Source organism: Paenibacillus sp. VCA1 (genome assembly GCF_031583795.1).
Lineage (GTDB): Bacteria > Bacillota > Bacilli > Paenibacillales > Paenibacillaceae > Paenibacillus_AQ > Paenibacillus_AQ albilobatus.
In genome coordinates, this window is sequence record NZ_JAVLSX010000004.1 from 230687 (window position 1) to 345456 (window position 114770).

The 114770-nt window shown below is 52.0% G+C and carries 114 protein-coding genes, 1 tRNA gene and 4 pseudogenes (2 of these 119 running past the window's edge); 95 read left to right on the top strand and 24 right to left on the bottom strand.

Features of this window, described 5'->3' with window-relative positions; genetic code table 11:
* The 13 genes and pseudogenes from RJP21_RS10280 to RJP21_RS10340 form a co-directional block, all read left to right on the top strand.
* Positions 1 to 387 carry the 3' portion of a class I adenylate-forming enzyme family protein gene (locus tag RJP21_RS10280; RefSeq protein ID WP_310859178.1) on the top strand. Its footprint begins 1092 nt before the window's first position, so the window shows 387 of its 1479 coding nt (coding positions 1093-1479); its start codon lies off the left edge, out of view; it ends in the stop codon at positions 385 to 387.
* Positions 384 to 1534, top strand: a pseudogene (locus RJP21_RS10285) (thiolase family protein). The gene RJP21_RS10280 and the pseudogene RJP21_RS10285 overlap by 4 nt, the downstream one beginning before the upstream one ends.
* Positions 1531 to 1929, top strand: coding sequence for an FAS1-like dehydratase domain-containing protein (locus RJP21_RS10290; RefSeq protein WP_310859179.1), 399 nt, complete (start codon positions 1531 to 1533; stop codon positions 1927 to 1929). The pseudogene RJP21_RS10285 and the gene RJP21_RS10290 overlap by 4 nt, the downstream one beginning before the upstream one ends.
* Positions 1907 to 2251 carry a MaoC family dehydratase gene (locus RJP21_RS10295; protein ID WP_310859180.1) on the top strand — a complete coding sequence of 115 codons (345 nt, stop codon included), beginning with the start codon at positions 1907 to 1909 and terminating at the stop codon, positions 2249 to 2251. The genes RJP21_RS10290 and RJP21_RS10295 overlap by 23 nt, the downstream gene beginning before the upstream one ends.
* Positions 2252 to 2253: 2 nt before the next feature.
* Positions 2254 to 3075: an SDR family NAD(P)-dependent oxidoreductase gene (locus RJP21_RS10300; RefSeq protein ID WP_310859181.1), complete on the top strand. Its 822-nt coding sequence runs from the start codon at positions 2254 to 2256 to the stop codon at positions 3073 to 3075.
* On the top strand, positions 3076 to 3876 hold the full coding sequence (locus RJP21_RS10305) for an ATP-binding cassette domain-containing protein (RefSeq protein ID WP_310859182.1): 801 nt from the start codon (positions 3076 to 3078) through the stop codon (positions 3874 to 3876).
* A complete protein-coding gene (locus tag RJP21_RS10310) occupies positions 3861 to 4709 on the top strand; it encodes an ATP-binding cassette domain-containing protein (RefSeq protein ID WP_310859183.1) in 849 nt (282 codons plus the stop codon). Before RJP21_RS10305 ends, RJP21_RS10310 begins: the two co-directional genes overlap by 16 nt.
* Positions 4710 to 5519 carry an energy-coupling factor transporter transmembrane component T family protein gene (locus RJP21_RS10315; protein WP_310859184.1) on the top strand — a complete coding sequence of 270 codons (810 nt, stop codon included), beginning with the start codon at positions 4710 to 4712 and terminating at the stop codon, positions 5517 to 5519.
* A 69-nt stretch (positions 5520 to 5588) separates the two neighbouring features.
* Positions 5589 to 6548 carry an NAD(P)H-dependent flavin oxidoreductase gene (locus tag RJP21_RS10320; RefSeq protein ID WP_310859185.1) on the top strand — a complete coding sequence of 320 codons (960 nt, stop codon included), beginning with the start codon at positions 5589 to 5591 and terminating at the stop codon, positions 6546 to 6548.
* 109 nt (positions 6549 to 6657) lie between these two features.
* Complete coding sequence (locus tag RJP21_RS10325) at positions 6658 to 7698, top strand: hypothetical protein (protein WP_310859461.1); 1041 nt, start codon at positions 6658 to 6660, stop codon at positions 7696 to 7698.
* Positions 7699 to 7765: 67 nt separating this feature from the next.
* Complete coding sequence (locus tag RJP21_RS10330; RefSeq protein WP_310859186.1) at positions 7766 to 8152, top strand: hypothetical protein; 387 nt, start codon at positions 7766 to 7768, stop codon at positions 8150 to 8152.
* 435 nt (positions 8153 to 8587) lie between these two features.
* Positions 8588 to 9247 (top strand): spermine/spermidine synthase domain-containing protein, encoded by a 660-nt coding sequence (locus tag RJP21_RS10335; protein ID WP_310859187.1) that lies wholly within the window; start codon positions 8588 to 8590, stop codon positions 9245 to 9247.
* Positions 9248 to 9539: 292 nt separating this feature from the next.
* Positions 9540 to 11798 (top strand): hypothetical protein, encoded by a 2259-nt coding sequence (locus RJP21_RS10340; protein WP_310859188.1) that lies wholly within the window; start codon positions 9540 to 9542, stop codon positions 11796 to 11798.
* A gap of 185 nt (positions 11799 to 11983) precedes the next feature.
* On the opposite strand, the gene RJP21_RS10345 is transcribed toward RJP21_RS10340, so the two are convergent.
* Positions 11984 to 12769, bottom strand: coding sequence for a hypothetical protein (locus RJP21_RS10345; RefSeq protein WP_310859189.1), 786 nt, complete (start codon positions 12767 to 12769; stop codon positions 11984 to 11986).
* Between the two features lie 241 nt (positions 12770 to 13010).
* On the opposite strand from RJP21_RS10345, the gene RJP21_RS10350 reads away from it, so the two are divergent.
* The 3 genes from RJP21_RS10350 to RJP21_RS10360 all read left to right on the top strand — a co-directional run bounded on the left by RJP21_RS10350 (position 13011) and on the right by RJP21_RS10360 (position 15596).
* Positions 13011 to 14198 (top strand): GIY-YIG nuclease family protein, encoded by a 1188-nt coding sequence (locus RJP21_RS10350; protein WP_310859190.1) that lies wholly within the window; start codon positions 13011 to 13013, stop codon positions 14196 to 14198.
* 167 nt (positions 14199 to 14365) lie between these two features.
* Positions 14366 to 14797 carry a helix-turn-helix domain-containing protein gene (locus tag RJP21_RS10355; RefSeq protein WP_310859191.1) on the top strand — a complete coding sequence of 144 codons (432 nt, stop codon included), beginning with the start codon at positions 14366 to 14368 and terminating at the stop codon, positions 14795 to 14797.
* Positions 14798 to 14819: 22 nt separating this feature from the next.
* Positions 14820 to 15596 (top strand): nucleotidyltransferase domain-containing protein, encoded by a 777-nt coding sequence (locus RJP21_RS10360; RefSeq protein WP_310859192.1) that lies wholly within the window; start codon positions 14820 to 14822, stop codon positions 15594 to 15596.
* 94 nt (positions 15597 to 15690) lie between these two features.
* On the opposite strand, the gene RJP21_RS10365 is transcribed toward RJP21_RS10360, so the two are convergent.
* Positions 15691 to 15888 carry a hypothetical protein gene (locus RJP21_RS10365; RefSeq protein WP_310859193.1) on the bottom strand — a complete coding sequence of 66 codons (198 nt, stop codon included), beginning with the start codon at positions 15886 to 15888 and terminating at the stop codon, positions 15691 to 15693.
* Between the two features lie 953 nt (positions 15889 to 16841).
* Positions 16842 to 17783, bottom strand: a complete 942-nt coding sequence (locus RJP21_RS10370; protein ID WP_310859194.1) for a helix-turn-helix transcriptional regulator — start codon at positions 17781 to 17783, stop codon at positions 16842 to 16844.
* Positions 17784 to 17887: 104 nt separating this feature from the next.
* Here RJP21_RS10370 and RJP21_RS10375 point away from each other — a divergent pair, with 104 nt between their 5' ends.
* Positions 17888 to 20164 (top strand): ATP-binding cassette domain-containing protein, encoded by a 2277-nt coding sequence (locus RJP21_RS10375; RefSeq protein ID WP_310859195.1) that lies wholly within the window; start codon positions 17888 to 17890, stop codon positions 20162 to 20164.
* Positions 20165 to 20315: 151 nt separating this feature from the next.
* Here the strand turns inward: RJP21_RS10375 and RJP21_RS10380 are convergent, their stop codons facing one another.
* The gene (locus tag RJP21_RS10380) at positions 20316 to 21164 is read right to left on the bottom strand and encodes a hypothetical protein (protein WP_310859196.1); all 849 of its coding nucleotides are present in this window, start codon (positions 21162 to 21164) and stop codon (positions 20316 to 20318) included.
* A gap of 299 nt (positions 21165 to 21463) precedes the next feature.
* On the opposite strand from RJP21_RS10380, the gene RJP21_RS10385 reads away from it, so the two are divergent.
* On the top strand, positions 21464 to 21868 hold the full coding sequence (locus RJP21_RS10385) for a PH domain-containing protein (RefSeq protein WP_160044356.1): 405 nt from the start codon (positions 21464 to 21466) through the stop codon (positions 21866 to 21868).
* A gap of 26 nt (positions 21869 to 21894) precedes the next feature.
* On the opposite strand, the gene RJP21_RS10390 is transcribed toward RJP21_RS10385, so the two are convergent.
* A complete protein-coding gene (locus RJP21_RS10390; RefSeq protein WP_310859197.1) occupies positions 21895 to 22698 on the bottom strand; it encodes an AraC family transcriptional regulator in 804 nt (267 codons plus the stop codon).
* 300 nt (positions 22699 to 22998) lie between these two features.
* On the opposite strand from RJP21_RS10390, the gene RJP21_RS10395 reads away from it, so the two are divergent.
* The 3 genes from RJP21_RS10395 (at position 22999) to RJP21_RS10405 (ending at position 25393) form a co-directional block, all read left to right on the top strand.
* Positions 22999 to 24462, top strand: coding sequence for a sulfatase family protein (locus tag RJP21_RS10395; protein WP_310859198.1), 1464 nt, complete (start codon positions 22999 to 23001; stop codon positions 24460 to 24462).
* 154 nt (positions 24463 to 24616) lie between these two features.
* Positions 24617 to 24690, top strand: a tRNA-Pro gene (locus RJP21_RS10400).
* A 166-nt stretch (positions 24691 to 24856) separates the two neighbouring features.
* Positions 24857 to 25393, top strand: coding sequence for a hypothetical protein (locus tag RJP21_RS10405; protein WP_310859199.1), 537 nt, complete (start codon positions 24857 to 24859; stop codon positions 25391 to 25393).
* A 67-nt stretch (positions 25394 to 25460) separates the two neighbouring features.
* Here the strand turns inward: RJP21_RS10405 and RJP21_RS10410 are convergent, their stop codons facing one another.
* On the bottom strand, positions 25461 to 26069 hold the full coding sequence (locus RJP21_RS10410) for a YjgB family protein (protein ID WP_310859200.1): 609 nt from the start codon (positions 26067 to 26069) through the stop codon (positions 25461 to 25463).
* A gap of 387 nt (positions 26070 to 26456) precedes the next feature.
* Here RJP21_RS10410 and RJP21_RS10415 point away from each other — a divergent pair, with 387 nt between their 5' ends.
* Positions 26457 to 27053: an ankyrin repeat domain-containing protein gene (locus RJP21_RS10415; RefSeq protein ID WP_310859462.1), complete on the top strand. Its 597-nt coding sequence runs from the start codon at positions 26457 to 26459 to the stop codon at positions 27051 to 27053.
* A gap of 136 nt (positions 27054 to 27189) precedes the next feature.
* On the opposite strand, the gene RJP21_RS10420 is transcribed toward RJP21_RS10415, so the two are convergent.
* Positions 27190 to 28401, bottom strand: coding sequence for an MFS transporter (locus RJP21_RS10420; RefSeq protein ID WP_310859201.1), 1212 nt, complete (start codon positions 28399 to 28401; stop codon positions 27190 to 27192).
* A gap of 219 nt (positions 28402 to 28620) precedes the next feature.
* Here RJP21_RS10420 and RJP21_RS10425 point away from each other — a divergent pair, with 219 nt between their 5' ends.
* The 5 genes and pseudogenes from RJP21_RS10425 (at position 28621) to RJP21_RS31260 (ending at position 33312) form a co-directional block, all read left to right on the top strand.
* Positions 28621 to 29505, top strand: coding sequence for a LysR family transcriptional regulator (locus RJP21_RS10425; protein WP_310859202.1), 885 nt, complete (start codon positions 28621 to 28623; stop codon positions 29503 to 29505).
* 4 nt (positions 29506 to 29509) lie between these two features.
* Positions 29510 to 31012, top strand: a complete 1503-nt coding sequence (locus tag RJP21_RS10430) for a sensor histidine kinase (protein ID WP_310859203.1) — start codon at positions 29510 to 29512, stop codon at positions 31010 to 31012.
* Positions 30987 to 31682: a response regulator transcription factor gene (locus tag RJP21_RS10435; RefSeq protein ID WP_310859204.1), complete on the top strand. Its 696-nt coding sequence runs from the start codon at positions 30987 to 30989 to the stop codon at positions 31680 to 31682. The genes RJP21_RS10430 and RJP21_RS10435 overlap by 26 nt, the downstream gene beginning before the upstream one ends.
* A gap of 289 nt (positions 31683 to 31971) precedes the next feature.
* Positions 31972 to 32322, top strand: a pseudogene (locus RJP21_RS31445) (S-layer homology domain-containing protein); the annotation flags it as partial.
* A gap of 36 nt (positions 32323 to 32358) precedes the next feature.
* Positions 32359 to 33312: a DUF4822 domain-containing protein gene (locus RJP21_RS31260; RefSeq protein WP_483874786.1), complete on the top strand. Its 954-nt coding sequence runs from the start codon at positions 32359 to 32361 to the stop codon at positions 33310 to 33312.
* Positions 33313 to 33542: 230 nt separating this feature from the next.
* Here RJP21_RS31260 and RJP21_RS10450 read toward each other — a convergent pair whose 3' ends face one another.
* Complete coding sequence (locus RJP21_RS10450; protein WP_310859205.1) at positions 33543 to 34349, bottom strand: lipase family protein; 807 nt, start codon at positions 34347 to 34349, stop codon at positions 33543 to 33545.
* A 339-nt stretch (positions 34350 to 34688) separates the two neighbouring features.
* Between RJP21_RS10450 and RJP21_RS10455 the strand changes: the two genes are divergently transcribed.
* The 3 genes from RJP21_RS10455 to trxA are packed head-to-tail and all read left to right on the top strand — an operon-like array spanning position 34689 to position 36381.
* Positions 34689 to 35594 carry an NAD(P)/FAD-dependent oxidoreductase gene (locus tag RJP21_RS10455; protein ID WP_310859206.1) on the top strand — a complete coding sequence of 302 codons (906 nt, stop codon included), beginning with the start codon at positions 34689 to 34691 and terminating at the stop codon, positions 35592 to 35594.
* Positions 35591 to 36031, top strand: a complete 441-nt coding sequence (locus RJP21_RS10460) for an RrF2 family transcriptional regulator (protein WP_310859207.1) — start codon at positions 35591 to 35593, stop codon at positions 36029 to 36031. Before RJP21_RS10455 ends, RJP21_RS10460 begins: the two co-directional genes overlap by 4 nt.
* Before the next feature lie 32 nt (positions 36032 to 36063).
* Positions 36064 to 36381 carry a thioredoxin gene (gene trxA, locus RJP21_RS10465; protein ID WP_310859208.1) on the top strand — a complete coding sequence of 106 codons (318 nt, stop codon included), beginning with the start codon at positions 36064 to 36066 and terminating at the stop codon, positions 36379 to 36381.
* A 178-nt stretch (positions 36382 to 36559) separates the two neighbouring features.
* Here trxA and RJP21_RS10470 read toward each other — a convergent pair whose 3' ends face one another.
* On the bottom strand, positions 36560 to 38302 hold the full coding sequence (locus tag RJP21_RS10470) for a sigma-54 interaction domain-containing protein (protein ID WP_310859209.1): 1743 nt from the start codon (positions 38300 to 38302) through the stop codon (positions 36560 to 36562).
* A gap of 232 nt (positions 38303 to 38534) precedes the next feature.
* Positions 38535 to 39455 carry a proline dehydrogenase family protein gene (locus RJP21_RS10475; protein ID WP_160044367.1) on the bottom strand — a complete coding sequence of 307 codons (921 nt, stop codon included), beginning with the start codon at positions 39453 to 39455 and terminating at the stop codon, positions 38535 to 38537.
* Positions 39456 to 39620: 165 nt separating this feature from the next.
* Between RJP21_RS10475 and pruA the strand changes: the two genes are divergently transcribed.
* The 3 genes and pseudogenes from pruA to RJP21_RS31450 form a co-directional block, all read left to right on the top strand.
* Positions 39621 to 41168: an L-glutamate gamma-semialdehyde dehydrogenase gene (pruA, locus tag RJP21_RS10480; RefSeq protein ID WP_310859210.1), complete on the top strand. Its 1548-nt coding sequence runs from the start codon at positions 39621 to 39623 to the stop codon at positions 41166 to 41168.
* 102 nt (positions 41169 to 41270) lie between these two features.
* The gene (gene rpoN / locus RJP21_RS10485; protein WP_310859211.1) at positions 41271 to 42581 is read left to right on the top strand and encodes an RNA polymerase factor sigma-54; all 1311 of its coding nucleotides are present in this window, start codon (positions 41271 to 41273) and stop codon (positions 42579 to 42581) included.
* Between the two features lie 101 nt (positions 42582 to 42682).
* Positions 42683 to 42832, top strand: a pseudogene (locus RJP21_RS31450) (transposase); the annotation flags it as partial.
* Between the two features lie 169 nt (positions 42833 to 43001).
* Here RJP21_RS31450 and RJP21_RS10490 read toward each other — a convergent pair.
* Entirely contained in the window at positions 43002 to 44147 is a 1146-nt protein-coding gene (locus RJP21_RS10490) for a lyase family protein (RefSeq protein ID WP_310859212.1), read from the bottom strand.
* 244 nt (positions 44148 to 44391) lie between these two features.
* On the opposite strand from RJP21_RS10490, the gene RJP21_RS10495 reads away from it, so the two are divergent.
* Complete coding sequence (locus RJP21_RS10495) at positions 44392 to 44889, top strand: hypothetical protein (RefSeq protein ID WP_310859213.1); 498 nt, start codon at positions 44392 to 44394, stop codon at positions 44887 to 44889.
* A 66-nt stretch (positions 44890 to 44955) separates the two neighbouring features.
* Positions 44956 to 45084, top strand: a complete 129-nt coding sequence (locus RJP21_RS10500; RefSeq protein WP_310859214.1) for a hypothetical protein — start codon at positions 44956 to 44958, stop codon at positions 45082 to 45084.
* Positions 45085 to 45182: 98 nt separating this feature from the next.
* Here RJP21_RS10500 and RJP21_RS10505 read toward each other — a convergent pair whose 3' ends face one another.
* Entirely contained in the window at positions 45183 to 45812 is a 630-nt protein-coding gene (locus RJP21_RS10505) for a copper amine oxidase N-terminal domain-containing protein (RefSeq protein ID WP_310859215.1), read from the bottom strand.
* A 298-nt stretch (positions 45813 to 46110) separates the two neighbouring features.
* On the opposite strand from RJP21_RS10505, the gene RJP21_RS10510 reads away from it, so the two are divergent.
* Both RJP21_RS10510 and RJP21_RS10515 read left to right on the top strand, forming a co-directional pair.
* Entirely contained in the window at positions 46111 to 46665 is a 555-nt protein-coding gene (locus tag RJP21_RS10510; RefSeq protein WP_310859216.1) for a GNAT family N-acetyltransferase, read from the top strand.
* 278 nt (positions 46666 to 46943) lie between these two features.
* Positions 46944 to 47381, top strand: coding sequence for an SRPBCC family protein (locus RJP21_RS10515; protein WP_310859217.1), 438 nt, complete (start codon positions 46944 to 46946; stop codon positions 47379 to 47381).
* A gap of 110 nt (positions 47382 to 47491) precedes the next feature.
* Here the strand turns inward: RJP21_RS10515 and RJP21_RS10520 are convergent, their stop codons facing one another.
* On the bottom strand, positions 47492 to 47695 hold the full coding sequence (locus tag RJP21_RS10520) for a DUF6199 family natural product biosynthesis protein (protein ID WP_310859218.1): 204 nt from the start codon (positions 47693 to 47695) through the stop codon (positions 47492 to 47494).
* Positions 47696 to 48222: 527 nt separating this feature from the next.
* On the opposite strand from RJP21_RS10520, the gene RJP21_RS10525 reads away from it, so the two are divergent.
* The 6 genes from RJP21_RS10525 (at position 48223) to RJP21_RS10550 (ending at position 55103) form a co-directional block, all read left to right on the top strand.
* Positions 48223 to 49332 carry a GntR family transcriptional regulator gene (locus tag RJP21_RS10525; protein ID WP_310859219.1) on the top strand — a complete coding sequence of 370 codons (1110 nt, stop codon included), beginning with the start codon at positions 48223 to 48225 and terminating at the stop codon, positions 49330 to 49332.
* 322 nt (positions 49333 to 49654) lie between these two features.
* On the top strand, positions 49655 to 50947 hold the full coding sequence (locus RJP21_RS10530) for an ABC transporter substrate-binding protein (protein WP_310859220.1): 1293 nt from the start codon (positions 49655 to 49657) through the stop codon (positions 50945 to 50947).
* A 69-nt stretch (positions 50948 to 51016) separates the two neighbouring features.
* A complete protein-coding gene (locus tag RJP21_RS10535; RefSeq protein WP_310859221.1) occupies positions 51017 to 51952 on the top strand; it encodes a carbohydrate ABC transporter permease in 936 nt (311 codons plus the stop codon).
* 12 nt (positions 51953 to 51964) lie between these two features.
* A complete protein-coding gene (locus RJP21_RS10540; RefSeq protein WP_160044379.1) occupies positions 51965 to 52801 on the top strand; it encodes a carbohydrate ABC transporter permease in 837 nt (278 codons plus the stop codon).
* Positions 52802 to 52970: 169 nt separating this feature from the next.
* Positions 52971 to 53813, top strand: coding sequence for a D-alanyl-D-alanine carboxypeptidase family protein (locus RJP21_RS10545; protein WP_310859222.1), 843 nt, complete (start codon positions 52971 to 52973; stop codon positions 53811 to 53813).
* 336 nt (positions 53814 to 54149) lie between these two features.
* Positions 54150 to 55103, top strand: a complete 954-nt coding sequence (locus RJP21_RS10550; protein WP_310859223.1) for an aminoglycoside phosphotransferase family protein — start codon at positions 54150 to 54152, stop codon at positions 55101 to 55103.
* A 164-nt stretch (positions 55104 to 55267) separates the two neighbouring features.
* Here RJP21_RS10550 and RJP21_RS10555 read toward each other — a convergent pair whose 3' ends face one another.
* The 5 genes from RJP21_RS10555 to RJP21_RS10575 all read right to left on the bottom strand — a co-directional run bounded on the left by RJP21_RS10555 (position 55268) and on the right by RJP21_RS10575 (position 57772).
* Complete coding sequence (locus RJP21_RS10555; protein ID WP_310859463.1) at positions 55268 to 55564, bottom strand: YxcD family protein; 297 nt, start codon at positions 55562 to 55564, stop codon at positions 55268 to 55270.
* Between the two features lie 6 nt (positions 55565 to 55570).
* Positions 55571 to 56017, bottom strand: coding sequence for a hypothetical protein (locus tag RJP21_RS10560; RefSeq protein ID WP_310859224.1), 447 nt, complete (start codon positions 56015 to 56017; stop codon positions 55571 to 55573).
* 121 nt (positions 56018 to 56138) lie between these two features.
* Entirely contained in the window at positions 56139 to 56699 is a 561-nt protein-coding gene (locus tag RJP21_RS10565; RefSeq protein ID WP_310859225.1) for a PadR family transcriptional regulator, read from the bottom strand.
* 136 nt (positions 56700 to 56835) lie between these two features.
* Positions 56836 to 57411 carry a beta-class carbonic anhydrase gene (locus RJP21_RS10570; protein ID WP_310859226.1) on the bottom strand — a complete coding sequence of 192 codons (576 nt, stop codon included), beginning with the start codon at positions 57409 to 57411 and terminating at the stop codon, positions 56836 to 56838.
* 25 nt (positions 57412 to 57436) lie between these two features.
* Entirely contained in the window at positions 57437 to 57772 is a 336-nt protein-coding gene (locus RJP21_RS10575) for an iron-sulfur cluster biosynthesis family protein (RefSeq protein WP_310859227.1), read from the bottom strand.
* A gap of 133 nt (positions 57773 to 57905) precedes the next feature.
* Between RJP21_RS10575 and RJP21_RS10580 the strand changes: the two genes are divergently transcribed.
* From RJP21_RS10580 to RJP21_RS10600, 5 genes are all read left to right on the top strand, one after another.
* Entirely contained in the window at positions 57906 to 59423 is a 1518-nt protein-coding gene (locus tag RJP21_RS10580) for a carboxypeptidase M32 (protein ID WP_310859228.1), read from the top strand.
* Between the two features lie 232 nt (positions 59424 to 59655).
* On the top strand, positions 59656 to 60663 hold the full coding sequence (locus RJP21_RS10585; protein WP_310859464.1) for an ABC transporter substrate-binding protein: 1008 nt from the start codon (positions 59656 to 59658) through the stop codon (positions 60661 to 60663).
* 29 nt (positions 60664 to 60692) lie between these two features.
* The gene (locus RJP21_RS10590) at positions 60693 to 61469 is read left to right on the top strand and encodes an ABC transporter ATP-binding protein (protein WP_310859229.1); all 777 of its coding nucleotides are present in this window, start codon (positions 60693 to 60695) and stop codon (positions 61467 to 61469) included.
* A gap of 6 nt (positions 61470 to 61475) precedes the next feature.
* Positions 61476 to 62324 carry an ABC transporter permease gene (locus RJP21_RS10595; protein ID WP_310859230.1) on the top strand — a complete coding sequence of 283 codons (849 nt, stop codon included), beginning with the start codon at positions 61476 to 61478 and terminating at the stop codon, positions 62322 to 62324.
* A gap of 148 nt (positions 62325 to 62472) precedes the next feature.
* A complete protein-coding gene (locus RJP21_RS10600) occupies positions 62473 to 63453 on the top strand; it encodes an aromatic acid exporter family protein (RefSeq protein ID WP_310859231.1) in 981 nt (326 codons plus the stop codon).
* An 89-nt stretch (positions 63454 to 63542) separates the two neighbouring features.
* On the opposite strand, the gene RJP21_RS10605 is transcribed toward RJP21_RS10600, so the two are convergent.
* Positions 63543 to 63965 carry a hypothetical protein gene (locus RJP21_RS10605; RefSeq protein ID WP_310859232.1) on the bottom strand — a complete coding sequence of 141 codons (423 nt, stop codon included), beginning with the start codon at positions 63963 to 63965 and terminating at the stop codon, positions 63543 to 63545.
* Between the two features lie 208 nt (positions 63966 to 64173).
* On the opposite strand from RJP21_RS10605, the gene RJP21_RS10610 reads away from it, so the two are divergent.
* The 16 genes from RJP21_RS10610 to RJP21_RS10685 all read left to right on the top strand — a co-directional run bounded on the left by RJP21_RS10610 (position 64174) and on the right by RJP21_RS10685 (position 83303).
* Positions 64174 to 64734, top strand: coding sequence for an outer spore coat protein CotE (locus RJP21_RS10610; protein ID WP_160044391.1), 561 nt, complete (start codon positions 64174 to 64176; stop codon positions 64732 to 64734).
* Positions 64735 to 64858: 124 nt separating this feature from the next.
* Positions 64859 to 66109 (top strand): putative amidoligase domain-containing protein, encoded by a 1251-nt coding sequence (locus RJP21_RS10615; RefSeq protein ID WP_310859233.1) that lies wholly within the window; start codon positions 64859 to 64861, stop codon positions 66107 to 66109.
* Positions 66110 to 66174: 65 nt separating this feature from the next.
* Positions 66175 to 68862 carry a DNA mismatch repair protein MutS gene (gene mutS / locus RJP21_RS10620; RefSeq protein WP_310859234.1) on the top strand — a complete coding sequence of 896 codons (2688 nt, stop codon included), beginning with the start codon at positions 66175 to 66177 and terminating at the stop codon, positions 68860 to 68862.
* Positions 68863 to 68906: 44 nt separating this feature from the next.
* On the top strand, positions 68907 to 70922 hold the full coding sequence (mutL, locus tag RJP21_RS10625) for a DNA mismatch repair endonuclease MutL (protein ID WP_310859235.1): 2016 nt from the start codon (positions 68907 to 68909) through the stop codon (positions 70920 to 70922).
* 54 nt (positions 70923 to 70976) lie between these two features.
* Positions 70977 to 71762: a class I SAM-dependent methyltransferase gene (locus RJP21_RS10630; RefSeq protein ID WP_310859236.1), complete on the top strand. Its 786-nt coding sequence runs from the start codon at positions 70977 to 70979 to the stop codon at positions 71760 to 71762.
* Complete coding sequence (gene miaA / locus RJP21_RS10635; protein WP_310859237.1) at positions 71746 to 72738, top strand: tRNA (adenosine(37)-N6)-dimethylallyltransferase MiaA; 993 nt, start codon at positions 71746 to 71748, stop codon at positions 72736 to 72738. Before RJP21_RS10630 ends, miaA begins: the two co-directional genes overlap by 17 nt.
* Positions 72739 to 72758: 20 nt before the next feature.
* Positions 72759 to 72998, top strand: a complete 240-nt coding sequence (gene hfq / locus RJP21_RS10640; protein WP_160044396.1) for an RNA chaperone Hfq — start codon at positions 72759 to 72761, stop codon at positions 72996 to 72998.
* 186 nt (positions 72999 to 73184) lie between these two features.
* A complete protein-coding gene (locus RJP21_RS10645) occupies positions 73185 to 75836 on the top strand; it encodes a PBP1A family penicillin-binding protein (RefSeq protein ID WP_310859238.1) in 2652 nt (883 codons plus the stop codon).
* Positions 75837 to 76069: 233 nt separating this feature from the next.
* Complete coding sequence (locus tag RJP21_RS10650; RefSeq protein WP_036708258.1) at positions 76070 to 76627, top strand: ribonuclease FAU-1 family protein; 558 nt, start codon at positions 76070 to 76072, stop codon at positions 76625 to 76627.
* Positions 76624 to 77283, top strand: coding sequence for a YdcF family protein (locus RJP21_RS10655; RefSeq protein ID WP_310859239.1), 660 nt, complete (start codon positions 76624 to 76626; stop codon positions 77281 to 77283). The genes RJP21_RS10650 and RJP21_RS10655 overlap by 4 nt, the downstream gene beginning before the upstream one ends.
* Before the next feature lie 79 nt (positions 77284 to 77362).
* Positions 77363 to 78349 (top strand): AAA family ATPase, encoded by a 987-nt coding sequence (locus tag RJP21_RS10660; RefSeq protein WP_310859240.1) that lies wholly within the window; start codon positions 77363 to 77365, stop codon positions 78347 to 78349.
* A 43-nt stretch (positions 78350 to 78392) separates the two neighbouring features.
* Entirely contained in the window at positions 78393 to 79682 is a 1290-nt protein-coding gene (gene hflX, locus RJP21_RS10665; RefSeq protein WP_310859241.1) for a GTPase HflX, read from the top strand.
* A 31-nt stretch (positions 79683 to 79713) separates the two neighbouring features.
* Entirely contained in the window at positions 79714 to 80967 is a 1254-nt protein-coding gene (locus tag RJP21_RS10670; protein WP_310859242.1) for a methionine gamma-lyase family protein, read from the top strand.
* Positions 80968 to 81051: 84 nt separating this feature from the next.
* Entirely contained in the window at positions 81052 to 81465 is a 414-nt protein-coding gene (locus tag RJP21_RS10675; RefSeq protein WP_160044403.1) for a MerR family transcriptional regulator, read from the top strand.
* Positions 81466 to 81498: 33 nt separating this feature from the next.
* Positions 81499 to 82827 (top strand): type I glutamate--ammonia ligase, encoded by a 1329-nt coding sequence (gene glnA / locus RJP21_RS10680; RefSeq protein WP_160044404.1) that lies wholly within the window; start codon positions 81499 to 81501, stop codon positions 82825 to 82827.
* A 290-nt stretch (positions 82828 to 83117) separates the two neighbouring features.
* Positions 83118 to 83303, top strand: a complete 186-nt coding sequence (locus RJP21_RS10685; protein WP_310859243.1) for a hypothetical protein — start codon at positions 83118 to 83120, stop codon at positions 83301 to 83303.
* On the opposite strand, the gene RJP21_RS10690 is transcribed toward RJP21_RS10685, so the two are convergent.
* Entirely contained in the window at positions 83304 to 83822 is a 519-nt protein-coding gene (locus tag RJP21_RS10690; protein ID WP_310859244.1) for a hypothetical protein, read from the bottom strand.
* A gap of 472 nt (positions 83823 to 84294) precedes the next feature.
* Positions 84295 to 84703: pseudogene (locus RJP21_RS10695) on the bottom strand (BBE domain-containing protein); the annotation flags it as partial.
* A 203-nt stretch (positions 84704 to 84906) separates the two neighbouring features.
* Between RJP21_RS10695 and RJP21_RS10700 the strand changes: the two are divergent.
* The 3 genes from RJP21_RS10700 to RJP21_RS10710 all read left to right on the top strand — a co-directional run bounded on the left by RJP21_RS10700 (position 84907) and on the right by RJP21_RS10710 (position 86057).
* Positions 84907 to 85119: a hypothetical protein gene (locus tag RJP21_RS10700; protein WP_310859246.1), complete on the top strand. Its 213-nt coding sequence runs from the start codon at positions 84907 to 84909 to the stop codon at positions 85117 to 85119.
* Positions 85109 to 85333 carry a LexA family transcriptional regulator gene (locus tag RJP21_RS10705; protein ID WP_310859247.1) on the top strand — a complete coding sequence of 75 codons (225 nt, stop codon included), beginning with the start codon at positions 85109 to 85111 and terminating at the stop codon, positions 85331 to 85333. The genes RJP21_RS10700 and RJP21_RS10705 overlap by 11 nt, the downstream gene beginning before the upstream one ends.
* 112 nt (positions 85334 to 85445) lie before the next feature.
* Positions 85446 to 86057: a DL-endopeptidase inhibitor IseA family protein gene (locus tag RJP21_RS10710; RefSeq protein ID WP_310859248.1), complete on the top strand. Its 612-nt coding sequence runs from the start codon at positions 85446 to 85448 to the stop codon at positions 86055 to 86057.
* Positions 86058 to 86115: 58 nt separating this feature from the next.
* Here the strand turns inward: RJP21_RS10710 and RJP21_RS10715 are convergent, their stop codons facing one another.
* Entirely contained in the window at positions 86116 to 86427 is a 312-nt protein-coding gene (locus tag RJP21_RS10715) for a hypothetical protein (RefSeq protein WP_310859249.1), read from the bottom strand.
* Between the two features lie 149 nt (positions 86428 to 86576).
* Between RJP21_RS10715 and RJP21_RS10720 the strand changes: the two genes are divergently transcribed.
* From RJP21_RS10720 to RJP21_RS10770, 11 genes are all read left to right on the top strand, one after another.
* Complete coding sequence (locus RJP21_RS10720; RefSeq protein WP_160044411.1) at positions 86577 to 86696, top strand: dihydroorotate dehydrogenase; 120 nt, start codon at positions 86577 to 86579, stop codon at positions 86694 to 86696.
* Between the two features lie 443 nt (positions 86697 to 87139).
* Positions 87140 to 88513, top strand: coding sequence for a Na+/H+ antiporter NhaC (gene nhaC / locus RJP21_RS10725; protein WP_310859250.1), 1374 nt, complete (start codon positions 87140 to 87142; stop codon positions 88511 to 88513).
* Positions 88514 to 88641: 128 nt separating this feature from the next.
* Positions 88642 to 88812 (top strand): hypothetical protein, encoded by a 171-nt coding sequence (locus RJP21_RS10730; protein ID WP_201452218.1) that lies wholly within the window; start codon positions 88642 to 88644, stop codon positions 88810 to 88812.
* Between the two features lie 209 nt (positions 88813 to 89021).
* Complete coding sequence (locus RJP21_RS10735) at positions 89022 to 89195, top strand: hypothetical protein (RefSeq protein ID WP_310859251.1); 174 nt, start codon at positions 89022 to 89024, stop codon at positions 89193 to 89195.
* Between the two features lie 179 nt (positions 89196 to 89374).
* Positions 89375 to 90721 carry an extracellular solute-binding protein gene (locus RJP21_RS10740; RefSeq protein ID WP_310859252.1) on the top strand — a complete coding sequence of 449 codons (1347 nt, stop codon included), beginning with the start codon at positions 89375 to 89377 and terminating at the stop codon, positions 90719 to 90721.
* A 94-nt stretch (positions 90722 to 90815) separates the two neighbouring features.
* Positions 90816 to 91706, top strand: a complete 891-nt coding sequence (locus tag RJP21_RS10745; protein ID WP_160044416.1) for a carbohydrate ABC transporter permease — start codon at positions 90816 to 90818, stop codon at positions 91704 to 91706.
* Between the two features lie 15 nt (positions 91707 to 91721).
* The gene (locus RJP21_RS10750) at positions 91722 to 92600 is read left to right on the top strand and encodes a carbohydrate ABC transporter permease (RefSeq protein ID WP_310859253.1); all 879 of its coding nucleotides are present in this window, start codon (positions 91722 to 91724) and stop codon (positions 92598 to 92600) included.
* A gap of 85 nt (positions 92601 to 92685) precedes the next feature.
* Positions 92686 to 94482, top strand: coding sequence for a sensor histidine kinase (locus RJP21_RS10755; protein ID WP_310859254.1), 1797 nt, complete (start codon positions 92686 to 92688; stop codon positions 94480 to 94482).
* Positions 94479 to 95672, top strand: a complete 1194-nt coding sequence (locus tag RJP21_RS10760) for a response regulator (RefSeq protein ID WP_310859255.1) — start codon at positions 94479 to 94481, stop codon at positions 95670 to 95672. Before RJP21_RS10755 ends, RJP21_RS10760 begins: the two co-directional genes overlap by 4 nt.
* Positions 95672 to 95797: a hypothetical protein gene (locus RJP21_RS10765; protein WP_310859256.1), complete on the top strand. Its 126-nt coding sequence runs from the start codon at positions 95672 to 95674 to the stop codon at positions 95795 to 95797. The genes RJP21_RS10760 and RJP21_RS10765 overlap by 1 nt, the downstream gene beginning before the upstream one ends.
* Positions 95798 to 95889: 92 nt before the next feature.
* Positions 95890 to 96930 carry a serine hydrolase domain-containing protein gene (locus RJP21_RS10770; RefSeq protein ID WP_310859257.1) on the top strand — a complete coding sequence of 347 codons (1041 nt, stop codon included), beginning with the start codon at positions 95890 to 95892 and terminating at the stop codon, positions 96928 to 96930.
* Between the two features lie 65 nt (positions 96931 to 96995).
* Here the strand turns inward: RJP21_RS10770 and lexA are convergent, their stop codons facing one another.
* Positions 96996 to 97622 carry a transcriptional repressor LexA gene (gene lexA / locus RJP21_RS10775; protein ID WP_160044420.1) on the bottom strand — a complete coding sequence of 209 codons (627 nt, stop codon included), beginning with the start codon at positions 97620 to 97622 and terminating at the stop codon, positions 96996 to 96998.
* A 194-nt stretch (positions 97623 to 97816) separates the two neighbouring features.
* Here lexA and yneA point away from each other — a divergent pair, with 194 nt between their 5' ends.
* The 5 genes from yneA (at position 97817) to RJP21_RS10800 (ending at position 100547) form a co-directional block, all read left to right on the top strand.
* Positions 97817 to 98191, top strand: coding sequence for a cell division suppressor protein YneA (gene yneA / locus RJP21_RS10780; protein WP_310859258.1), 375 nt, complete (start codon positions 97817 to 97819; stop codon positions 98189 to 98191).
* 100 nt (positions 98192 to 98291) lie between these two features.
* Entirely contained in the window at positions 98292 to 98486 is a 195-nt protein-coding gene (locus RJP21_RS10785; RefSeq protein WP_160044422.1) for a DUF896 domain-containing protein, read from the top strand.
* 33 nt (positions 98487 to 98519) lie between these two features.
* Complete coding sequence (locus RJP21_RS10790) at positions 98520 to 99062, top strand: hypothetical protein (RefSeq protein ID WP_160044423.1); 543 nt, start codon at positions 98520 to 98522, stop codon at positions 99060 to 99062.
* A 36-nt stretch (positions 99063 to 99098) separates the two neighbouring features.
* Positions 99099 to 99902 carry an HAD family hydrolase gene (locus RJP21_RS10795; RefSeq protein WP_310859259.1) on the top strand — a complete coding sequence of 268 codons (804 nt, stop codon included), beginning with the start codon at positions 99099 to 99101 and terminating at the stop codon, positions 99900 to 99902.
* Between the two features lie 231 nt (positions 99903 to 100133).
* Complete coding sequence (locus RJP21_RS10800; protein ID WP_160044425.1) at positions 100134 to 100547, top strand: FixH family protein; 414 nt, start codon at positions 100134 to 100136, stop codon at positions 100545 to 100547.
* Positions 100548 to 100645: 98 nt separating this feature from the next.
* On the opposite strand, the gene RJP21_RS10805 is transcribed toward RJP21_RS10800, so the two are convergent.
* Entirely contained in the window at positions 100646 to 101188 is a 543-nt protein-coding gene (locus RJP21_RS10805; protein ID WP_310859260.1) for a 1,2-dihydroxy-3-keto-5-methylthiopentene dioxygenase, read from the bottom strand.
* Positions 101189 to 101358: 170 nt separating this feature from the next.
* Between RJP21_RS10805 and metH the strand changes: the two genes are divergently transcribed.
* The 12 genes from metH to RJP21_RS10865 all read left to right on the top strand — a co-directional run.
* The gene (gene metH / locus RJP21_RS10810) at positions 101359 to 104802 is read left to right on the top strand and encodes a methionine synthase (protein WP_310859261.1); all 3444 of its coding nucleotides are present in this window, start codon (positions 101359 to 101361) and stop codon (positions 104800 to 104802) included.
* Between the two features lie 163 nt (positions 104803 to 104965).
* Complete coding sequence (gene rnz / locus RJP21_RS10815; RefSeq protein ID WP_310859262.1) at positions 104966 to 105901, top strand: ribonuclease Z; 936 nt, start codon at positions 104966 to 104968, stop codon at positions 105899 to 105901.
* Between the two features lie 310 nt (positions 105902 to 106211).
* A complete protein-coding gene (locus RJP21_RS10820; RefSeq protein WP_310859263.1) occupies positions 106212 to 107015 on the top strand; it encodes a TIGR01457 family HAD-type hydrolase in 804 nt (267 codons plus the stop codon).
* Positions 107016 to 107078: 63 nt separating this feature from the next.
* Positions 107079 to 107894, top strand: coding sequence for a DNA-formamidopyrimidine glycosylase (gene mutM, locus RJP21_RS10825; protein WP_310859264.1), 816 nt, complete (start codon positions 107079 to 107081; stop codon positions 107892 to 107894).
* Positions 107884 to 108744 carry a deoxyribonuclease IV gene (locus tag RJP21_RS10830; protein ID WP_310859265.1) on the top strand — a complete coding sequence of 287 codons (861 nt, stop codon included), beginning with the start codon at positions 107884 to 107886 and terminating at the stop codon, positions 108742 to 108744. The genes mutM and RJP21_RS10830 overlap by 11 nt, the downstream gene beginning before the upstream one ends.
* Before the next feature lie 33 nt (positions 108745 to 108777).
* Positions 108778 to 109119, top strand: coding sequence for a cyclic-phosphate processing receiver domain-containing protein (locus RJP21_RS10835; RefSeq protein WP_310859266.1), 342 nt, complete (start codon positions 108778 to 108780; stop codon positions 109117 to 109119).
* Complete coding sequence (locus tag RJP21_RS10840; protein WP_310859267.1) at positions 109116 to 109436, top strand: thioredoxin family protein; 321 nt, start codon at positions 109116 to 109118, stop codon at positions 109434 to 109436. The genes RJP21_RS10835 and RJP21_RS10840 overlap by 4 nt, the downstream gene beginning before the upstream one ends.
* Positions 109433 to 110206, top strand: coding sequence for an ABC transporter ATP-binding protein (locus tag RJP21_RS10845; protein ID WP_310859268.1), 774 nt, complete (start codon positions 109433 to 109435; stop codon positions 110204 to 110206). The genes RJP21_RS10840 and RJP21_RS10845 overlap by 4 nt, the downstream gene beginning before the upstream one ends.
* Positions 110207 to 110213: 7 nt before the next feature.
* Positions 110214 to 111269: an SAM-dependent methyltransferase gene (locus tag RJP21_RS10850; RefSeq protein ID WP_310859269.1), complete on the top strand. Its 1056-nt coding sequence runs from the start codon at positions 110214 to 110216 to the stop codon at positions 111267 to 111269.
* A gap of 206 nt (positions 111270 to 111475) precedes the next feature.
* Entirely contained in the window at positions 111476 to 112954 is a 1479-nt protein-coding gene (locus tag RJP21_RS10855; protein WP_310859465.1) for a protein kinase domain-containing protein, read from the top strand.
* Positions 112955 to 112987: 33 nt separating this feature from the next.
* Positions 112988 to 114118: an SAF domain-containing protein gene (locus tag RJP21_RS10860; protein ID WP_310859270.1), complete on the top strand. Its 1131-nt coding sequence runs from the start codon at positions 112988 to 112990 to the stop codon at positions 114116 to 114118.
* Positions 114119 to 114155: 37 nt separating this feature from the next.
* A protein-coding gene (locus tag RJP21_RS10865) for a hypothetical protein (protein WP_310859271.1) crosses the window boundary here: on the top strand, positions 114156 to 114770 show its 5' portion. The gene runs 102 nt beyond the window's last position; the window shows 615 of its 717 coding nt (coding positions 1-615); it begins with the start codon at positions 114156 to 114158; the stop codon falls past the right edge of the window.

The following is a 114770-nucleotide window of genomic DNA, read 5'->3' on the forward strand; positions in this document are numbered from 1 at the left end:
GGGTGGCTCAAGCTTGGAGATTACGCTTATATGGATCAAGAGGGATATCTTTATTTGGCGGGCCGTGCCAAAAACATGATCGTATCCGGCGGACTCAACATTTTTCCGGAGGAGATCGAGTCCGTGCTGCTGCAGTTGCCGGCGGTCGAGGAAGCGATGGTGCTCGGCCTTCCGGATGAATATTGGGGAGAGCGGGTGACGGTGCTCGTGAAATGGAGCGGGCGGCAGCGGATGTCGATCGACGAGATCAAAAGCTTTTGCCGGCGGCATTTGGCCGCTTACAAAGCGCCGAAGCAGCTCATCACGGTGGAGCGATTCATGTATACCGGCAGCGGGAAAATAGCCCGTCAAGCGATGAAAGATTACGCGAAAAGGGTGATGTCATGAAGGAAGGCGTCATTGTCATGGCGAAACGAACGCCAATAGGCAAAACGGGCGGAGCCTTGAGCACGCTTGAACCGGAAAAACTGTTAGCGCCGCTGATCCGGCATATCGTATCGGAAACGGGTTTGCCCGTAGAGCGGATCGATGACGTGATCATCGGCAACGTCGTCGGGCCGGGAGGCAATATAGCGCGGGTATCCGCGCTTGAAGCGGGGCTTCCGGTCACGGTTCCCGGCGTTACCGTAGACCGGCAATGCGGCTCCGGATTGGAGGCCGTCAACCTGGCAGCCAGGCTGGTCCAAAGCGGCGCCGGCGAAATTTACTTGGCGGGAGGCGTCGAAAGCGCAAGCCGGGCGCCTTGGAAAATGGCCAAGCCTCAAACCTTGACGGGACTTCCGCGCCTTTATTCCCGCGCCCGTTTTACTCCCGATGTTTACGGCGATCCGGATATGGGGATCGCAGCGGAGAACGTTGCCAGAATGTACGGAATTTCCAGGGAAGAGCAGGACCTTTACGCATTGAAAAGCCACCAAAAAGCCGTGCATGCGCAGCGGACGGGCCGGTTTCAGCAAGAGATCGTGCCGGTTCAGGTTCAAGGGCAATGGATTGCTGACGACGAATGTCCTAGAGCCGACACCAGTTTCGAAAAGCTGCAGAAACTTTCGCCGGTTTTTCTGGAGAACGGGACCGTTACGGCGGGCAACGCTTGTCCGATCAACGACGGGGCGGCTTTGGTCCTCGTCATGTCGCGCGAAACAAGCAGGGAGCTCGGATTAAAACCGGTTTTACGCATAGCGGATGCACAGGCCGTGGGCGTGGATCCGAATTATTTAGGGATCGGCCCCGTGCCTGCCGTTAAAAGCTGCTGTACCGCCGCCGCTTGACGGTCGGCGATGCAGACGTCGTGGAGTTTAACGAAGCATTTGCTTCGCAAGTGCTGGCTTCGCTTCAGCAGCTCGGGATTCCGCACGAAAAGGTGAACCTCGGCGGCGGCGCGCTGGCGCTTGGCCATCCTTACGGCGCGTCGGGAGCCGTCTTGATCACGCGCTTATGCGCCGAAATGCGGCATCAACCCTATAAAAGAGGGATTGCCGCGCTTGGAATCGGCGGAGGCATGGGCTTGGCCACCCTCGTGGAGGCAGCCGAATGAACAAGGTTCGACGGCGGATCGCCGTCACGGAAGAGTGGATTTTCCGTTATGCCCGCAGCATTTCAGCACCTTTGCAGACATTGGACGGCAAATGGATGGCTCCTGCGACCATGCCGGTCATTTTCTGGCAGGAGTTCGATATTCCGTGGCTGAACGCGGGCGGTCCCTGGATTCACGGCTTCCAGCGGTTTGCGTATTCGGCTCCGATAACCGCCGGCATGGTTTTGGACTGCGAGTTATCCTTAACCAAAGTGGAAACCAAGGAAGGAAGGCAAGGCATGCTTACGTTATACACGCATACGCTGGCATGCTGCAGCGGAGACGATCTCATCGTCACCGCAGAGACTGTATTGATCAGGGCAGGTGAGAGGCATGAACATCCGGATCACGGCTGAAGCAGTCCGGCAATACGCGCTTGCCTCCAAAGACGTGGCCGACATTCATCTCAGCCGCGAGGCTGCGGCAAAAGCCGGGTATGAGCGGCCCGTCGTTCATGGCATGTACCTTATGGGACTTGCGCAGTCTTTGTATCTCGCCGATCATCGCGAGATGTGGATTACGTCTTGCGCGATGAAATTTATTAAACCGCTTTTCGTCGACTCCGTTGCAGCCTTCGATTATAAGGCTTATGATGGAGGCGAAGTTCGGGTGACCGTTACGGCGGAAAGCGGCGAAACCGTAGCCATGGGCCATTTTTCGGTAAAAGGGAGGCCATGACGATGAAGAAAGTCGCCTTCATTACCGGAGCGACAAGAGGCATTGGGCGGAGCATAGCCATCCGGCTCGGCCGATCCGGTTACCGGGTTGCCGTCAACGGAACGAAGCTGATGCTAATCGACGAAGTCGTAAAGGAAATCCGGGAAGCAGGCGGAGAGGCCATCGGATGCCCTGCGGATGTAGCCGATCCGGATGCCGTCACCGGGATGGTGGACGCGGTCGCTGCCGCATACGGGCGCATCGATGTGCTGATCCATAACGCCGGCAATTTGCATGATCAGAGATGCGCGCGCATGACCGACGAACAATGGCATGCCGTGCTGAACGTGCATTTGAACGGCGCTTTTTACGTGATCCGGCGGGCGCTGCCGCATCTGCAAAAAAACGGCGGCGACATTTTATTGATGACGTCGACCGCCGGATTGACGGGTTCGGTCGGCCAGCTGAATTACAGCGCGGCCAAAGCCGGGATGCTCGGTATGGTATGGACGCTCGCGGAAGAGCTTCGGCGGGACCGAATCCGCGTGAATGCCTTGTCGCCGGCCGCCTTGACGGACATGACCAGGCCCGTCATCGAGCGCATCAAGGAAAAGTGCGCCAGCCGCAAGGAGCCATTTCCGGCGTTCTGGAACGTGGGTGAGCCCGACGATATCGCCCGTTTTGCGGCCGAGCTGCTGGCGCAGCAGGACGACGATTTAACGGGGGAAATATTCGGGGTTAACGGTTCCCGGATCACGAGCTGGCAAAAACCTGCGCCCGCTTTTTCCGAAAGCGGCCCGGAGTCGTTTTTTGCGGCATGGCACGAACGGAAGGGGAAGTCATGAATGCTTACATTGGAACGGGTTTGTTTTTATTATAAAAAAGGGGAGCCTGTCCTCGAGAATTTGAGCTTTACCGTTCAGGCCGGTGAATATATGGCGATCGTCGGCCCGAACGGCTGCGGAAAGTCGACGCTTGCGAAGCTTATGGACGGCCTGCTATTGCCCAAGGAAGGGCATGTGCGCCTGGAACATTTGGACACGTCCCGTCCTGCCGAACTGGCGCAGATTCGCGGGCGCATCGGATTTGTGTTTCAAAATCCGGAGGACCAGTTCATCACGACGACGGTCATGGACGAGGTCCTTTTCGGATTGGAGAATATTCGGGTTCCAAGGGAGGAAATGGCAGGCCGTGCGCTGGAGGCTTTGCGCGCCGTTCAAATGGGGGAACATGCGGAGGCGATGCCGCATCAACTGTCCGGCGGCCAGAAACAGCGCGTTGCGATTGCGGCGATCCTCGCGATGCGTCCGGAAATCATCATTTTCGACGAGGCGACTTCGATGCTTGATCCGCTAGGGAGAAAGCAGGTGCTTGACATCATGCGCAGCCTGCATCGAGCAGGCATGACCATCATCCACATCACCCATCATATGGAGGAAGCGCTGGAAGCGAAGCGGATTTTGCTTTTGCATGAAGGCCGGCTTGTTTATGACGGCGATCCGTTTCGATTTTTTGATGAGCTGCCTGTTGCCGACTATCATTTGGAGCTGCCGTTTTCGGTGCGGGTGCATCAAAAACTCCGGCTTGAAGCGCCGTTCCATGCGGATTGGAAGGAGGCGGTCCGCACGCAATGGCCTATCGGTTAAACGACGTCAGCGTGCATTACGCGGGGAAAACGGCATTGCGATCGGTTAGCTGCACGATGGAAGAGGGGAAATGGATTTCCGTCATCGGCCATACGGGCGCGGGAAAATCCACGTTTGCAAAAGTGCTGAAAGGACTGATCCCTTCCATCGACGGGGAATATTTCATTCGTCGACAGCCGGTGCAGCGGGATGCGAAAGGCAGGCTCAAAGCGATCCCCGAAATCGGCTTCGTTTTTCAATATCCCGAACATCAGCTGTTCGAGACGAGCGTATATAAGGAGCTTTCCTTTTCGCTGAAACATCAGGGAGCTTCTGTCCGGGAGATCCGGGAAGCCATTGACGGGATTTTGCCTGAGGTCGGTCTGGATCCGGACATCCTTCCGCTCGTCCCGCTTCAGTTAAGCGGCGGGTATAAGCGCCGGGTGGCGATCGCATCGGCGTTGATATCGGACCCGAAGCTCCTGATCGTGGACGAACCTACGGCAGGCCTTGACCCGCTCGGCAGCCGAGCCGTTTTAACAATGCTGAAGCGGTGGCAGCGGCAAAATGACCGTACGGTGATCTTCATTTCCCATCAAATGGAGGACGTTGCCGAATATTCGGACGAGGTGATGGTTTTCCATGCCGGGAGGCTGATGGGGCATTTTGACGCGAACGTTTTATTTCTGGAACATTCGCAATGGCTCGAGGAGCTTGGATTGCCTTTGCCGGAGCCCGTACAGCTATTAAAACTGCTGAAGGACATGTCCGGTCGCAAGATTGAAACCGACGGCTGCAGGGAAGAGGAGATTTTCGAAAAAATAATGCCGATCTGGGACAAAAGGGGGTTCTGAATGAGGGATAACGTAATCATCGGTCAATATATGGAGACGGATTCCGTCCTTCACCGGCTGGACCCGCGGACGAAGCTTTTAAGCCTTGTCGTTGTCATGATCGGCCTGCTGATGCTGAAGCCGGGCATCGGCTACGCGGTTGCAGCCGTTTTCGCTTTAGGGGTGCTGACGTTGTCCAAAGTCTCTTTTCGCGCGTATTGGAAAGGCTTGAAGCCGGTGTTGTTCGTGTTGATGTTCACCTTCTTGTACCATGCCTTGTTTACCAAAGGGACGACCGTGATTTGGACATGGTCCTATATCGGGTTGACGGCTGAAGGGCTGGCAAAAGGGGCGGCGTTCGTCGGGAGGATCGTGCTGCTGATCTTGATGGCGTCGGTTTTGACATTCACGACGAAGCCGCTGGAATTGGCTTTGGGATTTCAAAAGCTGCTCGCGCCGCTGTCCAGGCTGCATGTCCCGGTAGAACAAATATCGTTAATGATCGTCATCGCGATCCGGTTTATTCCGACGATTTTGCAGGAGCTTGACCGTATTTTGCTGGCGCAGAAAGCCCGGGGGGTCGATATGGCCGCCTTAAAGCTTCCGCAACGGATTTTTGCCTATGTTCCGATCCTCGTTCCGCTGCTTTTTACGACGATTGGACGAGCCGAACAGCTCGCCTATGCGATTGAAGCGCGGGCTTACGGGAACGGCAAAGGGAGAACTTCGTACCGGCAGCTGAAATTCGGGCCATTGGATGCCTGGACGGGAGGAACGGCCGTTTTGTTTGCGGTCGCCATCCTTGCCATCAACATGGGCGGCATATCATGAATGCGACGCAACAGCGCATACAGTTTGTTATGAACATGAGATCGTTCATATGAAGGGGGATAGACGATCATGCAATGGGATACGCGATTGACCGAATTGCTGCGCATCAAATACCCGATCATTCAAGGAGGGTTGGCGTATTTGGCTTATGCGGACCTGGCCGCCGCGGTTTCGAATGCCGGCGGGCTGGGCCAGATTACGGCCATGAGCCTACCGGACGCGGATGCCTTGCGCCGGGAGATCCGCCGGTTTCGGGCGTTGTCGGACAAACCGTTTGGCGTCAATTTCGCCATCGGCATGCACGGAGCGCGATACGAGGAGCGGGTGCAAGCCGCCATCGAAGAGCAGGTGCCCGTGGTCACCGTAACGGGCGGAAATCCCGCTCCGATCATGAAAATGCTGCAGCAGGCGGACATGAAAATACTGGTGCTTGTCGCTTCGCGCAGGCAGGCCCAAAAAGCCGAGCAGCTCGGCGCTTCCGCCGTGATCGTCGTCGGGCAGGAAGGAGGCGGCCACATCGGGCGCGAAGACGTCGGAACGATGGTGCTTGTCCCCCAGGTCGCGGACGCGGTCGGCATTCCCGTCGTCGCTTCGGGCGGGATCGGCGACGGCCGCGGCTGGATGGCCGCCCACGCGCTTGGCGCGGAGGGGATCGAAATGGGAACGCGTTTTATCGCCACCCGCGAATGCGTTGACGCTTCGGTTTCCTACAAACAAGCGCTGCTCGACAGCACCGAGTCCGATACCGCCGTCATCAAACGTTCCATCGGGGCCCCGGCCAGAGTATTAAGAAGCAAATACGTCGACAAACTTCTTGAAATCGAGCGGGCATCTCCGAGCTTCGAAGCTTTAAAAGAATATATCAGCGGCGACGCCAATAGGCGGTGGATCCATGACGGAAACGCGGAAGAAGGGTTCGGCTTTGCGGGTCAAGTGGCGGGGATGATCCGCGATATTCCGACGGTGGCCGAGCTCATTTCCGGCATGGTTGCAGAGGCGGAACGCATCCGCATCGCATGGGGACGTTGAAGGGATGAATGCGCGACCGGCAGGACGATGCCGTATTATTTTGAAACAAAATCCGGCGTTTTGCGTCATAAAATAAATTAATGAATTAAAGAGGAGGTGGCTTCCGTTGGTGACGATCGCAACGGCGCGAAAACATGCTGCGGAATGGGTACGGGAACAAGCCCGCGGCCTTGCGGGATATTCGGGAGCTTATTTTAGCGGTTCCACCGTCGGGCGGCCGGGGGAGGAAACGCTGCCGATCGGGTCGGATATCGACGTCGTCGTGGTGCTTGAAGGCGGGGAAGTTCCGCCGAAGCCGGGAAAAATGCGGTATCGCGACACGCTGATGGAAATGACGTATATGCCTTCGAACCAGCTTGCTTCCGCCGAACAAGTGCTGGGCTCCTATCATCTGGCGGGCAGCTTTCGCACCGATACGATAATCGACGATCCGAACGGCAGCCTGCATTCGCTGCAGCGGCAGGTATCCGCCCATTTTGCTGAGCAAAAATGGGTGAAGCTCCGCGCGGAGGAAGCCTGGAACAAGGTGGACCGGGGACTGCGGTCCGTGAACAAGGACGCCCCCTTCTTCGAACAGGTCATCCCTTGGCTGTTTCCGACGGGCGTGATGACGCACGTCATTCTCGTTGCGGCGCTCCGCAATCCGACCGTAAGGCTGAGATATTTGGCGGCCCGCGAAGTTCTCGGGCAATACGGGCACCAAGCGTTATACCCGGAGATGCTCGAACTGCTGGGTTGCGCCGACTGGACATCCTCCCAAGCGGAACATCATTTGAACACGCTCGAAGGAACCTTCGACGCGGCGGCCGCCGTCGCAAAGACGCAGTTTTCTTTCCGTTCCGACATTACGCCTGAAGCGAAAACGATCGCCATTGACGGAAGCCGGGAACTGATTCGCCGAGGGGATCACCGCGAAGCGGTGTTTTGGATCGCGGCAACGTTTGCCCGGTGCCATCTTGTGATGGCAGCCGATGCGGACGAGGCTGTGCGCCGGTCGTTTGAACCCGGTTTCGCCGGTTTTTTGGCCGACTTGGGCATTCGCTCAAGCGGAGATTTATTCCGCCGCGCCGAAGCCGGTTTGCGTTTTTTGCCGAAGCTGCGGGAAACGGCCGAACGGATTATGCTTGCCAACCCGGATATTGTAAAATAAAGGATGACCGTGGTTGCTAAATTTTGGCAAAACGCGTTTTCGAAAGTAAAGGGGTTGATCATGCGGCATGTCCAAAAGGCTGGGTGTCTGTATCGCGCTGGTGTTGTTTGTGCTTTTGTTACCGGCCTGCTCTGCAAAAGGCGGAACGGAAACTCCGGTTGCAATGACGGGGGCGTCGAATTCATGGGCATTCGATTTTGTGCGTTGGAATGATAAACTTTACAGGCTGACGGACGAGGACATCACGCCGATCGACCGGGAAATCGGAGCCGTGGAATCTTTCATCGACGATGAAAACATCGTGGGTCACGGCGTCTATTCCAACACATTTGCGGAAGGCACGAAACTGTATTCGATTCCAAACGTCCGCACCGAGGATGCCATCGCGGTCGAAGCAAACGGCGGTTACTTGAAGATGATCAATACTGCTAAGGATCGTACGGAGCAACGGTAACTCCGCTAAAAAGATCCGGGCAATCCCCGGTTTTAACTGCAGAAACGCGAGGTCATGCAGGAAAAACATCAAGGTCGAAAGGAGAAGGCGGCATGGCCTCAAGTTGGCATCATCCTGCCGCAACTATTTTCAAAGTTGTGCATATTTTATCGATAAATTGACGAAAACAGGCTGAATTCGGCTGCTGCCGGGATTTCGCCTGTTTTTTTGCTCAAGAAATAGGAGTCTTCATTGGGTCTTTGGAGCGTAGGGATGACCGTAACGATGAGGTATGATTTATTTTGCAGGGTGAATAACTGCCGGTCCGGCATCATATTTTGGCCGCAAGGGCATGGCGGACGCTTTTTGCCAAGATTGGACTTCCTGCGCTCTCTTAGGGATATAATGGAGATTGGTAGAATTTAAGATCATTTTCTAGGGCAGGAGGTAGATACCATGAATCAAGCACCTGAAATCATAGAACGCAGTCGCACGGATCGGGGGGATATTCAGCTTCAAAAGAGGGAAGATCACTTTGAGATCATTTATAACGGCACGTTTCTGATGGCAACGTATAACGGGGAATCGGAACGGCTGTTGGTCAGAAGCGCGCTGAAAAAATGCAAACATCCGCAGCGCGTGCTGATCGGCGGCCTGGGCGTCGGTTTTTCGTTGGAAGAAGCATTATCGGATCCCGAAGTCGGGCGCGTGGACGTCGTCGAGATCGAGGAAGCGATCATTCGTTGGAACCGGAAGCAGCTTGCGCCCTATTCCGGATATGCGCTGGATAACCCGCGCACGAATGTGATTCATGCCGACCTGGTCCCATGGATGAGCGAAACGGATGCTTCCTATGACGCCATTTGCCTCGATATCGATAACGGACCGGATTGGACCGTGTCGGATTCGAATACAGGCCTGTATTCGGATCAAGGCATTAATGCGGTCATCAGGCTGCTGCGCCCGCGCGGAGTGGTTTCCTATTGGAGCGCTACCGCCTCGCCCGCTTTTGTTGATTATTTGAAGCTTTTTTTCGATGAAGTTGAGGTTTTGTCCATTCCCCAGCTGCGGGGAGAACCCGATTACGTTTATTTGGCGGCATCGCCAAAACGCTAACAGGACTCCTTTTCGTTGTAAACGTCAGCGGAAAGCACAGCGGCATCGCCCGCCGGGCCTGTGATTTCAAGATGATTCGCCATTTCATATCAATATCGATAGAAAAAGAATGCCCAGAGAGAGGAGAAAGTGTATGCTGGGGACCGTTTTATGCAGTTCTTATACCTTGCCCAATACGGGTTTGTTACGGGGACAGTGCATCATGTCGAAGAAGGCCACGTGTTAGTTTAACTAGAATGGAGGGGGTTCATCATTTTGCGTACTTCATGGGAGAAATAAAGGAGAGGATTGAGTGAAGAGAGCTATAGCTCTGTTTAATTCGGTGTTTTTTATTCCGGCGATCGTGTTGAGCTTTATGGTATGGAACGATTATTCCAGCAGGATGGAGGCGGGCGCGACAAACGCGGCGTCGTCCGACCGTAGCCTGTTTTTTCTGGACCGCGGCAGCAGGGTAATGTCCATTGAAGAAGACGACGATACAGGATTAAAAGGGGAATTGTATGACGTCAAAACCAAGAAACTGCTGAAGGAAGTACCGCTCCAGTCCAACATACATAAACAGTTCTCCTCCTTTTACCAGGACGGGCGTTTGATTTTTATTACTTTAGATGATGGCAGCCGGGTAAACGTCAACGTGGTCGATGCCGAGGGTGGCGTGAAGGAGCTGGCGCAAGGAACGATTGAAATGTCGGGATTTCTGGACAGCAGCGTGCATTTATGGAAGGGGAAAGTCATCATTTCCGGCCAAACCCCCGGCAACGTCCCGTTTATTGCCCGGATGGATCGAGGGAAGCTGCAAAAGGCCGATCTGAACCAAAAAAATCTGCTGCCATCCAGAGCGACTTACATCCGGGATGTGACGGGGAGCTTCAAAAGCGATGCGGCCGTGCCCATGTTCGAGGTGGATCTGCATGACGGCCGGACGGCATACGTCAGCGGAATATTCAACCCGCAGCAGCTCCCCCTTGCGTATATCCAAAAAGAAAACGAAACCTCCTTCGAAGCGGAAGAACATGCCGCCCGCCAATTCGCCGCCCGGTTCGGCCTAAACGACACCAACCTGCTCCAAGTGGACTCCGATTATCCCAAGCAGGTTCGAACCTATGACACGGCGGCAAAAAAGCAGGGAAATGTGCTTCCGACGCCCATGCCGGTATACCAGGCGCATCTGTTTTCTCTGAACGACGATGAGACGCTGATTGCCGGTTCCACAACCAAAGATGAAGCTGAAGGCCATGTTCTGGGATATGTGTACGATGAAAAAAAGAAGAGCTTTACGGACGTTTCGGCGCTCGTTTCTTTGATTCCATACGATGAGCTGAACAGCGACGAAATTTATTTCTACAAGGAAGCGGGAGACGAGCAATTATTTTATTCAAATTCGCGAGACTCCGCTGGATGGATGAACATCCGTGAGGGGGCTTTTAACGTACTAAACGGCGAGACGTTTCGATCTTGGGTGCTTGGCAAGGAAGAATACCGCAAATCCTTTCACAGCTTTGTCGATTACCTCAAACAGGGAGATGCGCTCGTTGTCAATTGGGCGATCTGGGTTATCATTCCGGTGTTTATGTTCGGTTCATTGGCTGTCCTGCCGCCGCTGCTGAACGCGTCCCGCAAACGAAAGCTGGAGCAAGGCATCGCCATTTCAGGGACCATTGCGTCCATGACCGAAACGGGCACGTTTGTCAATAACCAGCCTTTGGTCCGATTTACGGTTCGTTTTCAAGATGAAGGCCGGATGAAGGAAGCCACGATCAAAAAAGTCGTCTCTTATTTGCATCCCGTCGGCGTGGGAGATCCGGTCATGATTAGCTACAACCGCAGCAAAAACAAAGCGATGTTTCTGACCTCCGCCGATGTTCCGGAAAATGCGGAGCCCGAGATCATCGAAGACGCCGTTTTGAAACGGATCGACGTTTACGGAAATGCGCTGCGGGGAAACGCGCTGCTGCTTCATTTTGAAGCCGGAGCTAACATCTATACGATTCCCGTCGTGCAGGCGCCGGGTTTTGAATATCAAACAGGGGAAACGGCGTCGCTTATTCATATCGGGGGGATGATCCGTTTGTACGGTTATGGAAGCGGGCTCCGTCCGAACGATTCGGAGAGGCTTTCCGTGCAAGGGGAGATTACCCGGATCAGGCCTTGCGACGTGACGATCGGCGACCGGCGGCTGATGGTGTTCGAGACGCTGATAAGTTACGGCGAGGAGCGGCTGCGCAAAATGAACAGCCAATTCGTTCCCCTGGGGATTGATGTTCATGTGGGAGCGATCCTGCCGGCATCCGTCAAAAAGGATGAGTTTGAAAAAGAAATCCGGCTGCTGCAGGGCAAACAGGGAAGCGCCAAAGTAACGGCCGTTTCGTTTGCGGGAACGACCGGCGATCGGCCGTACGCCCGCATAACCGCATTGCGAAACGGAGAGGAGTATGCGATCGAGCAGTCGATCGAGCCGTCGTATGGGGTAGTCGTCGGGGACGAACTATGGATCGCTTATGACGAACGGTCTCATGAAGCTGTCATCGTTCAGTATGCGGTGAATGAGTAACAAAAAATCATCTGCAGAAATCCGCTCTGCAGATGATTTTTCTTGTCTTAACGTGATCTTATGACAGATTAATGTTCTGCGCCGTGATCCAGCGGAGCGATGGTGCCTGTGCCGGGAGCGGCGGAGACTGGAATGGCGATAGCGACAGACAATACGAGAACTGCGGACAGAATGAATTTTTTCATTTAAATCACAACCCTTTCCATAATATTGGTAATATGCAAATGAAAATGGTCAACTTGTTCCGCGCTAGCAAATTGTCGAAGGGATTCAAAATACACAACAGCCTGCTTGTAGAATTTGTCGTTTTCAAGCTTGTCGGTAGAGGTGAGCAGCCTTAACGTGTAATCGATGGCAGCCTTGTAATCGGAGTGGGCGATTTTGTACTTGATGATGCCTAGCAGGAAATTATGAAGATACGATGTATCGATCACGCCTTGCGAACTGTTGTTCAACAGGTCGGAAATATGCTGGGAGAACAGCGTGAGCTCGTGATCGATGTTGAGGTTGAACTTGTTGGCCGTTTTAATGATCGACATTAAGCCTGGCAATACTTCTTTGGGATTATTGCGCAAAAATTCTACGTAGTGGCGGAGGATGTCGGTTTCGCCCGAAAGCAGCAGCACTTCCAGCCGATTAGGTTCCGAGATGTACTTGTAATAGCGAACCTCCCGCAATGCTTCCTCGTCCAGCGGCTTAAACCAGCTTAGATCGGAATATTGATCGATACATCTCAAAGCTTCCCCGTAATGTTCAAGCTCCTTGTAAGCAAGGCCTTTCATCAGTAAACTATATCCATAATAGTAAACCAGATGCCGGGAGGGCTTTGTGTATTGATCGGAGATGTCGCGGCGGTATTCATAGATGTCTTGAACCCGCTTGTAGAGCGAATCCGATAATTCCAACAGCTTGTCCCATAATTCGAAGGAATAAGTCATTTTCAGCATTTTCGTGACTACGTCCAGGTCCATCTTATCGATTTCGATAACTTCGTCTATTTTGACTTCACCTCCTATTACTTACAGGAATTGTATATATCATACTAGATGTTTGATGATGGGTCAATAAATATATGGAAAAAAAGGAAGAAAAATGATGACGAAAAAGAAAGATTAGGAAGGAATGAAACTTGGAAACGTCAAATGCCGTCCAACTCTAGCAATGTTCGTAGAAATCAAATATTAAGGATTACGTTACGAAGGGGGGATGAGTATGAATGAACACTACACAAACGCTTCAGTCGGCCGCCGGACGTACGGAAATCTTCAGCCTGGACACGCCCTTAGCGCGGAGATGAAAGACAAGCTTCGGAGCCTTCCCGGCGCTCCCGGCGTGTACATCATGAAAGACGCCGGGGGCGGAATTCTGTACGTCGGAAAGTCCAAACATCTAAAAAACCGGGTAAATTCGTATTTCCACCAATCCAAGTCCCACGCGCCGAAAATCCAAAAGCTCGTCCGGCATGTCAAGGAATTGGAAATCATCCGCACGGATACCGAATTCGAAGCCTTTTTGCTGGAATGCAGCCTCATTCACAAGTTTAAACCTATGTATAACCGCAAAATGAAAAATCCCGCCTCGTATTCGTACATCATCATCCCGGCGTCTGCGGGGCTGCGCCATTTCGAAACGTCCCCCCATCTGCAGCCAGCCCCGGGAGACGACGTTTTCGGGCCTTATCCCGCAAGTCAAACGGCGGTTGAAAAAGCGGTGCAAACCATTCTCGAATGCTTGAAAATCGGCTGCAGTCCCGCGGCCGCGGCAAACGCTCCCTGTTTGAACCATTCGATCGGCTTATGCTTGGGGATGTGCATGGGAGGGGATCAACTGAAGAAATACCACTGGCAGATGAACCGTTTGATCGGACTGCTGAAAGGGACCGACCGAAGCTTGTGCGAAGAACTGGAAGGGAACATGGCGGAAGCGGCGGAACGGTTTGATTTTGAATCGGCCGCCAAGTACAGGGATGTGCTGCAATCCATCCGCTTCCTGGAACAAAAAGAGAAAGTCATCGGATTTGCCGGAAACAACCCCAATGTGGTCTTATACGAACAGTTAGACATGAATACGATCAAGCTGTTTTTCGTCAAAAGGCATACCGTCCTCTTCAGCCGCGTCTATCCGATTGGAAGCGATCGGGAGAAGGAGCAATTAATAATGGAGGCGGAGGTGCTCGCTCGGGCCTGTTTTAAGCAGGATACAAGCGCGTACGCTTCCGAAATAAGCAGGGATGAAATCGATGAAGCCCAGATTATTTACAGCTATGTGCAAAGCCATCCCGGCCAAACGGCGCTCATTCCGGATGCCTGGCTTGATTCGGAATCGTCCGCAGAACTAAGCGATGCGATGCGTGCATTATTTTCGGACAACCTGACAGAAGATGAAAAGCATAAGTTATAAGTGAATTTACTCAAACATCATAACCTCGGCCCTGTTTCCGGAGTTATATATTATGAAGCCGGCAACCGGAAAAACATGCCTTAAAAAGCAAGAGGACAGGAAAAGACTCGTGGCGCGTGTCGGCGAAGAAGTCTACCATCTCATAAAGAAATGTGGGGTTTGGCTTTATGGCAAAAACGCAGCTCGAAGATATGGGAGAACGATTAAAAACGGCCAGAATCAACCGCAAATTGACGAAAAATGAAGTGTATTGGCGAACGCAAATCCAGCCGGATACCCTCGGCTTATACGAGACGGCTCAGTCGGAGCCGGACCTGCTGTCACTTGCCAAGCTTTCCGATACATACCGGGTTTCGCTGGATTGGCTTATTACGGGATTCGAGTTCCATTCGAAAAGCAGGTTGATGCAGGCCGAGCGGGAGATGAAGCGGCTGCAGCGCATCGTGCGGGAGCAGTCGCGCATCATCGAAACAATCCGGGAAACGGTAAATGGAGGGATCCCCGGAAACGAATCGACTATAAGAAAACGGGAACCTGGCCCAGGCGCAAAAAAGGCGTTTGCCGCTAAAAAGGCGTTTGCGGGCGATCAAAGGGTTTAACACGGATAGGAGAGTACATCGCTTGAAACAAATAATTGCAGAAAAAATCCATGACATCGAACGGGAACATGGGGTAAAAATATTGTTCGCCGTCGAATCCGGCAGCCGGGCCTGGGGGTTTCCGTCCCAGGACAGCGATTACGATGTGCGGTTTGTCTATATCCATCGTCCGGAATGGTATTTGTCCATCGACGAAAAGCGGGACGTCATCGAAATGCCGATCAACGACCAATTGGACATGAGCGGCTGGGATATCCGGAAAGCGCTGAAGCTGTTTCGGAAATCGAACCCGCCGCTGCTGGAATGGCTTGTTTCGGATATTTCGTATTATGAGGCTTACGGTTTCAAAGGGGAGATGCTTGCTTTAAGAGACCGCGTATTTTCTCCTAAAGCGTCGGTACATCACTATCTGCACATGGCGCAAGGGAACTTTCGGCAATATTTGCAGGGAGAAGAGGTCAGGATCAAAAAGTATTTTTACGTCCTCAGGCCGCTTCTTGCCTGCAAATGGATCGAAAAATACAATGCGAATCCGCCGATTTTGTTCCAGGATCTCGTTTGCGATCTCGTAACGGAACCTTCGCTAAAAACAGCCATCGAAGACCTGTTACGCCGGAAAATGGCCGGCGAAGAATTACATCTCGAGAAGCGGGTGGATGTCATCAACGATTTCGTCGAGCGGGAAATGGAGCATTTGACCGCATTCGCGAAGTCGGCTCAATCCGATTTGGAAGATCCGACGGAGCGGCTGGACGAGCTGTACCGGAAGTATTTGAAAATCGTTTGGAATTTCGGATAGAACAAACGCCTTGGGAGGCCGATCGGGAGATCGGCTTTTTTATCCGAATAAAAAAGTAATGCAGTATATCCTTTCTTTATACCCAAGGTGCTGTTTAATGCCTGTTTAGGATAACTTCCAAGATAAAAAGCGCACCCAGAATTATGGACAAAATACCGCGAATCCGAGTGAACTTTAAACGTTTAGTTGTCGCATACGGATCGCCAAATCCACCAAACCACCTTGCATTTGGTCTTAAGATCGCAAATAGACCATAAGCAAATACAAAAATACCAAACAGTGTCAAAGCCATGCGAATCAACTCCTTTTGATATATAACGCAACGATATGCAATTAGTTACATTTTAACACTGGAGGGGACAAGCCTCCATGTCACTTACGTTTTTTAACACTAAAAAGTCCGCCAATTACAACGATGCCAATAACCAAAACAAGCCAAAAAGCGATACCCAAATCAACCAACTCCTCTATGTATAAGAAACGCTATCAAAAGCAAATAAACATTTAAGCCAGGAAGGTTTACGGAAGCTCCCAATTTAAGCAAGGGAGATATGAACGGATAAGCCGGAGCCGATATTATGAATTAAAAGCAAACCATACGATCAAATATATCAACCCATAGACACCTATTAATCCAAACACACATATAGACACAATCAAGAGAACTAGCTTTTTACCACTCATGGATGCACCTCCAAATCGAATATAGCACGGAATTTGGTTGTTTAACCATAAATACCCGGATAGAGGCATAACCCTGCCTCTGTCCCCCAAATAACAAAGGAGCGATAAATTTCCACCTAGGATTGGAAGATGGGTACACATTTTGCGAAAAGCAAAGAGGAGCCTTGAGGTGCATGTACTACCGTGGAGAAAACTTTACGAAGAACGAGTTTATACGGGTTAAGGGTTAGCTTATCCATATCAGGAGGGATACTTTTTGCCTAAATCTTATATTTGAGTAGGACGACCAATTGAATCAAAAAGTCGTATTCCTGCTAAAGCGACAATGATTATTAACGCCAAAATAACAATCATAATAATAAACACTTTATTTCCATTCATTATTTTCACCTCAGAAAGATTGTACCAAATCCTCCATGGAGGGGGACAACTTCCGAAATGCTGTCTATCAAAAGATTTGCCTTTTCGCTTTGAAATAAAGCATTCTATCTTTCACCCGCTTTTTTGATATATTGTAAGCCCCCATGCGAGACTTTGCCTGTTTACGGTCCGTGCATCGCGTCATGAATAATGTTGAATGAGCGTTTGGGCGGAGCTTCGGATGCGGTCAATGATTTCCCGCGGTTCAATGACTTTGGCTTCTTTCCCCAAACCGGCGAAAAATGCGGCGGTAAACCCGATATCGTTGCGGTCGATCATCGTATCGATTATGCCTGCCGTTCCGTTCTCGCCCTCTTTCTCGAGCGGCACGGGATCGAACCAGGGGCTGCTTTGGCATTGGCGCAAGCCTTCCCGGGTCAATTCCACCCAAAGCCTCACAGGGGACGTTACCGTATAATGTTCGAGCCATTCCGCAAGCTCCGTTTGAACTTCATAGGTCTCCTCCGTGACTTGAAGCGACTCTATACGGTCAACGCGGAACAGCTGAACCATGCGTCTGCCCATATCGAAGGCGGGCATGTACCACAAGCCGTCATTGGCGTATACACCGATCGGCACGACATCCCTTGACTTGCTTCCGTTTTTGGACAGATACGTTATGGTTACGATCCGTCTTTCGACGGCCGCGTCGATCAGATCTTTTAAAAAGGGGGCTTTAACGCTTCGTTTCGGATTCCAAAAAGACAGCACGTGCTCAAGGCGGCTTACTTTGGGCTTGACGTCCTCCGGGAGGAGGGCAAACAGCTTTCGCGAAGCGGAGTCGATGTCCGCATCAAAGGGAAGCGATTCGTAATGCCGGAGCGAACGGAAAGCGAAAAAAATGGCGAGCGCCTCGTTTTCGTCAAACGATACCGGCGGCAGCACCCGGTTTTTCAACGTGCGGTAACCGCCGTTTCGTCCCTGCTCGGTATAGATCGGCACCCCCAATTCCTCAATTTCCATTAAATAGCGATGCGCCGTCCGGACAGAAACTCCGAATTCATCGGCGACGTCCTGCGCCGTGAAATTCCGTTTGGAATTGACGTACATGATGAGGTCGAACAACAGCTTCGTTTTTGACATGTGCTCCTCCACCGGTTTTTTGATAAAACTTGACAGTTACTGTCATGTTTAAAGTATATGCTAGGGGTGACAAACCGTCAAAGGACGAGAGAGGTGTACAGCCAATGAAGCGGCAAAAAGAAGAACAAGAATACATCCGGATTGTCGGAGCGCGCCAAAAAAACTTAAAGGGCATCAGCTTATCCGTACCGAAGAGGCAAATCACGGTCTTTACCGGTGTTTCTGGTTCCGGCAAATCGGCGGTCGTATTCGATACGATTGCGGCGGAATCCCAGCGCCAGCTGAACGAGACCTATTCGAGCTTTGTCCGCCACCGTTTGCCCCATTACGGGCAGCCGAACGTGGACGCCATCCGTCAACTGCCCGCAGCCATCGTGATAAACCAGAAGCGGATCGGCGGAAATTCGCGGTCGACCGTCGGCACGATCACCGATATTTACGCTTTGCTGCGCCTGTTGTTTTCCCGGATCGGGCAGCCCTTCGTCGGGGAAGCCGACACCTTTTCGTTCAACAATCCAAAGGGCATGTGCCCGAAATGCGAAGGGCTGGGGGTTGCCAAGGAAATCGACGTCGGCCGGCTGATCGACCGGGAGAAGTCATTAAACGAAGGGGCGATCCTCTTTCCGACGTTCCGGCCCGGGGATTTCCGCTGGAAGCGTTACGTCTGCTCGGGACTGTTCGACAATGACAAAAAGCTGAAGGATTTCACGGAGGAAGAGTGGGACACGCTGCTGTACAAGTCCGGCTTCAAACCTCCCCATCCGACGGAAGGATGGCCGCCTACCGCGAAGTACGAGGGGATCGTTCCCAGAATCATTCGCAGCTTTCTGAGCAAGGAATCAAGGGATTCCGACCTGTACAAGGAAGCGATCGACCATGTGGTCAGATACGGGATGTGCCCGGAATGCGGCGGAGCCCGATTAAACGCCGATGTGCGGAAATGCCGGATCAATGGAAAAAACATTGCCGACTGCGCAGCCATGCCCGTCAGCGATTTGATCGGTTTTGTGGGCGGGATCGATGATCCGCGGGCATCCACCATCACGGAGGCTGTCAAGCAGCGCTTACAGCAGATGCTTTCGATCGGAATGGGATACTTGTCATTAAACCGTGAGACGGCCACGTTGTCGGGCGGGGAATCCCAGCGCATCAAGATGGTCCGCCAACTCGGAAGCAGCCTGACCGATCTTGCCTACATTTTCGACGAGCCGAGCACCGGCCTTCATCCGCATGACGTTCATCGAATCAACGAGATGCTCAAGCAATTACGGGACAAAGGAAACACCGTAATCATCGTTGAACATGATCCGGATGTCATCCGCATTGCCGACCACATCATCGATATGGGCCCTTATGCGGGTATCCATGGCGGGAACGTGGTTTACGAAGGCGAGTATAAAGGGTTATTGGCGTCAAATACATTGACGGGACGATGCCTAAGAGAGAAACCGGCCTTAAAAAAGGAACCCCGGCAGCCGACCGGATGGTTATCCATCCGGGACGCGAACCTGCATAATCTGAAAAACGTCAGCGTTCAAATCCCCAAAGGCGTGATGACCGTTGTCACCGGGGTGGCGGGGTCGGGAAAAAGCACGCTCATTCATCAGGTTCTCCCGCGATATGCGCCCGATGCGATTTTCATCAACCAGGATGCCGTTCATGCTTCAAGCCGGTCGAATATCGCGACGTTTACCGGCATGTTCGATCCGATCCGGAGCCTTTTCGCCAAACAAAATCAAACGGATGTTTCCCTGTTCAGCTTCAACTCCCAAGGAGCATGTCCGGAATGCAAAGGGACCGGCACGGTGACGACCGATTTGGCCTTTATGGATGCCATTGAAACGGTGTGCGAAGCATGCGGGGGACGAAGGTTCAAGAAAGAGGTGCTATCGTATACGCTAAGCGGCAAAAACATTAGCGACGTGCTCAACATGACCGTGGAAGAAGCGAGCGGTTTTTTTGCGGAACCTGAAATATCGGCGATCCTTGCCCGTTTGCGCGATGCGGGAGCAGCCTATTTGACGCTGGGCCAGCCGCTCAGCACGTTGTCCGGAGGAGAGCTACAGCGCGTCAAGCTTGCAAGGGAAATGGAACATCGTGGAGACATGTACGTTTTGGACGAGCCGACGACGGGACTTCATTTGGCCGATATCCGGCATCTGATGCGGACGCTGAACCGATTGACCGATCAAGGAAGCACGCTTATCGTCATCGAGCATCAACTCGATTTGATCCGTCAGGCCGACTGGGTAATCGATCTGGGTCCAGGAGCGGGACAGGAAGGGGGAGAGGTGGTATTTGTCGGGAAACCGGAAGATATCATCCATTGCGAAGCGTCGATCACGGGAAGGTATTTGAAAAAACATCTGGGGGATGGATAAAAACGCGGAAGGCTCTCATGGGCACGAAGTTCCGCCCGTGAGAGCCATGTTCCGGAGTCGAAAGTATTATCGGCCGTCGTAGCCCACACCGTGGTTCAATGGCTGGATACCGGTGCCGGAGGACGTTGGCGCCAACGTTGTCAAGCTCAAGCTAAGCAGACCCATTACGATCATTGTCGAGAGAAAAGCCTTCTTCATGTTCGATCACTCCCATTAGATAATTTTTTAACACAGCAGCGTATGTATCTCTTTGATGCTTCGTAGCGTGTGACCTATAAACTTCAAATAATGCTACGGATTTCTTGAAATGCTGGTCATCATCAATTTTATCAGAAAATATTAAAGATTGTATAGTAAAATCAATGGCTTCTTTATAGTTATTTTTTTTGAAATGGTAGATCGAAAACAGGTACAAAATCGAAAGATAATAGGAGCGGTCGGTCGGATTCATGTCCGCATGGTTCAACCTTTTGATATATTCGAGCAATGGGCTCACGATGCCGCCCACATCGAGGTCATGCTTGTTGGCGCATTCCAAAATCGTAACCAAACCCGGAAGCGTTTCGGAAGGATATTGTTGGATGAACAACGCATATTCTTCGATGCTGGCGGTGTTGCCGGACAAAATTTCGACGGTATACGAGTTGGCTTTGGCGAAAAAGCTGAAATCCTCGATGATGTTTTTGTTGCTTTCGCTCCCGTCCGAAAACAGGCTTAAATCTCTATATTGATCGATACATTCCATCGCTTCTTTATAAAGTTTCTTTTTTTGATAGGCTACGCCTTTCATGAGATTGCAATACCCCAAATAATAAACCAATGGTTTTTCCATGACAGGTTTAGGTTGATCCGAAGGATCCCTGTATGGGCCGTACACTTTATCCAGCAGCTCATCCGCCAAAATGATGAGATTATCCCAATTTTCAAAAGAAAAAGCCATACGAAGCATAGTCACTAACGTGTCTACGTTGGTATTCGTTGCTGATGCCTCTACTCCCATATGTGTCTCCTCCCTTTATATTCCATAGGTTGAGTGTATAGATAAATTGCATGGTGGTCAATTATTTTCACTTCAAGACGAAAGGGAAAAGGGCGGGAACATAGGTGGCTGTTGAACAAAAAGGAAGTAGGCTTTAGCTCAAGGTGTTCCGTTTCTGCGGACAAGGAGCGTTGTGCAACCGCAGAATTGGCGCATGGAGGTGCCTAATCATCAAAAAGCTGTTATCATGATGAAACGGGATCGGATGCCGCACGTAATATGCGTTATGATCCAAATTGCAGCGGATAGGAGAGGATGGTATGACGGGACAGGAGTCGGCAACGCGCGGAGCCTTGATCTGGTCTGGGCGGAAATGCACCATATTCGGGCTGCCGCTTTCGTTCACCAAATATTTCGTATATGAAAAGAGGCTGGTTACCCGGCGGGGATTTTTCTCGCTCGTCGAAGACGAGCTGGATTTTTACAAAGTATTGGATAAAAGTTTGGTGCTGCCCTTTTGGCAGCGGATTTTCGGCTGCGGTTCCATCCATTTGAACGTGGCCGACGTGGATACGCCGGTCAAAGTTCTCGTTTCGGTCAAGCAACCGCGGAAGGTATATGCGCAAATCGACAAAATCGTCACGGATTTGACCGGAAACTTGAGCCCGGTGCGGACGGCGGCCAACATTTTGAGCTCTGTCGATCAAGGCGAGTTTTTCAACTGAGTTTGCGGGGCGCGAGATGTCGGAGCTTAAAAAAACTTGGGCATATCGGCGAGATTGCCGCGTTTTGCATATTCGGTAGGGGACATGCCGGCCAGCTGTTTGAATATCCTGCAAAAATAGGAAGTATCGTAATATCCCAAATATTGCGAGATGTCGGCCACCGTCATCGTTGAGCTCAGCAGCAGGCTGCAGGCTTCGAGGATGCGCAGCTGATGCATGTACCGGATGGGGGAATGGCCGCAGACTTCCTTGAAAAGAGTCGTCACATAATTGGGGGAACGGCCGACAAGGGTTGCCAAATGACCGATTTCGACCGGTTCGCGGTAATGCGCAAGCAGATGCTTTTTTATCGTTTCGGCATATTTCAGCTTGCTTGGCGTCAGCTCCCCGGGCTTTTCCGATTCGCGGGCAAGCATGCCGAGCAGCTCCTGGAAAATGCCCAAACAGATGATGGAGCGGTAGCTTTTGCCGCCCCTCATTTCCTCAAGCAGCTTGTCGCAGCGGCTGAAAATATGGCGGGCTTCCTTCATGCGAAATTTCGCGAACTTCCGCTGGTCCAGAAACGGGATTCCCGTTTTCAGGGATGGGTCGTACGTAAACAAAATCGTATACTTTTGGTGGGTGGTACCCATCCAATTGCCGCCGGATCTGCGGGTTGACATCGGTATGAACAACACGTCATTTTTTTCCCCGATCGCTTCTTCCCCGTTGATGTCGTAGCGGACTTTTCCTTCCTGAACGATCGAAAGCACGTTGTATCCGATCGCTTCAAGCTGCGTATGCCAATGGGGAATATGGTTATCGAAGTTTACGCTGGTCAATTCGAACATAAATCCCGCCTCCTTTAACCTTCCATATCAAACCCTAACATAATCAAACGGGCCGGTAAACGGCCTTTTTTCGTATTTTGTTCCACTAAAATCGTAGAAAAGTACAATTATTAACTTCCGGATATGGCAAAATCCAGAGCAAGCCTTTTTAAAGTTTTATAGTTCAAAGGTAAAAGAACACTTCGCAAGTTGTTTGACGGGAAACCGCGGATTCGGCGAAAAAACGGTGGAGAAATGTACATGACGACCGGACCGCCCGTAGCCTATAATTCATCTAAAAACGGGGAAAGGATGGGTTATATGAGAGTATTGCTGCTTGACTTGGATTCAACGAGACCGGATCATCTGGGATGTTACGGATACCACCGGAATACCTCGCCGAACATCGACAAAATCGCTGCGGAAGGGGTCCGGTTCGATCAATATTATACTTCCGATGCGCCTTGTTTTCCGTCGCGGACGGCGCTCATGACGGGAAGATTCGGCATTCACAACGGCGTCGTGGGCCATGGCGGAACCGCTGCCGACGTAAGGCATGAGGGGATCGACCGGGATTTTCATGACAGGCTGACGACGGAAAGCTTTCCGGCGCTGTTCCGCAGGGCGGGGATGAAGACCGCGCTTGTCAGTCCGTTCGGCGAGCGGCATTCGGCCTGGACGTTCTACGCGGGATTCAATGAAATCTACAACACGGGCAAATCCGGGATGGAATCGGCCGAAGAGGTAACGCCGACCGTGCTGGATTGGCTCGAGCGCAATGCGGATCAGGACCAATGGATGCTGTATGTAAACTATTGGGATCCGCACACCCCGTACCGCGCACCAGACTCGTTCGGCAATCCGTTCGAACACGATCCGTTGCCCGGATGGATCACCGAGGAAGTGCTTGAGGCCCACAAGAAAAAAGTAGGTCCGCATGGCGCAAACGAAATCAATATGTACAACAGCGATACGACGCCCCGGTTTCCCCGCCATCCCGGCGAGATCCGATCGATGCAGGATTTGAGGAAAATGATTGACGGTTATGACTGCGGCGTCCGTCATATGGATGAGCATATCGGCTCGATCTTCCGGCTCATGGAGGAAAAAGGAATGATGGAAGATACGGTGATCATCATTACGGCCGATCATGGCGAAAACATGGGCGAGCTCGGCATTTACGGTGAACATGGAACCGCGGACCAGGGGACCTGCCGCATCCCAATGATCATCCGCTGGCCAGGCATGCAAAGCGGCGTTGTGGACACGGCGCTTCACTATCATCTGGACCTGCCTCCGACAATAGCCGAACTGCTGAACGTATCGCCGGCGCCGAGCTGGGATGGCGTCAGTTACGCAAACACGCTTATGCGGGGCGAACCATCGGGCCGCGACTATCTGGTCGTATCGCAGTGCGCCCATGTGTGCCAGCGAAGCGTACGCTTCGGGGATTGGCTGTACATCCGAACCTATCATGACGGCTATCATTTATTCGATAAGGAGATGCTGTATAACGTTGCGGAAGATCCGCATGAGCAGCATAATTTGGCGCAGCAGCGCCGGGATCTCTGCATGGAGGCGGTTTATCGTCTGAATGAATGGCATGACCATATGATGGAGACGATGAAGTTCGACGTGGATCCGCTGTGGACGGTCATGAAGGAAGGCGGCCCGTATCATGCCAAAGGGCATTTGCCTATGTATATCGAACGGCTGAAGAAGACAGGCCGCGGCGATGCGGTGGAAGAGCTGATGAGAAGGCATCCGCGGGAATTTTCGAAATAAACATGGAACAACAAGCCGTTTGATTCATGGAACATGGACAAGCGGCTTGTTTTGCTCGTTGGTTTTTTACTGTGTTCGATTTGTGAATTTTTCACATAGCCCCTTTACAAAATGTAAAATCCGAGTAAAAATTATGGTATAAGCTTTACGTCAACGAGACGTGGCTCAGCTTGGTAGAGCGCTTGCTTCGGGAGCAAGAGGTCGCAGGTTCAAATCCTGTCGTCTCGATCACGGCAAAGACAACAACCGTTTGGGATAAACCCTGATGGAAGTTGTCTTTTTTCATAATATCAGATTCGACAAAAAACGTGTAAAAATCGCAATGGGCCATTGTAATATTTTGCTAGCTGTCCTATGATGTTAGTAACACTGCATGGGAGGATTAATAGAGGAAATGAAAAAAACGATCGCATTAATGATTTTGCTGCTCATCATGCTGCCGTACCAAGGCGCGTTTGCGGCTAGCGTGTCGACCACATCCGTGGAGAAGCTGTATTTCGAAGATTACAAAGACAGGGTCAAGGAAGTGAGAGAAGCGCAAAAAGCGCTTTATGCAGCCCTATGCACGGAATTGCCATCGCTGACCGCCAAATCCAAAGCTTCCATCGCGCAATACAACAGCCTGGTCAAGAGCAAAGCTTCGAAGGAGTCGATTGCCCAAGCGAAAGCGGTACGGGACCAGGATCGGAAAACGCTGTTGAGCGCTAAAAAATCCTGCACGAAAAAAGTGAACGACGCCAAAAAAACAAGCAACAACCAGTTAAAAGAAGTGGATCAATACAAGCGGAACATGATCGCGATGATCAAAACGCATTTGGCCGGAAAGGACCGGATGAGCAGCGAGGAATTCAATAAAAAGGTTCAAGACGGTTTGAAGTACATAAACGACAGATTCGATATCATCATCAGGGATCTGAAATCCGTGCGGTAACCGAAGCCGGTTCCATTTCTGAAAACAAAAATCCTCTATCGTCAACAGGACGAAGAGGATTTTTTTGTTATTTGGCCGTCAGGTTAATATGGTCGAGGTCTTTGCTGCTGTTGAAAATGAATTCCAGCTTATAATCTCCACGGATATAGGTAAGTTTGGTTTGTGTCTTTTTGCCGTTTTTGAACGTGGAGACGGCATTCGGCGCATACCAGTTCTGCTTCAGCATGCTGATCGTGATGCCGCCGATGTTGGTTTGGCGTTCCACATTGGTTCCGAAATAACGCATTTCGCGGATTTTATTTTGTTGATATGAGAAGGCGTAACCGGGATTGCCCATATCTGCGCCGTATACGTCGAAAGCGCCTGAACTTTTGCCGGGAACGGTAGGTTCGCCGATTTTTTGGATGACGTTTTGCTTGGTGCTTTTTCCGATCGTCAGCCCGCTTACGGCGCCGGGAAATTGTCCTTTCAAGGCAGGTTTGTAAAAGCTGTTTAGCGTTTTGAGCGCATTTTCGGCGGCATAATCCCCCGCGGTTGTTTTCGAGGCGGCGTGGGCTTGAGGAATAGGGAACAAAGCATGGCTGCTGCCCAAAGCGCCGAAGCAAGCGGCACCCGCAACGGCAAAAGCCAGCACGGCTCTTTTCATCTTTTTAGGAAGCATCTTCTTATTTGGCATCGTTGTGTCCTCTCCTTATCGCATGCTTGATGGCATGTTCTTTTTATCTAATGAATGTCATCGGGTTCGTTTCAATCATAGTCGAGATTGAGAGGTTTTGGGTTACGAAGTCATGAAAACGGAATTTCAGTTTTGATACCCGGAAAGGAACGAAAGGATGTTGCAGGCCTATATTATATGAAAAACCTAAGAAAATATTATGATTTGAATATTTTTCATATAGGGTTATTCATGATAGCATCGTATGCAAGGAAAGGAGTGACCGGGATGCATCGATATTGGGTGCCGATCATTGCTTTGGCCGTGTTTTCCGGATGCGCTTCGGACCCCGCGCTCACGCAGCGCGTCCCAAGCGAAATCCAAACAAACGAAAAGAAGGTGACCACGATGGATCAGCAACTGATTTTGTCGGCGCAAAACGGAGACACGGACAACGTGTTGAAGCTGCTCCAAGAAGGGGCCGACATCGATGCGACGGATGAACGCGGCAGAACGGCCGTCATGGCGGCAACTTACAATAACAAGATTGATACGGTAAAAGCGCTGATCGAACATGGCGCGGACATCAACGTTCGCGATCATAACCTGAACAACGTATTTCTGTATGCCGGAGCGGAAGGTCTGCTGGACATCCTGAAACTTGCGATCGACGCCGAGGCGAATACGAAGCTGACGAACCGGTACGGCGGGACGGCGTTGATTCCCGCTTCGGAACGCGGCCATGTCGAAGTCGTCAAAGAGCTGCTTACACGGTCGGACGTCGACGTGAACCATATCAACAATTTACATTGGACCGCGCTTTTGGAAGCGATCATTCTGGGAAGCGGGGGCGACGAACATCAGCGGATCGTTCAGCTGCTGGTTGACCATGGAGCCGATGTGCACCTTGCCGACGGCGAGGGCGTAACTCCGCTGCAGCATGCCCAAAGACGCGGATACCGGGAAATTGAACAAATTTTAAGAGCGGCGGGGGCGGAAAGGTAATGGAAACGGGAGCGCGTTAGATAACCCCAGCCTCGGAAAAAAAGCGAACGGATACCCCGTTCGCTTTTTCGCTTGATCTTGATGCGGATCGGATGTTTCTTTCTATTGATGGGTGCTGCCAATCGTGCAGCCCGAATTAACCGCGGTTTACCGCCGTCCGATCGGCAGGGCGAAGCGTTCTGTTTTTCCGGTTGCCTATTTTAAGCTGAATGAAAATCATGATCGCCACCACGGCCATCAATCCGAAAAGCGCCGGCGGGAAATTCCCCGCGCGATCATGGATAAAACCGACGCAGAGAGGCCCGAGCGAAGCGAAAATATAACCGCCGGATTGCGTCATGGCCGAAAGCGCGTTGGCTTCGTCCATGTTCGACGATTCGTCGATCGGCAGCATTAACGCCATGGGGAACAGCCCTCCCGCGCCGATGCCGAGAATGATGCAGGTTACCCAAGGCGTCACGTGAAGCAGGGTGAGCGCCAGTCCGACAAGTTCCATGGATGCACAGCCGACGAGCCAAACCACGCGATGCTGAAATCGGCTGACCAGAATGGGCAGCACAAAACTGACCGGGATCTGGATCAGCGTGAACAAGGTCAAAATCAAGCCCGCCGTATGTTTGTCGTACCCTTGTTCCTGCACGATTGGAGGCAGCCAGGCGGTGAGCGAATAAAACATGAAGGCCATCATTCCGAAAAAGCTGGTCAACAGCCAGGCCCGTTTGCTTTTTAACGGCAGCTTTGTGCCTAGGGGCGGCGCCGACTTTACGGAATGGACGGCAGCGGAGCCGGCTGCGGCGGCCGTCTTTTTGACGGGTCTCCACCAGATGAACAGCGCGACGACGGCCAGCACCGCCCACGAGGCGGTGGAAGCCTGCCAGGAATGGCCCAACGCGTTTTGAAGCGGTACGGAAAAACCGGATCCCAAAGCCGCTCCCACGACCATGGCCATGGAATAAACGCCGACGATTGCCGACGGATTGGAAAAATTCTTTTTGATGAATCCCGACAAAAGCGGTCCGATGACGGCAATGCCGGCACCCGCCAGAAAAGCGGTCAGCAGCATCAGCCATGCGTCATGGGCGTAATACCTCGCAGCCGTGGCGGCGCCGATCAGCAAGAGGCTATACGCGATCGTCCGCTCGATGCTGAAGCGGTTGCTCAGCCTAACCGCAGCCGGCGCAAAAAAGCCCATGCACAACACCGGCAACGAGGTCAGCAGGCTGGCTTCGGCTCCGCTCATGCCGAGGGAATCCTGGATCGTTCGCAGCAGCGGGGAGACCGAAGTAATGACAGGGCGCAAATTAAGGGAAGCCAAAAAAAGCGCGGCAATCAGATAAACAAAACGCATGGTGTACCATCTCCATCCAAAATGTTCTATGTTGAGAATCAGATCTAATCCAGTGTATAAGGCTCGCTTTGATTGATCAATATTATTGTTTCTATGAATATGATTCGTTTCTCGAATGAAACGGCTTTCCAAACGTCCGGACGTTATATTTTACGATTGCTGTACATGATCGTTTTGAATATGATCATTAGTATTATGAATGAAAGCGAGTGAAGTGGTTTGGAAATTCGCCAGCTTCATTATTTTATGGCAGTCTGCGAGGAGATGCATTTTACGAAGGCTGCGGAAAACATCGGGGTATCCCAGCCGACGCTCAGCCAGCAGATCCGGGCGCTGGAGGATGAGCTGCAGATGCCGCTGTTTGACCGGATCGGCAAAAAAATTATGCTTACCGAAGCAGGCGAGCTGCTGCTGCGCAATGCGACCGCGATCATGGATACGCTGCAAAACGTCAAAGATTCGATTGCCGATTTGCGCCATATCCAAGGCGGGACAATCAAGGTCGGGATTATGCCGTCCGATCTTGATTACCGGATCACAAGGCTTGTCGTCGATTTTCATCGCGATTTTCCGCAAGTGAAACTGACGGTGATCGCGTCGATCGACATTTTACGGCAGGTGCTTGAAAGCGAAGTGGATATCGGGGTCGGCACGAACGTGCCCCAAACGGAGCATATCGTCTCCATTCCGTTATGCACCGAGGAGTACGTGCTGACCGTATCGGTTAAACATCCGTTGGCCAGCCGGACAAGTATCGGGATCGAGGAGCTGAAGGACGTGCCGATGATCATATACCCCGAAGGATTCATGGGACGGGAGTTGGTGGAGGAAGCGGTGCGGCCCCATGGTTTCCGGCTTCAATCCATTTTGGAAACGAGCTCGGCCACTTCCATCATCAACCTGGTCAAGGAAGGCCTCGGCGCCACCGTGCAGCCGTATCCGCTCATCCGGCAGATGAACGATGCTGCACTTCATACGATACGCATTCATGGCGGCGCGCCATGCCGCAACCTGTCGATCATCTACCGCTCGGACCGGTATTTAGGTCAAGCGGCGAAGGCTTTTATGGAACGCATCCAAGATTATTTTCAGCCACGGGGGTGAAGGCGTGTCGATTCGGATCAAATTATTGCTCTCTTATACGGGCATGCTTGTCGTCAGCCTGCTGGTGTTCGTCCTGACCGCCGGCCTGTTCACGATCGCGGCAACGGGCGATGTTCACAGCCTAAGGGATTTTTACAAGGTTCATTATCAATTGAACCCGCTGACGGAGCAGGAGGAATCGATTTTTTTGGAACTGAAATATATGGCAAAAAACGATCCGGACGGGCTGCTGGACATCAACCAGCTGAAGGACTATGATTTTAAGCTCAAAACCGTCAGGGCCGGACTTTACGTACGCAGGGAAAACAGCCAAGTGTTCGAATCGCAAACGTTTAACCAGCCTGCACTTCATCGACATTTGCCCGCTTACGATCTGAACAACAATCAGATCCGCAATACGTTTAACATCGGCGAACGGTTTTACGCCTATGCCAAATACGATTTCCGCTTTGCGGACGGGGCCAAAGGGAGCGTGTTCGTCATCCGCGAACGGAGTCCGTTCGGCGAAGTGACGCGCAGGCTCCTCCCGGTATTGATCTTGGCCTTGATCGGCGTGATCGTGGTTGCGAACGCGCTGTTATACCGCTGGATCACCCGCAGCGTCGTCAGGCCGCTGGACAAGCTGCGCCATTCGGCCGAACACATCCAGGAAGGAAACCTCCGGTTTTCGCTCGATACGCGCACCAGGGACGAGATCGGACAATTAAACGAAGCGTTTGAAAATATGAGGAAGAGGCTTCTGGAATCCGTCCAACTGAGGCTGCAGGATGAAGAGAACCGCAAAGAGCTGATCTCCAACATCTCGCATGATTTGCGCACGCCCATCACGAATATCAAAGGCTACATCGAGGGCATACGCGACGGGGTTGCGGACACCCCGGAAAAAATGGACAAATACGTCAACATCATTTACAGCAAAGCCGTCGATTTGGACAAGCTCGTCGATGAGCTGTTCCTGTATTCCAAGCTGGATTTAAAACAGGTTCCTTTCACTTTCGATCGCGTGGACATCGTTCGCTTTTTGGATGACTGCATCGACGAGCTGCATTATGCCATGGAGGCAAAAGGCATTGCGCTGCAATGGAACGGGCGCCCGGAACGCGGCATTCCGGTCATGGCCGATCTGGAAAAATTGAAGCGCACCGTGTTCAATATTATCGGCAATGCCCAGCATTTTATGGATAAGCCGCAAAAAAACATTGCCGTTTCCGTACAAGCTTCCGCCGAATGGGCTGCCGTCCAAATACGGGATAACGGGATGGGGATCTCCCCTGAAGACATGCCCCATATTTTCGACCGTTTTTACCGGGCGGAGAGATCGCGTAATTCCGCCATGGGCGGCAGCGGACTGGGACTGGCGATTGCGAAGCAGATCATCGAAGGACATGGAGGGCGCATTTGGGCGGAAAGCGAACCGGGAAAAGGCACAAGCCTGTTTTTCACCCTGAAACGGACGACAAAAGAAGGGAGCGTGGGCAGTTATGACGGCGCGCATACTCATCATTGAAGACGAGGTGACGATCGCCCAATTGGAGCGGGATTACTTCGAATTAAACGGTTATGACGTCGATTTATGCCATACGGGGGACGAAGGATTGCGGCTGGCTCTGAACGGCGCTTACAATCTCATTATCGTCGATCTGCAGCTTCCCGGCACGAACGGCTTCGAATTATGCCATCAAATCAGGCGGAACAAGGAAGTGCCGATTTTGATCGTTTCCGCCAAAAAAGAGGAGATCGACAAAATCCGGGCGTTTAACCTCGGCGCCGACGACTACATCACGAAACCGTTCAGTCCGAGCGAACTGGTGGCGAGAGCCAAAGCGCATCTGACGAGGTACGAGCGGCTTCTTGGCAAACGGCATCCCGCACAAAAAAACGAAATTCATATCCGGGGGCTCGTGATCGATCAAGCTGCGCGGCGGGTGTTCGTGCGCAGCCGGGAGGTGGCGATCACGACCCGCGAATTCGACCTGCTGGAGTTTCTGGCGAGCCATCCGAACCATGTCTTCAGCAAACAGGAGCTGTTCGAACGAATCTGGGGGCTCGATTCCAGCGGAGATATCGCGACCGTAACGGTGCATGTCCGCAAGCTGCGGGAAAAGATCGAAACCGATCCTTCCGATCCGCAGTATATCGAAACGGTTTGGGGCGCGGGATACCGTTTCTCGGTGTAGTCTGCGGTTTCGGGATTTTGCAAAATTCGATGCCGGCCGCTCCCTGGTCCAATATATAGGCGAACGCAACCGTTTCGCGCTATATTTTGCTGATGGAAAGTCGCTCTTTGGATTTGTGCAGGCATCTTGTTTAGAAATTTTTAATATTTTGTTTCGAAAACGTTAATCCCCGGTTTCTTGGGATTTTAGATGTCCCCTTTATGATAAACGTATACACCAAACAACGATTTTCGTTGATTTAAAGGAGGACAACCCTATGAATAAATATGCTGCGAAATGGGCTGCCATCATGCTGACGGCCGCGTTGGGAACGGCTGCGCTCCCGATTAACGCCCTGCATGCGGAAAGCGCTCCCGCAAAGCTCTCCGCGGAGGAGATACAACAAGCTGTAAACGGGCTTGCCAAACTTCATGCCATGCAAGGTTACGAAGACGGCTCCATGGGGATTCAGAAGGCGATTACCCGCGCGGAGCTGGCGAAAATGGTCGTGGAGGCGTTCGGACTTCAAGGCAAGGCCAAGTCGCCGGCAAGCTTCGCGGATGCAAGCCCCGGCCTCTGGTATTATGATTACGCTGCCGAGCTTGTAGGACAAGACATCATGCAGGCGAAGGACGGCCGTTTTGACCCGCGCGGCACGGTAACAGGCGACGAATTGGTGCAGATCGTGTCCAATGCGCTGAATAGCGATGTGAATACCGTGACCTCTTGGGCGGAACGCTTCTATGCAAGTGGAAGCCATGCCACGCGCGGTCAAGCGGCCTATCTGCTGAACATGGCGCATGAAGCGATGCTTTCGCCAAAGGCGAAACTCACGAAAGGTCAGGAAATGGCTAATATCCTTGGCAGCACCGATTGGCAGGGGACGAGAGTATACGACAAAAATCATAACGACTTGACGAAAGAGAATGCAAACTTCATCGGTCTGGCCAAATATGACGCGAAATCCGGAAGATATGAATTTTTCGACGCCAAGACAGGTGAAAGCCGCGGCGACAAAGGCACATTTTTTGTTACGAACGACGGGAAAAAGAGAATATTAATTTCGGAATCGATGAACTACCAGGCTGTCGTGGACATAACGGAGCTAAATAAAGATGTCTTTACTTATAAAAGATTGGGCAAAGACGCACAGGGCAACGATGTGGAGGTGTTTATCGAGCATGTTCCTTATCAAGGGAAGAAGCTTGCTTTTACCGATCCGGACAAACCGTTGAATTCGATTACCGGCGATATCGTCAAAGACGTTGATGGAGATCGAATTTTAGGCGGCACGCTTTGGAACGGAACAAAGGTATGGGATGAAAACGGCAATGATGTCACCGCGTTTAATTCCAATTTTATAAGCCTGGCGAAATTCGACGACAAAATCAACCAATATGAGTTCTTCAACGTAAAAACAGGCGAAAGCCGCGGTGATTACGGCTACTTCGATATTGCGCACGAAAATAAAATCAGAGCCCATGTTTCCATTGGAAAGAGCAAGTATGGCGCCGTTCTGGAGCTTACTGAGCTGAATGACAATAAATTTACGTATAAAAGAACGGGTAAAGACAAAGACGGCAAAGATATCACCGTATTCGTCGAACATGAGCCGTATCAAGGCAGCTTGAATCCGAAATTCACTTTCTAAAAATATTCAATAAGACGGCAAGGAGCCCAAAGAGATGTCCCGTACGGTAAATTTGCATAGACCGCCGAAAGCCCGATTCGTTTAAAATATGTGGAATTGAAAAACAGCGGCGTCAGGGATCCTGCCGTCGACATGTAACTAGAAAAAGCGCCGCGGAAACGGATTCATCCGGGATGGTATTCCCGGCCGCCGGCGCTTTTAATTTTGCAGCCCCATGAACCTGAAATGCTCTACTCCTCTTGTTTCGGCTCGGTCGCGACCGGGCAAAAGCCGGGGTTTGCCAAGCACATCAACTCCGCGAACTGTGGCTGAAGTTTGGAAAGCTCCGCGAAATAGCTGCTGATGACGTGGTTTCCGCCGATCGATCCGTTTTGGAACGTCAGAGGCGAAGAAGCGGGAACGTGACTGTAATAATATTTTTTATCGCGTTTAGGCAGTTTGTACACGGGGGGCGGGGCGTGGGTGACGACGTCGAACAGGTTGCAGGTTCGCCAGCTGCTGCGAACGTACTTGGGAAACACTTTGGCAAACGCCGGATCGCCTACCCGCGGAGAGCCGTATGTAAACAGGATCGGAGAAGCGAAGCGGGTGTTGGCCGCGACGTCGATCGCGCATAACGTCGCAAGGGCCGCACCCAGGCTGTGGCCGGTAACGTACAGCGTTTTGTCCGGGGACATTCGCGAAAGGGCAGACATCACTTGGCTGCGGGCTGAGGCGTATATGCCGGTGAACCCGCGATGCGTGAGACATTGTTCCTTCACGTATTTGAAGCTTTTTTGCGAAGCGATCACGTCCGAAATCCAATTGCCGGTGGAACTGGTTCCGCGAAACGCAATGACGATTTCCTGCGGCGCGTCGAGAATGAAGCCAAAACGTTCCCATACCCCCGTAATGGACTTGGCTTCGATCACATCCGCGACCGTATAGTTTGCCGGAACGACAAAAAAGCCGTCCGGGTGATTAAATTGCGCATAAGTCTGTCCGCATACGGCAGCGAGAAAAATTGCCCGCTTTTCCTGGTCCGAATTCACGCCCATACCCACCCCGCCTTTCTCTTCTATACCATATTAGAGGGGAAGGAAATAGGTGCCTATGCGACGAAAGAACATGGAAAGCAGTCGATTGGAGTTGACTTTAATTTTAATGGAAGGTATTATAGATACACGAACTCTCTTATTTGGGGGGTGATGATATGAAATTCGACATCCGGAAAGTGATGATATCCGCCGAGGAAGCGATGGAGCAGCAGTTGCGTAACAAAAAGATTTGCGAGCTTGCGCAAAAATAACTGTGGAAAAAACGGCTATTTTTTTGAACATATTAAGGATATAAGATATCTTTAATATCTACTTTCAAGCGAGAAAGGTGGACACAAAATGATCTATGATTGTGCGATCGTGGGCGGTGGGCCGGCAGGGTTAAATGCCGCCTTGGTGCTTGGCCGTGCGAGACGAAACGTTGCGATTTTTGATGATGACCAGCCAAGAAACAGGGTCACGCGGGCCTCTCATGGGTTTATTACGAGGGACGGCGTAACGCCTGCCGATTTCAGGCGGATTGCCTATGAAGAAGTTTTGAAATATCCTTCCGTCAGGCATTGGCAGACCGGGGTCACCGGTGTTCGGAAAACGAAAAACGGTTTTTGCGTTTTGACGGCTTCCGGAAAAGCCGTAGAGGCCCGGAAACTGATCTTTGCTTCAGGGTTGAAGGAAGTGCTTCCAAACATCGAGGGCTTGCACGAATATTACGGAAAAAGCGTGTTCAATTGTCCGTATTGCGATGGTTGGGAGATGAGGGATCGACCGCTTGCGGTCATTTCGGAAGAGCCTTCGGTTTTCCACATGGCCAAGCTGCTGTATAACTGGAGCAAGGATTTGATCGTATGCACGAATGGAGGTGCCCCGCTTACGGACGAACAGCGGCAGAGGCTGGAATCCCGGGGCATCCGCGTCATTCGGACGCAGGTCGTCGCGTTTTCGGGACATGACGGACAGCTCGAATCCATCCGCTTTGCGGACGGCAGCCTGATCGAGCGGGGCGGGGCTTTTATTACGCCCAAATTTTTGCCGAAAGCCGAATTTAAGGATGCTCTGGGATATGAAACGAATGATGACGGAGGCATCGCCGTCGACGCTGCGGGGAGAAGTTCCGTCAAGGGAATCTATGCCGCCGGCGATGCCGCCTATGTTCGTCCTTCGCAGGTGGTTTATGCCGCAGCCGCGGGCAGCAAAGTCGCCATAACCGTCAATATGGATTTGACCGATGAGGATTTTGGAGAATGACTCCGGTTTTCGACTCCGATCGCGCGCTGGGAACATCCAGGTTTCGTGTATTGGTTCTCGTCATTTTGCTCCTGGCGGCTCACGGGGGAACGATGACAAGCGGGGAAATGGCCCGCCATCTGCGCGTTCATGCCGTTTACTTAAGAAAAATCATGTCGCCGCTGCTGAAGAGAGGGATCATTGAAGCGAAGGAAGGGAGGGATGGCGGGTATACGCTCAGAGCTCCTCCCGATCATATTTCGCTTGCCGTCGCGTTTGAAGCCGTCAGCGATGAAAAATACAAGCCGGGAGATCAAGACGCCGGGGCGGCGGAATCGGCTTCAGACGGCCTCGATCAGGTGATCGTCGAGGTGCGGCATTGCGTCATGAACTGTTTGGCAAAATATTCGATTGCCGATATTTCGGCGGATAACATCCGCTCCGGTTTATTTTCTTAACCAAAACCATTCAAAAAGAGAGGAAGACCGACATGACCATTTATCATGCAACCGATTCTACATTCAAAAAAGATCTGCGGAGCGAAGGGGTTACGCTGGTGAATTTCTGGGCGTCTTGGTGCGGGCCTTGCCGCATGTTTGCTCCCATTCTCGAAGCGTATGCTTCCGATAACAAAAGCGATGTCAAAGTCGTGAAAGTCAATGTGGATGAAAATGCCGAGACGGCGGCCCGATTCGGAATTATGAGCATTCCTGCAACCATATTGTTCAAAAACGGGAAACCGGTCGCCAAAGAAATCGGGATCCTGTCCAAGGAAAGTCTAAATCAATGGGTAGCCGAATATTTGTAAACGATGCCCATGGCGGACACCTGATTCCAACATTTTAAAGTTATCTATTTCGCACCGCGCGCAAATCTTGCGCGCGGTGCTGCGTTTGCGTTCAGCCGGACGATATGTTTCCCATAAAACGTCTAAATTTTTAGACATTTAAATTCCGACTGTCTAATAAAACAAACAATGCCATGATTTACAATTGGAGCCTTTTCAACTTGTTGTACAACGTCGCTCTCGAGATGCCGAGCCGCTTCGCGACCGCAAGCTTGTTGCCGCCGTACGTTTCCAGCAGCTGCTGAAGCAGGCTGCGCTCGTATTCATCGAGCCTCGCCTGAAATTGAGCGCCGTCCAAGTCCGCCTTGTTGCGCGGATCGGGAGTTTGGCCCGCAGCCCCGTTTTTTTGGTCGCCCGTATAAATGTTCGCCGGCAAATATTCGCGTTTCACTTCGCCGTCGGTCGAGAATATGACGAGCCGTTCAATCGTGTTCCGAAGCTCGCGGATGTTGCCCGGCCAATCGTATTGCAGCAAATCCTCGAATACGTCCGGCGTGAAGGATTGGATGTGGCGGCCGTATACAAGGGAAAATTCATGCAAAAACGACTGCGTCAGCTCGTAAATATCCTCTTTGCGGTCGAGCAGGGGAGGGATGTCCATGGAGACGACGTTCAATCTGTAATACAAATCCTCGCGGAATGCGCCTTCGGCGATCATTTTTTTCAAATCCCGGTTCGTCGCGGCAATAATTCGGCAATCCGCCTGTTTCAGCTTGGTTCCGCCGACCGGAAAATAATTTTTCTCCTGCAGGACGCGCAGCATTTTGACCTGCATCTCCAAAGGCATTTCCCCGATTTCGTCCAGAAACAGGGTGCCTCCGCTCGCCAGCTCGATTTTTCCTTTTTTGCCTTTCGGGTCGGCTCCGGAAAAAGCGCCTTTCTCGTAACCGAAAAGCTCGCTTTCGAACAGCGCGCCCGGAATGGCCCCGCAGTTGATGGCGATAAACGGGGCGTCCGCCGCTTCGCGGCAGCGATGGATCGCCTGGGCGAACAATTCCTTGCCTGTGCCGCTTTCGCCCTGGATCAGGACCGTTGCTTTGGTCGTGCTGATCTTTTTGATCGTGGCGATGCTGTTTTTGATGGCGGGACTCGTACCTTTGATATGCTGAAAAGGGTCGTTCGAAGGCGAAGGGCTTAACATCGCGACTTCCTTCTGCAGGTGATGGACCTTGCTTGTCATCTGAAGCAATTCCTGGTGAAGTTTCATCTGCGTGCTTAAATCGGACTCTGCCGCGACGGCGCCGATGATCCCGCCATCCAGCGTTACGGGTTCGGAGTTGATGAGAACGAACATGTCCTGGCGCGGCCGGTGCAGCTTTTTTTGTACCGATTCGCCGGTTTCGAGCGTCTTCAGCGATTGCAGCCGGTCGACGGGGAAAAAGTCCGAAGCGGGTTTTCCGATAATTTCGTTTTTTTGGATCGAAAACATATGCTCCGCGCCGGTCGTCCAGCCTGCCACGCGTCCATCTTCATCAATGATCGTAATCGCGACGTCGGGGTTAAGCGCTTCCAACGTAGCCGAGAAATAAGCCTCCAAATGGCGATGGGCTTGAACAGCCGCTTCAATGACGTCCCGGGCTGCGATATAACCGGCAGGTTTGCCGTCCTGAAGCACGATTGCAAACGGACAGGAAGCAAAAGCAGTGGAGATGCCTGGCAAGGAATCCTCCGCATGCACCGTCCGGACAACGGCGATATGGAGTTCGCCGCCGGCTTCCGCCGGCCCGGTTACCAGACCGTAACGGCCGGCTTGCAATTCCAGAAAAACCGGGCCGTCTTCCGTCATTTCCGGACCGTTCCGAAGGAGCTCCAGATCGGCCGGAAGGACGATTCGATAATTCGTTCGGATCAGACGTTCCGGACTGGGCAATACATGTTTCATTCTGCTGCCCCCTAACCAAGACGAATAATGAAGTGAAGTTCTTAATTCATCGATAGGGCCATTATACCCAGCCTGTTTTTGGGTGTAAATCACTTTCGGTTTCCAAGGATTTTATTTCAGTATTTTGCAAAATTCGATTCCTGCCGCTCCAGGTACAATACATAGACGAATTAAACCGTTTCGCTCTATATATTGCTGATTGGAAGTCGCTTTTTGGATTTTTGCAAAATCATCATTTAAACATGTTTTTCAGAACCATCCACAGATTTGCCGGTTTTTCGGCCAACCGCCGTGTATAGTATGGATACCACATCGTTCCGTACGGCATATAGCAGCGAATCCGGTAACCTTCCTTTGCCAATCGTTCCTGCTCGTTCATCCGCAAGCCGTAGAGCATCTGGAATTCAAAAGCATCTTTGCCGATGCCGTTTGCACGGGCGTATTCCTTGACCCATTGGATGATGCGGTCGTCATGGGAGGCGATGGCGGTGTATACGCCCCGGTCCAGATGCATGCGGATGATTTTTTGATAATTGGCGATGACTTCGCTCATTTGCTGAAAGGCGACCGTTCCCGGCTCTTTGTAAGCGCCTTTGACCAAACGGAGATTGACGCCCGCATCGATCAATTTCCTGACGTCTTCCTCGGTGCGGCGCAAATAGGCTTGAATGACAGTGCCGACGTTGGTCAGCCCTTCTCCGTGCAGACGGAGCACGATGTCGATCGTAGCCTGCGTAAACGGCGAATCCTCCATATCGATCCTGACGAAATTGCCGTGTTTTTTGGCCCGGCCGACAACCTCGCGAATGTTGGAGTAGCATGCTTCCGGATCGAGGGCCAAACCCATTTGGGTCGGCTTTAAGGAGACGTTCGAAAGGACGTTTCGCTCCGCGATGCCGTCCACCAGCCTTAAATATTCCTCTTTATATCCGGAAGCCTCGGATAACGCCTTGATGCCTTCCCCCAAATGGTCGAGCGTCACCATAATCCCTTTGCTGTTCAGCACCTCGATTTCGTTCAGCGCTTCGGCAAGCGTATCCCCCGCGATAAATTTGCTTGCCAGTTTTCGTCCATATTTGAGCGACAGCTTCTCGACCAGCTTGTTGCCGGCAACCGAGAGCAGCACCTTCCGGTACAATTCGGTACGGTCCATGTGACCCATTCCCCTTTCGATGTATCGCTAATCGTTCTTGACATCATGATTCAAGCAAAAAATATGCCAAAAAGGAGTTTCGCCCGTGTTGGCATGATTTTTGCTTCTTACCAATGCAGGAACGGATGAATTTTCCGAAAACGATAAGGAAGGATGGTACGACTGATGAGATCCGAATTTAAAAACGAGGTATTCGTCAATTTCAAGGAAGAAAGCAACAATGCGGCCTACGACGCGGCGCTGAAAAAGGTGGAAGCCGAACTCGGCAAAGTGTATCCGCTTATGATCGGCGGGGAAAAAATAATGACCGACCGCAAAATCGACTCGATCAATCCGGCGAATACGTCGCAGGTGATCGGCACGGTATCGCAAGCCGACATTCCTTTGGCGGAAAAAGCGATTCAAACGGCGGCAGCGACGTTCGAGACGTGGAAGCGCACCGATCCGGGCGAACGCGCACGGTACTTATTCCGGGCCGCCGCGCTGCTGCGCCGGCGCCGCCATGAATTTTCGGCCCTGATGACGTTCGAGGCGGGAAAAACGAGAGTCGAGGCCGACGTCGAAACGGCGGAAGCGATCGATTTTCTCGAGTTTTACGGACGGGAAATGCAGCGCCTTAGCTTGCCTCAACCGTTAACGGTCAGCGAAGAGGAAGAAAACGAACTGTATTATATTCCTTTGGGCGTCGGCGTCGTCATTCCTCCGTGGAACTTCCCGCTGGCAATCATGGCGGGGATGACCACGGCCGCAGTGGTGGCTGGCAATACGGTGGTGCTGAAGCCGGCCAGCGCGACGCCGGTGATCGCGGCGAAATTCGTGGCTTTGCTCGAAGAGGTGGGGCTGCCGCCGGGCGTCGTTAATTTCCTTCCGGGGCCGGGCGGACAGGTAGGCGATTACCTCGTGGATCATCCGCTTACCCGGTTTATCAGCTTTACCGGTTCCCGCGACGTGGGGCTGCGGATCAACGAACGTGCAGCCAAAACCCAGCCGGGACAAAAATGGATCAAACGCGTCGTGGCCGAAATGGGCGGAAAAGATGCCATCGTCGTGGACCAGGAGGCCGATCTGGACCTGGCGGCGGACGTGATCACCACCTCGGCGTTTGGTTTCTCCGGGCAAAAATGCTCGGCCTGCTCGCGCGTGATCATACATGAAGAGGTATACGATACCGTGCTGAACAAAGTGGTGGAGCGCGCAAGCAAGCTGATCATGAGCAATCCGGCGGAAGCGTCCGCAAACCTCGGCCCCGTCATCGACGAAAAGGCATACGCCAAAATTTTGGAATACATTGAAATCGGCAAGCAGGAAGGGCGGCTGGTGCTTGGCGGCGGGACGGGAGAACCAAACGGATATTTTATCGAGCCGACGATTTTTGCGGACGTCGAACCGACGGCACGCATTTCCCAAGAGGAAATTTTTGGCCCGGTCGTCGCTTTTACGAAAGCCGCTTCGTTTGACGAAGCGCTGGAATTCGCCAACAATACCGTTTACGGATTGACCGGCGCCGTCATTTCGCGGAACGGGGCCCATCTGGAAAAGGCCAGACGCGAATTTTTCGTGGGCAACCTGTATTTCAACCGCAAATGTACGGGCGCGCTTGTCGGCACGCATCCGTTCGGCGGATTCAATATGTCGGGAACGGACTCGAAAGCCGGCGGCCGGGATTACTTGCTGCTGTTTACGCAAGCGAAGCTCGTATCAGATCGATTCTAAAATTTTAGACAGTGGCGGCGGTAGTTTTATGGCATGCTTTCGAGTACTGTAAAAAGAAGACCATCTTTTCATTGAACGACCTGTGCGGAAGGGGAGAGGCCATTGTTAGGCTATCAACTTGTGCAAGATCAACGCTTGAAGCTGGCGATCACTCCTGAACTGAAGCAATCCATCCACATTTTATCGCTGCCCGGCGACGAGCTATTGCAATATTTGCAGGAGCAGGCGACGGAAAACCCCGTTTTGGAGCTTGAAATCCGCAGAGAAACGCCGGTAAGCGATGCCACAATCGGACGCGGGGGAGGCTCGCTTGCAATGGATCCATTCCTGAACGCGGCGGGCAGGCAGGACACGATGGAGGAAAAGCTGCTCAGCCAGCTTCGCCTCCTATCGCTTCCTCCCGCCGTATTCAAAGCGGCCGCGTATATGGCGGGCAATCTGAATGATGACGGGTATTTGGACGTACCATTAGCCGAAATCGGAAAGCGTTTAAACGTTGGCGAACCGCTGCTTGAACTCGCGCTGGAGAAGCTGCAATCTTTGGAGCCCGCCGGAATCGCCGGCAGGGATCTGCGGGAATGTTTGAGGCTGCAGATCGTCCGGGACCCGAAGCCTGTTCCTTTTGCGCTGGACGTCGTCGAAGGTTATATGCAGGACGCGGCAAGCGGGAACGTTGGCCGGATCGCCTCCGAACTGCGGATAACGAAAGAGCAGGCGGTGCGTGCCCTGCAATATATCCGGTCTTTAAACCCGCGGCCCGGGACGGCGCTTGGGGTCTTCGAGCCGCAGTTTATCGTCCCCGACGCCGTGGTCGAGCGCCATGCGGAAGGCTTTACGGTTTTGCTTCATCGCTCGAGCCTCCCTCGTTTGTCCATCAGCGGCGAATACCGGTTATGGGCAAAAAAGCATCCTTCCGCCGAAGCGATGTCTTATGTAGACCGCTGCGTCAAGTCGGCGGCGTGGCTCGTACGCTGCGTGGAGATGCGAAAGGCTACCCTGCTTAAAGTGGTGCATGCCATGATGGAGGAGCAGCGGGAATTTGTGAGCGATGGCGTCAAAGGCTTGCGGCCGATGACGTTAAACAAAATCTCGCAAAAGCTGAATATGCATGAGTCGACGGTCAGCCGCGCGGTCAACGGCAAATTTGCGCTCACCCCGCACGGCGTGTTCCCGCTCAAATATTTTTTTGCCGCGGGCGTGGCGAGCAGCGATGGAGGATTGGCTTCCTCGCGCATGGTCAAGGCGAGAATCAAAGAGATGATCGATGCCGAAGATAAAAGCCGCCCGTATTCCGATCAGAACATCACCGATCTGCTTGCCCTCGAGGGAATCCGGCTTTCGCGCAGAGCCGTGGCCAAATACCGGGAAGAATTAAGAATCATGTCCTCGTCGGGCCGAAAAAATAAAATATAAGCCATCGGCTGCCCGCGGAAAAACGATTTCCGGGGCAGCCTTTTTGAATGCCTGCGGACAATCGAAAGAGGCCGTCCCCAAAGATCTTAGATCTTGAGGGCGGCCCCATGAAGAACAACCGCGGATTCAAACGTTTTCTGCTTCGAGGCCTGTAGAAAGTGAACCTAGAGGTCGGGTGGCTTTCGCTCGCCCATAAACTGCTAAAGAAAGCGGCGATAGATCCAAATAAAGACATGGCGGTGCTGGGATAACTTTGTGACACCACCATGCCCTTATAATAAGCGTAATTTTCACTGAAGTGAGCTGCCTCGTCAAACAAGAAACCTACTTTTGAGACAGCCCCCATCGACGTGGTGAAGACGATTGGCAAGCTGCGGGACTAGTTGCTGGCTGGTTTTTGGAAGCGGAGAAAGGCCGCCGTTATTGGCCGGCTGCCCGCTTCTCCGGATCGTGTTGGGCTGCCGCAACCCAGGCGTTCACGCCTTTTCCCATAAGCTTCAGCGATTCAAGCAAATTATGCGCCAGCACAGGCGGGATGGCGTCCCGGTCCAGCATGCCGGCTTCCGCGGCCAGCCCGAGGCTGTGGTCGAAGCCGATCGCCTGGAACGCGACTTGGCTGAGGGATTCGCCCGCGGCTGCTTCCGCGCTGCCAAAAAGTTCAGGATGTTGGCCGGGGGTTTGCAGCGAGACGGCGAGACGAAGGTCGCCGCACAGGTTGGACAGATTCAGCGCGCAATGTTTTACCGCAGAGGAAAGCCGCGCGAACCCTTCGGTGTTTGTTTCGGAGCGTTCGACTTCTGCCGGGTGCTGCGCTCCGATTTGAGCGAATTGCCGCAAATGGAATAATATTTTGGGTCCGATCAACTCATCATCGCTGCCGATGCGGACTGCGTTTATGCCGGAGGTCAGCCGGAAGTCGGCGGCGGCGATGCGTTCCAGATCCAGCCGAAGCTGCTGCGCGTACTCTTCCAATTGCCGGCCGATCCATGCCGGCGTTCCCGGCTGCCAATGCAGGCGTTCAGGTCCCAAGCGGGCATCGATTTCCGCTTTTTTGACCATCAAGCGGCCGACGATTTGATCGATGGAAACAATCAATGCTTGGGATAATCTGTGCGATGCGATCCGGAGAGCCGCCGCGACGACGCCGCTTGTTGTCTGTCCCATATTCACATGCCGGACCGGGTCGATGACGGAATAATTGCCTTTATCTTCAAGGATGAGCTCCAGCGCCCGGTTGGCGATAATTTCATTCAAGTTCATATTCAGGGAGTCTCCGGAGATGTCCTGAAGCCAATCCACGATAATCTCCCGTCTATGTTTTCCCTCGATCACTTCCTCCGACGCCCTTATCAGTGCCTTGCCCATTTTGACCGGCAGCTTGCCCGATTCGGCATGGGCCAATGCAGCGGCTTTTTTTACGCAAGCGATCGCACCGATCAGTTCATCGTGAACAGGCATGCCGCCATGATGCGGAAGTTTCTCGGAGGCACGCAGGGTCCGTATTCCGTAATACGCATGGGAGGGCAGCACGCGGGCTCCCAATCCGTCTTGTTCGATTCTGATCATAGGTTTGGCTTCCCCTTTCGTTATAAACATCAGTCGCAATTGCTGTCATTATGTTATTAAGCAAAATCCGTTCCAAAACAAAGGGGGATCTATGCTATTTTTTTTGCAAATTTTGATCGTTGGTCTCCTTTGCGGAATGTTATGATGGAATGGTCCAACCTCCGCTGACGTTGCGAACCGATAGGTGCGCGGCAATGCAAACGGCAGGACGGCTTAAGCGAACTACAGGAAAGGGGGGCACGAAATGAAATACATAAAAGCAAACGGCTTCGAAGACAACGAACTTTATTATTTCGAGATCAATGAACGCGGGGCTGCATATCGGCAGGTTTCCCTTGGGCAAGAAGGGTGCCGCGTATCCATCGCGCCGGATTTTCAGCTGTGCGAAACGGAAGTAGAGATCTTCGACGGGGACGAAGAAATCACCCCCGAGGCGTTTGAAGAAGTTTGGCATACGGCGGTAGAGCCTTACAAAAACGCATGGGAAGAAACGAAACGGCAATATCGGCCGGGCACAACCGTCACCGGGACGATCCAAATGTTTTATCCGCAAGGGGTCATCATCCGGTTGGACGGGGAGTCTTACGCCGTTGCAAACGATCCGGTGCTGAGAATGCATACGCCTCCGGCGTGGATGTATCCAGGCTATCAGGTTGAGGGGACGGTCTGCGGTGCCGATGAAAGCAATTTTTGGATCAAGCTGGAAAGCTGCAGGGTAACGGGGAAAAGAACCGATTCATAATTCACACGGAGCGGCAGGCAAAGTTCTCACACGCAATTGCCGGCTGCCGTGAAGGCGTTTGGCGCTATGCAGCGTGGCGTTGGTTGGAACACGGCCCGTTTTTTACCGGAAGCAGATCGTATTGGCGCCCCTGCGGAAACGATTGAAGGCCTGACCTGCATGGCCGAAGCCGAACGCATCGACCATTGGATTTAAAAAAGTCCCTGTCAGCAAATTGCTGAAGGGACTGCGGCTTTGAATTTATCGGATGTTTTATCCAAGCAAAAGGTTTGTTCGGCTAAAGCTCCCGTATCTTATTTGATGGTAATTTTAAAGGAATGATCGGCCGAGTCAAACGCCATACCTGCTCCCAATCCTTTGACGATGACTTGCAATGGCACGTAGGTAACACCGTTTATGATTTTGGGTGCGGCGCTGGCCGTTTCGGATGTTCCGTTATAAAATACGATGTTGCTGCCGACGGTCAACGTCACTTTATAGGAGCCTTTTGTTACGCCAATCGTTCCGGTGCTTTGATCATAACTCAAGCCGGCTCCCAACGCTTGCACGAGGTCCCGAAGAGGGACGAGGTTCGTATTTTCATAGATTAACGGCGCGTTCGCAAACTCGACTCTTTTCCCGTTTACGAAAACATTGATCGATGATTTCTGGTAAGACGGTTTCGGTGCAGGTTTGGGCTGGGATGTTTGCGAATTCGAACGGCTCGATTTGGAGGAAGAACCACTCGAGGATTTTTTTGAACCGGATGACGAGTGTCCGCCGTTATGGTAATGGTACTCGCCATATTCCAGTCCCCATCTGGAACAGTTTGTCCAGCAGGTATGGCCGCCGTTCGCATCGGTTCTGCCCGGATGCGCAGTTGCGGCGGTGCTCGAAAACAGAAATAGTAATGCAAAAGAACTAGTGAGCAATCTCTTTTTCATGTACACATACTCCCTGTTGGTATAATATACCTATAATATAACATAGACGAGCGTAATAAGGGAATATTTTGATATAATGCTAGAAATGATGCATTCAACCCATAGATAACCTTTATTGAAAGACTCAAGGCATCCTTTGCTTCATTCCGCTTGATATTTCCTCGTTCACAAAATCCAATCGTTCGGAGGTTCTTTTTATGAGAGAATTGGAAGTATTTCGATAAGTCCGCGGCCCGCCTTCATAAAGGAATCGCTATTTTGAGGATGAATGAACTAAAATTGAAGGTGAGGCCAAACCATGGAAAAAATAACGATCCGGAAAATGACAAAAGAGGACTGCGGGCAGCGAATCGATATCGATGATCGGTTTGTCGTGGATTCGGTTTTGCTTCTGTCGCTGCAGGACAACCAAATTGAATACACGGTCAAATCCGTGACCCCCTATGAAAAAAGCTACGAAGATGAAACGGTTGAGGAAGCGGACGACACGGACTGCTCCATGTATATCGATCAGCCGGACCGGGCCGTATTTTTGGCTTTTGCGGGCAACCGTATTGCAGGGCAGGTGATCGTGAAGCGCAATTGGAACGAATATGCCTGCATCGAAGACATCAAAGTGGACCGCAGGTTCAGACGGCACGGCATCGGAAGGAAACTTGTGGAACAAACCAAACGTTGGGCGAAAGAAAATGGAATGCCGGGCATCATGCTGGAAACGCAGCATAATAATGTGAAGGCGTGCAAATTTTACGAGAGCTGCGGTTTTGAAATCGGCGGATTCGACTTGAATATATATAAGGGAATAAACAGGCATACGGATGAGATCGCCGTTTATTGGTATTACACGTTTTGAGTGAAAGCTTTTGTAGACATCCCCTGGCGGATGTCTTTTTCAGCATGTGAACAACAGGACTCATCCAATTTTTGCTTGTGCACAGGTTGTTTGGGAAATAAACGGAGAGAAACGGGGGCGTTCATGGGTGCGTATAGTCCGGGAAAGTAATGCTGATGATGAATAAAGAACGTTGGTGGCTGGCGGGCTGTATCACCGGTATGCAGAGCGATTGAAGGTCGGAGCCATCGTCGTTTCAGGGAATGATGACAATCGGATGAAAGAAGGAAGGGTTATATATGAACAACCTGACGAAAATGAAAATTTTGAAGCCTGCGCATGAAGTGTTTGAAGCCTTCGTCGACCCCGCAAAAATCGGGAATTTTTGGTTCTCGTCCAGCTCCGAAAGATGGGAGCAAGGAAAGACGGTTATATTGAAATACGATGAATACGCTGCGGAAGGCGCAATTCAAATTTTGGACATTGAAGCGGACAAAAAAATCGTTTTCCGGTGGGGCGACGGCGAGGAAGGAAATGTCGTTACGATGACGCTGACGGAAATGGATCATGGCGGCACGATTATTGAAGTTAACGAAGAAGGTTTTAACGGGCACGACGAAAATCTGCTAAGCCAAATGTTAGGCAACAAGGAAGGCTGGGTTTATATGTTAACCTGTTTAAAGGGTTATCTTGAATTTGGCGTCAATGAATTGAGGGCCGGTTTGGTCCTGGGTTGACGTCATCAGGAGTCGTTAAGAGGCGACAAACCCCGGTACGGACAATAACCCATGTCCTGAGGACATGGGTTTCATTTTCTCCAAGGAATCCGGGTTTTGGAAAATCGGAATCAAGAAAAAATTCCCGTGAAAAAAAAGATGATGCCAAATACGATTGCGATGACTCCGCCTATTTTCGTAAGAGCGATATATGTGTCGCTTGGCTCGGAATCGCCGTCGACCTTCCAACCTTCTTTCAAATACCACGCAAAATTCGGATTGATGACATTGGTCAAACCAATCGCGATGCATATAATACCAGCGAACATGAGCATAACGATTCAACCCCTTTGTAGAACAATACGCAGAATTTGGAAATTTGTTTCATGCTGCGGTGAATTGGGAGGGAGCCTATGAATAAAAGGAGCGGCAAGGCAATGAGAAAGACAGGTTTGCTTTTTTTAGCGTGTTTGCTTATAAACATTTTTCTTGCCGCAGTAGTGGACGTATTAACGTTTAGATATCGGCCCGGTCACGGGATATCCGGGAACGGGAACCCTGGGGTGATCGTGTTGATCGCGGGTGGATTGTGGAAATCGTATACCGTTTTGGCTGGGTTAACCAGTACACCAACAGTTTGTTCTTTAACGTGTATATGATTGCGATCGGAATGTCTCTCTCATTTATTTTGGGGTGGATTCTAGTAAAAATAAAACGTCAGGAATAAGAAATAAAAAAACAAGCCGAATGGTGAGGTTCGATATCCGGTCATATTGGCATGCTCAAAACCGCATAGAAATTGCGATTTGATTTTTATATAGTATACTTAGTATACCAATTTTATGATGTAAGGGTGAATCAAATGGAGCTGCATCTATATGAGCAAATATATCTTTACATAATTCAAGAAATTAAAGAAGGTCGCTTGAAAGCGGGGGATCGCTTATCCTCGGAAAAAGAATTAGCCGAACAATTCGGGGTCAGCCGCATTACTTCTAAAAAAGCGCTGGAGAAACTGGCCGATTCGGGAGTGATCATACGAATTCAAGGCAAAGGTTCATTTGTGGCGGATCATCTGACGGCGGGACAAGAGCCAAAGAGTATATCGCCGCCACTGGTTGCTGACGATGAGAAGCGGCTTCTCGGGTTCATAACACCGAATTTTTCAGATGAGTTCGGCCTTAAGCTGCTGAGATCGATGGAAAAGCAAAGCGCCGAGCATCAGTATCAACTGATCATCAAGCGTACATCCGGGGACCGCGAGGAAGAAATACGCGCCATCCAACTTTTCATTAGCCTGGGCGTTAAAGGATTACTCATGACACCCATTCATGGCGAGCATTATAATTCAGAATTGCTTCGACTCGTATTCGATCAATTTCCAATCGTTTTAGTCGATCGATATTTGAAAGGAATTCCCGTTTGTTCGGTGTATACCGATAATAAAAAAGCATCGATGGATCTCACGCTCCATTTAATCCATAAAGGTCATAAAAAAATAGCGTTTTTATCTCCGCCGGAGGAAAATACTTCAACTTTGGAGGAAAGACTCCTCGGATATACGTTAGCTTTTACCCAAGAAGGAATGAAATTGAATAAAGATTATTTAATAACGAACTTAAGAGGAACTCTTCCCGAAAACATAGGCGGGGAGGCCAGGGAAAAAGATAAAGAGACGCTTAGAGTTTTTTTGGAGCAGCACCCCAACGTGAAGGCGTTTGTCGTTTCGGAGTTTTTAATCGCCACGATGCTGGCTAATGTGATTCATTCGATGGGGAAATCATTGGAGGAATTCGAGATTGTTTGCTTCGACTCGATGGATGATTATTTAGGACAAACCCTATTCACCCACATTGAACAAGATGAGAAGCGGATGGGCGAAGCGGCGGTGAATATGCTGGTCTCTCAAATCCTTGGAACAGCCGTTCCTGAACGGACGATTATCGAACACCGGATGATCGTTAAAAAATGACAGGATGAACCGTTCGACTCGCCAATAAAATGCTTCATGACGGAAAGCTCCGGAAAGTCCATTGGACTTTTCGGAGCTTTCTTTTTATGCAAGGAAATCATGGCATTTTTAGTATAATATCGTAATTTCATAATTGACATGACATACTAAGTATAATAACATACCGAATATAACCTCATCGTTGACGCTGCTAAGAGCATCAGTTCCGATTATTCATAAGTTCATATGATTTCATTTTGAGTGTATGAGCTTAACAGGAGGTGGCCGGGGGCATAAAGGAGTTGAATCACCAACAAAACCTATTTTTAAGGGGGATTTATGAATGGGGAAATCTAAAAGACGCGTTTTTCCAATTCTGGTGCTTTTGACTGTTTTGATGATTGTAACCGCTTGCTCAAAGAATGCAGGCTCGGGCGATCAACCGGGTGTTACAACCGTTACGATGTGGCATGGCCTTACCTCCATCGATCTGGAGAATATGAATAAAGTGGTGAAAGCCTTCGAGGAAAAGAATCCTACGATCAAAATGCATTTGGTTTACACGGAGTCCAGCGAAGGATCGGACCAGAAGCTGCTTACGGCCGTTGCCGGAGGCAATCCTCCCGACGTTGCGCTTCTCGACCGGTTTAAAGTCGGCACTTGGGCGGCGCAGGGTTCGTTGACCGATCTGTCTTCGATGGCTGAGGCATCCGGAATCCGCAAAGAACTGTATTACCCGTTTGCTTGGGACGAGTCCAGTTACAAAGGAAAGCTTTATGCCATTCCGATGGATACCGACGCCCGTCTGCTGTTTTACAATAAAGATCATTTTAAGGAAGTGGGACTGGATCCCGAAAAGCCGCCAAAAACGATTGCAGAGCTCGAAGCGGCTGCGGAAAAGCTGACGATCAAGGAGGGGAAACGGTTCAAACGGATTGGTTTTATCCCTTGGTATTCGCAAGGTTGGCTGTATACCTGGGGCTGGGCCTTCGGAGGGGAATTTCAGGATCCCGCAACCGGCAAAATTACGGCCAACGATCCTAAAGTCGTGGAAGCGCTTCAGTGGATGACCGACTTTGGCAAAAAATATAATGTCGAAGACATTGCAGGGTTTACAAGCGCGGCCGGTTCGGAAGAAATGGACCCGTTCATTTCCGGTCAGATCAGCATGAAAGTGAGCGGAAACTTTACCGTCCCGGGCATCAAAAAATTCAATCCGAATCTGAATTACGGCGTTGCCCCCATACCGACGCCGACAGGAACGAACTTTACGACATGGTCGGGAGGCGGCTCCGCGATTATCCCTAAAGGCGCCAAAAACGTCGATGCTGCATGGAAGTTCCTCGAATTTTTGGGGAAAGAAGAAGGACAAGCATTGGTGAATGCCAATTCGGGATTCTCCGTGATCGATTCGGTGAATGCGAAATTCGGATACAAAGATGATCCGATCATGAAGGAATTCGTTAATATTTTGCCTCACTCGCATAACCGCCCGGTTATTCCTGAAGGGCAGCTGCTGTGGAACGAACTGGCTTCCGCAACGGAAAAGGCTACTCGCGGCAACGGCACGCCAAAAGAAAATTTGGACCGCGTAACCGAGACCGTCAATAAAGCATTGGAAAAATACAATCAATAACATCTCCGGCAGGCGGGAGGGGGTTCCTTCCTTGTCTGCCGATGCATAATAACCGGAAGGGGAATGGATATGGCAAAACTGGCCGGTGCAGCACGTGTAAAAACATTTCCGGCAGCGGGAAAACAACGATCGTTCCGCCGACACGTAACGGGGTGGCTGTTTGCTTCCCCATGGATCCTGGGACTGCTTTGCTTTTATGCAATTCCGATGTTGACGTCGATCTACTTCAGTTTTACGACTTACAGCATTCTTCAGCCCGGCGAATTCGTTGGATTGAATAATTATAGGGAACTGTTCCATGATCCTTTGTTCTGGAAATCCATATACAATACGATTTATTTCACGGTATTTTTTGTTCCGTTAAGTATTTTTATCGGTGTGGCGCTTGCCATGATGTTGAATATGAAAGTCAAAGGCTTGGCTGTATTCAGAACGATCTTTTTCTTGCCTACCCTCGTCCCGCAAGTGGCTTTGGCGGTTTTATGGATGTGGCTGCTGCATCCCAACTTCGGTTTGGTGAATGGAATGTTGGCAAGTATCGGCATTGACGGGCCCCCTTGGCTTAGCGGCGAGGCATGGTCCAAACCTTCCCTGATCCTCATGTCGCTTTGGGGTATTGGACAAGCCGTCGTAATCTACCTTGCGGGGTTGGGGGACATCCCTGAAGATTATTACGAAGCCGCTGAGATTGACGGTGCCAGCTGGTTCCAAAAAACGAAAGCGGTAACATTGCCCTTGCTCACGCCGGTCATATTCTATAACTTGGTCATGGGAATGATCGGTGCCTTTCAACAATTCACGCTTCCTTATACGCTGACGAAGGGGCAAGGAACTCCTGCAAATTCCATGACTTTTTACGTCATGTATTTATACGAAAACGGATTCAGGTATTTCAAAATGGGATATGCGTCGGCCATGGCCTGGATCTTGTTTATTATCGTGATGGCATTAACCGCAGTCGTTTTCATGACGTCGAAACGCTGGGTGCATTATCAAGGGAAATAAGGAGGAAGCCGGATGAATCCTACCGCGATCAAAAGAATCAACCGCACGTTAGCATACCTTTGTCTGATTATCGCTTCGGCATTTTTCATTCTGCCGTTTGTTTGGCTCATTTCGACCTCTCTGAAACCACTCACGCAAATATTTACATTTCCTCCGCAATGGATTCCGCATCCTTTTATGTGGAGCAATTATGCCCGTGCCGTCGAGTATATTCCTTTCTGGACCTATTTGAAAAATACTGCGATCATTACGATTTTCAGCACGCTTGGTGTGATCGTGTCCTGTCCTTTGGTGGCATACAGTTTTGCCAAGCTGGAGTGGCGCGGGCGGGGGTTGCTTTTTTTCATTACCCTCGCTGTCATGATGATTCCCGGTCAGGTTACCATGATTCCTCTTTTCCTATTGTTTACCAAGCTGGGGTGGGTTGGCACGCCGCTTCCGCTTATTGTTCCGCAATTTTTGGGAGTGCCCATTTACATTTTTCTGACGCGGCAGTTTTTCCTCGGTCTGCCTGACGCCCTGCGCGAAGCCGCCCGATTAGACGGCGCCAGCGAGTTTCGCATCTATTTGCAGATCATGTTTCCGCTTGCCAAATCGGCGATCCTAGCCGTCGCATTGTTTCAATTTATGGCTAGCTGGACTGATTTCATGGGGCCGTTGCTCTATTTAACGAACGAACCTTCTTACACCGTCTCGCTCGGATTGCAGCAATTTCAAAGCCAAAAAGGCTCCGAATGGGGCTTGTTAATGGCCGTGTCCACCTTGATGACATTGCCGATTATCATTCTGTTCTTTTTTCTTCAGAAAACTTTTATTAGCGGAATAACGTTTAGCGGTATAAAAGGATAAAGGGCGATATCGAACGATCCTTTGGCGCGGGCACACCGATAACAAATATCCCGAAACCGTGATACAAGCCTTGTCAAAGGATATTTCAGAGGCATACATTGTTTTGACGAGGATCGGCTTGCGTTCCTGTGAAGGGGGAAGATCGGTTGGAAACGAGCAAAACAGCAGGGTGTCTAAACCAAACGGATGTCGGAATCGGAAAGAATGCAGCGTTCGAATGAAGTACGCTAAGTTTGCCAAATCTGCCATTGCAGTTCATTTGAATACAGGCAACATATTATTTCAAAAGCATCCCTTCAAGAAATTGCCTCCCGCCAGCATGACAAAAATGATGACGTTGCTTTTAGCCATGGAAATGCTGCAGCAGGGAAAAATAAAACCGACCGATCTTGTAAAGGTATCCAAACACGCCGCATCGACGGAAGGTTCAAGTCTTTTCTTAAAACCGGGGGAGGTCATGCCGCTCCGGAACCTGCTCAAGGGGATTGTTCTTGTCTCGGGCAACGATGCGACGGTTGCGTTGGCCGAACATATGGCCGGCACCGAAGCCAACTTTGTCAAGCTGATGAACAACAAAGCGAAAACGCTTGGCTTGGTGAATACCCATTTCGTAAATGTGCACGGATTGGATCATAAAGATCATTTTTCCTGTGCCTATGACATGTTTATCATCGCTAAATCGCTACTAAGGCATCAAAGGATTTTAAAGTTAACTTCTTTGAAATATGCAATCATACCTAGGAATAACCAAACACGAATGATGCTGAAAAATACGAACACATTGCTTGGAAAATATCGGGGCGTGGATGGATTAAAGACTGGAACTACGGATAAAGCCAAGTATTGTCTTACCGCTACGGCCAAAAAACAAGGAACCCGGGTCGTTGCGGTCGTCATGGGCGAACCTACGGTTCGGAAGAGAGACAAGGAAATGGCCGGACTGCTGGATCTTTCTTTGCAGCGTCGTTTCGTTGATCGCCAAATGACCCGGAGACACTCTCGCGGGAAGTAGTTTTTCGTATAGATTGTTCGGCCGCAATAGATGAGTTCGAAACAAAAGCATGGGGCAGCGCATGGGACAGCGGTCCCATGCTTTTTCGTTTGGATGATGCCATATAATGGCCCAGGTTTCACGCCAAGAATATCGTGGATGTCCCCGTGCTCGCAAACGTTGCAGGAGATAGGATAATATATAAGACGTAGGGGCCGAATTACATATTTTTCCGGGAAGAAAAAACGCGGGGATTAAAATAGGCGGGTTCGACCATAAATTATATAAAGTGATAAACAAGGACAACGTTGAGGTTGCTGTGTATTGTGATACGTTTGAAAGAGAGGGGAAGACTCTGTGAACAACATTTTTAATGTTCTTAAACATCATTACCATATAGAACCAACTGAGGTTGTACCTCGTCAGGGAGGCTGGGCAGCGCTCGCTTACAAAATATCCGCGGGCAACCGCAGCTATTTTTTGAAAATGTATGAAAAAAGAAGAACGTCGACGCCCAAATGGACGGCCTTAATCGATGAATATGCGCCTATTCTCGGATGGCTTACGCAAAACAGCCTTTTACAAGGCAAAATACCCGTGCCCTTGTTAACGGCTTCCGGAAAATACAAGTGCGAAGACGATGAAGGGATCTACATGCTTTATGATTTTATCGATGGAGAAACGGTCGGGGATAAAAAGTTGACCGCAGCGCAAACGTTCCAGTTTTCCGAAATCATTACGGAGCTTCATTCCTACGGAGACGAAATCCCCGTGAATACGGAAAAAATCAAGGAGCATTTTGACGTTCCGTTTTTGCGCCAGTTGAAGGGCGTCACGAGCCAAACATCCGGCACAATGCCGGCTGACGTCAAAACAGTGGTCGAACCTCGCTTGGAACAGATGTTTAGCCTGGTCGAACGCGTCGAAAGGTTATCGAAATCCTTAAAAAGCGAACAGCTCAAAATGGTTTTATGCCACACCGATCTGCATCCTTGGAATTTAATGCAAGCGGGTCGGCAGCTGATGTTGATCGACTGGGAAGGATTGCGATTGGCGCCGGTCGAATCCGACTTGATGTTTTTGATCGATGAGCCGTATTATCCCGAATTTATTGAGATTTATCGTAAAAAACATAAAGACTTCGAAATTCATCCCGATGCGCTTCGGTTTTACAAAGATCGTCGCAAGCTGGAGGACATTTGGGAGTTTATCGAGCAGCTTCTGTTCGATGGACAGACGGAAACGGAAAGAGCGCATACGATGGAGAACTTGGCGAAAGAACTGGAAGAAATCGACGAAGGCATATATTAGTCCGCTCGGTTCGAGCGAGCCCAAAGTTTCGTTGTGCATGATATGAATAGCAGCCGTTTTTATAGGGATGGATCTAGGTTTACAATTCCGTATACGATACCCCGAATTCAAACAAAAGCATGGAACCTAGGTCCCATGCTTTTTTTCCATTTCTTATATAAAAATCAGTACGCCTGCTCCATTTCCACATCGACGTGCGCGGTAATCTCCTCGTCCAGATCGAGCGCAATCTGTTCGCGGTATGCGCGAATGTTGTATTCGCTGTACAAATAACGCATAATCGCTTCGATCATGTTCGATTCCACCAGATATTGGCTTCGCCCTTCGGCCCATACCTCCGCGGAATAACCGGTATCCTCGTCCCAAAACAGCTCGACTTGAACGTCCTGGGGACGGATTTGCTTGCGTTCGGCGATGTGAAGGCATATCGCATTGACGATTTCATCCATCGTGAGAATCATCATGGCTTAATACCGTCCGTTGCGCGTATCCGGTTTGCGCCGGTTTTTAAAGGCTCTCACCGCTGCGACGACAAGGGCGATGACGACATAAATCGCAAGCAGGTTGATAAGAAGGCCGAGAATATCCCCGAAGAAGCCCATATTGCCGAACAATCCGCCAAACAGCATGCCGGCAAGACCGCCGATCATCAGCCCTTTAAAAAAGCCTCCGCCGCTGAAAAATCCGCGCTTGGCAGGAGCGCTTGTCGTGGAATTGCTCGTATTCGTGGATTTTTTGTAGTTATCCGTAGTCGTCGATTTTTTCGGCGTGTTGGTAAACCCTTTCGTTCCGGATCTGAATCCGCCGCCACCGCCACGGCGCGCATCCGCGTTGTCCGCAGGAACCGTGATGGCGAAGAAAAACGTAAACGCCATGACGATCATGACCCATTTTTTGAGCGATTTGTTCATCATGAAGTCAAATACCTCCCGAATATTTTGCTGGCATGAAAGCTGCCTACCATGCTTTACGTGCTTAGTATCTTAAAGTTTCATTTTTTGATAAAAAAATATACAACTATTTAAATTTTTGAATTCAGTTCACCGTTTGGGCCGACGTTTCCTTGATCTGCTGTTCCCTTAACATGGCCAGCACCCATTCGCACCAATCTTTCCCTGCCGTCGCATTAAATATGCCCTTTTTGATGAGAATGTAGTCGTAAAATTCGCGATTGCCGAACGTGCGCTTTTCTTCAGGGATACTTGTCAGCATCTTGTTGAAGAAGTCGAGCCTGCGGGTAAAATAAGTTTTTCTCGTTTCCACGATTTCGATGGCGTTGTCGCGGTCGGTCAGCCACATGCAGAACGTTTTCATCGAAAGCTCATCCCTCGTGACGGGATCCGGAAGGGGCATGTACATCCATTCCTTCAGTTTTCGTATGCCGCTGTCGGTGATCGAATAGATTTTTTTATCGGGTTTTTCCGATTGCTTGACCCAATGCGAGGTTAGAAGCTCCTTTTCCTCCATTTGCGCAAGCAGAGGATAAATTTGACTGTGCTTAGCCTGCCAAAACGGCTGGATTTTTAACATGACGTCATAACCCGAGGAAGGTTCCCGCGCCAAAAAAGCCAGTAATCCGTAGGATAACGTGTTCATTTGCAATGTCTCCCATACGTGATATGTTCTTTCATCAAAAAGTGTACACTTAAACTGTATGGTTTTCAACCGGAGCGGGCAAACAAAAACACGGATACAGGTATCCGTGTTTGACAATTTTATGAATAAGCTTGCGTTATTTGGACTGGGCTTGTTCGTATCCGTCGATGATCAGGTCGAGCGCGCCGGTGTTCGGATCGATGATCATGCCGTGAACCGGAACGCCGGACGGCAGGAGCGGGTGGTTTTTGATCAGGCCGACCGTACCGGTGACCCCTGCTTTGATGTCCTTGAAACCGCGCAGCCAGCTGTTCAGGTCGATACCGGAATGTTCGAGCGTCGACAGGACTTCCTCCGATATGCCGCGATTCCGGATTTCCTGAATCATATGTTCGCCGTCTAGCGCCGCCATGCCGCAATCCAAATGTCCGACCACGATGACTTCGTCCGCTTTTAGCTCATAAAGGGCGACAAGAATGCTGCGCATGACGCTGCCGAACGGATGCGAAACGATGCCTCCGGCGATTTTGATGATTTTGACGTCGCCGTTTTTCAGGTTCATCGCTTTGGGCAGAAGCTCGACGAGGCGGGTATCCATGCAGGTGATGACAACCATCTTTTTGTCCGGAAACTTGCCCGTCAAATATTTTTCGTATTCCTTTTCTTCGACGAATTGACGGTTATACTCCATAATTTCGGAAATTTGGCTCATGATGCAACACAACCTTTCGTTTGATTTAAAGTGAGGCCTCACGCTTGTCCAGCAGCCGGATGTTTTGGCCGTACAGCTGGCCGTCCCCCGTGAGCCGGAAGGAAGGGTACGTTTCCTCGGAGTCGAGATACAAATGTTCTTCGAAATATACCGCGTGGTCCCGTTTGATGACAACAGGGATGTCCGCGTTATGTATTTCAAGATCGTCTTTGTCCCTTTCGGGCAAAATCCACAAAGCGGGGACGCCGTTCACTCCGCAGCCGCAGCCTTCCGAGTCGAAAACGAGCCTGACGGGGGAAGACCGGCTGCCGATCCGACCGCGCAAAAAGCGCAGCGCGCGTTCCGTAATCCGGATATCCATGGCGATATCGCCTCCTTCGCATAACCGCATCCGGCTTTTGACAGCGAACCTTCGTATTAAATATTGATTATACTTTCCGCAAAAAGTATCATCAAGAGGTAAGGCAAAAATACGTGGCGAGGTGAAACTTGAAATGAATAACGATGTCAAAGCAAAATGGGAAGCTTTTATGGAACTTGTCCGCAAAATTACCGCATACAATGAAGCGATCTCGCTCATGCATTGGGACCTGCGCACAGGCGCGCCGCGAAAAGGCGTGGAGCTTCGTTCCGGCGTGATCGGCACCTTGTCCGCCGAGCAGTTCAAGCTGCGCGTGTCCGACGAAATGGGAGAGTACATAGACTATTTCACCCGGCCGGAAGTCGACGGCCAGCTTGATGATACGGCCCGCCGCATCGTGAAGGAATGCAAAAAGGACTACGACGAGAACAAACGGATCCCCGCGAAAAAAATCGAGGAGTTTTCCGTGTTATCCGCACATACGCAGACGATTTGGGAGGAAGCGAAAGCAAACAACGATTTTGCTTCGTTCGAGCCGAACCTGGTCAAAATCGTCGACCTGCTGAAGGAGTTCATCGGCTATTGGGGCGTCAAGGGCACGACGTACGACACGCTTCTCGATAAATATGAGCCGGAGTTGACCGTCGCCAAACTGGATGAAGTTTTCGGGCGGCTGCGCGACCGTCTCGTGCCGCTTGTGGCGGCGATCCAGGCATCCCCGAACAAGCCGGACACGACGTTCCTGGACCAAATTTTCGAACAGGAGCAGCAGGAAAAAATGGGGCTCTTCATCCTCGGGCAAATGGGCTATGATTTCGACGCCGGACGTCTTGATGAAAGCGTTCACCCGTTTGCCATCGGACTGAACTCCGGTGACGTGCGGATTACGACCCATTATTTGCAGGATGACGTGACGAGCGCATTGTTCAGCTCCCTGCATGAAGGCGGACACGCCTTGTATGAGCAAAACATCAGCAAAGACTTGGCGGGAACGCCGCTCGCTACAGGCACGTCGATGGGCATCCACGAATCCCAGTCCCGTTTGTGGGAAAACATCATCGGCCGCAGCCGCGCGTTCTGGGAGCGTTATTACCCGGATCTGCAAAAGCATTTCCCGCAGCAGCTTCAGGACGTGTCGCTCGACGACTTCTACCGTGCGGTGAACCGCGTGGAAAATTCCCTGATTCGGATCGAATCGGACGAACTTACGTACAACCTGCACATCATTATCCGGTACGAAATCGAAAAAATGATCTTTAACGAAGGCCTTGAAGTGAAGGATTTGCCGAAGGTATGGAACGAAAAATACCGGCAGTATCTTGGCATCACGCCTCCGAACGACAGCCTTGGCGTCCTGCAGGACGTTCACTGGTCCGGCGGAGATTTCGGCTATTTCGCATCCTACTCCCTCGGCAACATGTATGCCGCCCAAATGATGAATACGATGAAAAAGGAACTGCCGGAGCTCGACCAATACATCCGTGAAGGCAACCTGATTCCGATCAAGGAATGGTTGACCGAAAAAATTTACCGCTTCGGCAAAAGCCGCACGCCTGCGGAAATCATCATGCAGGTTACCGGCGAAGAACTGAACCCGGATTATCTGGCCGACTACTTGGAAGAGAAATACAAGGAAATCTATAAGCTGTAAATTTTTTTCAAAATGAAATAGGCAAGCGATCCTGGCCCTGAAGCCGATGTCCGCGACGTTTTGTTGCGGACTCGAGCTCGGGGCTTTTTTATTAAAAGCCGTTTTTCCACCCGGCAACGCCGCTTCATTTTGAGGCTTGTGCCATGGATTCTTCACTTGGGTGTATAACCCTTTGCTGGGCTCATGCATATGATGGCAGTAGGCTCATGAAGAGGATGGAGGAAGGCGCATGATGATGAACAAACGCGGAATCTGGATCGGACTTTTCTCCCTAGTCCTGTGCGGAATGTTGTTTTCGGGCTGCTCGGGCAGCAAAACCGCTGAAAAGGTAAAGGTGGGGGAAGTCACGAGATCCGTTTTCTACGCCCCTGAATATGTGGCGCTGGAAAAAGGATTTTTTAAGGAAGAAGGGCTGGATGTCGAACTGCAGACGATTCCGGGCGGCGACAAGACGATGACGGCGTTGTTGTCGGGGGCGATCGACGTCGCTTTGGTCGGCTCGGAAACGTCGATTTACGTGTATCAGCAGGGATCGGATGATCCGGTCATCAATTTCGGCCAAGTGACGCAGACGGACGGGACGTTTTTGATGGCGAGGAAGGCGGAAGGGAAGCTTGATTGGAACGAAGTTAAAGGAAGCAATTTCCTTGGCCAACGCAAAGGCGGCATGCCGCAAATGGCGGGCGAATTCACGCTGAGAAAGCATAACATCGACCCGCAAAAGGATTTGAACCTGATCCAGAACATCGATTTTGCCAACATCGCGTCGGCGTATTTATCCGGAACGGGAGATTACGTGCAGCTGTTCGAGCCGCAGGCGTCGATTTTCGAGAAGGAAGGCAAAGGGCGTGTCGTGGCATCCTTCGGCGAAGAAAGCGGCCACCTGCCATATACGGTGTTTATGTCGAAACAGAGTTATATCAAAAAACACGGCGATACGGTGCAGAAATTCACGAACGCGCTGCAAAAAGCGCAAAACTGGGTGCAGCAGCATAGTCCCGAGGAGATCGCCGACGCGGTTATGCCTTATTTTAAGGACTCGGATAAAGAAATCATTACATCCGCCGTCAAACGCTATAAAGATCAGGGGACGTACGCAACGGATCCGATCGTGGACGACGCGGAATGGAATAACCTGCTGGATGTGATGAGCCAGGCGGGAGAGCTGAAGGAGAAAGTGCCGGCAAAAGCGATCGTCGACAACAGCTTTGCCGAAAAAGCCAAATCTTCCGTCAAATAGCATTCCAGCGCCGAAAGGAGAGTGGAAGCATGGAGCCGGTAGTCGATTTACAGCATATTACGCACGTATACGTCAGTGACCGCGAAGCATCGCTGGCCCTGGACGGTTTGGATTTGAAGGTATACCCGGGGGAGTTCGTAAGTCTTGTCGGACCTAGCGGGTGCGGCAAGACGACGCTGCTCTCGATCATCGCCGGGCTGATGAAGCCCACGAAAGGCGAGGCGTTCGTTTACGGACGCAAAGTGGAAGGACCTACGGCCGAGGTTGGATATATGCTGCAGCAGGATTATCTTTTCCCTTGGCGCACCATATTCGAAAATGCCTCGATCGGTCTGGAGCTAACTGGGAGGCTGGATGAGGAGCATCTGGCGCGAACCACGGCTCTTCTCGAAGAAATGGGGCTTGAGGAAACCCGCAATTTATACCCGCAGCAGCTTTCCGGCGGGATGAGGCAGCGCGTGGCGCTCGTGCGAACTTTGACGACCGATCCGGGCATCCTGCTGCTGGATGAACCTTTTTCGGCCCTGGATTACCAAACGAAGCTGCAGCTTGAAGACCTCATCGCGGGGACGCTCCGTGAAAAAAACAAAACGGCGATTCTGGTCACGCATGATTTGTCCGAGGCGGCGGCGGTCAGCGATCGGGTCATCGTGCTGGGCAGCCGGCCGGGAAGGATCCTGAAATCGTTTGAAGTGCCGGAGCATATCCGGAGCGCCAGACCGCTGCTTGCCAGGGAAGAACAGGGCTTCAACGAGCTGTTTCATGAAATTTGGCGCGAAATGGAGAGCGCCGGGAATAAGGAGTGAGGGGAAATGTCATTGTTGGACAGCCGGATTACCGTAAGTACGCCCGCTCATCCGGACGACGGCATACAAGCGCTGCATCAGGCGCATCTCAAACGTCAAAAGAGACAGCGATTCCAGGTGCTTTCGGTTCAACTGGCGATTCTGCTGTTGTTTTTTGCGTTATGGGAAACGGCCGGCCGGCTGAAATGGATCGACGTGCTGCTGTTCAGTTACCCGTCGAAGGTGTTCGCGCAGATCGGAAAGGATATCGCCAGCGGCGAACTTTGGGGCCATTTGGGCATTACCGTCGGCGAAACGGTCGCCGGATTTGTGCTGGGAACGCTGCTTGGCACGCTCATTGCGGTGCTGATTTGGTGGTCCCCGTTTTTGTCCAAGGTGCTTGACCCGTACATGGTCGTGTTCAACAGCATGCCGAAGGTGGCATTGGGACCGATTTTTATCGTCATGTTCGGGGCCGGATTTTTGTCCATTACCGTGACGACGCTGTCGATCACCGTCATCGTGACGACCCTCGTCGTCTACAACAGCTTTTGCGAGGTCGATGCGAACCTGATCAAGGTGGTGCGCGTGTTCGGAGGAACGAAAGCGCAGGTTTTCCGCAAAGCGATTTTGCCCGCATCGTTTCCGACGATCATTTCGACGCTGAAAGTGAACGTGGGCATGGCTTGGGTCGGCGTCATCGTCGGCGAATTTCTGGTTGCGAAAATGGGGCTCGGCTACTTGATCATTTACGGCTTTCAGGTGTTCAATTTTACGCTGGTGCTGTCGAGCCTGCTGATAATCGCCGTCGTGGCGACGGCCATGTACCAGCTGGTGGTTTACGTTGAACGTAAGCTGCTGGTCCACCGGCGCTGACCGAATTTGTTGCGAAATCGGGACATTTGCTCCGAAACGGAGCTGCCAGCCCCGCGTAACATTGTGTTGGCCGCCGAAATCCGCTACCATGGAATACGTCAACAAGAAGAAGGATTTTGAGATCCTTCTGCAAGAAAGAGGCGGTTTCATGGGCTTTCGGGTCATTAAAACAGCGATTGCGACGTTGATGGCGATCCTGGTGGCGGATGCTTTAGGTGTGACGGGACCGCTGTCCGCGGGCTTGCTTGCCGTGCTGGGCGTGGACGTCACCCGCAAAAGGAGCGTCAGAACGATTTCGGCCCGGTTTTTTGCGTCGCTCCTCGGGCTGGTGTTCGCCTGCGTGTTATTCGAAATTTTGGGTTTCCATTACTGGGTGCTGGCGATCTATATCCTGGTCGCGTTTCCGGCCATTGCGCGCGCCAATTTCAAGGAAGGCATCGTCACGAGTTCGGTCGTGGTGTTCCGGGTGTATGGAAACGGAATCATCACGCTGCACTCGCTTTGGACGCAAATCGAGCTGCTGATCATCGGGCTTGGTTCGGCGTTGATTGTCAATTTGGCGTATATGCCGCGCGCTGCCGACCAAATGGTCGAAATCCGCAAACGGGTGGATCGGCAGTTCTCGATCATTTTTTCGATGATCGCGGAGTCGCTGCGCAACCCTGACGATATATGGGACGGCAAAGAAATCATCGAAGCCGGGAAAGAGATACGGAAAGGCCAGGAGGCGGCGCACCGGGCGATGGAAAACCAGATGCTTCATCCCGACGAAACCTGGAGCATCTATTTTTACATGCGGAAGGAGCAACTGGAATCGATTCAGAACATGATGCAGCTGATTTCCCACGTCTATCGCAAGCTGCCGCAGGCCGACGGTGTCGCCGAACTCTTCGATCAGCTTAGCCATGACGTGACGGAGGAGATTTACACCGGGCGGACGGAATTTCTTCTGAACCGGTTGGAGCAGGAATTCAGGCAGATGGACCTGCCCGCCACCCGGGAGGAATTCGAGATCCGATCGGCTATTTTGCAGCTGAACCGCGAGCTGTCGCTTTACCTCAAGTTGGCCAAGAAAAACAAGGCGCCGACCTCGGTGGCTGCCCGGAAAACCGCGATCGCATCGAAATAAATAAGCTTAGAGCTCCAAACGAAAAACCCTTGCCGCAGACTTCCAACTGAACCTGGTATGCCGGCAGGGGTTTTGTTTTGGGGACCGCATTATTCCACGTGTTGGGGCGGAAAATCACCGCCCTCCTGTACCAGCTTTACTTCGGAAGGACTGACCTCATACTGCCACGAATAGCTTAAGTCCCAGTCAGGCGCTGCTCCTTCCGTCCTGAAATCTTTGGCGCTCCACTTTTCAGTCAGCGTGACGAGGTAGACGGAATCGTCCAGTTTTTCGGCGGACGATATGAAACTTCCGGGCACGCGTATGCCCGGCGACGGTCCGCCCCCTTTGATGATGCCTGCGATTTCGCCGGCCTTCCCGGGAAAATCGGTTTGGCGGCTTTCACGAACGGCTTTGGCGATCGCCTCATTGGGCGTAAACGTTACCTCCACAGCCGGTCCGGAGGGGCCTGAACAACCTCCAAGCAACCACGCACCAATCAATAACTGGTAGATCAGCGTTCTTTTCTTCATATCTACTCCCGCCGCAAAAGAGTCAAGTTTTTCTATATTTTAGTTTCCAAACGCTTTTTTTGCCGGAAATGTTGCGTTTTTCGTGAATTTGCTCCGATTCTTTTTTCGCGGGGAAGAAGATTATTTCATTCATTTATGCTCGTTTAATCAACAAATGCCTATGTCCTGCATACACTTAAGTGAATGATTGTATGGAGGAGGTTCAAAGATGTCATTAAGCGATAAACATCAATGTAGAGAGATCATCACGAAAGCGATCTGCGGCAAAGGTCGTAAGTTCTCTACCGTAACACATACCGTGACTCCGCCTCATAATCCGACCAGTATTTTGGGGGCATGGATTATAAACCATCAGTACGAAGCGGTTGCCGCAGGCGACGGAATTGAAGTTATTGGTACTTACGATATCAACATCTGGTATTCCTATGACAAAAACTCTCAAACCGACGTCGCGAAAGAAACGGTATCTTATGTAGAATTAGTCCCGCTTTCGTACCTCGATCCGAAACACCGGGCTTCAACCGTGGAGGTTTCTGCGGAGGCCACGCAGGAACCGAGCTGCGTTGAAGCCAGTGTTTCGTCCGGGGGAGGCAACGTCATCATCCGTGTGGAACGCGAGTTCCGCGTGGAGCTGGTGGCCGAAACCAAAGTCCGCGTGCTCGTATGCGGCAAAGGCCACGGCGATTACGAAGACAAGGAATTCGATTTCAGCGACGACGGGGATTATGAAGATCTGGATCCCGATTTGCTGGATGATGATGAATTGTAAATCGGGGAAGCTGGAAAAGAGGTATGGTTTAATATATGTCGAGAGGGCGGCGGCGTAGAGGGCGGATGCCCTCCTTTTTTATTTTTTTGCCCGAAAAATTTTCGTGCGGAAGGGAAGGGAACCCATGGACAGTCGGGAAGAAGCGGAACGATTCGGCAGTTGGTCCGTCCAGCGCAGGCATACGCGGTTGCTCAGGTCCGGGGTCGGCTCGCTGCTCGTTCCCGGCGGAAACCGGGACGGGAATGGGGAGTACCGCAGCAGATACGCCGTCCAGGTTTCTGGGCTGCATGCCATCGAAATCGCCGGTGTGCAGGGGGCGGGGCGAAACTTGCGGATCCCGGTCGCCATCGGTAGGGATCCGGCCGCCTCCCCCTCCTTGCTGAAGCAGCTGGAAAAGTTGGCGGTCCGCAGCCTTTATGCGCTCGGACTAAGCTCCGGGGAGGTCCTCCTTGTATCCGCCGGAGGCGATCGGAAGTATGCCGTCGAAAAGATTACGCCTTCGGCTTGGATCGGGAATTCCAGACTGGAGATGCTTTACAAGCGGGCACGGGAACAGGAACAAAGGCAGGCGGAGGGAATGGGAAACGGCCGGTCGCTTATGCTTGGCATGGATCCGGAGTTTCTGATCGTGGATCCTGTGAACGGCGAGATTGTTCCTGCATCGCGTTTCCTTGACAAGGAAGGGGAAGTAGGCTGCGACGCCGTGCACGGGGAAGGCGGGACCGCATATCCGATTGCGGAGCTTCGCCCGCAGCCAAGCGAAAGCCCGCGCGGCCTGCTCATCGGGCTGATGAGGACGCTCCGCATGGCCGGGGAAATGATCGGCGATCGGTCGCTGCATTGGCTCGCCGGCGGGATGCCGAAATCCGGGCTTCCCCTCGGAGGGCATCTTCATTTTAGCGGGATCGTGTTGACGGCGGAGCTGCTGCGGGCGCTGGACAACTATTTGACGCTTCCCGTATCCGTCCTGGAAGCGCCGGGCAGCCAGTTAAGGCGCCCGAAATACGGATACCTCGGCGATTTTCGCAGGCAGCCCCACGGCGGGTTCGAATACCGGACCTTGCCGAGTTTTCTCGTCTCACCCATGCTGACCAAAGGGATCGTCTATTTGGCCTATTTGATCGCGGCGAACCACGGCGAACTGAAGCGCCGCCCGCTGGATCGGGACGAACGGCTCCACCGGGCGTATTATGCGGGTCAGCGCGACGTCGTCAGGGAATATTTGGAGCCGCTGCTGGCAGACCTTCAAGCCTTGGAAGATTACAAGGAAGCGGAAAAGCATGTCCAGCCTTTGCTGCGCCACATCCGGCGGGGAGGATCATGGGACGAAAGCCGAGACATCCGGCCGCTGTGGCATATTCCAATTCGGCCTTGATGATGATATCATTGCGTTTTCTGCTATAATAGGGCATGAGCAAAGTTCGAGGTTGGAGGTAAGTCATGGCAAAATATACGCCAATGATTGAACAATATTTGGCAATCAAGGAACAGGCAAAGGATGCATTCCTTTTTTTTCGTTTAGGCGATTTTTACGAGATGTTTTTTGAAGACGCCGTGAAGGCGTCGCGGGAGCTTGAAATTACGCTGACCGGCCGCGAGGGCGGCGGGGATGAGCGCATACCGATGTGCGGAGTTCCCTATCACTCGGCTGAGGGTTACATACAGCGACTGATCGAGAAAGGTTATAAAGTTGCGATTTGCGAGCAGATGGAAGATCCGGCCGTTACCAAGGGCATGGTTCGCCGGGAAATCGTCCGGGTGATCACGCCGGGTACCATCATGGAAGGCAAAACCGTCGCGGACAAATCGAACAACTACCTGGTTTGCGTCACGGAAAGCGACCGGATGATGGCGCTTTCCGCCTGCGACATATCGACGGGCGAATTGTACGTGACGTCGGTGCCCTCTTCCGTGGAGTGGCTTCGGGACGAAATCGGCATTTACGAACCTGCGGAAATGATCGGCGACAACCGCATGCTGGAGCTGATCCAAGCGGAGCAAATCCAGTGGAGCCGTCCGATCGTGTATACGCCGTGGGATAAAAAAGACGAAAGCCTGGTGCGCAGCCAATTCGGGGAAGCGGCATGGGCCCGTCTGGATCCGGAGCGCCGCCGCTGCGTCGCCGTGCTCATATCGTACTTGAGCGAAACGCAGCGGCGTTCGCTCGGACAACTGACGCAGATTTCGCCGTATGAACCCGGAAACTATATGATTTTGGACCCGTTTACCCGCCGGAATCTGGAACTTGTCGAGACGGTGCGCGACCGCTCCAAGAAAGGCTCGCTGCTCTGGCTGCTGGACCGGACGCAAACGTCGATGGGAGCGCGGCTCCTGCGGCGATGGATCGATAAGCCGCTGCTTCACCGGGGAGCGATCGAAGAACGGCTGGAGGCCGTTGATCATTTATACAACCAGTTTATTTTGCGGGAAGACCTGAAGGCTTCCCTGAACGAAATTTACGACCTGGAGCGTCTCGTTGCGCGAATCGCGTTCGGGAGCGCCAACGGGCGCGATTTGAACGCGCTGAAATTGTCGCTCCGGCAAATCCCCGCCTTGAAGGACCTGTGCGCGTCTTCGTCATCGGCTACGCTGCGCCGTCTCGCGGACGAAATGGACGACTGCCGGGACTTGGGTGAAGCGATCGAGCGAACGATCGTCGAAGATCCTCCCGTGTCCGTCAGGGACGGGGGCCTCATCAAGCCGGGCTGCAACGAGCGGCTGGACGAATTGCGGGAAGCAAGCGTCAACGGCAAAAAATGGATCGCCGAGCTGGAAGCGAAGGAACGCGAGGTTACGGGCATACGGTCGCTGAAGATCGGATTCAACAAAGTGTTCGGTTACTACATCGAAGTGACCAAAGCAAACGTCGGCTCCCTGCCCGAAGGCCGGTACGAGCGCAAGCAGACGCTGACCAATGCCGAACGTTACGTCACGCCGGAGCTGAAAGAAAAGGAAGGCCTCATCCTGGAAGCCCAGGAAAAAATGGTCGACCTGGAATACGCTCTTTTCGCTGAGCTGCGGGAAAAGTTGGCTTCCGAAATTTCGAGGCTGCAGCAGCTTGCGGAAAAGGTGGCGGAGCTGGACGTTTACCAGTCGCTGGCCGCGGTCAGCGCCGAGCAGGGATTTGTGAAGCCGGTGCTTACCGACGGTTATGACCTTGTCGTGGAAGCGGGACGCCATCCCGTCGTGGAGGCGGTGATGAAGGAGTCTTCCTTCATCGCGAACGAAACGAAGCTTACGCGGGACGAGGCCGCGATCCTGCTCATTACCGGCCCGAATATGGCCGGGAAAAGCACCTATATGCGCCAGGTGGCTTTGATCTCCATCATGGCCCAAATCGGGTGCTTCGTGCCGGCAGGAAAGGCCGAAGTGCCGATGATCGACCGCATCTTTACGCGCATCGGCGCGGCGGACGACCTGATCGGCGGGCAGAGCACGTTTATGGTAGAGATGGCCGATATCCAGGTCATGACGGAAAAAGCGACGCCGCGAAGCCTGATCATCATCGACGAGCTCGGCCGCGGCACGTCGACCAGCGAAGGCATGGCGATCGCCCAGGCCGTCATCGAATACGTGCATGACATCATCGGCTGCAAATCGCTGGTGTCCACGCATTTTCATGAGCTGGCCCATTTGGAAGAAAGCCTTCAAGGTTTGAAAAATTACTCGATGGCCGTGCAGGAAAGCGGAGAAAACGTACATTTCCTGCGCAAGCTGGTGCAGGGACCTGCAAGCAGCAGCTACGGCATCTATTGCGCGCGCCTGGCAGGGCTGCCTTCCTCGATTATTGGACGGGCTTACGACTTGCTGCAGGGGATCGAACACGGCGCGGTCCAAGCGGCCGCAGCCGCCGAAGCGGTGGAGGCGCCCAAGCCGCTGCCCGTTCCAAGCCCGATTGCGGAAGAACCGGTCAAGCCGGAGGAGCCTGCGGGCGAAGTCGTACAGCTATCCATTTTCGGCGAAGAAGAAGCACTGCCGGCGCAGAAGGCGGCCCATTCCGCCGCGAAGCCCGATCCGGCGCTCGAACAGATCGTGGACGCGATCAAAAGCGTGGACGTGATGAACATGACGCCGCTTCAAGCGATGCAGCTGCTGAACGAGTTAAAGATGAAAGCCAAGGACTTGTGACGGTCCGGCCGCAGATAGAAGCCATGAGATAAGGGGTGACGGAAATGGCTAAAATTCATATATTGGACGAGCATATTGCCAACCAGATTGCCGCCGGCGAAGTGGTGGAGCGCCCCGCGTCCGTCGTGAAGGAGCTGGTGGAAAACTCCATCGACGCCGGCGCGACCCGCATCGACGTGCATGTCGAAGAAGGCGGGCTCGAGGGCATCCGGGTCACCGACAACGGGTCGGGGATCGAGCCGGATGACCTGCAGACCGCCTTTTACCGGCACGCGACAAGCAAAATCGGCAGCAGCCGGGATTTGTTTCATATCACCAGCCTCGGCTTTCGCGGCGAGGCTTTGCCCAGCATCGCGGCCGTGGCCAAAGTGCAGCTGACGACCTCTAGCGGAGACGACGGCTTAGGCCGCCGCATCCGCGTCGAAGGCGGCAAGCTGGTAGCGGAAGAAGATACGCCGGCGCCGCGCGGGACGGACATTCAGGTCAAGGAATTATTTTTTAATACGCCGGCCCGGTTAAAATACATGAAGACGATCCAGACGGAGCTCGGCCACGTGTCCGATTACATGTACAGAATCGCCCTTTCCCATCCGGAAATCGCGATTACGCTTCGTCACAACGAAAACCAGCTGCTGAAGACGCTTGGCAACGGCGACCTGCTCCAGGTTATCGCCGCCATATACGGGACGCAGGCCGCGAAAGCGATGCTGCCGGTTCGCGCCGAAAACCTCGATTTCGAGCTTGCCGGTTTCGTGAGCCTGCCCGAGTGGACCAGGTCGAACCGAAACGGCGTGTCCACGATCGTCAACGGCAGATACATCCGCAATTACGGCCTGAACCAGGCGATACAACGGGCCTATCATACGCTGCTGCCGATTAACCGCTACCCGCTTGCCGTGCTGGAAATCAAGATGCATCCTTCCCTGGTGGACGTCAACGTGCACCCCGCCAAGCTGGAGGTTCGTTTCAGCAAGGAACAGGAGCTGTTTCCGTTCGTAGAGGAAAGCATCCATCGCGTGCTGCGGCAGGAAGTGCTTATTCCCCAGGTGGTAAAGCAAAACGTCGGCGGGAAAAACAGCGGCTCCGTCATTCAGGAACAGTTCCATTTCCCGAATCGCGGCTTAGCCGCTCCCCCGCCGGTCAATGCGGGAGAAACGGCGGCCGCGCTGGAAGCCGGAGCCGTTTCGGCCTTGCCGGAAAACCGTCCTTTGCCGGGTTCGATATCCGGGAGCGGCGACTCGGCCCCTGCGCCGAAACCGGAGGAACGGCCGGCCGCAGGGAACGCGAGCATGTACGGCGGTTCGTCGCGTTCTTCACAGGGGGCTTGGCAGGCAAGCGGCGGCATGGTCAGGGAAACGCGGCCAATCTCGTACCGCGAAGCGGGTTATCCATCCCCGCAGCGGACGAGCGCAAGCTCGAATCCCGAGCTGGCGAGCCGGCTCTTGGCGGCATCGGCGGACGCTCCCGCCGAAATTCCGCCGTTTCCGGAGCTGACGCTCATCGGTCAGCATCACGGCACGTACCTGATCGCGCAAAACGATCAAGGGCTGTACCTGATCGACCAGCATGCGGCCCATGAACGCGTCAATTACGAATATTATTACGAAAAATTCGGTCAGCCCGCCGACGCCTCCCAGGAGCTCCTGCTGCCGATCACGCTGGAATTCACGCCTTCCGAAGCCGAACAGCTGAAAGAAAGGCTGCAGTGGTTCGAGCAGGTCGGCGTCTATCTGGAACATTTCGGCGGCCAGACGTTCCGCGTCCGTTCGTATCCCTACTGGTTTCCAAAGGGCGAAGAAAAATCGCTGATCGAGGAGATGGCCGAATGGGTGCTTGGCGAACGCAAGATCGACCTTGCCAAGCTGCGGGAGAAATCGTCGATCCTCTGCTCGTGCAAGGCTTCGATCAAAGCCAACCAAAAGCTGACGGAAGACGAGGCCAAAACGCTGCTCGACCGGCTGGGAGCCTGCAGACAGCCGTACACATGCCCGCATGGGCGGCCGATCGTCGTATCGTTTTCGACCTATGATTTGGAAAAACTGTTTAAACGGGTTATGTAAAGAAACATTTGAAGACCCGTTTCGGTAACTATAAAGACAGGATTGGAGAGCGTCATGATAATTACTACAGGGGACAAGGCGGGGGAAGCCGTCATTCGCCGGGCCGCAGCCTTGGCCTCCCGAACCGGAGGCCAATACGTGCCGAGGCGCCATACTTCGCTGGCCAAAATGTCGAAGCTCCATGGCGACGAAGAAATCATCGTCGTCCTGGACGGCGGCGCAAGGCTGGTCAGGCCGGGGGGCGATACCGTGGAATTTCATCCCAGCATGGGTTTTATCCGCGCCAAACGGATTCTGAAAGGCGAAAGCGATCCGATGCTCGACGCCGCATTGATGAGTCCGGGCGACAGCGTGCTGGACTGCACGGCGGGCCTCGGGACGGATACGCTCGTATTCGCCGTCAAAGGCGGCAGGGATTCCGCAATAACGGCTGTCGAGAGTTCGGCTTCCCTGTCGGCGCTTTTGTCCGAGGGAATGGCATATTATACTTCCAACGTGGAAGAGATCAATGACGCCATGCGGCGCATCCGGATCGAAAGCGGCCATCATCTGGACGTGCTTCGGAGGATGCCGGACCGCAGCGTGGACATCGTTTATTTTGACCCGATGTTCCGCGAGCCGCTGATGGATTCGTCGGCGATCCGGCCTCTCCGGCGGTTTGCCAACAGCGACCCGCTCTCACCGGAAAGCATCAAGGAAGCCGTCAGGGTTGCCCGGAAAACGGTGGTGCTGAAAGAAAAGCGGGGCAGCGGCGAATTTGCCCGCCTCGGATTTTCGGAGCAGGAGCGGTCCCATTCTAAAATATCTTATGGAGTGATCACCGTTGACAGGGAGAAATGAGCCCATCGATAAACCGAAACTGCTGGTGCTGGTCGGACCGACGGCGGTCGGGAAAACGAAGCTGAGCATCGAGCTGGCGAAAGAGTGGAATTGCGAAATTATATCCGGCGATTCGATGCAGGTGTACCGGGAGATGGATATCGGAACGGCCAAAATCGCGAAGGAAGAGATGCAGGGCGTTCCCCATCATTTGATCGATATCCACAATCCGGACGAGCCGTATTCCGTGGCGGAATTTCAGGAGGAATGCCACCGCCTGATTCAGGATATCCACGCGCGCGGCAAACTCCCTTTTATCGTCGGAGGAACAGGCTTATACGTCGAATCGGTCTGCTACGATTATCAATTCGCGCAGGTGGGGGAAGACAAGGCATTTCGCGACGAGCAGGCCGCCTTCGCCGAGGAAAACGGGGCGGAAGCGCTGCACGGCAGGCTGAAGGCGGTGGACCCGGCCAGCGCGGAAAAGCTTCATCCCAACGATCAAAGACGGATTATTAGGGCTTTGGAAATCTTTCATTTGACGGGTATCCCCCTATCGGCCCAACTTGAAGGGCAAACCCGGGAGTCTCCGTACCGATTATGCCTGCTCGGTTTGACAATGGATAGGCAAATGCTATATAAACGTATTGAAGCCCGCATTGACGAAATGCTGAAGCAGGGTTTGGTGGAAGAAGTGTCTTTGCTGCTGAACAAGGGCTACGGAACCGACCTGGTCTCGATGCAGGGACTCGGTTACAAACAAATCGCAAGCTATCTTCAAGGTCGCGAATCCCTTGAAGACGCGGTCGCGATCCTCAAGAGAGACACCCGCCGGTTTGCCAAACGCCAGCTGTCCTGGTTCCGCCACATGAAGGAAATTTCATGGGTGGACGTCACGGAGCCCGTAAATTTTTCTGCGAAAATGGCGGAAATCCGTGATATAATAGCAGGAAAGTTTCTCTCAAATCTTGAATATACTTCAAAACAATCTAAATGAAACGTTGGGGGTACGGATAAATGAACAAATCCATTAATATCCAAGATACATTCTTAAACCAGCTGCGTAAGGAAAATATCCCAGTGACCATTTTTCTCGTGAACGGATTTCAGATTCGCGGCACCATCAAGGCGTTTGACAACTTCACTGTCGTCGTGGATACCGACGGTAAGCAGCAAATGCTGTTCAAACACGCCATTTCTACGGTTACGCCTCAACGCAATGTTTCATTGATGCAGGAAACCCAGCAAGAGGGCTAACGGACGTATTTTGAAACTTTTCTGGATGATTTTCGTTTAAGTATATAGACAGCGGGCAAGCGAAGCGGCCGGTACGCAGCTTGCTGCGATGTCTGTAGGCATAGAAACTGGAGCGGAGCAACCTTGACAAGGTTGTTCTTTTCATTCCAAACTCGAAATTCATCCTAAAGGGAGTCAGGAGGCACCATGGATAACAATAAGCTGTCGCGGACAGGCAACAAAAACAAAGAACAGCCGTCCAAGACGCCTAAAAAGAAGAAAAGAAAACTGTCGGGCAAACGCATATTTTGGACTTTGTTTTTTACATGCGCCATCGCCGTTTTTTGCGCGTTGGCAGGGTACTTGTACATCTCCGTCAACGGAGAGCGGCTGTATCAGGCGAACAAGGACAAAATTACGCTGCATGAAAACTCCAAGGTTTATGACCGCAACGGGAACGTGATGGGCGAGCTGTCGCTGCAGAAAAGCGACCCGGTCAACAGCGAGGACATTCCGAAGCTGCTGAAGGAAGCTTTTGTCGCGACGGAGGATAAACGGTTCTACGAACACAGCGGCGTCGATCTCTGGTCGATCGGCCGTGCGGCCGTCAAGGACGTGATCGCCCGTTCCAAAGTGGAAGGCGGCAGCACGATCACGCAGCAGCTGGCGAGAAACATTTTCCTGACGCGCGACAAGACTTTTTTCCGTAAAGCGACGGAGGTGTCGATCGCGCTGGCTTTGGACCGGAATTTGACCAAAGACGAAGTGTTGACGATGTACTTGAACCGGATCAATTTCGGCGGCCAGATTTACGGCATCAAGGAAGCGTCGAAATATTACTTCGGAGTATCCGATTTGAAAGAATTGAAATTGTGGCAAATGGCCACGCTGGCGGCGATGCCGAAAGGCCCGTCCAAATACAACCCGCTCCGCAATCCGGACCTTTCCATGCAGCGCCGCGCGGTCGTATTGAACCTGATGGCCGAGCAAGGCTATATTACCGCCGAAGAAGCGGAGCAGGCGAAGAAGGTCGTTTACGACTATGAACCGCCGAAGAAAAAGCAAAATTACCAGAACTTTATGGATTACGTCATGAACGAAGCCGAAGATGTAACGGGCCTTAGCGAAGACGATCTGAACATCGGCGGCTACAAAATTTACACCACGATGGATGCCAATGCGCAGAAAGTACTTGAAAAAGAATTCGCGGACGCGTCCAACTTTGAAAAAAGCAAGGACGACAAGCAGGTTCAGGGTTCCATGGTCATCATGAACCAGGAGAACGGCGCTTTGGTGGCGCTGCTCGGCGGGCGCGATTACGAGCGTAAGGGCTATAGCCGCGTCACGAACAGCCGCCGTCAGCCGGGTTCGGCGTTCAAGCCGATCGTTTCTTACGCGCCGGCGCTCGAATCCGGAAAGTTCAACATCAATACGCCGCTAAGCAACGAGAAGCAATGCTTCGGCAAATATTGCCCGACGAACTTGCATGGATATTCCAGCACCATCAGCATGGAGGAAGCGATCACGAAATCGGAGAACATTCCTGCGGTTTGGCTGCTGAACCAAATCGGCGTCAAAGCGGGGTACGATTTCGCGACGAAGCTGGGCATCCAGCTGACGGACGAGGACAAAAACCTCGCGATGGCGCTCGGCGGGATCAGCAAAGGCACCAACACGCTGGAAATGGCTCAGGCATACAGCACGTTTGCCAACGGCGGAACGTTCTACAAAGCGTTTTCGATTAAGAAAATCGTGGACAGCGACGGCAAAGTCGTGTTTGAGCACAAGGACAGCGGCAAAAAAGTGATGGAAGAAAGCACGGCCTATCAAATGACGCGGATGATGGAAAACGTCGTCGACAGCGGCACAGGTAAAAAGGCCAGAATCAATCGCCCCGTCGCAGGCAAAACGGGTACGACGCAAAGCGGCATCAAAGGCAACAAATCCAACCGTGACGTTTGGTTTGTCGGTTATACGCCGGAGCTGACGGCAGCGGTGTGGATGGGTTATGACAACCCGGACAAAGATCATCTGCTGCACAACAGCAGTCCGCTTGCCGCGGCGTTCTGGGGCAAGGTGATGAAACAGGCACTCGAAAACTTCCCGGCCAAGGAATTTAAAGTGCCGGCCGACATGAAGGAGAAGGAACCGGAACCGCCTGCTCAAGAGACGCCACAACTCCATGTCAGCGGGCTTATCGCAAGTTACAGTCCCGACACGCAAACCGTCTCCTTATCGTGGAACGGCGACGACAACGGCAACGCCGTATACCGCTTGTACCGCAAGGCGGCATCCGATGGGGACTTCACAGTGCTGCAGGACGGCATCCGGACGACAAGCATCGATGACATCGGCACGGTTGCCGGCGAATCTTACCAGTATTACGTGGTCGCGGTTTCTCCGGACACCGGCCAAGAGTCCGATCCGTCGAACACGGTGACCGTCACGATCCAGCCGCAGCAGGATGAGCAGCTCCCGCCGCCGGATGAAAACATGGGGGATCATGGGCAGAACGGCGACGACATGACCGGCCAGGATCCGAACCAGAACGGCGGTTTCGATAACGGCCAGGGCACCGGCAATCCGGGTAACGGAAGCACCGACGGCAACGGAAACCAAAGCAATAACGGCAACTCAAATGGAAATGGCAATGGTAAGGGCAATGGACATGGCAATGGTAATGGTAACGGGAACGCCCATCAGGGCGGCGATCCCGGAGCCGGCTCCGGGATCGGAGACACAGGGACAACCGTTCCGCCGGATAACGGCGGCTCGACCGATCCGGGAAGCACGGATGGAACCCAAAGAGTGGATAACTTCAGTACCGGTACGGTAGAGGGCGAGACAACCAACCCTTAAATCACCAAAAAAAGATATCAAGAGCCTCCAATCACGGATTGGAGGCTCTTTTTTCTTAGGCTGGGGAAAGGATAAATGAATTTACGCATGCAGGTTCTATAGGGGATGGAGTTGTATCCATCATGTTTTTCTTCTCCTGGGGCCCGAGGTTGCGCTATAGTAGTGGTATATATTTTGAGTGTGTTTCCTAAATGTGATAAGCTGAAGCTAACATATTGGAGAGGGAAATTTCCATGAAACGAAAATTTGGAGATCGCGCGAACTGGCGCCGGATTTCCCGCCGGCGTTTTGCCTGCCGTTATGTTGAAAGCGAGAAATTTACCGGCTACATAACGCTGTACACCATTTACAACTTAAAAGAGCCGCTTTGGAAGCATTATGGAACCCATACGTATCGGATTGCGGATAAGGGCTACTCCTGGCTGCAGTATTTCCCAAAAAACAGCCACTATATCGTGACCGCCATGTTTGATGAAAGACAAGAAATCATTCAGTGGTATATAGACACGTGCAAGACCCAGGGCGTAACCGAGCAGGGGGTTCCCTGGTTCGATGATCTGTACTTGGATATCGTCGTCCTGAGAAACGGAGAGGTGTTTCTGCTCGACGAGGATGAGCTGGAGGAAGCGCTCGCCCGCGGCGTCATTACGAAAGAGGACTACATGCTTGCGACAACGACCGCAAGGGAAGTGCTGCATGCGATAAACGCCCATACGTTTCCTTACTTCCTAATGTCGCTGGATCACCGCAAGCGGCTGTTCGAGAATGGAGATTTCAGGAGGAAAACATGAATCGTTATGAGCAAGGACCGGTTGTCGTGACCGGAAAAAGGCGCTCACCCGTGAAGCGAGTGCTGACAGCCATCACCGTTTTGGTCATCGCAGGACTTTTGTGGTGCGGGTACGTCTGGTGGAAAATGGATCACGCGGCAAGCTCTGCGCTGAACGAACCGCGTGATGTCGGCATCGTGCTGGGAGCTTCCATGTGGGGCGACGCCCCAAGTCCCGGGCTGAAGGAAAGGCTGGACGAAGCGCTTATCCTTTATAAGGAAAAGAAATTCGGAGTCATGATTGTCAGCGGCGGACTGGACAAGCCCGGCAACAAATATACCGAAGCGGAAGGGATGAGAAACTATCTCGTTCAGCAAGGCGTCCCGGAATCGGCTATCATTTTGGAAAACAAAGCGCGAAGCACTTACGAAAATCTCCTGTTCAGCAAACAAATCATGAAAGACCGCGGCTTCAAAAGCGCGGTGATCGTGACGCATCAATATCACGGCATGCGCTCGAAGGATATTGCGGACTTTTTGAACTATGACGATCCGAAGCTCGGGTTAACCGAGTCCAAAACGCTCCAAATGAAATATCATAAGCCGCGCGAAGTGCTGGCCTATACGAAGTGGAAGCTCGATGAGTTCCTGCTGTGGCTTGGATGGAAAAAGGCCTGAAACTGCTAATAACCGTCACCGAACTAGAATACATTGAATAGAGAAACTAACTTGCGAAAAGATATGAGGTGATGGATGCATGAACGGGCGTGTTGCGGCCGCGAACGGCCGGCCGGAAGGCAGGCCATCCAGACAAATCAATGTGATTTTACGCAGCCAGGAGCCTCCTGTACTTAGCAGCGCCGTTCCCGAAAAGGAACCTGCGCCGGCGCAAAAAAGCGTGGTACAGCACACCTTGTACCAGGAAATTCAGAAAGAGCTGGATAAACTGGTAGGCCTCGAAAACATTAAGGAGTTCGTGTTTGAAATTTACGCCCTTTTGCAAATCGCGCATTTGCGTCAGGAAGCGGGTCTGGTCAGCGGAGGGCAGGTATATCATATGGTCTTCAAAGGAAATCCGGGAACGGGGAAAACGACGGTGGCCCGGATCATCGCAAAGCTTTTTCAAAAGATGGGGGTGCTCAGCAAAGGGCATTTGATCGAAGTGGAGCGGGCGGATCTGGTTGGGGAATACATCGGGCATACCGCACAGAAAACGAGGGACCTGGTCAAAAAGGCGCTCGGAGGCATCCTCTTCATCGACGAAGCCTACAGCTTGGCCCGCGGCGGGGAAAAAGACTTTGGCAAAGAAGCGATCGATACGCTGGTCAAAGCGATGGAAGACCATAAAAATCAGTTCGTGCTTATTTTGGCGGGCTACTCGGACGAAATCGATTGTTTTTTGCAGACGAATCCCGGGCTGCCTTCCCGCTTTCCGATTCAGATAGAGTTTCCGGATTACACGGTGGACCAGTTGATTCAAATTTCCGAGCTGATGGCGAAGGAACGGGATTACATTCTGATGCCGCAGGCGATAATGAAACTTAGGCAGCACTTGATTCAGGAAAAAAACGAAACCGAACATGCCTTCAGCAACGCCAGGTACGTGCGCAACACGATCGAAAAATCGATACGCAACCAGGCCGTGCGGCTGCTGAATCTGTATTCGAACACCAATCCGGGCAAGCTTGAGCTGATGACGCTTAGAACGGAGGACTTCAAGCTCGAAGCCAAGGGTTCGACATGATGCTAGGAAGAGCTGAAGGCTGCGGAAAAGGGGCACTTATTCATTGGCACATACGACATACGATACCAATATGACGACACGCGACCGGGCTGTGCTGGTCAGCCTCGTGACCGACGAGGTCAAACGTTCGGGCATCGACCCGGAGCATTCGCTGCAGGAACTGGTCAGCCTTGCGGAAACGGCCGGCGTCGAAGTGCTTGACGTCATGAGTCAAAACCGCGACGTGCCGGATGCCCGCTGGCTGATCGGCAAAGGCAAGGTCGAGGAGCTTCGGCAGTCCATACTTGCGGTTCAGGCGAACACCGCCATTTTCGACCATGATCTGTCGGGGGCGCAAGTGCGCAACTTGGAGCAAAGCCTGGACGTTAAAATCATTGACCGCACGCAGCTTATTTTGGACATCTTCGCCCAGCGCGCCAAAACGCGCGAAGGGATCATTCAGGTCGAGCTGGCGCAGCTCTCTTATTTGCTTCCGCGCCTTTCCGGCCACGGCAAAAATTTGTCGCGGCTGGGCGGCGGCATCGGAACGCGCGGTCCGGGCGAAAGCAAGCTCGAAACCGATCGGCGCCATATCCGCGGCCGCATCGGCGATTTGAAAAAGCAGCTCGAAGCGGTCATCAAACACCGCAAGCTGTACCGGGGCCGGCGGCAAAAAAGCGGAGCCATCCAAATCGCGCTCGTCGGATATACGAATGCCGGAAAGTCGACGCTGCTGAAGCAATTAACAAACGCAGACGTTTATATCGAAAACCAGCTGTTCGCAACGCTGGATCCGACCTCGCGCATGCTGGAGCTTCCCGGGGGGAGCGAGGTCATTTTGACCGACACGGTCGGGTTTATCCAAAACCTTCCGCATGATCTTGTCGCGGCATTCCGGGCGACGCTGGAGGAGGCCAACGAGGCGGATTTGATTTTGCATGTCGTCGATGCTTCGTCGCCGATGCGGGAGGAGCAGATGAAGGTCGTCGATGCCATTTTGGGAGAACTCGGGGCCGCGGATAAACCGCAGCTGATCTTGTTCAACAAAAAGGATGCCTGCACGCCGGAGCAGCTTGAAATGCTTCCTTCCGGTCCGGGATACATGAAAATGAGCGCATTGAACCAAGGCGATTTGCTGGCCCTCAAGCAGGCGATCCAGGACCGTTTGGCCGGGGGGATTCTGTCGTTCCGGGTACCGCCGGCGGACGGCAACGCCATGGCCATGTTGTACCGGATCGGCGATGTATTGGAGCAAAAACCGGATGAACATGATATGATCTATAAGGTGCAGGTTCACAAGCCCGATTACGAAAAATGGGGGCATATGGTGGAGCCGTACCTGATCAAGGATTAAATGGGATATGTAGAGGAGAAATTCGAAAGACATGGTACAATTCGCAGAACAGTTGGAACAATGGAAAGAAGCCGCGGAAGAGCGGATCACGGAACAATTTCGGAAGCTGGATCGCGTCATCGACCACAATCAATGGAAAGTCATCGAAGCGTTCCAGCGCCATCAAGTCAGCGATTTCCACTTTGCGGGTTCGACGGGATATGCTTATAACGACCGGGGAAGAGAAGTGCTTGATTTGGTATATGCGGACGTATTCGGGGCTGAAGCCGCCCTGGTGCGCCCGCATTTTGCTTCCGGAACGCATACGATTTCGACAGCCCTTTTCGGCGTGTTAAGACCGGGCGACGAGCTGTTTTACATTACCGGACGCCCTTACGATACGCTCCATAAAGTGATCGGAAAAGAAGGCGACGGAACGGGTTCGCTTCGGGATTTCGGCATCGCGTACCGGGAAGCAGCGCTAACGGCGGAAGGCGGGATCGATTGGGATGCGGTGCGCGCCGGAATCCATGAGTCGACGAAGGTTATCGGCATTCAGCGTTCGAGAGGGTATGATTGGCGTTCATCCTTTACCGTCGGCGAAATCGGCGAGATGATCCGAAAAGTAAAAGAGATCAAACCTGACGTCATCGTGTTTGTCGATAACTGCTACGGGGAATTTACGGAGATGATGGAGCCGACCGAAGTGGGCGCCGATCTTATCGCGGGATCGCTGATCAAAAATCCGGGCGGAGGCATAGCCGAAACCGGAGGATATATTTGCGGGCGGCAGCGGTACGTGGATTTGTGCGCTTACCGGCTGACGGCTCCGGGCATCGGCGGCGAAGTCGGAGCCATGCTCGGAACGACGCGCGGCATTTACCAGGGGCTGTTTTTGGCTCCGACGCTGGTGGGACAAGCCTTGAAAGGCAGCATTTTTGCAGCGGCGATGTTCGAACAGGCGGGGTTTGTGACCAAGCCGGCTTGGAACGAACCGCGCACGGATTTGATTCAGGCCATCTCGTTTACGAGCGCGGAGCATTTGATCGCTTTTGTGCAGGGCATTCAGCGTGCCGCAGCGGTGGACAGCCATGTCGTTCCCGAGCCGTGGGACATGCCTGGCTATGATCATCCAGTTATTATGGCGGCAGGCACCTTCATTCAGGGCGGAAGTCTGGAATTGTCCGCGGACGCGCCGATCCGGGAACCTTTTATCGGGTATATGCAGGGCGGTTTGACATACTCCCATGTCAAGTTTGGGGTCATGTTGGCATTGCAGCGGATGAAAGAGCGAAATTTATTGTAAGTTTTTCTGACATGTCATTGACGCATGAGATCAGGAAAGGTACAATATGAGTGAGAAAAGTTTACTGGAAGGTTGAGATGAGTCATGGGTGATGAGATCCGCAGAAACATGGCATTGTTCCCCATTGGGATTGTGATGAAATTGACCGATTTGTCCGCAAGACAAATCCGGTACTATGAACAGCATAACCTGATCGTTCCTGCGCGCACCTCGGGCAATCAAAGGCTGTTCTCCTTTAACGACGTGGAAAGATTGCTTGAAATCAAATCGTTGATCGAAAAAGGCGTCAATATCGCCGGCATTAAGCAGGTGATGAACCCGGTGACCAAGGAATCGGAGGAAGCGACGGTCATTACCGCGGACACGGAAGTGAAGCGGAAGGAAATGACGGAATCGCAATTGCACCGCCTGCTGAAGCAGCAGCTTGTTTCGGGTAAGAGACCGGGTCAGGTATCTTTGATCCAAGGCGAATTGTCCCGGTTTTTTAATAAAAAATAAACAACATTCACCATTGGAAAGGGAGAGGATCCTGTGAGCTACACAAAAGAAGATATTCTTCGCATTGCAGAGGAAGAAAATGTCCGTTTTATCCGTCTTCAATTTACCGACTTGCTCGGCACGATCAAAAACGTTGAAATTCCCGTGAGCCAATTGAAAAAAGCTCTCGACAATAAAATGATGTTCGACGGATCCTCCATCGAAGGTTATGTTCGCATCGAGGAATCCGATATGTACCTGTATCCGGACCTGGATACATGGGTTATTTTCCCTTGGGTCACCGAGGACCGCGTCGCACGTTTGATCTGTGACGTTTACATGCCGGACGGCACGCCGTTTGCGGGTGATCCGCGCGGTATTTTGAAACGAAACCTGAAAGAAGCCGAAAAAATGGGTTATACTTCCATGAACGTGGGTCCTGAACCTGAATTTTTCCTGTTCAAAACCGACGACAAAGGCAACCCTACGATGGAACTGAACGACCAAGGCGGATACTTCGACCTGGCTCCGACGGACCTTGGCGAAAACTGCCGCCGCGAAATCGTGCTGACGCTGGAAGAAATGGGCTTTGAAATCGAAGCTTCCCATCACGAAGTGGCGCCGGGCCAACACGAAATCGACTTTAAATATGAAAATGCCGTTAAAGCGGCGGACCAGATCCAAACGTTTAAGCTGGTCGTTAAAACCATCGCCCGCCAGCATGGCCTTCATGCGACCTTTATGCCCAAACCGCTGTTCGGCGTGAACGGTTCCGGCATGCACTGCCACCAATCGTTGTTCAAAGGCAACGTCAATGCATTTTATGACGAGTCAGACGAGCTTGGCCTTAGCAAAGAAGCACGCCATTACATGGCGGGGATCCTTAAGCATGCGCGCGCGTTTGCCGCGATTACGAACCCGACCGTGAACTCTTACAAACGTCTCGTTCCAGGTTACGAAGCTCCTTGCTACGTCGCATGGTCCGGCAGCAACCGCAGCCCGATGATCCGCATCCCGGCTTCCCGCGGCCTTAGCACCCGCGTCGAAGTCCGCAACCCGGATCCGGCGGCGAACCCTTACTTGGCGCTTGCCGTGATGCTCCGTGCCGGCCTGAACGGAATCAGCAAAGAGATGCCGCTTCCGGCGCCGATCGACCGAAACATCTATGTGATGTCCGAAGAAGAACGCATCGAAGAAGGCATCCCAAGCTTGCCGGCTGACCTGAAAGAAGCGCTGAACGAGCTTGTTCGCGACGAAGTCATCGTCGAAGCGCTTGGCGAGCATGCCATGGCCCATTTCTACGAACTGAAAGAAATCGAATGGGATATGTACCGCACGCAAGTTCATCAATGGGAACGCGATCAATACATGACGCTTTACTAATACGAAAACCCCTTGCACCGTATGGTGCGAGGGGTTTTTAATTTTGTGGGAAGCGGAGAGGGTTGTAGGCGTGTAGAGATGCAAAGTTACATGAACTAGTTCAACCGTTCAGGAATGGAATTGAAATTAAAGAGTCACTGGTTAGAAAAAGATATTTGTGATTATTTAATTGAAAAGGAAGGGAGAAACTCTTACTCGCCGCCTAGCTATGTACCGACTTTTTCGTTAAATAAAGATCTGCTGCTATAACGACTAATAATACAGGGAGACAAATAAACCAAGGTGTAAACATGGAAAGAATCGCGCTTCCTATAAATGCTGCAATGTATGTTACTTTTCTTTTTGAAGTTAGAAGTGATTTCATGATGGATGATACACAAATAAAAGTATACGAACGCTTTGATGCAGACCAATTCGCTGTGATTATTGATGTAATTGGTATGTGGCGTAAATTCGGCTTTTTTCTGTCCGTATAATTAAAAATCAGCAGTAGATGAAGCGAGTTTTCCCCAATGCTCCCCATTTACTGAATGTGCTCCACCAATGTACTGAATAAGATAGCTTCCTGTACGCAGTCCTTGAGGAGCTCCTTCAAGCCAGCTGAAGTAATCTTTGGAGCTGGTAGGATTAATGGTTTTATCGAAGTATACATATCCAGAGTCTATATGCGTCACGGTAACTCTTACTGAAGTGCTTGAGTAATTAGCCAAATGAAGCTTGAGATAACCATTTCCAGGGTTAACGGAAAAATAAGAGTTTGCAGATGACCCCGACCCATTAATCATTGTGGCACTCCATGCCTTGTCGATGACATCAGGGGTTACAATGCCATCATCACTAACATGAGTATTATTTTCTGAATCCACGGGTTGAAATCCGACTATAGATTCCGAAACATTCGCATCTTGTTGTCTATCTGGAGAAGCGGCCCAAGCAGTTACCGCCGTTGTTGCCAGAACTAAGGATAAAACTAATATTGCCTTTTTCTTCTTCATAATTCTCTTTTCCTCCAACTTGCCCGTCATCATGTAAGTTTTGTTCATAGCTCCATATCTACTATATTTTGTTGAATAAAACTCCACTTATATAATAGAATTGGTTAAAAATTGTAAAGTGGTTTAATACGATTAATTAGTGCATCGGCAATGTTTTCCAAAGTTAAATCCCATTTACTCAATAAACGCTTAATTTACTTCGAAGGTAATGCGTTTTTTTATGTTAACAGGTAAGGAATTTTTGAATGCAAAGCAAAAGGTCACTCTTCCTTACATAAAATTATATTTGAGATATGAAGAAAGGCTAAATTTATGAAGCAGTAAAATCATACATTCTTACTCAAATCCAGGCCAACCAATAACCAAAAAGAACAAGCCACTCGGCTTGTTCTTTTTGGATTGTGATCGTTTGATTTTTTGCAACTAATTTTTTGAATCAAATTATATAGCTCCGATGTCAGCTCTTCTTTCATTAAGCTGGCGGAATGCTTTGCGGATTGTTAAATACGTTATTCGGGTCGTATTTCCTCTTTACTCTTTTCAATCTGGCGTAGTTCTTTCTCATAATAGACCGGGCCCGAATTTTTGATACCTTGGTCTGGAACGTTAATATAGGAGCCGACAATATATTGCTGCAGCTTCTTTCTCGTGTTCCGAACTAGGGCAATATTTCTCGCGGCATGGGATGGCTTCACCCATGAGCTGTTCCATTCGACATAAAATTTAGCTTTTCGCCAGAAGAATGCGGTGGCTCGAGGTGTGATCCGGCTTACGGCGCCGCCCCAGTTAAGGAAGAAAAAGCCGGCTGGAGTGCCTCCCTCTGCTTTTTCCAGAAACTCGCGCATGACTTTAAAAGCTTTGTCAGGGAATGGGTGTATGCCCGCAATATGCCCCCATAAACAGTAAGTTATGGGAACGAGATCAATATTACGCGTTACTCATTCGAAAACCCTTGCGCCGAAAGGTTCGAGGGGTCTTTTACTAACACCTTGTAAAAACGGCGGAAGGATTTTTTTGCCATTGAATATCGAACGCGCGTTTGCATATAATAAGAACAAACGTTCCTGTGAAGAGGGTGGTTCTCATGCCAATCAAATGCGTTGGGCAAGTCGTTGAAATCGTGTATTTGGATCGCACAGGCAAAATTACGCAGCGGAAAATCGAGGTGAAAGGGATCCGCGATGGTATCGTGAGAGCCATCTGTTTGACGTCCACAGCGCCCCGCACGTTTCGGGCAGAGAACATTTTGGCTTGGAAACCTGTTCCGAAAGGAGAGCGGAGACCGAATGCTTGCTGACATCGAACGAAAGATTCTCCGAATCCTGTACAACTATTCCAGCGGCCGGCGGCGTATGCCGTCGATGCATGAGCTTATGATCAAAACCGGCAAATCCAAGCAGCATATTATGCAATCGCTGATTCAATTGGAAAAACAGTCGTACATTCTTTGGGAGGATCAACGCCATGTGGAATCGATTCGGATTTTGCAAGGGTGGGAGCGGGAGGGCTAAAACGGAGGCCGCAATCGGTCTCTGTTTTGGGTTCTAAAAAAATTGTCGGATTAACCCGGGGAAATGAAACTTATTCCAACTTTGTTTCGTATAGATGGTGGAGGCGATACATATGAAATTAAATCAGAAAATAGGGTTTACACTGACTGCAGCGGTTTTGGCGGTAAGCATGCTGTCGGCAACTGCCGGAGCAGCCGGAGCGGCATCGGGGAATAAACAAGCTCCTCTGCCTGCCAATACGGCGGAAAAAGTCATCGTTACCAATCCGACGATCATCACGAAGCTGAACAGTACGAGCGTTGCGCCATTGGTCGTCGAAGCCGAAAAAAGATATTTTTATGCCATGGGCGGCGGAAAAGGGGGAAGCGAAAGCTTCGAACTGAACGGACGGCAGTACCGTTATCTCTCCGATGACATCGGAACCCGCGCAAAGCTGATGGATTACCTGAAGCAGTCTTATACCGAGCAAGCAGCAGCTTTTTTCGTGGACAAATATTTCATTACCCACGAGGGGCGTCTCGCCCAGCTTGATGCAGACACGGGCAACATTCTCGAGTTCGGCAAGGCTACCGCCAAAATGCTGTCCATGACCCCGACACAACGGGTTTACAAGCTGTGCGTCCCCTATCCGGAACACCGGCAAGGCCCTGAATACATTACCGTGAAGTTTGAGAAGGTCGGAGATTACTGGCGTGTGGCAACAGCGCCGCATTCTATTTTTTAAACGGCCTTATCTTATATAAAATCGATAAAAAAGATCCTGATGACAGGGTCTTTTTTTCTTAGTCCCTGGATTTCATTTTATACCCGCGCAGCGATTTTAGCGATGCTTTCGAGTTTCCTAAAGACGGGGGCGGCTGAGCTTGCTCCTGAGTGCGGTCCAGCAGTTCCCTGAGGAACTCGTTATTTTGCTCAAGGTATTCCAGCATCAGGCTAAACGCGAAGAACAATACGCCGGAAACCGTGCCGCCGAACCACCAGGAGAACGCTTTAAGCCAATGAATACCGGGATCATCTTTGAACCCGAAAATAAATCCCATGACGATCCCTCCGAGGATCAATACGCATCCGATCCCATTCAGCAATCTGGTCAATTCCCTTCCCTCCGAATCCTTCGAGTGAGCCGTCGAGCGGCTTGGTTGATAGACTAATAACGATTTATCCGCAACATTACCGTTTGGCCCTGACCTCCCTACAGCTTTCTCATAAAATAACGTATGCTTCTGAAAAGGAGGGTGAAAACATGAGTGAAGTCGTCGGAGGTGTTGGCGCAGGATACGGCTATGGCGGGTATGGCAGTGTAGGTGCAATTCTGGTGCTCTTTATTTTGCTCGTTATTATCACCAGAGCTTTCATTTACTAAGTGAATCATAATCTTTACAGCTCTTGCCGGCTTGATGCCGGCAGGGGCTTTTCGTGCTGCATTGCGTCTTTTAAGGCATCAGCGGCATGCTGGCGAAAATATGCCATAAGTATAATAAAACTAGCGGGATGCAGCAGAGCGAAACGGTTTCATTCGTCTATAAATTGTACCCGGGAGCAGTAGGAATCGAATTTTGCAAAATACTGACATAGGTTAAACGCGTGAACCTGCAGATTTGTTGCGGGGCGATTTGGCCGTTTTTGGCGGAAAAATCCTGTCTTGCATGTTGCTAACATTGACGCCTTCATTGTTATGGTATATATTGTTTCCCTGTGCTTCAATGCAAAAAAGCCAAAAAGCTTAAAAGTGAAAAAGGCGATTCATGATTTCAGTAAAGTCAAAACCATGTTTTCGCTTTAGCAACGTAAAGGAGTATCATCAGCATGAACCGACAGCTAAGCTTTCCGAAAAGCATCTTGATCATCATGTTTATTCTTGCGTTTTTGTTCGTATCGATTTTTCTGTTTAAGGCGGAACCGCATCTTCCGCTGCTTGCAGCGACGGTGGGAACGGCCGTGTTGCTGCGGTTATTCGGTTCGCCTTGGAAAAAACTCGAAACCGCCATTATTCAAGGCATTCAGACGGCCATTATGCCGATTCTCATCTTGTCGCTCATCGGCATACTGATCGCCGTTTGGATGATGAGCGGCACCGTGCCAACGATTTTATATTTCGGCATGGATTACATCAACCCGCATTATTTTGCGGTGAGCGCCCTATATGTTACGATCGTCGTCTCCATGTTTACCGGCAGTTCCTTTACGACCGTAAGCACGGTCGGCGTCGCTTTTATGGGAATTGCCGCCACGACGGGAGTTTCCCCGGCTTTGGCCGCCGGAGCGGTGATTTGCGGGGCGTGTTTCGGCGATAAAATGTCGCCGCTATCCGATACGACGAATTTTGCCCCGGCCGTCGCCGGCATCTCCATTTTTACGCATATCCGCAACATGATGTACACGACGGTTCCGGCATTGATCGTAACGACGGCTTTTTTTCTGTTTGCGCCACATGCCGGTCAGCTCGATTTATCGTCCATCGAACAAATGAAGCTTGCATTAAAAGAAGGCTTTCATATTCATTGGCTAACGCTTGTGCCGCCTCTTGCCGTTATTGCCTGTTCCGTCAAACGGATTCCGATTCTTCCGACATTGATCGTCGGCATCGCTGCCGGCCTGCTTGTGACCGCAATCGTTCAACATGAAACGGCCGTCGACGTCTGGTTCGATGTGATGCAAAGCGGCTATAAAAGCGCCATCGCCAATGAAACGGTCGCTTCCATCGTCAACCGCGGCGGTTTGCAGTCGATGATGTGGTCCGTTTCCCTGATCTTGATCGCGTTATCGCTTGGCGGATTGCTTCAGCATTGCGGCGTGATCGAAGCTTTTTTCCGCAAGGCAATCCAGCCGCTGAAGAAGGGCAGCAGCATCGTCCTGATGACAGGGGCGTCTTCGATCGCGGTAAACGCAATGACGGGCGAGCAATATCTTTCGATCCTTTTGCCCGGACAGATGTTCAAGGACGAATACGAGCGCAGAAACCTACCGGCCAAAACGCTTGCCAGAACGCTCGAAGACTGCGGCACGCTCGTGAACCCGCTTGTCCCATGGGGCGTCAGCGGCGCCTTTTTTGCGGCTGCGCTGGGCGTCCCGGTGACCGAATACGTTCCATACGCAACCTTTTTGTGGGTCAGCCCGCTGTTTACGTTTGCTTTGGCGCTCATCCCGATGCTGCAGAAAAACTCGCTGGGTAAGCATTAACAGGTTCGGCGTAACCCGGCAAATCATCACCGCTTCGCGCACATAAGGTTTGGAGCCTTAGAGCATAGTAAAAGCGATCCCTATAGGGGAGTTTTTCAGAAACAGGCAAAAAGAAGGGAGCATTACGAATGGAAACGAATAAATATAAAGAAGCCGAAGCGGACCGCTTGAACTTTCACGATAAGACCGACGATGTCGTTCGGCGCGAACCCGCCACGACCAATGTCGACGATGCCGTTGCGGCGATGACCTCGCATATCAATAAATACGACGTACCGGATGAGCTGGAAGAAAAATAACGAATGGAAAAAAGCGCGCACAGGCCGACCTGCTGCGTGCTTTTTTTGGGAACCTACCGGCAACTGATCGAACGACGAACCCCGCATTTTTCGAATCCGACCAATCCCCGAGCCAAAGTCCTGGGATGTTTCGGGTTGCATTGGATTTACAAATCGACCCATCTTTTGTAATCTAATAGAAATCGATTCAGGGGGAAAGGAACGTAACGATGAGCGAGCAGGATGAACGTTACCGGGCGTTGGAAGAGCGTGTGGCCGATTTAGAGCAGCAGCTCTATGAAACGCGAAAGGGCTCTAAAGGTCTACGCATCGTTTTGTACGTTATTTTTGGCATTTTTTTAGCTCTGATTTTACTGGGAATTTTGCAATTTGTATCGGCTTAGCTGCAGCGACACAATACCACTACATCATAACAATGCGCTGAATCCTCCGTTTCGGGGGATTTTTCGTTTTATTGGATAGAATCTATAGAATACAAACCTAAAACCTGAATTTCTCACCTCCCGTTGTCCGCCGATTCCCTGCATAATGGGTTCATACCAAACAAAAAGGGGAATAAACGATGGCGAAAATGTCCAAATGGTTCAGCCTGGTGATGGCAGGCACGTTGGCCCTCAGTTTGACGGCATGCGGCGGAAGCAAAACCGATGACGGCAGCGCTTCTTCGAAGGCGGGGTTCGGCGGGGAAAAGACGGAAACGGTCAAGGAAAAAAACGTGACGATTACGTTCCAAAATATTTATCCGGATCCGACCGATCCGAAAAACAAGCTGATGAACAAACTCGTCAAGCAATACGAAACGGAGCATCCAAACATCAAGATCGAGCTTGATTCCCTCAATACCGACCAGCAAAAGCTGAAGCTGAAAACGCAGGCGGCATCGAAGGAGGTTCCGGACATTACCGTCGTGAACCCGGCCGCGCAAATGCAGCCATTCGTGGAAGCGAAGCTGCTGGCTCCGCTTGACGACATGCTGGATCAAAACGGGCTGCGGGGCACGTTCCAGGACGGGCTTCTCGACTGGTACAGCTTTGACGGCCATACTTACGCGGTGCCGGACGGCAACAACATCGGCGTGGTGTATTACAACAAAGAGCTTTTCGAAAAAGGCGGCGTCAACGTGCCGACGACGTTCGAGGACATGCTGGATGTCGTCAAAACGTTAAAACAAAAAGGCATCCAGCCGATGGCCATCGGCGAAAAAGATACGTGGACGGGATCGTTCCTTTTTATGAACATGCTGCTTCGCACCAACAACGGCCCGGGTTTTCTGAAAGACGTATTGGACAAAAAGAAAACGTTTGAAGACCAGGCGTTTAAGGAAGCGGTGGACGCGTTCCAAAACCTGATCCAAGCCGGCGCCTTCCAGGAGGGCGTGACGTCCTTCGATTACAACGCCGGCGAAAACCTGTTCAAAACCGGCAAAGCGGCCATGTATTTTATGGGCACTTGGGCGACGGGAGGCATCGAAACCTCATCCGTGAACGGAAAAGTCGGCGTCTTCAAGTTCCCGACGATCAACGGCAAGGGCAATCCGGACGAGTTTATGTTGGCGCCGGGAAGTGCGTTTGCGATCTCCGCGGACAGTAAACATTTGGATGAAACGAAGGCGTTCCTGAACTGGTTCATGGTGAATTTCCCGAAAGAGGCGTTTGAAGCCAAAGGCGCAGTAGGGATCGGGCAAAAAGTGGACGGCGACTTCAAAGCCGCCGGATACTCCGATATGGCGATGGAAGTGCTCAACCTGTTTAAAGGGGTGAAAGGCGGGGACCTGGCGTTCGACAACACGATGAATCCGGGTACGGCCCAGGCGCATCTCACCAGCATCCAAAACCTGTTCGTTCAGAAAAAGGACTCGGCCGAAGTTGCGAAGGAACATCAGGCAGCCTTTGAAGCGAACAACAAATAAGATTGACGCTCAAGTGAAGGGAACGCGTGCTTTAGGCGGCATGCCGTTCCCTTCTGCTCCATAAAGACCAGCACCAATAGAGGAGGGGTTCGCCATGAACGTGCTCAAGGTTTCCCGCATCACGATCGCCGCGTTTGTGCTGCCTTGCTTGATCATTTACGTAGGAATCGTGTTTGTTCCGATTCTCGTTTCGATGTACAGTGGACTGCTGGATTGGAACGGCATCGGGGAGTCCAGGTTCATCGGCTTCGAAAATTTCAAAAACCTGTTTTTTCATGATCCGGTCTTTTGGCCGTCCGTACGAAGAACGTTGATGTTCGCCGTTTTTTCGATGGCGGAAATTCCGGTTGCGCTGCTTGTGGCGATTTTGCTGAAACGATACATCCGCAGGCCGAATTTTCTTGTCTCCAGTTATTTTTTGCCTGTCATTTTGTCGGTCGTCGTCGTTGGCCAGTTGTGGAAAACCATCTACAACCCCGCGTCGATGGGCGGCATGCTGAATCAGGTGCTTCAGGCGGTCGGTCTCGGATCATGGGCCCATGAATGGCTTACCGATCCTTCCGTCGCAATGTTTTCGCTGTATTTCGTGGCGCTGTGGCAATACCTCGGTTACCATACGCTGATTCAATATACGGGGATTCTTAACGTTCCCGAAGAGATTTACGAGGCTGCGCGCATCGATGGCGCCGAAGGTTTTGCCGCCGACCGTTACATCACGTTCCCGAACATCATCCCGATTTTCAAAATATCGATCGTGCTGGCGTTTATCGGCTCGCTGCAGGCGTTCGACATGGTAATGGTCATGACGGGGGGCGGACCCGCGCATGCGACCGACGTCATCTCGACCCATATGTACAACATGTCCTTTTTGTCCATGAAATACGGCTACGGCAGCTCGATCGCGGCGTTTTTGGTCGTCTTGTGCCTTGCTGCCACGTTCCTGATCAACCTCATATTCAACAAACTGGAGAAACGGTTTTCGTAAAGGGGGAAAAACGCCATGGATTCCAGCTCTGTCGTAACGTTGAACAAGCCGGCGGCCGCCGCCCGCCGCGGACGGTTTTCCATTCAGAAGACGATCGTCATCCTGTTTTTGTCCATTCTCGTGGTGACGCAGGTATACCCGCTGCTTTGGCTTGTGCTGTATTCGCTGAAAACAAACGAGGAGATTTTGTCGGGGAGCTTCTTTGCCCTGCCGCATGCGCCGCAGTGGAGCAATTACAGCGCGGCGCTTGAAGGGAATTATTTTCGGTATTTGCTGAACAGCTTGTTCGTCACGTCGGTGACGATGATTACGGTCATTTTGCTAAGCTCGCTGTGCGCGTATGCCATCAGCCGGTTCCGGTGGCGCGGCGGGCAGGCCGTGATGCTGCTGTTCCTGATCGGGATGATGATTCCGATGCAGGCGACGCTGCTGCCGCTGATGATCATTTTCAAGAACATTCACGTGCTGAACACGCATTTGTCGCTTATATTGCCTTACGTCGCTTTTTCGATGCCGATCGCGGTGTTTATTTTAAGCGGGTTCATGAAAACCATTCCGCACGAGATCGAAGAATCGGCCGTCATCGACGGCGCCAGCATCATCCGCATTTTCCGCAGCATCATTTTGCCGGTGTCCGTGCCGCCCGTGATGACGGTGTGCATTTTGACTTTCATTAACATCTGGAACGAATACATTTTGGCGGCCACGTTCATTTCATCGGAAAAGCTAAAAACGCTGCCGTTTGGCGTCAACAGCTTCGTCAGCCAATATTCCGTCAACTACGGCGCGATCGGAGCTTTTCTCGTGCTTGGCGCGCTTCCGGTCATCATCATTTACTTCCTCCTTGCCGACAAAATCACGCAGGGGATGGTGGCAGGCGCGGTCAAAGGTTAACTTGTAAAAAACGTACGGAACAAGCGGAGCGTATGCTAAAATGGTCACGAAATGTCGAATGCTTGAAAGGGGGACGTTACGTCTCGTGAGACGCTTCCGATCCATACGCAGCCGCTTGTTCCTGCTTTTTATGGGATGCATGACGGGTATTTTGATTTTGATGAGCTTCCTCTATTACAATCGGACGTTATCGATCATCCACACGAAGGTGAGCGACATCGCCGAAAAAAACATTTCCCAGACCGCGGGTCTTTTCAACCTGATGCTGCAAGGCTACAACAGCTTGTCCAAGTCGCTGAACAGCAATTACGAGCTTACCCGCCTGCTCCAGGAGAAGTCGTCCAATCCGGCGGTTTCGATCATCAATGAACGCACCATTACAAATATTATCGGAGCAGCCTATTATTCGCGGGACGACGTGCTGGGCATCCACATTTTATCGAAGGACGGCAAGGTGTACAGCTACGAAAGGCAGTTCGCTGGCGTCATCGACAACAACTACGCGCAGACCGAATGGTACAAAAAGCTGGGGGAATCTTCCGGCAACATGGTCTGGCTCGGACTTTACCCGGGTTCGCCGATCAACACGATGCAGCCCCAGAAGCGGGTGTTTGTGTTCGGGCGCAAGCTGTACGATCTGGATAACCACAAAGAGATCGGGATGTTGATGATCGAAACGAACCCGTCGCCAATCATGGAAGCGCTATCGAACGTAAGCATCAGTCCCGGGACACAGGTTTACATTGTGGACGATGACGGCAAGATCATCGCTTCCTCCGAGCAAAAGGGAACGAAACGCCCGGAGCTGGAAAAGCTGCCGAAACCTTTGGAGGACGAAAAAATCGTGGCGGACGGCACCTCGAAAGAATTGATCGTCGCGGCGAACACGTCGCTGGCCGGATGGACGATCTACGGTTTGACACCCAAAAAAGACATCCAGGCCGAGGTTTACCGGACAACGAAATTTCTCATCGTCGTCGTGCTTGTGCTCATTATTTTGTCCACGGTGCTGGCTTCGATCGTGTCGCGGAACATTGCGTCCCCGCTGAAGCTTTTGATCCGGGAGATGAAAAAGGTGGAGATGGGGAACTTCAGCGGATCCGTGAACGTCGATTCCTTCGAGGAAATCAACAGCCTGGTCTCCTCGTTTAACCGGATGGTGCACCGCATGGACGAGCTGATCGAAACGATCAAAGCGTCGACGGTCAGCGAAAAAAACGCGCAGCTGCAAGCGCTGCAGGCGCAGGTCAATCCTCATTTTCTCTACAACACGCTGGACATGATCTATTGGATGCTGGACGAGCAGGAAAATGAACGGCTAAGCAGGGTCGTCCTGGCGCTCTCGCAAATGTTCCGGTACAGCAGCAACTGGGAGGAAGCGGCCCGAACGACGCTTGGGCGCGAGCTGGAGCAAATCCGCCATTATTTGACCATCATCGAAACGAGGCTTGGCGGAAGGCTGCAAACGGAGATTGCCGCGGATGAAAAGTGGATGAACGCCCCTCTTCCCAAAATGACGATCCAGCCCATCATCGAAAATGCGGTCAAATATGGCCTGGAGCCGAAGGAAGGCGTCGGCCTGCTGAAAGTGAGTACGGAGGTCCGGGAAAAAAAGCTGCTGATCAAAATCGAAGACAACGGGATGGGCATGAACGGCGAAACGCTGAAAAGGGTGAGGGAGACGATGGCAGCGAAACATCAGCGGGATGCGAGTGCCAAAGATGTGGGGCCAAGGCGCGGCATCGGGCTTCGAAACGTTCATGACCGCCTTGTCATGATGTTCGGCGAAACTTACGGGCTGCGCGTCGAGAGCGAGTTGATGAACGGCACGACGGTGGTCGTCGCCATTCCGATTCCGGCAGAAGGGGAGGGTGAAGGATGAACATATTGGTCGTGGACGACGAAAGCGTAATCCGGGAAGGCATCAAACGCACGATCCGCAGGGCGTTTCCGGAGCACGGCGTGCAATTGGCGGAAGGACCGGACGAAGCGGCGCGAATACTCCGGGGCGGTCAAATCGACGTCGTGTTGACGGACATATTGATGCCGGGCATGACCGGGCTGGAGCTGATGCAGCTGTCGAGAAGCAGTTATCCGCACGTGAAATGGGTCATTATCTCCGCCTATTCCGAATTCGCTTATGCCAAAGAAGCGGTAAGACTCGGGGCTAAAGATTATATGCTGAAACCGATCGGAAAGGATACGCTTATTTCCATGATCGCGCAGCTCGGGGAGGAGGTGGAGCGGGACGCCGAACAGGAGCAGGAGGCGAAAATGCTTCACAGCAGCCTGAAGTTTTTGCGGGAGGCGGTTTTTCAGCGTTGGGCGGCGGGGCTGGATATCGGGAATATGGATATCGCCCCGTTTGTGGAAAGGCATTCCCGGTTCCATCTGGTCCTTGTGAAAATGGAAAGCGACGAAGCCGTTCATCTCGAGCATTTTATCGTCGAAAACGTGATGACCGAGCTTATCGAACGATACGGGGAAGGTTTTGTTGCAAGTCTGGACGGGAAAAGCCTGCTGGGACTCGTCACCGCGGAATCGCAGGACGGGGCGAAGCGATTGAACGATGAGCTGCGGCAGCATCTGAAGAAATACGTGAAGGTTCCGTTCCAAATTCAGCTGTCCGAAGAAATGAACGATTTCAACGGTATTCCGGCAATGATCCGGCGCATGGGACGGAACTCCGGCGCGCTTGAATTTGAATATTACGCACCGGGAGGCAACCGGGCCGTCGAAGTAGCCGTTCAATACATACGGGCCCATTACAATACGGACGTCACGCTGGAAAAGGTCGCTTCCATCGTCTTTTTGAATCCGGCGTATTTGAGTCAGGTTTTTAAGCAAAAAACGGGGAGCGGGTTCAAGGAATACGTCACCGCGCTGCGCATGGAAAAGGCGGCGGAGCTGTTGGCGCACACGCAGCTTAAGCTGGCGGACATCGCCGAAAAAATCGGCTACCAGGACGTAAAGCATTTCACCCAGGTTTTCCGCAAGCGAATGAACATGACTCCGACGGAATATCGCCAGCAATTTGGGAGGGAAGCCGGATTGAATCGGATTTGCCCGTAATGATTGACCGTTATATGCTGAAGTTTGATCTTATAGACGATGCCTTGCCGTTCAAGCGGCAGGGCTTTTCGCTGTGTGCTTATGGCGGTTGGGAAATCCGCTTCAGTGCGGATTTGTCAGTTTAAGAAGACTGCTTATTGCCAAATGGGAACAAATGTTCTATAATTGAATTATTATGATGCAAAGCGTTTGGGTCACACAAGGGGGAATCGTCATCATGGATAGATGGAACGTCGGGGAGCGCATGCGGAAGGATCGGAGCCCTGGATTAAGCATCGCTTTTATTGAAGAAGGCCGAATCGTTTCTCGCGAATGTAGGGGAGAACGGACTGCCGGGAGCGGAGAACCTGTCGGCGAGAGTACGATGTTTAATGCCTGTTCCATCAGCAAATTTGCGGCGGGCATGTTAGCCCTTCTTTTGGTAGAGGAACGCGTCCTACATTTGGACCAAGCGGTGAACCAACAGCTTCTGTCATGGCGGATACCCGATCATCCCGAGTTTGATTCCGGCGATGTTACGCTCCGCAGGCTGCTCGGCCATCAAGGCGGATTTGCCGACCCTGACGGAAGTTTCGGTACGTACGGCAAAACGCTAGGGACTCCATCCATGGCGGAATTGTTGAAAGGTTTGACGCCCTATCGGCAGCAGCCCGCTGCGTTGGCAGCAAAGCCAGGAAGCCGGTTCATATACTCGGATACGGGGTTTTGCATCCTTCAGCTGCTGATCGAAGAGGCGACAGGGGAAGCTTGGGATAAACTCATGCGCACCAAAATATTCGAGCCACTGCAGATGGCGAACAGCCGTTTCGTAACGAACGAATCGGAAATTCGTGACGGATCGGCGGCAGGGCATAACAAACGCGGAATCCGGCTGGAAGGTTACCCCATCTACCCGTTTGCTGCGGCTGCCGGCTTGTGGTCGACGCCGACGGATCTGGCATTGTTGATGGCCGAGCTTATGTTTTCGCTGCAGGGGAAAGGGAAACTGGGCATATCCGCGGAGACGGCTCGAGAAATGATCAAACCTCAGGGCGGCTTTAAATGGGCTGGACTTGGCGTATTTATGGATGACCCGAACGTAGAATTGGAGCTTAGCTCTCTGGGATGGGGAGAAGGTTTTCAATGCATGATGACCGCTTATCCCGGGAAAGGCAGGGGAGCGGTGCTGATGATGAACGCGGATCCGGGAGTGCATCAAACGAACAGCTTGCTCGGATATATCGCAAACATGTGGCAGCAGGAGAATTCCGGCGCATAAAAAACAAGCCCTTGTTCTCCTGAAAAAGAACAAGGGCTTGTCCGTTGATGAATTCAAAAAACGGATTAATGAATGTCACGGAACAAACCGACAACTTTGCCGAGGATCGTGACGTGGTTCAAGCGCAAAGGCTCATAAGAAGGATTCTCCGGTTGGAGACGGATATGATCCTTTTCTTTATAGAACGTTTTTACGGTAGCTTCGTCCTCATCGGTCATGGCAACGACAATATCGCCGTTATCCGCGGTCTGCTGCTGGCGGACGATGACATAGTCCCCGTTGTGAATGCCCGCCTCGATCATGCTGTCTCCGACGACGGAAAGCATGAATACTTTCTCATCCCCTACATAATGCTGAGGCAGAGGGAAATAATCCTCGATATTCTCCGTAGCGGTAATCGGTACGCCGGCCGTAACCTTACCTACTACGGGAACACGCGCGATCGTTTGCGTGAAAAGGTTGCTGCTTTCGGACTCTTCCTGACCCAAAATCTCAATGGCCCGAGGTTTCGTAGGGTCCCTGCGGATCAACCCCTTCTTCTCAAGCCTGTCCAAATGGCCATGAACCGTCGAGCTGGAAGCCAGACCCACGGCTTCGCCGATTTCGCGAACGGAAGGCGGATACCCCTTGGCCCGGACTTCGTTCCTTATAAATTCCAGTATCGCTTGCTGCCGGCTAGATATCTTCGACATTCCCCATCAACCCCATTAGTAACGTTTGGTAAAAGTATACCATAGAACTTCCGTTCGTACAAACACAAGTTCTAAAAATGAGAACATGAATTTTCCTTTCGTAAGAACAATTGTTCGAAAAAACTATTGAACAAAACATGTGTTCGTGTTATATTGTTCTCATACAAGAACAAACGTTTGGAGGAACAGTTAACATGTTAAAATATAGTACATACCAAAGCATATATAATCATGAAATGACGGAAACGGGACGCGGCGGCTTGATGGACCGGTTGCCTGTGCTGCGGGTCATGCTCACGCGCCGTTTGATGCTGAAGCTGCTGCTCGCTGTCGTCATCATATCCGCAGGATGTACAGGCATGGTACGCGTATTTGCAGGTTCTCCACAAGATGATACGCAAGTGGAGCAGGTTGTCGTTGCCCAGGGAGATACGCTATGGGAGATCGCGTTGAACCACAAACCGAAAAACATGGATACCCGTGCTTATATTCGGATGATTAAGGAGATGAACCATCTAAAGACCAGCAGCATACAAGCCGGCGATGTTCTTTCTCTTCCTATATATTAATAGTCGTTTTACGCCGAAGAGCTTGGTAAGGTTAACGCCTTGACAAGCTCTTTTTCTCATGGCAAAGTTAGGTATGAATTGATTAATGGAGGAGTTATACATGGATATCGACAGCTTAGTTCAGCGCATTAACGAACTTGCCCGGAAGGATAAGGAAACGGGTCTGACGAAGGAAGAAACCGAGGAACGCGCCAAACTGCGCGAAAGATATCTCCAAAACGTCCGCCGCAATTTCAGGGCCCAATTGGATTCGATCGAATGGGTTGAAGATCGTGAAGGCGGAAAGCGCAAATAAAATAAGGAACTGAATGGTTAAGGGGGTAAAACGATGTCCCGATCATGGGAAAGAATGGTTCAGAAAAACTCGACACAACTAAATAAACAGCGCAAAAAGCAAGGCAAGCCTTCGCTTTATTCCTCGAACGGATCCGCCACGGCCGACATATTCAGAGGGCGCAACTTCGTCCTTCCGATCACGTTGGTGGCGCTTGCCGTAGTTTACCTTTTGCTCGGCATGGCGAGCCAGCAGGCCTCGATGAACACTTCGCTGAATTGGATCGTTGTAGGGCTGTATGTCCTGCTGGCGGTGATGATTTTTCTGCGCCGTCCGTTTCTTAAAGTGGATAAAAACACGCTTTCGACGGTCAAGTTCAATCGCGACCGCCGCTTGACCGCGGATCAAATCGCAAAAATCAAAGCCGGATCCGGCTCGATCGTGATCGAACTTCAAGGCACGAAAGGAAAAAACGGCAAGGTTTCAAAAGGGGGAAACTGGGTGTTCACCCGCTTGATCAACCGTTACGATACCGATGCCATGGCTGCGCGTCTCGAACGTTTTGCCGAAGCACACAAGATTCCGTTTGAAAAATAATAAAATAGATAACTTGTTGGGAGAGGGATGGGGAAGATGGGTGTATCCGCTGTTTTTTTTGATTTGGACGATACGTTGTTGTGGGACGAACGAAGCGTGAAGGAAGCTTTCCGGGCAACCTGCGAAAAGGCGGCAGCCAAAACGGGAATCGATGCCGACGAACTTGAAGCGGCCGTCCGCAAGGAAGCGCGGGCGTTGTACGAAACGTACGATACGTATGCATTTACGGCGATGATCGGCATTAATCCGTTCGAAGCTTTATGGGGCGACTTTACGGTAGGGCAGCAGCCCGAATTCCGCCGCATGGCCGAAATCGTTCCTGAGTACCGGAAGGAATCCTGGCGCCGCGGGTTAGCCGAGCTTGGCGTCGAAGACGAACAGCTGGCTGATGAGTTGGCGAAGCAATTCGGGGTGGAAAGACGGGCCCGTCCTCACGTTTATGAGGAAACGTTTCAGGTGCTGAAGGAGCTGAAGGGGAACTACAAGCTTTTGCTGCTGACAAACGGTTGTCCCGGCCTGCAGCAGGAAAAGCTGGACGGCGTGCCGGAACTTGCCCCTTTCTTTAATGAAGTGGTCATCTCGGGTAATTTCGGAAAAGGCAAGCCGGATCCGGGCATTTTTGAACATGCGCTCTCGCGTATGAACATAGCGCCGGAAGAAGCCGTCATGGTAGGCGACAAGCTTTCCACCGACATTAAAGGCGGTTTGGCCGCCGGGTTGACGACCGTCTGGATCAACCGCAACGGAAAACCTTATCATTCCAACATCCAGCCCCACTATGAAATCAAACATCTATCGGAACTTCACGGCATTTTGGAGTCGCTGAAGGAACAAAGATAAGCTGAATGTAAAGAGTTTCACCATGTGAGTCAAAGTCTGCCATACGCGTCTATTCGCTGCATGCGCAGACTTTTTCTTTTGTGCCTAGGAAAATGGCCGTATGCTTTCATCATGATTTGTCAATAAATTGTGAACGTGCCGCCGTTTTGGAAGCAACAAAAACATGTATAATATTTTGAGGCGACGTGAAACGCATACATACATGCAGAATACGTAAGGGAGTGGCAGGAAATGAAAAACAAATTGGGCTTAGCCGGAGTCGCTTTGCTTGTCGTATTGGCTTTAGCCGGTTGCGGCAGCAGCGGCGGACACGACGGCATGAATATGGACGAAGGCATGATGGAGCCTTTGAAAGTCGATTTAAGCTTAACGCCGGAGCAGGCGAAAGTGGGAGAAAAGGTTTCGATCGAAGCCCATGTCACGCAAAAGGATAAAAACGTGGATAAAGCGGACAAAGTGGAGATCGAAATCGTAAAAGAAGGAGACAGCAGCGTGCATGAAAAGGTGCCGGCGAAAAATGCGGGAGACGGGAAATACGTGCTCGAAAAAACGTTCGACAGCGCCGGAGACTATAAAATCACCTCTCATGTCACCTACGGACCGCAGCATACGATGCCGACCAAAACGTTGACGGTCAGCGAATAAATGCATTCTAAGCGAAGCAAAACCCCGCCCTTGATCAAGGAGCGGGGTTTTTGGCTTTGAAAATGACTGAAAAATGCATGTTCGTTTATTGTCGTGCGTTAGGCTTTTTGGAAGCTTGGGTCTTCGACGGGGTAAGCCACCCAGCCGTTCTTTTCTATAAAGAGACGTACGGCAATGATTTGGCGGTTGTCCATCAGCGTGAAAAAATGGTTGGTGTTTTCGGGAACCGAAATGACGTCGCCGGCTTCCAGCTCCACGTTGAAATACCCGATATCGCCGCTGCCTTTGATGACAAAAATGCCTTTGCCGCCGACGATCGCGCGGATTTCATCTTCCGTGTGGGTATGAACCTCTTCAAACTTGTTCAGCAGATCTTCCAAGTTCGGCGTCGCGTCGGACAACGTGATCACGTCCCAGATTTGATAGCCGCGGCGCGCCGCCAAATCGCGGATTTCCTCGTCGTACACCTTCAGAATTTCGTTTTTTTGCTCATCATTTAATTGGAAGTTATTTTGAAGCTCGGCCGGAAGCTTGGAGGCGTCCCATTTTTCAAACAACACATTTTGTTTGTTTAAAAATTCACGAACATTATCGTCACCGGTGATTCTTTCGTTCGTATTGCGGATTACAATTTCAGCCATGTACTTTCCCCTCTTTTCCACTTGGATTAATTCATATTATAACGAGGCCGCCATTTTTTGTCGATGCGTTTCTTTCGCGTTGATTGCAGCCGGACCGCCGTTTTTGGCACTTTTCTAAAGATAGGGATTCTGCTAAACTAGAATTTAACGTTTCGCGAGGGGGAAAATGAATGAACAGACCTAGCTTGCAGGAAATCATGAAAGACCGAATATTGATACTCGATGGTGCCATGGGTACCATGATCCAGCAGGTCCAGCTCGGTCCCCAGGATTTTGGAGGAGAAGAACTCGAAGGCTGCAACGAGATGCTCGTGCTGACGCGTCCGGATGTCATCGAAGAGATCCATGAAAAATATCTGGAAGCAGGAGCGGATCTGATCGAAACGAATACCTTCGGCGCAACGTCGGTTGTGCTGGCGGAATACGATATACCTGAAAAAGCCGCGGAAATCAACCTGAAAGCGGCGGAAATCGCCCGCCTGGCGGCAGACAAGTTCAGCACGCCGGACAAGCCGAGATACGTGATCGGAGCGATGGGGCCGACGACCAAAACGTTGTCGGTAACCGGCGGCGTAACGTTTGATGAACTGGTTGCCAGCTACAAGGAGCAGGCGATGGCTTTAATCGAAGGTCGCGTCGACGCGCTGCTGCTTGAAACGAGCCAGGACACGCTGAACGTCAAAGCCGGGAGCATCGGCATCCGCCAGGCGTTTGAAAGCAGCGGCACGACGCTGCCGGTCATGATCTCCGGCACGATCGAACCGATGGGCACGACGCTTGCCGGGCAAAATATCGAAGCTTTTTATATTTCGCTGGAGCATTTGAACCCGATTTCGGTCGGTCTCAACTGTGCGACAGGCCCCGAATTTATGCGGGACCATATCCGTTCTTTGTCCGCCATGGCCAAGACGGCCATAAGCTGCTATCCGAACGCCGGACTGCCGGATGAAAACGGAAATTACCACGAATCGCCGGATTCGCTGGCACACAAGATGGAAGATTTCGCGAAGCACGGATGGTTAAACATTGCGGGCGGCTGCTGCGGAACGACGCCGGATCACATCCGGGCGATGTCCGAGGCGATGGCGAAATACGAACCGCGTCCGCTGGAAGGTTTCCACGCACCGGCGATCTCCGGCATCGAACCGGTTTATATCGAGCAGGATAACCGTCCTTATATGGTAGGGGAAAGAACGAACGTCCTCGGCTCGCGCAAATTCAAGCGGCTCATCGTCGAAGGCAAATTCGAGGAAGCTTCCGAAATCGCCCGCGCCCAAGTGAAAAACGGGGCCCATGTCATCGACGTGTGCGTCCAGGACCCGGACCGGGATGAAACGGAGGACATGAAAAACTTCCTGGAGTTGGTCGTCAAAAAGGTCAAAGTGCCGCTCATGATCGATACGACCGATGCGGCGGTCATTGATCTGGCCTTAAAATATTCGCAGGGCAAATCGATCATTAACTCCATTAATCTTGAAGATGGTGAAGAAAAATTCGAAAAGGTGACGCCGCTCATCCACAAATACGGTGCGGCCGTCGTTGTCGGGACCATTGACGAAACCGGACAGGCCATACATCGCGACGACAAGCTTAAAGTGGCCCAAAGATCTTATGATCTTCTCGTAAACAAGTATAAGCTGGCGCCGGAGGACATCATCTTCGACACGCTCGTTTTCCCTGTCGGGACAGGGGACGAGCAGTATATCGGCTCCGCCAGGGAAACGATCGAGGGCATCCGGTTGATCAAACAAGCGATGCCGGAATGCCATACGATTCTCGGGATCAGCAACGTGTCCTTCGGGTTGCCGGAGGCGGGGCGCGAGGTGCTCAATTCGGTATTCCTCTACGAATGCACGAAAGCCGGCTTGGATTACGCGATCGTCAACACGGAAAAACTGGAGCGTTACGCCTCGATTCCGGAAGAAGAGCGCAAGCTCGCGGAAGCGCTGATTTATGACACGAACGACGAAACGCTCGCTGCGTTTGTCGCCGCATTCCGGAATAAAAAGGTCGAGAAGAAAGAAAAGCTGTCCAACCTGACGCTGGAAGAACGACTTGCGTCCTATGTGGTGGAAGGCTCCAAAGAAGGCCTGATTCCGGACCTCGATGCCGCTCTTCAAAAATACGGCGCGCTGGAAATCATCAACGGACCGCTGATGACGGGCATGGCAGAAGTCGGCAGGTTGTTCAACAACAATGAGCTGATCGTCGCCGAGGTGCTGCAGAGCGCGGAAGTGATGAAAGCGTCCGTATCGTACCTGGAACAGTTTATGGAGAAAAACGAAACCTCGGTCAAAGGCAAAATGCTGCTTGCGACCGTCAAAGGCGACGTACACGACATCGGGAAAAACCTCGTGGAAATCATTTTGTCCAACAACGGTTACGAGATTGTCAATCTGGGCATAAAAGTAGCACCGGAAACAATTATCGAAGCTTACCGCAGGGAAAAAGCCGATATGATCGGCTTGTCCGGACTGTTGGTCAAATCGGCGCAGCAAATGGTCGTTACCGCTCAGGATTTGAAAAACGCGGGCGTGGATGTGCCGATTTTGGTTGGCGGCGCCGCGTTGACGCGCAAGTTCACGAAGACCCGGATCCGTCCGGAATACAACGGGCTTGTCGTATACGCCAAAGACGCGATGGACGGGCTCGATTTGGCGAACAAGCTGATGGACCCGGTTCAGCGCGAAGCGATGAAGGCGGAAATGGACGCCGAATTAGAAGCGCTCAAGGCGGAAGGCGAAAAACGCCAAGAGCTGCCTGAAATTACGCGCGCGGCCAAGTCCAACGTATCGACCGACGTACCGGTGTTTATGCCGCCGGACTTGGAGCGTCATATCATCCGGAATTATCCGATATCCCACATCGTTCCATACATGAATATGCAGATGCTTCTAGGGCATCATCTGGGGCTGCGCGGGCAGGTAGAGCAGCTTTTGGCCGAAGGCAACGAAAAGGCTTTGGAATTGAAAGCGACGGTCGACGGCTTGCTTGAGCAGGCGGTTTCCGAAGGCATCATTCAGGCGCATGCGATGTACCGTTTCTTCCCGGCCCAATCCCGGGGGAACGATGTCGTCATTTACGACCCCGAAGACGTGAGCAAAGTGCTTCATACGTTCACCTTCCCGCGTCAAAACGTGCCGCCGTTCCTATGTCTTGCGGATTTCCTGAAGTCGCACGACAGCGGACAGATGGACTATGTCGGATTTTTGGTGGTCACGGCCGGCCAAGGCATTTCGAAACTGTCTTCCGAATGGAAGGACAGAGGGGATTATCTACGCTCCCATGCCTTGCAGTCGGTGGCGCTTGAAACGGCTGAAGCGCTCGCCGAGCGCGTGCACCATATCATGCGCGATACTTGGGGATTCCCGGATCCGGCGGATATGACGATGAAACAGCGACACGGCGCCCGTTACCAAGGGATCCGCGTTTCGTTCGGTTACCCGGCTTGTCCGGACCTCGAAGATCAGGGTCCTCTGTTCAAGCTGATGCAGCCCGAAGACATCGGCGTTCATCTGACGGAAGGCTTCATGATGGAACCGGAAGCATCGGTTTCGGCCATGGTGTTTGCCCATCCGGAAGCGCGTTATTTTAATGTCGACAAGGCAAAATGATCTACGGATCCTAAACGGATGAAGCGGGCAAAAAATCCTCCTGTTCGGGAGGTTTTTTTGCCGAAATGAAAGCTGCCAGGCTTGTTTCGAGGAAACGGCCGCTTGATGAAGACGGGAGCGGCCGTTTCTTGTGCTGACATATAGGGAAAGAAGGTTGCTTGTTATGGAACTTGAATTTTTGGGGACCAATGCCGGAGTGCCCTCGCTGCAGCGGAACGTCACGTCGATGGCTCTGCGCATGTTCGAAGAGCGGCGAACGTTTTGGCTGTTCGATTGCGGGGAAGCGACGCAGCATCAGATTCTGCGATCTTCGTTAAAGCTCAGCAAATTGGAGAAAATTTTTATTACGCATTTGCATGGCGACCATATCTTCGGGCTCCCCGGACTGCTGTCCAGCCGGGCATACCAAGGCGGCACGACGAAATTGACCGTGTACGGGCCACCGGGAATCAAACAGTATATCGATGTAAGCCTCGCGCTTAGCCAATCCAGAATCGAATATGAGCTTGAGGTGGTCGAACACGCCGGGGGAATCGTATACGAAGACGAGGACATCGCCGTCGAGTCGCTGCTGCTGGATCACCGGATCGACAGCTACGGCTACCGGATCACGGAGAAGGACAAGCCGGGAAGCCTCGACTTGAAACGGCTGGCCGAGTACGGTCTGAAACCTGGACCCGCGTACGGACGGCTTAAAAGAGGCGAAAGCATCGACCTCGAAAACGGAATGACCCTCCATCCGAGCGACGTGCTTGGAGCTCCGAAGAAGGGGCGGACCATCACGGTTTTGGGGGATACCCGTCCATGCGGCAATGTGTTGAAGCTCGCCCGCGACGCGGATTTGCTTGTGCATGAAGCGACGTTTATGGATGATCTCAAGGAATCGGCGTACAACTACCATCACAGCACGTCCGTCCAGGCTGCCGAAGCGGCGGCCGCCGCCGGAGCGAAGGAACTCATCCTGACTCATTTCAGTTCGCGGTATAAGGATATGGAGCATTTAAAACCGCTGCTGGAGGAAGCCCAGTCCGTGTTTCCCAAGACGCTTCTTGCCGAAGAGCTGATGCTGTTCCCCGTGAGAAGGCATGATGAAGGATAAAAAGACGAAATCCCCATTTACAGAAAGACTCCGCAAGGAGTTCTTTTCTTTTTGGATTGCCGGGGAGATCAAATTATTTTCCGGGAAAGCGCAGGAAATGACATAAGGCACCAGCACCTGCCATCGGGCGGCTGTGTCAGCGGCCGTTCTTTGGCGAACCTCGCAGAAAAAATGTTTAATGAGTCGCGGCGTGGGGGCAAGAAGTACAGAGAAGTTGCGGCATTCCTTCAATTTTTTTAAAATAGAACTGGCGTCATGAGGGAAATCCCTCTATGATTGCCAAGGTTTTCGAAGAAAAGAGGAAGCTGTTATGGCCCAAAATGAAAAGACAAAAGCTCTTTTGATCGATCTTGACGGAACGTTGTACCACGGCAAACACCGGATCCCCGGTGCGGACGAGCTGATCCGGACGTTAAAGCAGCAAGGGGTTCCTTATCTGTTTGTGACGAACAACTCTTCCAGAACAGCGGAAGGCGTAGCGTCGCATCTAATCGGGATGGGGATTCCCGCCGAACCCGGAGACGTATGCACATCGTCGCTTGCCGCCGCCGAATACATCGCCGGGGAATCACCCGGAGCATCGGTGGCTATGCTAGGAGAAGAAGGATTGAGAGAGGCGCTGCTCGATGCCGGATTACATATCGTTGATGAAAACCCGCAATATGTGGTGCAAGGAATCGACCGTTCTTTTACATATGAAAGTTTGGCCCAAGCCGTGCAATGGATCCGCGCGGGCGCCGCATACGTGTTGACCAATCCGGATCTTCTGCTCCCTTCGGACCATGGGCTCGTTCCCGGCGCGGGTTCGCTTGCCGCGTCCATACGGGCCGCATCGGGCGCGGAGCCGGTCGTTATCGGCAAACCGTCGGGACATCTCATCAAATATGCGACGGACAGGCTGGGCATTTCCCCGGGGGAAGCGACGATGGTGGGCGACAACATGCGCACGGATATCGCTGCCGGAGCGGCAGCGGGATGCCGGACGATTTTGGTTTTAACGGGATTAACGACCGAAGAGAACCTGGAGGCGCAAATCGAAGGGGCCGGCGTTAAACCGGATGTCATATGCAAAAACCTGCACGAGTTAACGGAAATGATCCGTTCGAAATCATAGGCCTGACAAAGATTTTGATATCCTATAAGTCATCCATGCTGTAAACGAAAGGAAGATGAACGAATGCCGGAACTGCCGGAGATGGAAAATTACCGAAGACTGCTGACGGAACATATCATTAACCAACCGATCACCCGGGTGGTGATCAATCGGGAGAAATCGCTGAATGTCCCGGCCGAACATTTTATTCAGGAATTGATGGGCCAGCGCGTTGTTTTCGTGGAAAGAAGGGGCAAATTCCTTGTGTTCCATTTGAACAACGGCCGGCGTTTGCTGCTGCATTTGATGCTCGGCGGCATGCTGTTTTACGGAACCGAAGAAGAGCGGCCAAGCCGGAATACGCAGGTAGAGATCGCTTTCGGGTCAAGTACGCTCTATTTTATCGGACTTCGCCTCGGGTATCTTCATCTGCTGTCTGCGAAGGAAACCGAAGAAACGTTGAAGCCGCTCGGGCCGGAGCTGCTGGACCGCCGAATGAACAAGGAGCGTTTTATAACGCTGGTGAAGGGCCGTCGCGGTTCCTTAAAAACCCTGCTCGTCAATCAGCACGTCATTGCTGGGATCGGCAATTGCTATGCGGACGAAATCGCGTTTGAGGCAGGTCTGCTGCCGTCGGCGAAAATACAGGACCTGTCCGAGGAAACGCTGGGCCGATTGTATGATGCGGCCGTCAAAGTGCTGCCGGATGCGCTGGAACACGGCGGATATATGGAGTCGCCTTTTATGGCCGGCGATACGTTGACCGGAGGTTATGACGAAATGTGCAAGGTGTACGACCGCGAAGGGGAAAGCTGCGTTCGCTGCGGCGGGGTCGTGACCCGAATCGAATTGACGGGCCGAAAAGCTTTTTTCTGTCCGTCCTGCCAGCATGAGCGTTAAAAGACGAATCGGCTGCCATGTCAGCACCCGCGGCGGGTTTGGGAGAGCCGCCCGGCGGGCATGGGACATGGGGGCAAAATCGTTTCAATATTTTCCGAAAAATCCGCGCAGCCTTTCGATCAAAGAGCTTGATGGATCGGCTGCGGCGGATTGCTTTCGTTTTTGCCGGGAAATGGATTTGCCGAGCATCGCCCATACGCCTTACCCGGTTAATATCGCGATTGGAGAAACCCGCGGCCGGGATCTTTACGACGCCACGGTCGCCTCGCTCAAAAACGACTTGATCATCGCCGAAGCCTGCGGCTCCGTAGGCATCGTCGTGCATTTCGGACATTTGAAAAGCAACGACCCGTTACAGGGCTATAAAAATATAATACAATGTTTAAATGAAACGCTTGGCGGCTGGCAGGGCAAGGCTAAAATTTTGCTCGAAAACCAGGCGGGGCTGCCGGGATCGATGGGGATTACGCTCGAAGAACTGGTCTATGTCAGAAATTTGGCCGATGAGCCGGAGAAAATCGCATTTTGTCTGGATACCTGTCATGCTTACGCATCGGGAACGTGGAAACCGGACCAAACCGACCGCTTTATGGAACGGGGGCGGGAGCTTGGGTATTGGAAAAACTTGGCGGCCGTTCACCTGAACGGCTCCAAATATCCGTCCGGCTCGGGCAAAGACCGCCATGCCAGGATCGGCGAGGGCTGCATCGGAGCGGAACGTTTGGCCAGTCTCATTTCGTTTCCGGAGTTTGAAGGCAAACCGGTCGTTTTGGAGACGGATCCGGGTCCGGACGGTACGCACGGGGACGAATTCGAATTGCTGCACCGCCTTTTGGGAGAGAAAAAGTAAAACGTTGGAAATCGGGAGAAAGGGGGGACGGACGTGCTGCATGTTTATCTGGATGATTACCGGCGCTGCCCGGACGGCTTCGTTTTGGCAAGAAACGCCCAGGAATGCCTGATCATGCTGGAGGAGTGCGAGGTCGGCATTTTATCGCTGGATTACGACCTTGGCATCGGCGAGCCAACCGGCAAGGATGTGGTGCGCGGCATGATCGCAGGCCAGCTGTTCCCGCGGGAAATCTTTTTGCATACGTCCAGCATGCGGGGGAAAAGGGAAATGTACGAGCTGCTGTACCAATCCGTGCCGGAGCACGTCAAACTGCATAACGGCCCCATGCCCCAGGAGTTGCTGGAGCGGATCGCCAAGGAGGAGCGGTCATGAGGACGCTTGACGAGAGGCAGCTTTTGGAGGAGCTGTGGCGCAAAGGCGAGCCCTTGGCCGTTTTTCTGCACACTCCTTTTTGCGGAACGTGCAAAGTGGCGCGGAGGATGCTGGAGGTTGCCGAACATATGCTGCCGGACGGCTTGCTGTGCGAAGCAGACGTCAACATGACGCCGAAGGTGGTGGAGCAATACAAAATCCGCAGCGTTCCCGCCCTGCTTCTTGCGGACAAGGAGCGGAGCGGAAAGCCTGAAATCGTTTATTCGATGGGATCGGTCGGAGACCTGTTAGCTCAAATAAGGGGAGTGCTTTCATGATTACGATGCGGGATGTGTCTCTGCGGAGGGAAGAAAACCAGATTTTGGACCATGTATCGCTGAACATTCAAAAAGGGGAAAACTGGGTTATACTCGGGCGCAACGGCTCCGGGAAAACGACGATACTCGAAATGCTGACGGGATATCTTTTTCCGAGCAGCGGCCGAATCGAAGTGCTGGGCAACGTTTACGGAGAATGCGACGTGCGCGAAGTTCGCAAGGAGATCGGGTATATCAGTCCGAATCTGCTTGAAAAGCTCAATTTGAGCGATCCGGTGTGGGAAGTAGTTGCAACGGGCGCCTACGCTTTTTTGCGTTTTTATCAGGAAATACCCGAAGAGGTCAAGGAAAGGGCGCTGAAGCTGCTCGAAGAGATGAATTTGGGCAAGCTGTCCTACCATCCGCTCGGAACATTGTCGCAGGGCGAACGCAAAAAGGTTATGCTGGCGAGAAGCTTGATGAGCGAGCCGAAGCTGCTGATTATGGACGAGCCTTGCGCTGGCCTTGATTTATATGAACGCGAAAAGATGCTGGCGGAGGTTGAACGGCTCGGCGAACGCGACATCACCGTGGTGTATGTTACGCATCATGTCGAAGAGATCATGCCGCTGTTTACGCATGTGGCTTTGATCCGTGACGGAAAAATCGCCGGAGCGGGTCCGAAACAAGAAGCATTGAACGACGAAATGATAAAACAAACCTACGATATTCCGGCCCGGATCGAATGGGAGGGCGGGCGGCCTTGGATTAAAGTGGTTTCTGGAGGTTAATTCCGTTTTGGATGACAAAATATTGACGAATGACGAACAAAATACAACCACATCCCGGTTTATATGCACGGCCAACCACGGTTTCGCGCCTTATGCCCAAGAAGAGCTGCGCCGAAGATTCGGCAAGCTGAAAAGCAGCGTGCTCGTATCGGGCGAGGTTTTTCTCGTGACGCTTTTTGAGGAGGCGGAACAGGCGGTTGCGAACATCGTTTCGAATCCGCCGATTTTTCTGCGCCATATTCAGCCCGTGCAGCTCGAACTTAGGGCGGATGCCGATGAAGCTTTGGAGCAAACCGCCCAATATTTGCTTCGGCAGGACAAGCTTTACGAAGCGAGCATTTCGCTGCAGGCAAGAAAAGCGGAACGCAGCGTTGCGGCCGAGAGCGCCGGCGAGTTGCGCGAAAAGCTGCTGCAGCGTTTAACGGGGTTAAACGCCGATTTTGTCGTACGTGACCCCGAATGGGTCATCTCGGTATTTGCAGCGGAAGACATGTTGTATATCGGCGTTTCGAGCCCGGCGGAGAACCTGTCCGACTGGAGCGGGGGAGCGATCCGGTTTCAGCGGGAGGAAGGGCAAATTTCGCGGGCCAAGTTCAAATTGCTGGAGGCGGAACAAAGCTTCGGGATCGATTTTCGATCCTTTGGCAGCGCGCTTGATGTCGGTGCCGCTCCCGGGGGCTGGACCTCGTTCCTTCTGGAGCGTGGGCTCAAGGTAACGGCGGTTGACCCTGCCCTGATGCATGAGTCGCTGCGAAATCATCCGAACCTGCGGATTTTAAAGAAAAACGCATCCGAGGTTCGTTTTCGGGAAAACGAATTCGATCTGCTGGTCTGCGACATGAGCTGGAGCCCGAAACAGATGGTGAAGCTCGTAAAGGAACTTCTTCCAAGCCTGGGAACGGGCGGTACGGCCATCGTCACGGTCAAGCTCATGCACAAAAAGCCCATGGCGCTTATCGGTGAAGTCATCGCTTCCTTCGAAGAAGCGCAGATGCAGGTTCAGCGCGCGAAACAGCTGTTCCACAACCGGGATGAGATCACATTATACATGATTAAATATTAACATCCTGAATCGGCTTGGTTGTTTAAGAGAGAAGTAGAATTTAGAAAATAACACTTTACACAGATATTGCCATTGCTTTATAATGATACCAAATTAACAACACTGATCTTAAAAGGGAAAGCATCCCTGAGTAAAGCCTTACGGTTATCGTAAGCGTCTTTTCCAGGGGGCTTTCCCTTTTTGTGTTGAAAGTGAGGGAACAGCATATGAATCATCCTTCCAAACTTCATGCCGGGCGTACGATGGGAGGAAGATACGAAATCGTACGCAAAATCGGGGAAGGCGGCATGAGCCATGTCTACCTGGCCGAAGATTTGAAGCTTCCCGGCAAGCTTTGGGCAGTGAAGGAGAGCGTTTCCGACCCGGGGCAATACGGGAGCATTCGGGATGAAGCCCAGCTTCTCATCTCCTTGAGCCACGCCAGGCTGCCGCGGATCGTCGATTTTTTTCCTCCGGACGAGGACGGTTATACCTATCTGGTGATGGATTACATTCAAGGCATTACGCTGGAAAAATACTTTGCCGGTTATCGCGGCCGGATACCGGTGGATTCGATCCTTCAGCTCGCGGATCAGCTGCTGGAAGTGCTTGATTATTTGCATACGCACGAGCCGGTCATTATTTTCAGGGATTTGAAGCCTTCGAATATTATGTTGACGGAGCATTTGGAGCTTAGGCTGATCGATTTCGGCATCGCCCGGAATTACAAGCGGGAGCAGGCACAGGATACGGTCAAGCTCGGTACGGTCGGTTTTGCCGCTCCGGAACAATACGGCTCAGGCCAAAGCGACGCGAGATCGGATTTGTACGGTTTCGGCGCGCTGCTGCTGTACTTGTCGACCGGCGGGGCACACACCGATTGGACGGAGAAAGCCGAGCGGAGCATTCGTCCCGATTTGCCGCGCAAGCTCATGCCGATCATGCGCAAGCTGCTGCAGACGTCGCCGGAGAACCGCTACGCCTCGGCTGCCGAAGTCCGCGAAGAGATCGCCGCGGCCGTCCGCCTCGAGATGAAACCCGATGCAAGGCGGGTCAAGGATATTGCAGGCAGAAAAAGCACGCAGGTGATTGCCGTGATGGGAGCAAGCGGCGGCACGGGGACGACGCATACGGCGATTGCCATCAGCCATTTTCTAGCGAGAGGCCGCGGCAAGGTGGCGCTCATCGAGATGAACGTCCGGTCTCCGGCATTTCGGAGGATACAGCAAATTGTTGACGGCGACCGTTCCGGCAGCCCCGGCAGCCGCAAGTTCGAGGTGCAGGGCGTGGATTATTGGCGGCAGACGGCAAGAAGCGACGTCATTTCATTATTGTCCGGCAGTTACGATTATGTCGTGATCGATTTGGGAACGTATCGGGAGCGGGAACGGCTCGAGGAGTTTCTGCGCGCGGATGTCCCGGTCATCGTCGCTTCCGGCGCGGAATGGCGCCAGCAGGACATCTTGGATATGGTCCACGGCTTGTCGCGGTACCCGCAGCAGAAATGGGTGTACTTTTTGCCCCTTGCCGGGGGGGATGCCGTGCAGCGGCTTCGCAGGCAGTTAAATTCCCCGCACGTTTTTTCGCTGCCGCTTCAAACGGATCCGTTCGACAAAAGCGAAGAGACCGACAAGGTTCTGGGCCGCGTTTTTCAGGGGCTGCCGGGCGGCCAGCGGAGAAGGAGATTCCGATTCGGGCTCACTTGATCCGCGATGAAAGAGAGGAGATGGTTCGAGGCAATGTCAAAGCTGAGACAGCGAACGAGGCATATGCTCTACGCCGGATTGGCGGGGGCCGCCGCCGTCGGCGTAGTGTTTGCGGGTTATGCGGCGGTTAGCGGCGTGAGGCATCATGCCAAAGAAAACGAAATCAGGGAGGAGTATCGCCGGCAAATCGCCAAGCTGGAGCAGGCGCGGCTGAATGAAGAGAAGCAAATGGTGTCGGGTTGGGCGCTGGCGCGGGACGTCGCCGCGGGCGAGACCGTCACTCCGAAAGATCTTGTGCGTGTCAAGCTGCCGCAGGGCGCTGCTCCCGCCAATCTGCTCGAAAGCGGTGGCGACGGAGAGGTCAAAATCGCAAAGATCGAGTTGAGAAAAGGCACCGCGCTTACCGATGCCATGGTATATGTCGCCCATCCGCTGCAAGCGGATTTGCGGAATAGGGAGCTGCAGGCGATCGTATTGCCTTCCGACTTGCGGCAGCATGATGTGGTCGATGTGCGCATTCAATTTCCGACGGGGCAGGATTACATCATATTATCCAAAAAGAAAATCGACAAGCTGCTTAACCCGGCCATGTGGATTCAAATGACGGAGCAGGAGATGTTGGCATTGTCCAGCGCAATGGTGGATGCATATCTGCACGATGCCAAGCTGTACGCCGTGACCTACGTGGAGCCGGAGATGCAGGATAAAGCGGTTCCGACGTACCCGGTCAACAAGGAAGTGCTGAAACTGATCGCCAGCGACCCGAATATCGTGAACAGAGCGGAGCGTAAGCTGTCCGAAAGCATACGTGCCGCATTGGAAAAGGATTTGGAAAAAGCCGCGCCGGATAAGGCGGCCGGGAGCTTTGCGGAGTCGGAGTTCGCACCTTCCGGTTTAAGCGCCGGATTATATCCGGGATCAACCGGTTCCGCCGGACAGGACCGATCCGGATCGGCTTTCCGGGACGCCACGTCAAGCAACGGGAACATGGTTGAGCCGGCCCGGGCAGGCTCGAATTCTGCGGAAGGGCCATCCGGCGATCTATCTGCGGCCGATTCGAGCCAGGACAGCTTTTTCCTCGGGGACGTTCAGGATAACAAGCTTTTGGAAAAAAGCATAAAAGAAAAGCAGGGAAGCGGTACACCGACTTCGGATCAACCATAGGCCGGCCGGAGAGTCGGGGAAAGGAGACGGACGGTCATTGAATAGTTGGATTTTTGCCGGCTTGTGCGACAAAAGCGACATGCTGCTGTACATATGCAAATTGCTTGCCGGCGGAGGCGGCAAGGTGCTGCTTGTGGATGCGACCGAAAAAAGAAAGTATCCCTATTTCGTCGGAGGGCTTGATGAGCGGCTGGGTATCACCGAGTTTGCCGGATTCGACGTCGCATGCGGCTTTGAGGATGCGGACGGTTTGGGGGCTCATCTGCAAAGCTATGGCGGGGGTTTTGAAAACTATGATTATGTAATTTACGATTTGGAACTTCTGGGGTTCTGTTCGCAAGAGGATTGGGAACGCGCTTCGGTGCTCGTTTGGGTGACGGATTATGAAGTTTGGACATTGGAAGAGGGCGGAAGATGGCTGAAGCAAGCGGCTCATCGGCATTTCGCACAAGGCGTGATCCCGGAAATGCGAAAGGTCGCCGTTCGGGCCGTCGACGAATGGTTCGGCGATTCCTATCTGGACGGGTATTTTGCGGATCTTCCGGTCCACTGGAAAGGAGAGACATTCGTCCTGCCGTGGAATGAACTGGACTTATCTTTAAAGCTTAGAAACGAACATAAGAAAAAACTTGAAATGAAGCCGTTGACCCGG

Excerpts from the sequence above, each read along its gene's own strand:
- RJP21_RS10290 (WP_310859179.1), top strand. The coding sequence starts at position 1,531 with ATGAACAAGGTTCGACGGCGGATCGCCGTCACGGAAGAGTGGATTTTC.
- RJP21_RS10295 (WP_310859180.1), top strand. The coding sequence starts at position 1,907 with ATGAACATCCGGATCACGGCTGAAGCAGTCCGGCAATACGCGCTTGCC.
- RJP21_RS10300 (WP_310859181.1), top strand. The coding sequence starts at position 2,254 with ATGAAGAAAGTCGCCTTCATTACCGGAGCGACAAGAGGCATTGGGCGG.
- RJP21_RS10305 (WP_310859182.1), top strand. The coding sequence starts at position 3,076 with ATGCTTACATTGGAACGGGTTTGTTTTTATTATAAAAAAGGGGAGCCT.
- RJP21_RS10310 (WP_310859183.1), top strand. The coding sequence starts at position 3,861 with ATGGCCTATCGGTTAAACGACGTCAGCGTGCATTACGCGGGGAAAACG.
- RJP21_RS10315 (WP_310859184.1), top strand. The coding sequence starts at position 4,710 with ATGAGGGATAACGTAATCATCGGTCAATATATGGAGACGGATTCCGTC.
- RJP21_RS10320 (WP_310859185.1), top strand. The coding sequence starts at position 5,589 with ATGCAATGGGATACGCGATTGACCGAATTGCTGCGCATCAAATACCCG.
- RJP21_RS10330 (WP_310859186.1), top strand. The coding sequence starts at position 7,766 with ATGTCCAAAAGGCTGGGTGTCTGTATCGCGCTGGTGTTGTTTGTGCTT.
- RJP21_RS10335 (WP_310859187.1), top strand. The coding sequence starts at position 8,588 with ATGAATCAAGCACCTGAAATCATAGAACGCAGTCGCACGGATCGGGGG.
- RJP21_RS10345 (WP_310859189.1), bottom strand. The coding sequence starts at position 12,769 with ATGGACCTGGACGTAGTCACGAAAATGCTGAAAATGACTTATTCCTTC.
- RJP21_RS10350 (WP_310859190.1), top strand. The coding sequence starts at position 13,011 with ATGAATGAACACTACACAAACGCTTCAGTCGGCCGCCGGACGTACGGA.
- RJP21_RS10355 (WP_310859191.1), top strand. The coding sequence starts at position 14,366 with ATGGCAAAAACGCAGCTCGAAGATATGGGAGAACGATTAAAAACGGCC.
- RJP21_RS10365 (WP_310859193.1), bottom strand. The coding sequence starts at position 15,888 with ATGGCTTTGACACTGTTTGGTATTTTTGTATTTGCTTATGGTCTATTT.
- RJP21_RS10370 (WP_310859194.1), bottom strand. The coding sequence starts at position 17,783 with ATGTCAAAAACGAAGCTGTTGTTCGACCTCATCATGTACGTCAATTCC.
- RJP21_RS10375 (WP_310859195.1), top strand. The coding sequence starts at position 17,888 with ATGAAGCGGCAAAAAGAAGAACAAGAATACATCCGGATTGTCGGAGCG.
- RJP21_RS10380 (WP_310859196.1), bottom strand. The coding sequence starts at position 21,164 with ATGGGAGTAGAGGCATCAGCAACGAATACCAACGTAGACACGTTAGTG.
- RJP21_RS10385 (WP_160044356.1), top strand. The coding sequence starts at position 21,464 with ATGACGGGACAGGAGTCGGCAACGCGCGGAGCCTTGATCTGGTCTGGG.
- RJP21_RS10390 (WP_310859197.1), bottom strand. The coding sequence starts at position 22,698 with ATGTTCGAATTGACCAGCGTAAACTTCGATAACCATATTCCCCATTGG.
- RJP21_RS10395 (WP_310859198.1), top strand. The coding sequence starts at position 22,999 with ATGAGAGTATTGCTGCTTGACTTGGATTCAACGAGACCGGATCATCTG.
- RJP21_RS10405 (WP_310859199.1), top strand. The coding sequence starts at position 24,857 with ATGAAAAAAACGATCGCATTAATGATTTTGCTGCTCATCATGCTGCCG.
- RJP21_RS10410 (WP_310859200.1), bottom strand. The coding sequence starts at position 26,069 with ATGCCAAATAAGAAGATGCTTCCTAAAAAGATGAAAAGAGCCGTGCTG.
- RJP21_RS10415 (WP_310859462.1), top strand. The coding sequence starts at position 26,457 with ATGGATCAGCAACTGATTTTGTCGGCGCAAAACGGAGACACGGACAAC.
- RJP21_RS10420 (WP_310859201.1), bottom strand. The coding sequence starts at position 28,401 with ATGCGTTTTGTTTATCTGATTGCCGCGCTTTTTTTGGCTTCCCTTAAT.
- RJP21_RS10435 (WP_310859204.1), top strand. The coding sequence starts at position 30,987 with ATGACGGCGCGCATACTCATCATTGAAGACGAGGTGACGATCGCCCAA.
- RJP21_RS10450 (WP_310859205.1), bottom strand. The coding sequence starts at position 34,349 with ATGGGCGTGAATTCGGACCAGGAAAAGCGGGCAATTTTTCTCGCTGCC.
- RJP21_RS10455 (WP_310859206.1), top strand. The coding sequence starts at position 34,689 with ATGATCTATGATTGTGCGATCGTGGGCGGTGGGCCGGCAGGGTTAAAT.
- RJP21_RS10460 (WP_310859207.1), top strand. The coding sequence starts at position 35,591 with ATGACTCCGGTTTTCGACTCCGATCGCGCGCTGGGAACATCCAGGTTT.
- trxA (WP_310859208.1), top strand. The coding sequence starts at position 36,064 with ATGACCATTTATCATGCAACCGATTCTACATTCAAAAAAGATCTGCGG.
- RJP21_RS10470 (WP_310859209.1), bottom strand. The coding sequence starts at position 38,302 with ATGAAACATGTATTGCCCAGTCCGGAACGTCTGATCCGAACGAATTAT.
- RJP21_RS10475 (WP_160044367.1), bottom strand. The coding sequence starts at position 39,455 with ATGGACCGTACCGAATTGTACCGGAAGGTGCTGCTCTCGGTTGCCGGC.
- pruA (WP_310859210.1), top strand. The coding sequence starts at position 39,621 with ATGAGATCCGAATTTAAAAACGAGGTATTCGTCAATTTCAAGGAAGAA.
- RJP21_RS10490 (WP_310859212.1), bottom strand. The coding sequence starts at position 44,147 with ATGATCAGAATCGAACAAGACGGATTGGGAGCCCGCGTGCTGCCCTCC.
- RJP21_RS10495 (WP_310859213.1), top strand. The coding sequence starts at position 44,392 with ATGAAATACATAAAAGCAAACGGCTTCGAAGACAACGAACTTTATTAT.
- RJP21_RS10500 (WP_310859214.1), top strand. The coding sequence starts at position 44,956 with ATGCAGCGTGGCGTTGGTTGGAACACGGCCCGTTTTTTACCGGAAGCA.
- RJP21_RS10505 (WP_310859215.1), bottom strand. The coding sequence starts at position 45,812 with ATGAAAAAGAGATTGCTCACTAGTTCTTTTGCATTACTATTTCTGTTT.
- RJP21_RS10510 (WP_310859216.1), top strand. The coding sequence starts at position 46,111 with ATGGAAAAAATAACGATCCGGAAAATGACAAAAGAGGACTGCGGGCAG.
- RJP21_RS10515 (WP_310859217.1), top strand. The coding sequence starts at position 46,944 with ATGAACAACCTGACGAAAATGAAAATTTTGAAGCCTGCGCATGAAGTG.
- RJP21_RS10520 (WP_310859218.1), bottom strand. The coding sequence starts at position 47,695 with ATGCTCATGTTCGCTGGTATTATATGCATCGCGATTGGTTTGACCAAT.
- RJP21_RS10525 (WP_310859219.1), top strand. The coding sequence starts at position 48,223 with ATGGAGCTGCATCTATATGAGCAAATATATCTTTACATAATTCAAGAA.
- RJP21_RS10530 (WP_310859220.1), top strand. The coding sequence starts at position 49,655 with ATGGGGAAATCTAAAAGACGCGTTTTTCCAATTCTGGTGCTTTTGACT.
- RJP21_RS10535 (WP_310859221.1), top strand. The coding sequence starts at position 51,017 with ATGGCAAAACTGGCCGGTGCAGCACGTGTAAAAACATTTCCGGCAGCG.
- RJP21_RS10540 (WP_160044379.1), top strand. The coding sequence starts at position 51,965 with ATGAATCCTACCGCGATCAAAAGAATCAACCGCACGTTAGCATACCTT.
- RJP21_RS10555 (WP_310859463.1), bottom strand. The coding sequence starts at position 55,564 with ATGATTCTCACGATGGATGAAATCGTCAATGCGATATGCCTTCACATC.
- RJP21_RS10560 (WP_310859224.1), bottom strand. The coding sequence starts at position 56,017 with ATGATGAACAAATCGCTCAAAAAATGGGTCATGATCGTCATGGCGTTT.
- RJP21_RS10565 (WP_310859225.1), bottom strand. The coding sequence starts at position 56,699 with ATGAACACGTTATCCTACGGATTACTGGCTTTTTTGGCGCGGGAACCT.
- RJP21_RS10570 (WP_310859226.1), bottom strand. The coding sequence starts at position 57,411 with ATGAGCCAAATTTCCGAAATTATGGAGTATAACCGTCAATTCGTCGAA.
- RJP21_RS10575 (WP_310859227.1), bottom strand. The coding sequence starts at position 57,772 with ATGGATATCCGGATTACGGAACGCGCGCTGCGCTTTTTGCGCGGTCGG.
- RJP21_RS10580 (WP_310859228.1), top strand. The coding sequence starts at position 57,906 with ATGAATAACGATGTCAAAGCAAAATGGGAAGCTTTTATGGAACTTGTC.
- RJP21_RS10585 (WP_310859464.1), top strand. The coding sequence starts at position 59,656 with ATGATGAACAAACGCGGAATCTGGATCGGACTTTTCTCCCTAGTCCTG.
- RJP21_RS10590 (WP_310859229.1), top strand. The coding sequence starts at position 60,693 with ATGGAGCCGGTAGTCGATTTACAGCATATTACGCACGTATACGTCAGT.
- RJP21_RS10595 (WP_310859230.1), top strand. The coding sequence starts at position 61,476 with ATGTCATTGTTGGACAGCCGGATTACCGTAAGTACGCCCGCTCATCCG.
- RJP21_RS10600 (WP_310859231.1), top strand. The coding sequence starts at position 62,473 with ATGGGCTTTCGGGTCATTAAAACAGCGATTGCGACGTTGATGGCGATC.
- RJP21_RS10605 (WP_310859232.1), bottom strand. The coding sequence starts at position 63,965 with ATGAAGAAAAGAACGCTGATCTACCAGTTATTGATTGGTGCGTGGTTG.
- RJP21_RS10610 (WP_160044391.1), top strand. The coding sequence starts at position 64,174 with ATGTCATTAAGCGATAAACATCAATGTAGAGAGATCATCACGAAAGCG.
- RJP21_RS10615 (WP_310859233.1), top strand. The coding sequence starts at position 64,859 with ATGGACAGTCGGGAAGAAGCGGAACGATTCGGCAGTTGGTCCGTCCAG.
- mutS (WP_310859234.1), top strand. The coding sequence starts at position 66,175 with ATGGCAAAATATACGCCAATGATTGAACAATATTTGGCAATCAAGGAA.
- mutL (WP_310859235.1), top strand. The coding sequence starts at position 68,907 with ATGGCTAAAATTCATATATTGGACGAGCATATTGCCAACCAGATTGCC.
- RJP21_RS10630 (WP_310859236.1), top strand. The coding sequence starts at position 70,977 with ATGATAATTACTACAGGGGACAAGGCGGGGGAAGCCGTCATTCGCCGG.
- hfq (WP_160044396.1), top strand. The coding sequence starts at position 72,759 with ATGAACAAATCCATTAATATCCAAGATACATTCTTAAACCAGCTGCGT.
- RJP21_RS10645 (WP_310859238.1), top strand. The coding sequence starts at position 73,185 with ATGGATAACAATAAGCTGTCGCGGACAGGCAACAAAAACAAAGAACAG.
- RJP21_RS10650 (WP_036708258.1), top strand. The coding sequence starts at position 76,070 with ATGAAACGAAAATTTGGAGATCGCGCGAACTGGCGCCGGATTTCCCGC.
- RJP21_RS10655 (WP_310859239.1), top strand. The coding sequence starts at position 76,624 with ATGAATCGTTATGAGCAAGGACCGGTTGTCGTGACCGGAAAAAGGCGC.
- RJP21_RS10660 (WP_310859240.1), top strand. The coding sequence starts at position 77,363 with ATGAACGGGCGTGTTGCGGCCGCGAACGGCCGGCCGGAAGGCAGGCCA.
- RJP21_RS10670 (WP_310859242.1), top strand. The coding sequence starts at position 79,714 with ATGGTACAATTCGCAGAACAGTTGGAACAATGGAAAGAAGCCGCGGAA.
- RJP21_RS10675 (WP_160044403.1), top strand. The coding sequence starts at position 81,052 with ATGGGTGATGAGATCCGCAGAAACATGGCATTGTTCCCCATTGGGATT.
- RJP21_RS10685 (WP_310859243.1), top strand. The coding sequence starts at position 83,118 with ATGGAAAGAATCGCGCTTCCTATAAATGCTGCAATGTATGTTACTTTT.
- RJP21_RS10690 (WP_310859244.1), bottom strand. The coding sequence starts at position 83,822 with ATGAAGAAGAAAAAGGCAATATTAGTTTTATCCTTAGTTCTGGCAACA.
- RJP21_RS10700 (WP_310859246.1), top strand. The coding sequence starts at position 84,907 with ATGCCAATCAAATGCGTTGGGCAAGTCGTTGAAATCGTGTATTTGGAT.
- RJP21_RS10705 (WP_310859247.1), top strand. The coding sequence starts at position 85,109 with ATGCTTGCTGACATCGAACGAAAGATTCTCCGAATCCTGTACAACTAT.
- RJP21_RS10710 (WP_310859248.1), top strand. The coding sequence starts at position 85,446 with ATGAAATTAAATCAGAAAATAGGGTTTACACTGACTGCAGCGGTTTTG.
- RJP21_RS10720 (WP_160044411.1), top strand. The coding sequence starts at position 86,577 with ATGAGTGAAGTCGTCGGAGGTGTTGGCGCAGGATACGGCTATGGCGGG.
- nhaC (WP_310859250.1), top strand. The coding sequence starts at position 87,140 with ATGAACCGACAGCTAAGCTTTCCGAAAAGCATCTTGATCATCATGTTT.
- RJP21_RS10730 (WP_201452218.1), top strand. The coding sequence starts at position 88,642 with ATGGAAACGAATAAATATAAAGAAGCCGAAGCGGACCGCTTGAACTTT.
- RJP21_RS10735 (WP_310859251.1), top strand. The coding sequence starts at position 89,022 with ATGAGCGAGCAGGATGAACGTTACCGGGCGTTGGAAGAGCGTGTGGCC.
- RJP21_RS10740 (WP_310859252.1), top strand. The coding sequence starts at position 89,375 with ATGGCGAAAATGTCCAAATGGTTCAGCCTGGTGATGGCAGGCACGTTG.
- RJP21_RS10745 (WP_160044416.1), top strand. The coding sequence starts at position 90,816 with ATGAACGTGCTCAAGGTTTCCCGCATCACGATCGCCGCGTTTGTGCTG.
- RJP21_RS10750 (WP_310859253.1), top strand. The coding sequence starts at position 91,722 with ATGGATTCCAGCTCTGTCGTAACGTTGAACAAGCCGGCGGCCGCCGCC.
- RJP21_RS10760 (WP_310859255.1), top strand. The coding sequence starts at position 94,479 with ATGAACATATTGGTCGTGGACGACGAAAGCGTAATCCGGGAAGGCATC.
- RJP21_RS10765 (WP_310859256.1), top strand. The coding sequence starts at position 95,672 with ATGATTGACCGTTATATGCTGAAGTTTGATCTTATAGACGATGCCTTG.
- RJP21_RS10770 (WP_310859257.1), top strand. The coding sequence starts at position 95,890 with ATGGATAGATGGAACGTCGGGGAGCGCATGCGGAAGGATCGGAGCCCT.
- lexA (WP_160044420.1), bottom strand. The coding sequence starts at position 97,622 with ATGTCGAAGATATCTAGCCGGCAGCAAGCGATACTGGAATTTATAAGG.
- yneA (WP_310859258.1), top strand. The coding sequence starts at position 97,817 with ATGTTAAAATATAGTACATACCAAAGCATATATAATCATGAAATGACG.
- RJP21_RS10785 (WP_160044422.1), top strand. The coding sequence starts at position 98,292 with ATGGATATCGACAGCTTAGTTCAGCGCATTAACGAACTTGCCCGGAAG.
- RJP21_RS10790 (WP_160044423.1), top strand. The coding sequence starts at position 98,520 with ATGTCCCGATCATGGGAAAGAATGGTTCAGAAAAACTCGACACAACTA.
- RJP21_RS10795 (WP_310859259.1), top strand. The coding sequence starts at position 99,099 with ATGGGTGTATCCGCTGTTTTTTTTGATTTGGACGATACGTTGTTGTGG.
- RJP21_RS10800 (WP_160044425.1), top strand. The coding sequence starts at position 100,134 with ATGAAAAACAAATTGGGCTTAGCCGGAGTCGCTTTGCTTGTCGTATTG.
- RJP21_RS10805 (WP_310859260.1), bottom strand. The coding sequence starts at position 101,188 with ATGGCTGAAATTGTAATCCGCAATACGAACGAAAGAATCACCGGTGAC.
- metH (WP_310859261.1), top strand. The coding sequence starts at position 101,359 with ATGAACAGACCTAGCTTGCAGGAAATCATGAAAGACCGAATATTGATA.
- rnz (WP_310859262.1), top strand. The coding sequence starts at position 104,966 with ATGGAACTTGAATTTTTGGGGACCAATGCCGGAGTGCCCTCGCTGCAG.
- RJP21_RS10820 (WP_310859263.1), top strand. The coding sequence starts at position 106,212 with ATGGCCCAAAATGAAAAGACAAAAGCTCTTTTGATCGATCTTGACGGA.
- mutM (WP_310859264.1), top strand. The coding sequence starts at position 107,079 with ATGCCGGAACTGCCGGAGATGGAAAATTACCGAAGACTGCTGACGGAA.
- RJP21_RS10830 (WP_310859265.1), top strand. The coding sequence starts at position 107,884 with ATGAGCGTTAAAAGACGAATCGGCTGCCATGTCAGCACCCGCGGCGGG.
- RJP21_RS10840 (WP_310859267.1), top strand. The coding sequence starts at position 109,116 with ATGAGGACGCTTGACGAGAGGCAGCTTTTGGAGGAGCTGTGGCGCAAA.
- RJP21_RS10845 (WP_310859268.1), top strand. The coding sequence starts at position 109,433 with ATGATTACGATGCGGGATGTGTCTCTGCGGAGGGAAGAAAACCAGATT.
- RJP21_RS10855 (WP_310859465.1), top strand. The coding sequence starts at position 111,476 with ATGAATCATCCTTCCAAACTTCATGCCGGGCGTACGATGGGAGGAAGA.
- RJP21_RS10860 (WP_310859270.1), top strand. The coding sequence starts at position 112,988 with ATGTCAAAGCTGAGACAGCGAACGAGGCATATGCTCTACGCCGGATTG.